General features: G+C 65.2%; 113 protein-coding genes and 2 tRNA genes (2 of these 115 only partly in view). 77 read left to right on the forward strand and 38 right to left on the reverse strand.

What is annotated here, in order from left to right; translation table 11 throughout:
- A protein-coding gene (locus tag V5740_RS03200; RefSeq protein ID WP_347303645.1) for an NADP-dependent isocitrate dehydrogenase crosses the window boundary here: on the forward strand, positions 1-525 show its end. 699 nt of this gene lie to the left of the window's left edge; the window shows 525 of its 1224 coding nt (coding positions 700-1224); its start codon lies off the left edge, out of view; its stop codon occupies positions 523-525.
- Between the two features lie 65 nt (positions 526-590).
- Here the strand turns inward: V5740_RS03200 and V5740_RS03205 are convergent, their stop codons facing one another.
- Positions 591-791: a hypothetical protein gene (locus V5740_RS03205; protein ID WP_347303646.1), complete on the reverse strand. Its 201-nt coding sequence runs from the start codon at positions 789-791 to the stop codon at positions 591-593.
- Positions 792-905: 114 nt separating this feature from the next.
- Here V5740_RS03205 and V5740_RS03210 point away from each other — a divergent pair, with 114 nt between their 5' ends.
- Positions 906-2585, forward strand: coding sequence for an MFS transporter (locus V5740_RS03210; RefSeq protein WP_347303647.1), 1680 nt, complete (start codon positions 906-908; stop codon positions 2583-2585).
- Between the two features lie 101 nt (positions 2586-2686).
- On the opposite strand, the gene V5740_RS03215 is transcribed toward V5740_RS03210, so the two are convergent.
- Complete coding sequence (locus V5740_RS03215) at positions 2687-3157, reverse strand: Hsp20 family protein (protein ID WP_347303648.1); 471 nt, start codon at positions 3155-3157, stop codon at positions 2687-2689.
- Positions 3158-3321: 164 nt separating this feature from the next.
- On the opposite strand from V5740_RS03215, the gene grxC reads away from it, so the two are divergent.
- Genes grxC through V5740_RS03230 form a run of 3 tightly spaced genes read left to right on the forward strand, consistent with a single transcriptional unit; the run spans position 3322 to position 4943 of the window.
- Positions 3322-3585, forward strand: coding sequence for a glutaredoxin 3 (gene grxC / locus V5740_RS03220; protein WP_347303649.1), 264 nt, complete (start codon positions 3322-3324; stop codon positions 3583-3585).
- A gap of 3 nt (positions 3586-3588) precedes the next feature.
- On the forward strand, positions 3589-4428 hold the full coding sequence (locus tag V5740_RS03225) for a carbon-nitrogen hydrolase family protein (protein WP_347303650.1): 840 nt from the start codon (positions 3589-3591) through the stop codon (positions 4426-4428).
- On the forward strand, positions 4425-4943 hold the full coding sequence (locus V5740_RS03230; protein WP_347303651.1) for a DUF1178 family protein: 519 nt from the start codon (positions 4425-4427) through the stop codon (positions 4941-4943). Before V5740_RS03225 ends, V5740_RS03230 begins: the two co-directional genes overlap by 4 nt.
- Before the next feature lie 17 nt (positions 4944-4960).
- Here V5740_RS03230 and V5740_RS03235 read toward each other — a convergent pair whose 3' ends face one another.
- Both V5740_RS03235 and V5740_RS03240 read right to left on the reverse strand, forming a co-directional pair.
- Positions 4961-6547: a tetratricopeptide repeat protein gene (locus V5740_RS03235; protein WP_347303652.1), complete on the reverse strand. Its 1587-nt coding sequence runs from the start codon at positions 6545-6547 to the stop codon at positions 4961-4963.
- Between the two features lie 120 nt (positions 6548-6667).
- Complete coding sequence (locus tag V5740_RS03240) at positions 6668-7531, reverse strand: alpha/beta hydrolase (protein ID WP_347303653.1); 864 nt, start codon at positions 7529-7531, stop codon at positions 6668-6670.
- Positions 7532-7648: 117 nt separating this feature from the next.
- Between V5740_RS03240 and V5740_RS03245 the strand changes: the two genes are divergently transcribed.
- From V5740_RS03245 to V5740_RS03255, 3 genes are read left to right on the forward strand one after another with little or no spacing between them, the layout of a single operon-like run.
- The gene (locus V5740_RS03245; protein WP_347303654.1) at positions 7649-8650 is read left to right on the forward strand and encodes an SDR family oxidoreductase; all 1002 of its coding nucleotides are present in this window, start codon (positions 7649-7651) and stop codon (positions 8648-8650) included.
- A gap of 56 nt (positions 8651-8706) precedes the next feature.
- The gene (locus V5740_RS03250; protein WP_347304428.1) at positions 8707-10233 is read left to right on the forward strand and encodes an alpha-amylase family glycosyl hydrolase; all 1527 of its coding nucleotides are present in this window, start codon (positions 8707-8709) and stop codon (positions 10231-10233) included.
- The gene (locus V5740_RS03255; protein ID WP_347303655.1) at positions 10230-11894 is read left to right on the forward strand and encodes an alpha-amylase family protein; all 1665 of its coding nucleotides are present in this window, start codon (positions 10230-10232) and stop codon (positions 11892-11894) included. Before V5740_RS03250 ends, V5740_RS03255 begins: the two co-directional genes overlap by 4 nt.
- Positions 11895-11920: 26 nt before the next feature.
- Here the strand turns inward: V5740_RS03255 and V5740_RS03260 are convergent, their stop codons facing one another.
- On the reverse strand, positions 11921-13984 hold the full coding sequence (locus V5740_RS03260; RefSeq protein ID WP_347304429.1) for a TonB-dependent siderophore receptor: 2064 nt from the start codon (positions 13982-13984) through the stop codon (positions 11921-11923).
- A 176-nt stretch (positions 13985-14160) separates the two neighbouring features.
- Between V5740_RS03260 and V5740_RS03265 the strand changes: the two genes are divergently transcribed.
- The 6 genes from V5740_RS03265 to V5740_RS03290 all read left to right on the forward strand — a co-directional run bounded on the left by V5740_RS03265 (position 14161) and on the right by V5740_RS03290 (position 18961).
- Positions 14161-14901 (forward strand): ABC transporter ATP-binding protein, encoded by a 741-nt coding sequence (locus V5740_RS03265; RefSeq protein ID WP_347303656.1) that lies wholly within the window; start codon positions 14161-14163, stop codon positions 14899-14901.
- The gene (locus V5740_RS03270; protein WP_347303657.1) at positions 14898-16337 is read left to right on the forward strand and encodes a DUF3526 domain-containing protein; all 1440 of its coding nucleotides are present in this window, start codon (positions 14898-14900) and stop codon (positions 16335-16337) included. Before V5740_RS03265 ends, V5740_RS03270 begins: the two co-directional genes overlap by 4 nt.
- Entirely contained in the window at positions 16334-17590 is a 1257-nt protein-coding gene (locus V5740_RS03275) for a DUF3526 domain-containing protein (protein ID WP_347303658.1), read from the forward strand. Before V5740_RS03270 ends, V5740_RS03275 begins: the two co-directional genes overlap by 4 nt.
- 54 nt (positions 17591-17644) lie before the next feature.
- Positions 17645-17721: transfer RNA gene (locus V5740_RS03280), tRNA-Arg, on the forward strand.
- A 280-nt stretch (positions 17722-18001) separates the two neighbouring features.
- Positions 18002-18463 carry a hypothetical protein gene (locus tag V5740_RS03285; protein WP_347303659.1) on the forward strand — a complete coding sequence of 154 codons (462 nt, stop codon included), beginning with the start codon at positions 18002-18004 and terminating at the stop codon, positions 18461-18463.
- A 252-nt stretch (positions 18464-18715) separates the two neighbouring features.
- On the forward strand, positions 18716-18961 hold the full coding sequence (locus tag V5740_RS03290) for a hypothetical protein (RefSeq protein ID WP_347303660.1): 246 nt from the start codon (positions 18716-18718) through the stop codon (positions 18959-18961).
- A 269-nt stretch (positions 18962-19230) separates the two neighbouring features.
- Here the strand turns inward: V5740_RS03290 and V5740_RS03295 are convergent, their stop codons facing one another.
- Positions 19231-19539: a hypothetical protein gene (locus V5740_RS03295; RefSeq protein WP_347303661.1), complete on the reverse strand. Its 309-nt coding sequence runs from the start codon at positions 19537-19539 to the stop codon at positions 19231-19233.
- A gap of 196 nt (positions 19540-19735) precedes the next feature.
- Positions 19736-20101 (reverse strand): hypothetical protein, encoded by a 366-nt coding sequence (locus V5740_RS03300; RefSeq protein WP_347303662.1) that lies wholly within the window; start codon positions 20099-20101, stop codon positions 19736-19738.
- Positions 20102-20322: 221 nt separating this feature from the next.
- Between V5740_RS03300 and V5740_RS03305 the strand changes: the two genes are divergently transcribed.
- Positions 20323-21795 (forward strand): hypothetical protein, encoded by a 1473-nt coding sequence (locus V5740_RS03305; protein WP_347303663.1) that lies wholly within the window; start codon positions 20323-20325, stop codon positions 21793-21795.
- A gap of 43 nt (positions 21796-21838) precedes the next feature.
- Here V5740_RS03305 and V5740_RS03310 read toward each other — a convergent pair whose 3' ends face one another.
- The 6 genes from V5740_RS03310 to V5740_RS03335 all read right to left on the reverse strand — a co-directional run bounded on the left by V5740_RS03310 (position 21839) and on the right by V5740_RS03335 (position 28604).
- Positions 21839-22573, reverse strand: a complete 735-nt coding sequence (locus V5740_RS03310) for a hypothetical protein (protein ID WP_347303664.1) — start codon at positions 22571-22573, stop codon at positions 21839-21841.
- A gap of 52 nt (positions 22574-22625) precedes the next feature.
- Complete coding sequence (locus tag V5740_RS03315; RefSeq protein WP_347303665.1) at positions 22626-22925, reverse strand: hypothetical protein; 300 nt, start codon at positions 22923-22925, stop codon at positions 22626-22628.
- Positions 22922-24673, reverse strand: a complete 1752-nt coding sequence (locus tag V5740_RS03320; RefSeq protein ID WP_347303666.1) for a type IV secretory system conjugative DNA transfer family protein — start codon at positions 24671-24673, stop codon at positions 22922-22924. Before V5740_RS03320 ends, V5740_RS03315 begins: the two co-directional genes overlap by 4 nt.
- Positions 24674-24748: 75 nt before the next feature.
- Positions 24749-25561, reverse strand: coding sequence for a hypothetical protein (locus V5740_RS03325; RefSeq protein ID WP_347303667.1), 813 nt, complete (start codon positions 25559-25561; stop codon positions 24749-24751).
- Positions 25562-25633: 72 nt separating this feature from the next.
- Positions 25634-27202, reverse strand: coding sequence for a TIGR04141 family sporadically distributed protein (locus V5740_RS03330; protein WP_347303668.1), 1569 nt, complete (start codon positions 27200-27202; stop codon positions 25634-25636).
- A gap of 484 nt (positions 27203-27686) precedes the next feature.
- Entirely contained in the window at positions 27687-28604 is a 918-nt protein-coding gene (locus V5740_RS03335; RefSeq protein ID WP_347303669.1) for an HNH endonuclease, read from the reverse strand.
- A 226-nt stretch (positions 28605-28830) separates the two neighbouring features.
- Here V5740_RS03335 and V5740_RS03340 point away from each other — a divergent pair, with 226 nt between their 5' ends.
- Genes V5740_RS03340 through V5740_RS03350 form a run of 3 tightly spaced genes read left to right on the forward strand, consistent with a single transcriptional unit; the run spans position 28831 to position 31503 of the window.
- Positions 28831-29316 carry a very short patch repair endonuclease gene (locus V5740_RS03340; protein WP_347303670.1) on the forward strand — a complete coding sequence of 162 codons (486 nt, stop codon included), beginning with the start codon at positions 28831-28833 and terminating at the stop codon, positions 29314-29316.
- Positions 29313-30650, forward strand: coding sequence for a DNA cytosine methyltransferase (locus V5740_RS03345; protein WP_347303671.1), 1338 nt, complete (start codon positions 29313-29315; stop codon positions 30648-30650). Before V5740_RS03340 ends, V5740_RS03345 begins: the two co-directional genes overlap by 4 nt.
- Entirely contained in the window at positions 30637-31503 is an 867-nt protein-coding gene (locus V5740_RS03350) for an endonuclease (RefSeq protein ID WP_347303672.1), read from the forward strand. The genes V5740_RS03345 and V5740_RS03350 overlap by 14 nt, the downstream gene beginning before the upstream one ends.
- A gap of 138 nt (positions 31504-31641) precedes the next feature.
- Here V5740_RS03350 and V5740_RS03355 read toward each other — a convergent pair whose 3' ends face one another.
- The 5 genes from V5740_RS03355 to V5740_RS03375 form a co-directional block, all read right to left on the reverse strand.
- Positions 31642-32583, reverse strand: coding sequence for an O-methyltransferase (locus tag V5740_RS03355; protein WP_347303673.1), 942 nt, complete (start codon positions 32581-32583; stop codon positions 31642-31644).
- A complete protein-coding gene (locus V5740_RS03360) occupies positions 32583-33941 on the reverse strand; it encodes an ATP-binding protein (RefSeq protein ID WP_347303674.1) in 1359 nt (452 codons plus the stop codon). Before V5740_RS03360 ends, V5740_RS03355 begins: the two co-directional genes overlap by 1 nt.
- 327 nt (positions 33942-34268) lie before the next feature.
- Positions 34269-35615: a relaxase/mobilization nuclease domain-containing protein gene (locus V5740_RS03365; protein ID WP_347303675.1), complete on the reverse strand. Its 1347-nt coding sequence runs from the start codon at positions 35613-35615 to the stop codon at positions 34269-34271.
- Positions 35612-35995 (reverse strand): plasmid mobilization relaxosome protein MobC, encoded by a 384-nt coding sequence (mobC, locus tag V5740_RS03370; protein ID WP_347303676.1) that lies wholly within the window; start codon positions 35993-35995, stop codon positions 35612-35614. The genes V5740_RS03365 and mobC overlap by 4 nt, the downstream gene beginning before the upstream one ends.
- A gap of 273 nt (positions 35996-36268) precedes the next feature.
- Positions 36269-36880 (reverse strand): TetR/AcrR family transcriptional regulator, encoded by a 612-nt coding sequence (locus tag V5740_RS03375; protein WP_347303677.1) that lies wholly within the window; start codon positions 36878-36880, stop codon positions 36269-36271.
- A gap of 100 nt (positions 36881-36980) precedes the next feature.
- On the opposite strand from V5740_RS03375, the gene V5740_RS03380 reads away from it, so the two are divergent.
- The 7 genes from V5740_RS03380 to V5740_RS03410 all read left to right on the forward strand — a co-directional run bounded on the left by V5740_RS03380 (position 36981) and on the right by V5740_RS03410 (position 44294).
- Positions 36981-39515: a DUF2339 domain-containing protein gene (locus V5740_RS03380; RefSeq protein ID WP_347303678.1), complete on the forward strand. Its 2535-nt coding sequence runs from the start codon at positions 36981-36983 to the stop codon at positions 39513-39515.
- Positions 39516-39538: 23 nt separating this feature from the next.
- Complete coding sequence (locus V5740_RS03385) at positions 39539-40120, forward strand: biliverdin-producing heme oxygenase (protein WP_347303679.1); 582 nt, start codon at positions 39539-39541, stop codon at positions 40118-40120.
- 109 nt (positions 40121-40229) lie between these two features.
- Positions 40230-40556, forward strand: coding sequence for a septum formation initiator family protein (locus V5740_RS03390; RefSeq protein ID WP_347303680.1), 327 nt, complete (start codon positions 40230-40232; stop codon positions 40554-40556).
- Between the two features lie 199 nt (positions 40557-40755).
- A complete protein-coding gene (gene pdhA, locus V5740_RS03395; RefSeq protein WP_347304430.1) occupies positions 40756-41775 on the forward strand; it encodes a pyruvate dehydrogenase (acetyl-transferring) E1 component subunit alpha in 1020 nt (339 codons plus the stop codon).
- Positions 41775-43187 (forward strand): pyruvate dehydrogenase complex E1 component subunit beta, encoded by a 1413-nt coding sequence (locus tag V5740_RS03400; RefSeq protein WP_347303681.1) that lies wholly within the window; start codon positions 41775-41777, stop codon positions 43185-43187. Before pdhA ends, V5740_RS03400 begins: the two co-directional genes overlap by 1 nt.
- A 13-nt stretch (positions 43188-43200) precedes the next feature.
- Entirely contained in the window at positions 43201-43845 is a 645-nt protein-coding gene (locus tag V5740_RS03405; RefSeq protein WP_347303682.1) for a hypothetical protein, read from the forward strand.
- On the forward strand, positions 43842-44294 hold the full coding sequence (locus V5740_RS03410; protein ID WP_347303683.1) for an EF-hand domain-containing protein: 453 nt from the start codon (positions 43842-43844) through the stop codon (positions 44292-44294). Before V5740_RS03405 ends, V5740_RS03410 begins: the two co-directional genes overlap by 4 nt.
- Here V5740_RS03410 and trmFO read toward each other — a convergent pair whose 3' ends face one another.
- Complete coding sequence (gene trmFO / locus V5740_RS03415) at positions 44295-45656, reverse strand: methylenetetrahydrofolate--tRNA-(uracil(54)-C(5))-methyltransferase (FADH(2)-oxidizing) TrmFO (protein WP_347303684.1); 1362 nt, start codon at positions 45654-45656, stop codon at positions 44295-44297.
- A gap of 46 nt (positions 45657-45702) precedes the next feature.
- Here trmFO and V5740_RS03420 point away from each other — a divergent pair, with 46 nt between their 5' ends.
- The gene (locus tag V5740_RS03420) at positions 45703-46389 is read left to right on the forward strand and encodes a lysoplasmalogenase (protein ID WP_347303685.1); all 687 of its coding nucleotides are present in this window, start codon (positions 45703-45705) and stop codon (positions 46387-46389) included.
- A gap of 9 nt (positions 46390-46398) precedes the next feature.
- Here V5740_RS03420 and gyrA read toward each other — a convergent pair whose 3' ends face one another.
- Both gyrA and V5740_RS03430 read right to left on the reverse strand, forming a co-directional pair.
- Complete coding sequence (gene gyrA / locus V5740_RS03425; RefSeq protein ID WP_347304431.1) at positions 46399-49179, reverse strand: DNA gyrase subunit A; 2781 nt, start codon at positions 49177-49179, stop codon at positions 46399-46401.
- 13 nt (positions 49180-49192) lie between these two features.
- Positions 49193-49540 carry a hypothetical protein gene (locus tag V5740_RS03430; RefSeq protein WP_347303686.1) on the reverse strand — a complete coding sequence of 116 codons (348 nt, stop codon included), beginning with the start codon at positions 49538-49540 and terminating at the stop codon, positions 49193-49195.
- Between V5740_RS03430 and V5740_RS03435 the strand changes: the two genes are divergently transcribed.
- Positions 49539-50738 (forward strand): hypothetical protein, encoded by a 1200-nt coding sequence (locus V5740_RS03435; protein WP_347303687.1) that lies wholly within the window; start codon positions 49539-49541, stop codon positions 50736-50738. The two genes, V5740_RS03430 and V5740_RS03435, sit on opposite strands and share 2 nt — an antisense overlap.
- Before the next feature lie 39 nt (positions 50739-50777).
- On the opposite strand, the gene trpD is transcribed toward V5740_RS03435, so the two are convergent.
- From trpD to V5740_RS03455, 4 genes are read right to left on the reverse strand one after another with little or no spacing between them, the layout of a single operon-like run.
- Positions 50778-51752, reverse strand: a complete 975-nt coding sequence (gene trpD / locus V5740_RS03440) for an anthranilate phosphoribosyltransferase (protein ID WP_347303688.1) — start codon at positions 51750-51752, stop codon at positions 50778-50780.
- On the reverse strand, positions 51749-52357 hold the full coding sequence (locus tag V5740_RS03445) for an aminodeoxychorismate/anthranilate synthase component II (RefSeq protein ID WP_347303689.1): 609 nt from the start codon (positions 52355-52357) through the stop codon (positions 51749-51751). The genes trpD and V5740_RS03445 overlap by 4 nt, the downstream gene beginning before the upstream one ends.
- A gap of 7 nt (positions 52358-52364) precedes the next feature.
- Positions 52365-53882 (reverse strand): chorismate-binding protein, encoded by a 1518-nt coding sequence (locus V5740_RS03450; protein WP_347303690.1) that lies wholly within the window; start codon positions 53880-53882, stop codon positions 52365-52367.
- Positions 53879-55813, reverse strand: a complete 1935-nt coding sequence (locus V5740_RS03455; RefSeq protein ID WP_347303691.1) for a SurA N-terminal domain-containing protein — start codon at positions 55811-55813, stop codon at positions 53879-53881. The genes V5740_RS03450 and V5740_RS03455 overlap by 4 nt, the downstream gene beginning before the upstream one ends.
- Positions 55814-56053: 240 nt before the next feature.
- Between V5740_RS03455 and tpiA the strand changes: the two genes are divergently transcribed.
- The 3 genes from tpiA (at position 56054) to V5740_RS03470 (ending at position 59072) form a co-directional block, all read left to right on the forward strand.
- A complete protein-coding gene (tpiA, locus tag V5740_RS03460; RefSeq protein WP_347303692.1) occupies positions 56054-56818 on the forward strand; it encodes a triose-phosphate isomerase in 765 nt (254 codons plus the stop codon).
- A 102-nt stretch (positions 56819-56920) separates the two neighbouring features.
- Positions 56921-57322, forward strand: coding sequence for a preprotein translocase subunit SecG (gene secG / locus V5740_RS03465; RefSeq protein ID WP_347303693.1), 402 nt, complete (start codon positions 56921-56923; stop codon positions 57320-57322).
- Positions 57323-57437: 115 nt separating this feature from the next.
- A complete protein-coding gene (locus V5740_RS03470; protein ID WP_347303694.1) occupies positions 57438-59072 on the forward strand; it encodes a CTP synthase in 1635 nt (544 codons plus the stop codon).
- A 167-nt stretch (positions 59073-59239) separates the two neighbouring features.
- Here the strand turns inward: V5740_RS03470 and V5740_RS03475 are convergent, their stop codons facing one another.
- The gene (locus tag V5740_RS03475) at positions 59240-60439 is read right to left on the reverse strand and encodes a PQQ-dependent sugar dehydrogenase (RefSeq protein WP_347303695.1); all 1200 of its coding nucleotides are present in this window, start codon (positions 60437-60439) and stop codon (positions 59240-59242) included.
- Between V5740_RS03475 and V5740_RS03480 the strand changes: the two genes are divergently transcribed.
- The 3 genes from V5740_RS03480 to folP all read left to right on the forward strand — a co-directional run bounded on the left by V5740_RS03480 (position 60438) and on the right by folP (position 63496).
- Positions 60438-61082, forward strand: a complete 645-nt coding sequence (locus V5740_RS03480) for a ribonuclease HII (RefSeq protein ID WP_347303696.1) — start codon at positions 60438-60440, stop codon at positions 61080-61082. The two genes, V5740_RS03475 and V5740_RS03480, sit on opposite strands and share 2 nt — an antisense overlap.
- A gap of 186 nt (positions 61083-61268) precedes the next feature.
- Complete coding sequence (locus tag V5740_RS03485) at positions 61269-62387, forward strand: site-specific DNA-methyltransferase (RefSeq protein WP_347303697.1); 1119 nt, start codon at positions 61269-61271, stop codon at positions 62385-62387.
- Entirely contained in the window at positions 62384-63496 is a 1113-nt protein-coding gene (folP, locus tag V5740_RS03490) for a dihydropteroate synthase (protein WP_347304432.1), read from the forward strand. Before V5740_RS03485 ends, folP begins: the two co-directional genes overlap by 4 nt.
- Here folP and V5740_RS03495 read toward each other — a convergent pair.
- Together V5740_RS03495 and V5740_RS03500 are read right to left on the reverse strand one after the other, a co-directional pair.
- Positions 63493-64137 carry a hypothetical protein gene (locus V5740_RS03495; RefSeq protein WP_347303698.1) on the reverse strand — a complete coding sequence of 215 codons (645 nt, stop codon included), beginning with the start codon at positions 64135-64137 and terminating at the stop codon, positions 63493-63495. The two genes, folP and V5740_RS03495, sit on opposite strands and share 4 nt — an antisense overlap.
- Before the next feature lie 65 nt (positions 64138-64202).
- Complete coding sequence (locus V5740_RS03500; RefSeq protein WP_347303699.1) at positions 64203-65618, reverse strand: sigma-54 dependent transcriptional regulator; 1416 nt, start codon at positions 65616-65618, stop codon at positions 64203-64205.
- Positions 65619-65763: 145 nt separating this feature from the next.
- On the opposite strand from V5740_RS03500, the gene V5740_RS03505 reads away from it, so the two are divergent.
- Genes V5740_RS03505 through V5740_RS03535 form a run of 7 tightly spaced genes read left to right on the forward strand, consistent with a single transcriptional unit; the run spans position 65764 to position 71159 of the window.
- A complete protein-coding gene (locus tag V5740_RS03505; RefSeq protein WP_347303700.1) occupies positions 65764-65886 on the forward strand; it encodes a hypothetical protein in 123 nt (40 codons plus the stop codon).
- Between the two features lie 14 nt (positions 65887-65900).
- On the forward strand, positions 65901-67022 hold the full coding sequence (locus tag V5740_RS03510) for an NAD(P) transhydrogenase subunit alpha (RefSeq protein WP_347303701.1): 1122 nt from the start codon (positions 65901-65903) through the stop codon (positions 67020-67022).
- Positions 67023-67028: 6 nt separating this feature from the next.
- Complete coding sequence (locus V5740_RS03515; protein ID WP_347303702.1) at positions 67029-67337, forward strand: NAD(P) transhydrogenase subunit alpha; 309 nt, start codon at positions 67029-67031, stop codon at positions 67335-67337.
- Positions 67337-68806 carry an NAD(P)(+) transhydrogenase (Re/Si-specific) subunit beta gene (locus V5740_RS03520; protein ID WP_347304433.1) on the forward strand — a complete coding sequence of 490 codons (1470 nt, stop codon included), beginning with the start codon at positions 67337-67339 and terminating at the stop codon, positions 68804-68806. Before V5740_RS03515 ends, V5740_RS03520 begins: the two co-directional genes overlap by 1 nt.
- Entirely contained in the window at positions 68803-69159 is a 357-nt protein-coding gene (locus V5740_RS03525; RefSeq protein WP_347303703.1) for a hypothetical protein, read from the forward strand. The genes V5740_RS03520 and V5740_RS03525 overlap by 4 nt, the downstream gene beginning before the upstream one ends.
- 48 nt (positions 69160-69207) lie before the next feature.
- Complete coding sequence (locus V5740_RS03530; protein WP_347303704.1) at positions 69208-69927, forward strand: amino acid racemase; 720 nt, start codon at positions 69208-69210, stop codon at positions 69925-69927.
- Between the two features lie 59 nt (positions 69928-69986).
- Entirely contained in the window at positions 69987-71159 is a 1173-nt protein-coding gene (locus V5740_RS03535; protein WP_347303705.1) for a deoxyguanosinetriphosphate triphosphohydrolase, read from the forward strand.
- A gap of 16 nt (positions 71160-71175) precedes the next feature.
- Here V5740_RS03535 and V5740_RS03540 read toward each other — a convergent pair whose 3' ends face one another.
- Both V5740_RS03540 and V5740_RS03545 read right to left on the reverse strand, forming a co-directional pair.
- Positions 71176-71301, reverse strand: coding sequence for an entericidin A/B family lipoprotein (locus V5740_RS03540; protein ID WP_347303706.1), 126 nt, complete (start codon positions 71299-71301; stop codon positions 71176-71178).
- Between the two features lie 41 nt (positions 71302-71342).
- Positions 71343-72257 (reverse strand): DMT family transporter, encoded by a 915-nt coding sequence (locus V5740_RS03545; RefSeq protein WP_347303707.1) that lies wholly within the window; start codon positions 72255-72257, stop codon positions 71343-71345.
- Positions 72258-72541: 284 nt separating this feature from the next.
- On the opposite strand from V5740_RS03545, the gene V5740_RS03550 reads away from it, so the two are divergent.
- A complete protein-coding gene (locus tag V5740_RS03550; RefSeq protein ID WP_347303708.1) occupies positions 72542-73405 on the forward strand; it encodes an OmpA family protein in 864 nt (287 codons plus the stop codon).
- Positions 73406-73441: 36 nt separating this feature from the next.
- On the opposite strand, the gene V5740_RS03555 is transcribed toward V5740_RS03550, so the two are convergent.
- Genes V5740_RS03555 through aroA form a run of 3 tightly spaced genes read right to left on the reverse strand, consistent with a single transcriptional unit; the run spans position 73442 to position 75677 of the window.
- The gene (locus tag V5740_RS03555; RefSeq protein ID WP_347303709.1) at positions 73442-74062 is read right to left on the reverse strand and encodes a (d)CMP kinase; all 621 of its coding nucleotides are present in this window, start codon (positions 74060-74062) and stop codon (positions 73442-73444) included.
- Positions 74059-74334: a hypothetical protein gene (locus V5740_RS03560; RefSeq protein WP_347303710.1), complete on the reverse strand. Its 276-nt coding sequence runs from the start codon at positions 74332-74334 to the stop codon at positions 74059-74061. Before V5740_RS03560 ends, V5740_RS03555 begins: the two co-directional genes overlap by 4 nt.
- Positions 74331-75677: a 3-phosphoshikimate 1-carboxyvinyltransferase gene (gene aroA, locus V5740_RS03565; protein ID WP_347303711.1), complete on the reverse strand. Its 1347-nt coding sequence runs from the start codon at positions 75675-75677 to the stop codon at positions 74331-74333. Before aroA ends, V5740_RS03560 begins: the two co-directional genes overlap by 4 nt.
- Before the next feature lie 170 nt (positions 75678-75847).
- Here aroA and V5740_RS03570 point away from each other — a divergent pair, with 170 nt between their 5' ends.
- The 13 genes from V5740_RS03570 (at position 75848) to V5740_RS03630 (ending at position 86828) form a co-directional block, all read left to right on the forward strand.
- Positions 75848-76171: an FYDLN acid domain-containing protein gene (locus V5740_RS03570; protein ID WP_347303712.1), complete on the forward strand. Its 324-nt coding sequence runs from the start codon at positions 75848-75850 to the stop codon at positions 76169-76171.
- A gap of 103 nt (positions 76172-76274) precedes the next feature.
- Positions 76275-76350, forward strand: a tRNA-Ala gene (locus V5740_RS03575).
- 141 nt (positions 76351-76491) lie between these two features.
- Positions 76492-77967: a signal recognition particle protein gene (gene ffh / locus V5740_RS03580; RefSeq protein ID WP_347303713.1), complete on the forward strand. Its 1476-nt coding sequence runs from the start codon at positions 76492-76494 to the stop codon at positions 77965-77967.
- 32 nt (positions 77968-77999) lie between these two features.
- Positions 78000-78467, forward strand: coding sequence for a 30S ribosomal protein S16 (gene rpsP, locus V5740_RS03585; RefSeq protein ID WP_347303714.1), 468 nt, complete (start codon positions 78000-78002; stop codon positions 78465-78467).
- 39 nt (positions 78468-78506) lie between these two features.
- On the forward strand, positions 78507-78998 hold the full coding sequence (gene rimM, locus V5740_RS03590; RefSeq protein ID WP_347303715.1) for a ribosome maturation factor RimM: 492 nt from the start codon (positions 78507-78509) through the stop codon (positions 78996-78998).
- The gene (gene trmD, locus V5740_RS03595) at positions 78995-79726 is read left to right on the forward strand and encodes a tRNA (guanosine(37)-N1)-methyltransferase TrmD (protein ID WP_347303716.1); all 732 of its coding nucleotides are present in this window, start codon (positions 78995-78997) and stop codon (positions 79724-79726) included. Before rimM ends, trmD begins: the two co-directional genes overlap by 4 nt.
- Before the next feature lie 13 nt (positions 79727-79739).
- Positions 79740-80105 carry a 50S ribosomal protein L19 gene (gene rplS, locus V5740_RS03600; RefSeq protein WP_347303717.1) on the forward strand — a complete coding sequence of 122 codons (366 nt, stop codon included), beginning with the start codon at positions 79740-79742 and terminating at the stop codon, positions 80103-80105.
- A gap of 143 nt (positions 80106-80248) precedes the next feature.
- The gene (locus V5740_RS03605) at positions 80249-82498 is read left to right on the forward strand and encodes a DPP IV N-terminal domain-containing protein (RefSeq protein ID WP_347303718.1); all 2250 of its coding nucleotides are present in this window, start codon (positions 80249-80251) and stop codon (positions 82496-82498) included.
- A 94-nt stretch (positions 82499-82592) separates the two neighbouring features.
- Positions 82593-83618 carry an aspartate-semialdehyde dehydrogenase gene (locus V5740_RS03610; RefSeq protein ID WP_347303719.1) on the forward strand — a complete coding sequence of 342 codons (1026 nt, stop codon included), beginning with the start codon at positions 82593-82595 and terminating at the stop codon, positions 83616-83618.
- A 144-nt stretch (positions 83619-83762) separates the two neighbouring features.
- On the forward strand, positions 83763-84206 hold the full coding sequence (locus V5740_RS03615) for a GFA family protein (RefSeq protein WP_347303720.1): 444 nt from the start codon (positions 83763-83765) through the stop codon (positions 84204-84206).
- A 118-nt stretch (positions 84207-84324) separates the two neighbouring features.
- Positions 84325-85092 (forward strand): alpha/beta fold hydrolase, encoded by a 768-nt coding sequence (locus tag V5740_RS03620; RefSeq protein WP_347303721.1) that lies wholly within the window; start codon positions 84325-84327, stop codon positions 85090-85092.
- The gene (locus V5740_RS03625) at positions 85089-86267 is read left to right on the forward strand and encodes an RsmB/NOP family class I SAM-dependent RNA methyltransferase (RefSeq protein ID WP_347303722.1); all 1179 of its coding nucleotides are present in this window, start codon (positions 85089-85091) and stop codon (positions 86265-86267) included. Before V5740_RS03620 ends, V5740_RS03625 begins: the two co-directional genes overlap by 4 nt.
- Positions 86268-86330: 63 nt before the next feature.
- Positions 86331-86828, forward strand: a complete 498-nt coding sequence (locus V5740_RS03630; protein WP_347303723.1) for a hypothetical protein — start codon at positions 86331-86333, stop codon at positions 86826-86828.
- Between the two features lie 4 nt (positions 86829-86832).
- Here the strand turns inward: V5740_RS03630 and V5740_RS03635 are convergent, their stop codons facing one another.
- The gene (locus V5740_RS03635) at positions 86833-87315 is read right to left on the reverse strand and encodes an RNA pyrophosphohydrolase (RefSeq protein WP_347303724.1); all 483 of its coding nucleotides are present in this window, start codon (positions 87313-87315) and stop codon (positions 86833-86835) included.
- Positions 87316-87396: 81 nt separating this feature from the next.
- Here V5740_RS03635 and V5740_RS03640 point away from each other — a divergent pair, with 81 nt between their 5' ends.
- A complete protein-coding gene (locus tag V5740_RS03640) occupies positions 87397-88314 on the forward strand; it encodes a metal-dependent hydrolase (protein WP_347303725.1) in 918 nt (305 codons plus the stop codon).
- 16 nt (positions 88315-88330) lie between these two features.
- Positions 88331-89686 carry a deoxyribodipyrimidine photo-lyase gene (locus tag V5740_RS03645; protein WP_347303726.1) on the forward strand — a complete coding sequence of 452 codons (1356 nt, stop codon included), beginning with the start codon at positions 88331-88333 and terminating at the stop codon, positions 89684-89686.
- On the opposite strand, the gene V5740_RS03650 is transcribed toward V5740_RS03645, so the two are convergent.
- From V5740_RS03650 to V5740_RS03660, 3 genes are all read right to left on the reverse strand, one after another.
- Positions 89683-90393 carry an SDR family NAD(P)-dependent oxidoreductase gene (locus tag V5740_RS03650; protein ID WP_347303727.1) on the reverse strand — a complete coding sequence of 237 codons (711 nt, stop codon included), beginning with the start codon at positions 90391-90393 and terminating at the stop codon, positions 89683-89685. The two genes, V5740_RS03645 and V5740_RS03650, sit on opposite strands and share 4 nt — an antisense overlap.
- Entirely contained in the window at positions 90393-91865 is a 1473-nt protein-coding gene (gene purF, locus V5740_RS03655; protein ID WP_347303728.1) for an amidophosphoribosyltransferase, read from the reverse strand. The genes V5740_RS03650 and purF overlap by 1 nt, the downstream gene beginning before the upstream one ends.
- 176 nt (positions 91866-92041) lie before the next feature.
- Positions 92042-93238, reverse strand: a complete 1197-nt coding sequence (locus tag V5740_RS03660; RefSeq protein WP_347303729.1) for an acetyl-CoA C-acyltransferase — start codon at positions 93236-93238, stop codon at positions 92042-92044.
- Between the two features lie 273 nt (positions 93239-93511).
- Between V5740_RS03660 and ndhC the strand changes: the two genes are divergently transcribed.
- From ndhC to V5740_RS03765, 21 genes are all read left to right on the forward strand, one after another.
- Positions 93512-93886 carry an NADH-quinone oxidoreductase subunit A gene (ndhC, locus tag V5740_RS03665; protein ID WP_347303730.1) on the forward strand — a complete coding sequence of 125 codons (375 nt, stop codon included), beginning with the start codon at positions 93512-93514 and terminating at the stop codon, positions 93884-93886.
- A gap of 5 nt (positions 93887-93891) precedes the next feature.
- On the forward strand, positions 93892-94518 hold the full coding sequence (locus V5740_RS03670; RefSeq protein ID WP_347304434.1) for an NADH-quinone oxidoreductase subunit B family protein: 627 nt from the start codon (positions 93892-93894) through the stop codon (positions 94516-94518).
- Complete coding sequence (locus V5740_RS03675; protein ID WP_347303731.1) at positions 94515-95381, forward strand: NADH-quinone oxidoreductase subunit C; 867 nt, start codon at positions 94515-94517, stop codon at positions 95379-95381. The genes V5740_RS03670 and V5740_RS03675 overlap by 4 nt, the downstream gene beginning before the upstream one ends.
- Entirely contained in the window at positions 95381-96595 is a 1215-nt protein-coding gene (locus V5740_RS03680; RefSeq protein ID WP_347303732.1) for an NADH-quinone oxidoreductase subunit D, read from the forward strand. Before V5740_RS03675 ends, V5740_RS03680 begins: the two co-directional genes overlap by 1 nt.
- Positions 96592-96762 carry a hypothetical protein gene (locus V5740_RS03685; RefSeq protein WP_347303733.1) on the forward strand — a complete coding sequence of 57 codons (171 nt, stop codon included), beginning with the start codon at positions 96592-96594 and terminating at the stop codon, positions 96760-96762. Before V5740_RS03680 ends, V5740_RS03685 begins: the two co-directional genes overlap by 4 nt.
- Positions 96755-97426, forward strand: a complete 672-nt coding sequence (locus V5740_RS03690) for an NAD(P)H-dependent oxidoreductase subunit E (RefSeq protein WP_347303734.1) — start codon at positions 96755-96757, stop codon at positions 97424-97426. The genes V5740_RS03685 and V5740_RS03690 overlap by 8 nt, the downstream gene beginning before the upstream one ends.
- Positions 97423-97590 carry a hypothetical protein gene (locus V5740_RS03695; protein WP_347303735.1) on the forward strand — a complete coding sequence of 56 codons (168 nt, stop codon included), beginning with the start codon at positions 97423-97425 and terminating at the stop codon, positions 97588-97590. Before V5740_RS03690 ends, V5740_RS03695 begins: the two co-directional genes overlap by 4 nt.
- Positions 97590-97730, forward strand: coding sequence for a hypothetical protein (locus tag V5740_RS03700; RefSeq protein WP_347303736.1), 141 nt, complete (start codon positions 97590-97592; stop codon positions 97728-97730). The genes V5740_RS03695 and V5740_RS03700 overlap by 1 nt, the downstream gene beginning before the upstream one ends.
- Positions 97730-99025 (forward strand): NADH-quinone oxidoreductase subunit NuoF, encoded by a 1296-nt coding sequence (nuoF, locus tag V5740_RS03705; RefSeq protein ID WP_347303737.1) that lies wholly within the window; start codon positions 97730-97732, stop codon positions 99023-99025. The genes V5740_RS03700 and nuoF overlap by 1 nt, the downstream gene beginning before the upstream one ends.
- A gap of 221 nt (positions 99026-99246) precedes the next feature.
- Positions 99247-101265 carry an NADH-quinone oxidoreductase subunit NuoG gene (gene nuoG, locus V5740_RS03710; RefSeq protein WP_347303738.1) on the forward strand — a complete coding sequence of 673 codons (2019 nt, stop codon included), beginning with the start codon at positions 99247-99249 and terminating at the stop codon, positions 101263-101265.
- On the forward strand, positions 101262-102308 hold the full coding sequence (gene nuoH, locus V5740_RS03715; RefSeq protein ID WP_347303739.1) for an NADH-quinone oxidoreductase subunit NuoH: 1047 nt from the start codon (positions 101262-101264) through the stop codon (positions 102306-102308). Before nuoG ends, nuoH begins: the two co-directional genes overlap by 4 nt.
- Positions 102305-102790, forward strand: coding sequence for an NADH-quinone oxidoreductase subunit NuoI (gene nuoI, locus V5740_RS03720; protein WP_347303740.1), 486 nt, complete (start codon positions 102305-102307; stop codon positions 102788-102790). Before nuoH ends, nuoI begins: the two co-directional genes overlap by 4 nt.
- 26 nt (positions 102791-102816) lie before the next feature.
- Complete coding sequence (locus V5740_RS03725) at positions 102817-103437, forward strand: NADH-quinone oxidoreductase subunit J (RefSeq protein WP_347303741.1); 621 nt, start codon at positions 102817-102819, stop codon at positions 103435-103437.
- On the forward strand, positions 103434-103739 hold the full coding sequence (gene nuoK / locus V5740_RS03730) for an NADH-quinone oxidoreductase subunit NuoK (protein WP_347303742.1): 306 nt from the start codon (positions 103434-103436) through the stop codon (positions 103737-103739). The genes V5740_RS03725 and nuoK overlap by 4 nt, the downstream gene beginning before the upstream one ends.
- A 5-nt stretch (positions 103740-103744) precedes the next feature.
- Complete coding sequence (nuoL, locus tag V5740_RS03735) at positions 103745-105856, forward strand: NADH-quinone oxidoreductase subunit L (protein WP_347303743.1); 2112 nt, start codon at positions 103745-103747, stop codon at positions 105854-105856.
- Positions 105856-107412 carry an NADH-quinone oxidoreductase subunit M gene (locus V5740_RS03740; RefSeq protein WP_347303744.1) on the forward strand — a complete coding sequence of 519 codons (1557 nt, stop codon included), beginning with the start codon at positions 105856-105858 and terminating at the stop codon, positions 107410-107412. The genes nuoL and V5740_RS03740 overlap by 1 nt, the downstream gene beginning before the upstream one ends.
- Positions 107412-108890 carry an NADH-quinone oxidoreductase subunit NuoN gene (gene nuoN, locus V5740_RS03745; RefSeq protein ID WP_347303745.1) on the forward strand — a complete coding sequence of 493 codons (1479 nt, stop codon included), beginning with the start codon at positions 107412-107414 and terminating at the stop codon, positions 108888-108890. The genes V5740_RS03740 and nuoN overlap by 1 nt, the downstream gene beginning before the upstream one ends.
- Before the next feature lie 27 nt (positions 108891-108917).
- The gene (locus tag V5740_RS03750; RefSeq protein WP_347303746.1) at positions 108918-109637 is read left to right on the forward strand and encodes a biotin--[acetyl-CoA-carboxylase] ligase; all 720 of its coding nucleotides are present in this window, start codon (positions 108918-108920) and stop codon (positions 109635-109637) included.
- Between the two features lies 1 nt (position 109638).
- On the forward strand, positions 109639-110415 hold the full coding sequence (locus V5740_RS03755) for a type III pantothenate kinase (RefSeq protein ID WP_347303747.1): 777 nt from the start codon (positions 109639-109641) through the stop codon (positions 110413-110415).
- Positions 110416-112062: a ribonuclease J gene (locus V5740_RS03760; RefSeq protein ID WP_347303748.1), complete on the forward strand. Its 1647-nt coding sequence runs from the start codon at positions 110416-110418 to the stop codon at positions 112060-112062.
- A gap of 15 nt (positions 112063-112077) precedes the next feature.
- Entirely contained in the window at positions 112078-112353 is a 276-nt protein-coding gene (locus V5740_RS03765; protein WP_347303749.1) for a DUF1467 family protein, read from the forward strand.
- 16 nt (positions 112354-112369) lie between these two features.
- Here V5740_RS03765 and V5740_RS03770 read toward each other — a convergent pair whose 3' ends face one another.
- Positions 112370-112755, reverse strand: the 3' portion of a protein-coding gene (locus V5740_RS03770; RefSeq protein ID WP_347303750.1) for an MFS transporter. The gene runs 916 nt beyond the window's last position; only the last 386 of its 1302 coding nucleotides appear in the window; its start codon lies off the right edge, out of view — the gene reads right to left on this strand; its stop codon occupies positions 112370-112372.

A 112755-nucleotide genomic window follows, 5' to 3' on the forward strand; every position in this document is an offset into this window, starting at 1 on the left:
TTTGCGGCGAAGTTCAAGGAAGCGGGCATCGTCTACGAGCACCGCCTGATTGACGACATGGTTGCCTCCGCGCTCAAGTGGAACGGTAAGTTCGTGTGGGCGTGCAAGAACTATGACGGCGATGTGCAGTCCGACCAGGTCGCGCAGGGCTTCGGCTCGCTGGGCCTGATGACCAGCGTGCTGATGACGCCCGACGGCAAGACCGTAGAGGCTGAGGCCGCGCACGGCACCGTGACCCGCCACTTCCGCCAGCACGAGCAGGGCAAGGCGACCAGCACCAACCCGATCGCCAGCATCTTCGCCTGGACGCGCGGCCTGATCTATCGCGGCCGGTTCGACAACACGCCCGACGTGGTTCGTTTCGCCGAGACGCTGGAACGCGTGTGCATCGAGACCGTGGAAAGCGGCAAGATGACCAAGGATCTGGCACTGCTGATCGGTCCGCAGCAGGCGTGGATGACCACGGAGCAGTTCTTCGAAGCGATCGTCGAAGGGCTGGAGAAGGAAATGGCTGGCTGGGCCTGAGCCAGCCTGCCTACTGGTACCATGTGCAGGGGACACGCCGCGATGGCGTGTCCCCTGTGATGTTCTTACGCCTGCTTGCGTTCGCGCGGATGCGGCAGGCGTTCTTCCGCCTGTTCGGCTCCGTCATACTCGCGCCAGCCTTCCGCTGCGCGGATCAGCTCGCTGCCGCAGCGTTCGCATCGCGTCCGGTAATCGACACTGTCGTGCCATACGCGGTGGCGGTTGATCTGATGCCCCATCGTGGAGCAGACAAGCTTCGCGAACATGAGCCTACCTTCCGAAGCATATCACAGCATGGTTAACGGGCTTTGTCCGGTACCATACAGTGTCGTAGGTGCGAAGGGCGGATATCTGGCAATGGAGAGAGTGAGGGCCAGCGTATGAAACGCCAGACCGGATCATGGCTGCAGCTGGTGCGGGCACTTGGGCAGCGCAAGACCGGCTTCATGGCGCTGTTCGGCTTCGCGTCCGGCCTGCCGTTCGCTCTGTTCTTGGGCACTCTGTACGCCTGGCTCAGCGAGGCCGGTGTCGATCTGGAAACCATGGGCGTGTTCTCGCTCATCGGCCTTGCCTACGCCTTCCAGTTCCTGTGGTCCCCGGTGCTCGACCGCGTGAACATCCCAGGTCTCAGACGGCTGGGCAAGCGCAAGCAGTGGATCGTGCCGGCGCAGGTGCTGCTGGGGGCGATCCTAGTGCTGATGGCAGGCCTCGACCCCGCCGCGGCGCTGGGCTGGTTTTCCCTGCTGGCGGCCATAGGCGCCTTTGCCAGCGCGACGCAGGACATCGCCATCAATGCCTGGCGGATCGACATCGCGGATGAGGACGCGAGTATCGAGGTCCTTTCGACCGTGTACCAGATGGGCTTCCGGCTTGCCTCGCTGGTGGGCGGGGCGCTTGGTCTCATCATCGCTGCCCGGATCGGCTGGCCGCAGACCTATTTGACGATGGGCGCCATCCTCCTTGCCATCGGCGTCGCCGGCCTGTTCGCGCCTGATGCGGATGGCAGCCGGACAATCGATCAGGCAGGCGCAGCCATGCGGGAGGTGGGGCAACTCGTCCCCCGCGTCCGGAACCTCGCGCTCGCTGCGGTCGGATTGCTGTGGGTGTGGGCGCTTGGCACCGTGGGGTGGTTCATGATCCGGTCCATGACCGCCATTCCGGAGAACCGGCCCGACCCGACCGCCTTTACCGCCACGTTTGGTCCGCTGATTGTAGTGGCCACAATCGTGCTGCCGGCGCTTATCGCGGCATGGCTGGTCCGCCTGCAGCGGAACCCGCGATTTGTCGTGCAGGCCGGTGCGGAAGAGATCGGCGGCAATGCCGCGGCGGACCATCTCTACCGCGCGCTGCTGGTGCCGCTGGTGGAGTTCGTCGGACGGATGGGCTGGTCACTGGTGCTGATCCTGGCCCTGGTGTTGACCTACCGCATCTGCGACGCGATCTGGGGCACCTTCGCCTACCCGTTTTACCTGGGAGAGCTGCAGTACACCAATGACGAGGTGGCGGTCGCGTCCAAGTTCTTCGGGGTCGGGGCGATCGTGCTGGGTCTGGCGCTGGGGGGCTGGCTGCTGACGGTGCTGGGCCGGATGCCGACACTGACGCTGGGCGCAGTGCTGGCGGCGGCGACGAACCTGCTTTACGCTGACTTGGCGGCGGGCGGTGCGCGCATGCAGGCGGTCAGCAATGCGACGGGCTTCACTTGGGCGGTGTTGCAGTTCCCCGGCGGCAGCGAGCGGCTGGCGCGGTTGATGATCACCATCGGCATGGAGAACCTAGCCGTCGGGATCGCCGGCGCGGCTTACGTTGCGTGGCTGTCGTCGATCGTCGCCAAGGGATACAGCGCGGTGCAATACGCGTTGCTAGCGTCGCTGACGCTGCTGGTCGGAACCCTGGGGCGCGGTGCGCTGGGCCAGATGATTGAGCAGCGCGGCTATTACGAGGTGTTCGTGTTCGTCACCTGGATCGGCGGGATCGCGGTGGTGCTGTGCCTGCTGGAATGGGCACGAGAGGCACGGGCAGGGCGGCGGTCGGGCGTCGTCGCGCCGGAGACTTCCGCCTAAGTTGACACTAAGTTGACACCTGAAATGGGCCTGATGCCGTCAGGAAAGCGGATCAGGGAAAAGGGGCGGCACCTGCACGGCGCCGCCCCGGTCAGTACGTGTCAGGCAGCGTCAGCCTGCCCCTTGTCGTCCTGCACGACTTCCAGCCGAGGCTCCGCACCGATGCGGATCTTCTTGGGCTTCATGGCTTCAGGCACTTCGCGGATCAGGTCGATCACCAGCAGCCCGTTGGCGAGCTCCGCATGTTCGACCCGCACGAAGTCGGCGAGTTCAAAGCGGCGCTCGAACCCGCGATTGGCGATGCCGACATGCAGCATCTGGCCATCGGCCTGCTCGTCACGCTTGCGGCCTTGGACCACCAGCAGGTTCTGCTGCGCGGTGATATCGAGGTCGCCGTCACGGAAGCCGGCCACCGCGAGGGTGATGCGATACGCATCTTCGGTACGACGTTCGATGTTGAAGGGCGGAAAATTGTCGCCACCAGCACCGCGCGCTTGGTTTTCCAGCAGGTCAAACAGCCGGTCAAAGCCGACGGTGGAACGACGATAGGGGGTGAAATCGAGACGGTTCATCTGAACAAATCCTCCATTGAGCAATTTGACATGTGCGGGCCTGCCCCTGGCAGCACCCGTTGCCCCCGGCGCCCGATTGCGGCACGCTGGGTGGCGAGTGGAAAATATGGCCTGTCGCGGCCGGTTCAAGAGGCATCGCGGCGGGAGAAAACGGAAGGTGTCGCATGACGGAGCCGACGGTCGAAATCTATACCAAGGCCTTCTGCGGGTACTGCCACCGGGCCAAGCGCCTGCTGGACAGCAAGGGCGTTGCATTCACCGAATATGACATCACCATGGGCGGGCCGAAGCGGACGGAGATGGTGGAACGGGCGCCCGGCGCATCGACGGTGCCGCAGATCTTCATCGGCGGCAAGGCGATCGGCGGATCCGACGATCTGGCCCGGCTGGAGCGTGAGGGCGAGCTGGACGCCCTGCTGGGCCGTTAGCCGGTGACGCGCGTCGCGCTGTTGCAGATGACATCCGGCATCGATCCGGAAGCGAACGCCACGATCATCGAGGATGCGCTGGCGCAAGCACGGGCGGGTGGCGCGGCGATGCTGTTCACGCCCGAGATGTCGCTGCTGATTGATCGCGACCGGATGCGCGGACGCGCGCAGATCGCAACGCAGGGAGCCGACCCGCAGCTTGCCCGCCTTTCGGCGGCGGCCGCGCGGGAAGGGGTGTGGCTGGCGTTGGGCTCCATGGCGGTCGTGGCCGAAGGCGCGGGGGCAGAGGGCAAGTTTGCCAACCGGTCTCTGCTGATCGATGCCGCCGGCCGCATCGTGGCGCATTACGACAAGATGCACATGTTCGACGTAACGCTCGAAACCGGGGGGAAATGGCGCGAATCCGCCGCTTACCAGCCGGGCGAGGCTGCCGTCAGTGTGGCGGATACCCCGATCGGGCGGTTGGGATTGACGGTCTGCTACGACATCCGTTTTCCCGCATTGTTCGACGTACTGGGCCGGGCCGAATGCGATGTCATCGCCACCCCGGCAGCCTTCACCGTACCGACCGGGCAGGCGCATTGGCATCTGCTGCAACGCGCCCGTGCGGTGGAGGCGAGCGCTTGGGTGATCGCCGCGGCGCAGGTGGGCCACCATGCGGATGGCCGCACCACCTACGGCCATTCGCTCGTGGTCGATCCCTGGGGTGACATCGTGCTCGACATGGGTGGGGATGCACCGGGGCTCGGTTTCGCGGAGATCGATGCGGAGCGCACGCGGGCGGTGAGGGCGCAATTGCCGAGCCTTGCCAACCGCCGGCCGGTGGCTACATCGCCTGCATGATCGTCTATGACCTGCAATGCGACGGACAGCACCGCTTCGAAGGCTGGTTCGGCTCCTCCGCCGATTTCGACAGCCAGCAGGGGCGTGGGCTGGTCACATGCCCGCATTGCGGTTCGGCAAAGGTGAACCGGGCGCCGATGGCTCCGGCCGTAGGGCGCAAGGGCAACCAGATGGTCGAGCGTCCGGCAGGTGCCGCCCGCCGGTCCGACCCGGCGCCGCCCGCCGCCGGCGTGCCGAGCGCCACTCCGGCTCCGGCAATGGCGCGCGGGCCGGTGCCCGCCGAAGTCGCGCAGGCGATCGAGGCGCTGGCCAAGGCGCAGGCAAAAGCCCTGTCGCAATCCACCTGGGTCGGCCGTGGCTTCGCCGAGCAGTCGCGCGCGATGCATTATGGTGAACGCGATGCCGCCCCGATCCATGGGCAGGCCAGTGCGGAAGAGGCACGCGGCCTGCTGGAAGAAGGCATCGCGGTCGTGCCGTTGCCCTTTCCCGTCAGCCCGCCGGACGAATTGAACTGAACGTCGCGGGCGCGAAATCAGCTGTCGACCGCCCTGGCTGACAGGGCGCGGCGTTCCTCCGGACTGAGCTGTGCCTCCAGTGCAGAGAGCATCATGGACGCGCGTTCGTGCCGGGCGGCGGTGGCGCGTGTCAGCCAGTGCCATGCCGCGACTTTGTCTGTCGGGCCGCCTTCGCCCTTCGATGCCATGACGGCGAAGTTCGCCATTCCATCCGCATCCCCGCGTTCGGCCGCGTGCCTGAACCATTCACGCGCAGCGGCAAGATCCTGCGGCAGGCCATCGCCATCATAGAACATGGTGCCGAGCGACGTCATGGCGCCGGAGTGACCCAGCAGGGCCGCCTGCTTGTAGAAGCCGAGAGCGGTATCCAGATTGCGGGGGACACCTTCGCCCCGATCGAACGCGATGGCGAGGGCGAACAGCGCACCGGGATGTCCGGCATTCGCCGCTTCCCGGTACCACCCCAATGCCTCCTCCAGATCTTGTGGCACCCCCTCGTCGCCGAACTCCAGCAGCTGCGCGAGCGAGTATTGCGCGGAGGGCAGGCCGAAACGGGCGGCTTGTCGATAATAGCGGACGGCACGGCGGACGTTGCGCCTGGTGCCGACCCCTTCGAACGACATGTCGCCCATGATTTGCGCGGCGGCGAGATGGCCGACATCCAGCGCGCGATCGTACCAGCGGCGCGCCTCCTCCATGTCTGGCGCGACGCCGCCGATGCCATGGCGGTACACATTGCCGAGGATGACCGCCGCCTCCCCCACCGCAGTGTTGCGTTCCGGCTGTTCCGGGTCGAACACGGGCAGGTCCTGCTGCGGGTTGAAGCGGGAGGTCGCGGCCTTCTTCAGCCACTTGATGCCGTCTTCCCGGTTGGCCCATGCGCCCGGCGCCAGCAGGTTGAGCTTGCCGATGAACAGCGCCGCTTCCACCCCGCCCGAATTGCTGGAGAGGCGCCGGCTGGCCCGGCGGAACCAGTCCAGCGATTCCTCATACCGATGCTGGTCGAACAGCCAGAACGCGGTCGGCAGCGTCCGGTCGTTGCGTACCATCCGGGCCGGATTGAAGCCGGGGACGAACGATGCGGGCCGGCCGCCGAAATCCTGCCAGTCGGCGGAGAACGGCCAGTTTCCCCGCAAGTTCGGGTCCGCCCCGCCCGGCTGGTATGCCGCCTGGCACAGGGCGATCGCCTGATCCCGGCTGTTGATGGAATTACCGAAGGGATCAGCCGCCGCATCGTCCGGCTCGATGCTGACCAGTGCCGGGTCGAGATCGGCGCGCGCCTGGCCGAACCGGGTTTCGCCGAGTTCCGGCACCGGCGATCCCGGCGGGCTGAGCGGCGCTGCATTCCAGTCCGGGTTGCGCGGCATGCGGGTGGGGGCGAGCAGCGGCACCGTGCCCATCCCCATCTGCGACAGGGCGATCTGCACCGCGGCGAAGTGACCGTCGCGGGCCAGTGCCTCGCACTTGGCGTATCGCGGCGCCTCCGCCTCGGGCCGGCGCTGTCCCGTCACCTCGATGTCGCGTCCGGCCTGGGGTGGAGAGCTGGGCGCGGCCTCTTGCGCCTGCAGCGGCGCAGTGATGGCGCAGGTGGCCACAGCCACCATACCGGCACATCGCCTTGCGAACCGAACCATCGCCATGCCTCGTCTCCCGCGCGCCGGCTTGCATCCGGTCGCTGGCGGGAGAGTAGCATCCTAATTGCGCACGGGAAGAAGTGTCCGCCTTTATGTCAGGAAGCGGACCTGACGCAGCCATGCCTCGCACAGCCGTGGCCAGATCGCCACCGGCAGGTCTTGCGTGTCGAGCGCGAAGCCATGGGGTGCATCGCCGAAGACATGCAGTTCGGCGCTGACGCCGGCCCTTTCCCACGCGGCATGCAAGCGGCGGGCGTTCTCCACTGGAACGACCGGATCGTTGCCCGCATAGGTGATGAAGCATGGCGGCGGGTCGGCGCGCAGCTGCAGGTCGGGCTGCAGCCGGTCATACATCGCCTGCTTTTCCACCGGCGGCAGCGGCGGCTTGTCGGGGATGATCGTGCGGCCGGCCGCGTTGGTGGAGATCGGCGCATAGCCGACGACCAGCACGTCCGGCCGGGTCTGCTGCCCTGCCAAGGTGGAGGGCGGCTCGTCCCATTCGGCCGGGTATTCCGCCGCGAGGCAGGCGGCGAGATGCCCGCCGGATGACAGACCGACCACGCCGACGCCCGCGCCCGCATCGCCCGAGGCACGGATCAGCCGCATCGCCTGCCGGGCATCGTCCAGCGGAGCCGCGGGACCGTTCGCGGCATTGGGGAAGCGATGGATCAGGACATAGGCCTGATAGCCGAGGCCGGTCAGCCATCGAGCCACCTGCACCCCTTCGCGCCCTGCCATCAGTGCGGTGTAGCCACCTCCGCCGAGCACCAGCATGGCGCGCCCGCCGGGCTGCGGCGGGTCGAACCGCAGCAGCACCGGGCGCTCCACCGCGGTGACGACTGCCTTGTCCGCGGTGCCGGCCGGGTCCTTCAGGGTGACGGCGCCTTCTGACCCTTCGTCGCCCCACAACGGCCACACCGCGTCCGCGCCCAGCATCGCCTGATCGGTCATCATCGTCCTTCCATGTCAGCGGACCGGCCGATAGCACCGGATCGGCGATGGCCAAACACCGCGAGGGGAACATGCCTGCGGCAGGTCTGTTGGCTTGCCATGGCATCGGGAAGGGTACGCATGGTAGCAGGCAAGCGCGAGATCGTGGTGGTGACCGGGGCATCGGCGGGTGTCGGCCGGGCGGTGGTGCGGCGCTTCGCCCAGGATGGTGCGCGCATTGCGCTGATCGCACGCGGCATCGACGGGCTGGAGGCAGCGGCGAGGGAAGTGGAGGAAGCCGGCGGCGAGGCGCTGGTCCTGCCGCTGGACGTTGCCGATGCCGCCGCGATCGAGGAGGCCGCGACCCTGGTGGAGGAACACTGGGGTCCGATCGACATCTGGATCAACAGCGCCTTCGCCGGGGTGCTTGGTCGCTTCGTCGATATGGACCTGGCCGATTACCGCCGCGTGACCGACGTCACCTATCACGGGCAGGTCTACGGAACGATGGCCGCGCTGAAGCGGATGCGGCCACGCGGCACAGGCACAATCGTGCTGGTCGGCTCCGCACTCGCCTATCGTGGGATCCCGTTGCAGAGCGCGTATTGCGGGGCGAAGCATGCCATTCAGGGATTTCTGGATTCGCTGCGTTCCGAACTTATCCATGAAGGCAGCGGCGTGCATGTCTCGATGGTGCAGCTGCCGGGCGTCAACACGCCGCAATTCGACTGGATCCGCACAGACCTGCCGATGAAGCCGCAGGCGGCGAGCCCGCCCTATCAGCCCGAACTGGCCGCCGATGCGATCCACTGGGCGGCGCATCACCGGCGCAAGGAGGTGGTGGTCGGCTTCCCCGCAATGCAAGCGATCTGGGGCGACCGCTTCGCCTCCCCTCTCCTGGACCGCTATCTCGCGTGGACCGGGGTGTCGGGCCAGCAGAGCGAGGAGGAGGTCGAGGCGGGCCGGCGCGACAATTTGTACGAGCCGGTGCCGGGCGATCACGGCGCGCATGGCCGCTTCGACGCCATCGCCCGCCGCCGCAGCGCGCAATGGTGGCTGAGCAAGCATCGCGCTGCGGTGGGGCTGGGCGTCGCGGCGCTGGGTGCCGCCGGTGCGGTGCTGGCCGGGCTGCGCCGGCGGTGAGTGGCGCGCAATGGTGGCACGACGCGGCGATCTACCAGATCTATCCGCGATCCTTCATGGACAGCGATGGTGACGGGATCGGCGATCTCGACGGTATCCGGCAGCGGCTGGACCATCTGGTTGAGCTGGGCGTCGGCGCGCTGTGGCTGTCGCCGATCTTTGCCAGCCCGATGGCGGATTTCGGATATGACGTGGCAGATTATTGCGCGATCGACCCGCTGTTCGGCGACATGGCGGCTTTCGATGCGCTGCTGACGGAGGCGCATGGGCGCGGGTTGAAGCTGTTGCTCGACTTCGTGCCCAACCATTCCAGCGACCAGCATCCGTGGTTTGCGGAGAGCCGGTCCAGCCGCGACAATCCGCGGCGTGACTGGTACATCTGGCACGACCCCGCGCCCGATGGCGGTCCGCCGAACAACTGGCAGAGCAATTTCGGGGGCAGTGCCTGGACGTTGGACGAGGCGACCGGGCAGTATTACCATCACGCCTTCCTTGCCGCGCAGCCGGACCTCAACTGGCGCAATCCCGCTGTACGCGCGGCCATGGCGGACACGTTGCGCTTCTGGCTGGACAAGGGCGTGGACGGTTTCCGCGTCGACGTGATCTGGCACCTGATCAAGGATGCCGGCCTGCGGGACAATCCGCCCAATCCGGGCTACGCGCCCGGGCAGCCCGACATCCAGCGATATCTCCAGCTCCATTCCGCCGACCAGCCGGAAGTGCACGAGGTGATCGCCGAGTTGCGCGGCGTGATTGAGGAATATGACGGCCGCCTGCTGATCGGCGAGATCTACCTGCCGCTCGAACGGCTGATGACCTATTACGGGCAAGACAATGCCGGGGTGCACCTGCCGTTCAACTTTCAGCTGATCCAGGCGCCGTGGCATGCCGGCGGCATCGCGGCGCTGATCGACGAGTACGAGGCTGCGCTGCCGCCCGGCGGCTGGCCCAACTGGGTGCTGAGCAATCACGACCAGCCGCGTATCGCCGCTCGGGTGGGAGAGGCGCAGGCTCGGATCGCGGCCATGCTGCTGCTTACGCTGCGCGGGACGCCGACGCTGTATTACGGTGACGAGATCGGGATTGCCGACGTTACCATCCTGCCCGATCAGGCGCAGGATCCCGCCGCGATCAACGAGCCGGGCGCCAGCTTCAATCGGGATCGGGCCCGATCGCCGATGCAATGGTCGCCCGATCCGGGTGGCGGCTTCAGCAACGGAGAGCCGTGGCTGCCGCTCACCACCGACTGGCAGACGCGCAATGTGGCGAGCCAGGCGGATGAGGATGCATCCATGCTGGCGCTGCACCGCGCATTGCTGCGCCTGCGCCAGGCCGAACCGACGCTGCGCAGTGGCGATTACCGCCGGGTCGATGCAGGCGAGGGCTTGCTGGCATACCGGCGCGGCCCGACGATCGCCGTTGTGCTGAATCTTTCGTCAGAGGCGAGGGCCCTGACGCTACCGACCGGATGGCAGGACGCTGACATCTTGCTGACGGCCAGCGGTGCCGATCTCGCCCGCGTCCCTGACATGCTGCCCGGCGATGAAGGTCTGGTGCTGCGCCTGCCGGAGATGGCGGCATGATCCCCGACCTGTGGTACAAGACCGCCATCATCTACAGCCTGCCGTTGGACACTTTCCTGGACACGGATGGTGACGGCGTCGGCGACTTCCGCGGCGCGATGCGGCGGCTGGACTATCTGCATGGCCTGGGGGTCACCGCAGTCTGGCTGGCGCCGTTCCAGCCTTCGCCGCGCAAGGATCACGGTTACGACATCGCCGATTACTACGGTGTCGATCCCCGCTACGGCTCACCCGGGGACTTCGTCGAGTTCGTCAATGCCTGCCGCCAACGGGGCATGCGGGTGATGATGGACCTGGTCGTCAACCATTGTTCGGATCAGCATCCATGGTTCCAGGCCGCGATCGCTGATCCCAAGAGCCGCTATCGCGATTTCTTCATCTGGGCGGACAAGAAGCCGGCGGACGCCGACGAGGGCGTGGTGTTCCCCGGCGTGCAGGAATCCACGTGGACTTATAGTCGGCAGGCGAAAGCATGGTATTTCCACCGGTTCTTCAAGTTCCAGCCGGACCTCAACATCGCGAACCCTGACGTGCAGGCGGAGGTGTTGAAGATCGTCGGATACTGGCTGGAACTGGGCGTGTCGGGATTCCGCATGGATGCGGTGCCGTTCATGATCGCGCAGGACGGGATCAACACGGCCGATCCCCAACCAGCCTACGGCCTGTTGCGCGACATCCGCGCCATGGCGCAATGGCGCAAAGGGGATGCCGTGCTGCTGGCGGAGGCTAACATCCCCCCGGCGGAGGCGTTGCGCTACTTTGGGGAAGACGGCGACCGTCTGCACATGGTCTTCAACTTTCCCGTCAACCAGGCGCTGTTCCATGCGCTGGCGACGGGCGACGGCACGTTGTTGAAGCAGGCGCTGGCGGACAGCCACGGTCTGCCGGAGACCGGCCAATGGGCGAATTTCCTGCGCAACCATGACGAACTGGATCTGGGGCGGCTGACGGACGAGCAGCGCCAGCAGGTGTTCGACGTGTTCGGGCCGGAGCCGGAGATGCAATTGTACGGGCGCGGCATCCGCCGGCGGCTCGCACCCATGCTGGGCGGCGATGCGGCGTGGCTGCACCTTGCCTACAGCCTGATGCTGACACTGCCGGGCACGCCCGTGCTGCGCTACGGTGACGAGATCGGCATGGGGGATGACCTCGCGCTGCCGGAACGTGACGCCGCACGTACGCCGATGCAGTGGTCCGCCGGGCCGCAGGGTGGGTTCACCGCCAGCGATGATCCGGTCCGGCCAATCATCGCAGAGGGACCGTATGGCTTTTCTGAGATCAATGTGGCGCAGCAGCGCAGCGAGCCGGGATCGTTGCTGAACTGGACCGAGCGGGCCATCCGCCTGCGCCAGCAATTGCCGGAGATAGGCCGCGGCAGCTGGCAGGTGCTGGACACGCCGCCATCCGTCCTGGCGATCCGTTATGAATGGGATGGCGAGGTCTCCGTCTTCATCCACAATCTGGTTCGCGCGGCCTGCGAATGCACGCTGACGTTGACCGTGCCGGAAGGTGGGCGCGCGCTGATCTGTCTGCAAACCAACGAAGGATGCCGCGCCGACACGGAGGGAAAGGTGAAGGTCGTGCTGGAGCCGCTGGGCTATCGCTGGTTCCGGTTCGGCGGTCTGGACGAACTGGTCGATTACCCCGGGGAACGGCACTGATCGGCGGCTCCCCTGGTCAGCCCCCGCTACATGGTTGCGCGCAGCCCGACGGTGACGGTCCGCGGGGTGCCTGGTTGAACCCATAGGGGATGGTAGCTGTTGGCGTACCAGCGCTCGTCGAACAGGTTCTGCGCGGTGCCGAACAGCTCCAGTCCCTTGGTCAGCTCGATCTCGCCGAACAACCGCACCAGCGTGTGCGCGGGGAGGGTGAAGGCGGTTCCGGTCTCGCCCGAGCGACTGCCGACATGCTGGATGCCTGCGCCCAATTGAGCGTTGCGCCCGCTGAAGGTGAAGCGCTTCGATAGTTGTACGTTGCCATTGTGACGCGGGATGTTGATCAGCGGATCGCCCGGCCGGACCTGGAACGAGAAGTTGGGGTCGAGCACGCTCGATCGCGCCTCGGCATCAATATAGGCGTAGCTCACCAGCACTTCGACTGCGCCGGGCAGCTTGCCGGCAAGGTCCAGTTCGATCCCGCGGCTACGCGCGGCGCCGATCGCGACGGAGAAGCCGGGATTGTTCGTGTCGCTCGCCAGCACGTTCGACTTGTCGAGCTGGAAGGCGGACAAGGTGCCTGTCAGCCGCCCGCCGAACAGGGCCAGCTTGGCGCCAACCTCCTTGCTCTCGCTGGTCTCCGGTTCGAAGATAAGACCGGTCACGTCGGTGCCGATATTGGCCCGGAATCCCTCGCCATAAGCGGCGTAGAGTGTGACCGGAGCGGACATTTCAAAGACGACACCCGCCTGCGGGCTGAACCGGCCGCGATCGCTGTGGCTCGTTACTCCGGTGATACGATTGTCGGTGCGCAGGGCAAAGTCGTCATATCGTCCTCCGACCCGCACCTGCAGCCGATTAGTCAGGCTGATCTGGTCCTGGACGAAGATGCCGGTGGAACGCTGCGTATCGAGCCGGTTGTTCAGTAGTCCAGGAGCAGGCAACGGCAAGCGGCCATATTCGGGATCGAGGATGTCGATGACGAACCCGGCCCCGTCGCTCGTCTGCGTAGCGATGGCGGGGGGCCGGAAGCGGAAGAACAGCTGGTCATTGTCGAACCGGTCGTGATCGGCACCGACCAGCACCCGGTGAGTCAGTCCGGCGGTGTCGAACTCGCCCGAAAGCTCCGCCCGGATCACCCATTGGCGTGAATCGTAGCGACGGGAGCGACGCTGGCGGGATAGCGACCGACCGTCGACATAGACCCGCTGGCGCGAGGGAACGAGCTCCGCGTCGGAGGAGAATCCGGTCAGCAGCGTGTCCCGCAGCGAAGCCCCGACCAGCAGGCTCCAGCGATCGGAAAATTCGTGCTGCAGGCGCAATTGGTGGCCGTTGGCTCGCGCAGCCGTGTCGCCATCGCCCGGCTCACCCAGGAAGCGCTCGCGCGGAACGCTGGTGAAGTCGCCGTCCAGGACGAGGATGCCGCGATCGAACGGTGCCGCGACCCTGGTCCATTCCAGATCGTAGGTCAGCCGTGTGGCGCGACCGAGCGCCAGACCGACCGATGGCAGCAGGCCGCGCCTGTTCTGTTCGACCGTGTCGCGGAAACTGCCGCCGTCTTCGGCATAGCCGACGAGGCGCACCGCCAGTCCATCGGTGACCAACAGGTTTGCGTCGATGTCACCCCGGATCGTATCGAAGCTGCCCAATTGCAGCGCGGCGTTGCCGAAGCTGCCGCCGAGGTCCGCCTGCTTGGTGATGAGGTTCACGGTGCCGCCCGGCTCCCCACGGCCGAGGAGAGCAGCGGCGGGCCCTTTCAGCACCTCGATCCGCTCGATCCCAGCGACATCGCGTTGTCCGCCGAAGCCGCGCCCGCCATTGAAGCCGTTGACGAGGTAGCCGGTCGGCAGGTTCTCGTCCCCGGCGAAGCCCCGGACCGCGAAGGCATCCCACAATCCGCCAAGCGTATTCTGGCGGGAGATGGAAGCATTGAGGTCCAACGCGTCGGTCAGGCGGACGATGGCGTTCTGCTGCAAGGTCTCGCCATCAATCCCGGTGATCGCCTGCGGTATCTCCGACAGGGCGAAGTCGCCGCGATAGGGTTGGCGTACACCGGTGACGAGGATGTCGGCCCCGCTTGCCTGCTCCTGCGCCATCGCGGTCCATGGCAACACCGCTGCCACGATGCCGCAGCACCCGATGATCCGTGTTCTCATGTCCCGCCCTACCTGAAAGTGATGTTGTCACATTGCGCTAGACATGCAGCGATCGGGCCGTCAATGGGCTGTTGTAACATTTCTCCCCCATGCTCGATTACATGCAAGGACCCGCCATGACTGAACCCGGCGTACCGCCGATCCTGATCGACAAGCTTGTGCTCGCCTATCGTGAGCATCGCGTGCTCGACCAGCTTTCGCTGACCGTGCCGGCAGGCAGCATCACGGCGCTGCTGGGCGGAAACGGCGCAGGCAAGTCCACGACCCTTGCGGCCTTGCTCGGCTTCGCCCGTCCGCAGGCCGGGCGGATCGAGATCTGCGGGATCGATCCCAGTACCAACCCAGACGAGGCGCGGCGCCGGATCGCTTATCTGCCGGAGAACGTGGCGCTTTACGAACACCTGACCGCGCTGGAGAACGCGGACTATCTGCTGGCACTCGCCGGCGATCGCCGCGACGCTGGTGCGATAACCGAAGCGTTCGCGGCTGCCGGTTTGCAGGAACGGGCGTGGCAGCAGCGGCTAGGTGGCTTTTCCAAGGGCATGCGCCAGAAGGTTGCCATCGCGGTCGCCCTGCTGCGGGAAGTGCCGGTGCTGCTGCTGGACGAACCGACCAGCGGGCTCGATCCGCGGGCCACGGCGGATTTCAACACTCTGGTCAGCGCGGTTCGGGGGCGGGGCACGGCGGTGCTGATGGTGACGCACGATCTGCTGAGCGCGGCGGACGTAGCGGACCGGATCGGCTTCCTTGAGGCCGGTCGGATGGTCGAGCAGGTGATGCCGAGCGGGCCGGAGCGGTTCGACCTGCGCGCGCTCCATGCCCGTTTCCAGGTCGGTGACCGGCGGGGCGCTGCATGAGCGCCGTCCGCCTGATCGCCCGCGACGAACTGCGTCTGATGGCGCGCAACCGCGTGGCGCTGATCGCCTTCATGCTGCTGATCCTGCTGACGTTAGTGGCGGTCCTGAGCGCGTGGTCCCACCAGCAATCGATCGCCGACCTGCGGGCCCGGCACCAGGACGCGGCGCAGGAGGCGTTCGACAGCCAGCCCGATCGCCACCCCCACCGTGTGGTCCATTACGGCAGTTTCATCTACCGCCCACTGGGGGCGCTCGCCGCGTTCGATCCGGGGGTGGATGCGTTCACCGGCAACTCCATGTTCCTGGAAGGTCATCGGCAGAACACCGCCAATTTCGGCGATGTGCGGCAGAGTTCGATGCTGATCCGTTTTGGCCAGCTCACCCCCGCCTTCGTGCTGCAGGTGGTGGCGCCGTTGCTGCTGATCTTCCTGGGCTATGGCGCTATCGTGCGGGAGAGCGAGCGGGGCACGCTGCGCCTGCTGATGCTGCAGGGCGTGACCCGCCGGCAGGTGGTGCTCGGCAAGCTGGCGGCGCTGGGGATCGTGGCGCTTCTCGCCGGATTGCCGGCGATGATCGGCCTGCTGCTGATCGCCGGGCAGCCCGGCGCGATGCTGCTGCCTGTGCTGGTGATCGCGCTTGGTTACGCCGCGTATCTGTTCCTTTGGGTCGTGCTGGTCGTGCTCACTTCCACCCTGGTGCGCCGCAGCCGAGATGCGCTGCTGGCGCTGGTCGCATTGTGGGCCGTGGCGATCGTGCTGCTGCCCCGGCTGGCTCCGGACGTGGCCAGTTCCGCCGTGCCGCTGGCGAACCGGATGCAGACCGACGTCGCCATCGCACGCGATCTGCGCCGGATGGGGGACAGCCATAACCCAGATGACCCGTTCTTCGCCGCTTTCAAGCAACAGGTGCTCGACAGGTATGGTGCGGAAGACGTGGAGGATCTGCCGGTCAACTACAAAGGGCTGGTGGCGGTCGAGGGAGAGCGGATGACGTCCGAACTGTTCGACCGGTACGCGGCGGCGAGCTACGCCGCGCAGGCCCGGCAGAACGGGATTGTCGCGGCCATCGGTGTGCTGAGCCCGGCGATCGCCTTGCGCGACCTCTCCATGGCGGCAGCCGGGACGGACTTCGCGGGTCATCGCCGCTTCCTCGAACAGGCGGAGGATTACCGCTACGATCTCGTCCAGCGATTGAACCGGCTGCAGGCGACCGGCGTCACCTATGCTGACGACACGGCGGAGGATGCCGGGGCAGACGAGCGCAAGCGGGTCGGGTCCACAAATTGGGAGGAGATGCCCGATTTCACCTATTCCGCACCATCTGCCGCGACGCTGGCGCGTGGAGCGCTGCCTGGGCTGCTGGTCGTTCTGGCCTGGTTGATCGTCGCCATCGTGCTGCTTGCCCGGGCGACCACCACTTTGGGAGAGCGCCGGTGACCCTGTGGCTGCACGAACTGCGCCTGCTGCTGCGGGCGCGTCTCAACCTCCTCGCGCTGGTCCTGCTGGCCGGGCTGAGCACGGCCGCGGTATCCCTCGGCATGGTGGAGGTCGCGCGGCAGCGCGCCGCGATTGCCGCCATTCCCGAGTTGCAGACGGAGGACATGGCGGCCGTGATCGGCTGGGCGGCGGAAACCGGCGACCCTGGCAATGCCGCCTATTACAGCTTCCATCCCACCTGGGATGCACCCGCGCCGCTGGCCTTCGCGGCCATGGGTATGCGGGACGTCGCACCCTTCATCATGCGCGTGCGGGCACTGGGGCTGGAGGCGCAGATCCACGACGGCGACACCTTCAATCCCGAGCTTGCCCTGCCGGGCCGGTTCGACTTTGCCTTCGTACTGGTGTTCCTGGCGCCACTGTTCGTGATCGCGTCGTTTCACGATCTTAAATCGGGAGAGCGGGAAGCCGGGCGGGTGCGCATGCTGGAGGCGCTGCCGGGCGGCAATTCACGGCTGTGGCGCAGGCGCGGTGTGCTGCGCTTCGCATTACTGTGGCTGGGGCTTTCGACCCCATTCCTGTGCGCCGCCTTGGTACAGGGCGTGAGTCCGGGTGCGATCGTGGCCGTGCTGCTGCTTGCCGCCGCGTATCTATGGTTCTGGATTGCGCTAGCCGCGATCGTCGGAAGGCTGCGATGGAGTTCCGTCACCAATGCCGCCACGCTGGCGGCGATCTGGCTGGTGCTGGTGCTGATCGTCCCGACGCTGGCCAATGTCGCCATCAACCGTGCCGTGCCGGTTAATCAGGGGGCGGAGATCGCGCTGGCGCAGCGCGAGATGGTCAACCGTGCATGGGACATCCCGCGCGAGACGACGATGCGCCGCTTCTATGCCGGTCACCCGGCCTATGCCGCCTCCGCCCCGTTGCCGGTGGCGTTCCACTGGAAGTGGTACTTCGCCTTCCATCAGGTCGGCGATGAAAGCGTGGCCGACGAGGTCGCCGCCTATCGCACCGGGCTGGAGCAGCGCGACCGCGCGGCCCGTCTGCTCGGCTGGGTGCTGCCGCCGGTTGGCATGCAGATGCTGCTGGGGCAATTGGCCGAAACTGACCTGGCCGCGCAGCTTGCCTATCAGGATCGCATTCGCGCCTTCCATGGACGGTTGCGGCGCTTCTACTACGATTATCTGTTCAGCGATCGACCGTTCGGGGAAGCCGATTACGCTCGTGCGCCGCGCTTCGGGGAGGATGGCTGATGCGAGCGAGACGGATTGCCATCCCTCCGCAGCTTACCTAAACGCGCTGGTGGCGCGCCCATAGCTCAGCAGGATAGAGCGTCAGATTCCTAATCTGAAGGCCACAGGTTCGAATCCTGTTGGGCGCACCATACCTTCCTCATCCCCCTTCAGACTCAAAAAAAAGCTGAAGGGAGAAGAGGTTATGGCGGTTCTAAACCCTTCATTACGGGTGTAGGCCAGCCGCTCCGCAAAAGTCAGTTTGAGCACCGCCCGCTTGTCCTCGATGCGGTCACTTTCCCAAAGATAACAAGGGTTTGCTAGGAACTGCATCGCGGTTCTAAAAGTCTCGTCAAAGCTTTTCAGCGGACGACCGCAGGACGCCACTTTCTCAGCCAATTCGGCCTTTTCCGCCTCCATCTTCTGGATTCGTTGCTCGTAGGTTTTGATGAGCGCCGGGCTGTCCGTCTCGACAACCCGGTCGACGAGCTGCTCGATTGTCGTGTCGAGCTTCTTGAGCTGGACTTCGAGGCTTTTGGCCTGCTGCCCGGCTTGCGCCAGCCTTCCATCCCACAGATCGCGGAACATGGCCGCAGCCAGCTCCATCAGCTCGGTCGAAGGCCTCAGCTCTTTGAGCAGCGCAGCAAAGTCTCCTTCCAGCTGCTCGCGCCTGATCGACTTGCCGTAGGACACGCAGCCCTTCTGCATGCAGAGGTAATAAGGATATTTTGCGGAGCGGCCCGTGGACCAGCAGGACATGAGCTGATGTCCACAGCAGCCGCAGGTGATGAATCCGCGCAGCGGAAAGTCTTCGCCCAGGTTGGCTTTCGCGGGCACGTTAGCGACCGCCTTCATGCGGCGCTCGATGGCGCGGAGGGTCTCGAAGCTGACTAGAGGCTCATGGCGAGCGGGCACAAGATTGAGGCCCCATTCCGGAATGCTGATGTAACCGGCGTAGGTTGGACGGGTGAGCATCTCACGGATGCGTTCGGTTGTAAGAGTGCTCCGGCGCTTGCTCGGCCACTCCGGGCGGCTTTGGAAGAAGCGCATCACTTCCGGCTGAGTCTGGAAGCGGCCAGAGGCATAGCCTTCAAGCCCTTCCTGCACGATTGAAGCCAAAGGCTCATCGCGCACCAGCATCTTACCGTGACCGGAGACACGCTCGAAGCGGTAGCCGATGGGAGCCGGGAAGCACCAGTAGCCGCCCTGAACCCGCGCCCGCATGCGGTTCTTCGTCTGGTCGGCATTCTTCTGCCGCTGATGCTGAGACACGGAAGCGAGCAAGTTCTCGACCAGCTGGGAGTCCGAGTCTTCGCCGAATTCGATAGAAGGCGATTGCAGGATGCCGTTGGCGCTACTGATCGCCGTCCGGAGCTGAAGGTGAGCCTCTAGAGAGCGCGCGAGACGACTGATGTCATCGATGATGACGATGTGCGGCTGCTTCTGCTTCTTGAGGAAAGCCAGCATGGCGATCATGCCGGGGCGGCCAACGATAGAGCCGGAGGCATCATCGCAGAAGGTCTCGACGACACGGTAGCCTTTATAGGTCGCAAACTCCCGGCAGCGGGTTTCCTGGCTTTCAAGCCCATGGCCTTGCGTCTTCTGCTGCACGCTGGAAACGCGCGCATAGATGACGGCTGGCTGTTGTATGTCGCCTTTGCTCATCGGCGTCTCTTTCTCGCGGGAGGCTTCGGCCTGGCCGCGTCGTTGAATGTCGGTGTTAAAGGTTCTTCACAGTCTAACGCGGTTGTGGACTCGGATGCCAAGGTTTCGAGCTGCTTTGCGGCGGATGTCCCCCGCTGATTGCCCATCAATCCCATCCGCAGCTGCTGTTCCGGCGCATCGCCGAACGCCCGATCGACGAAGCTGCCCATCATGCCCCAGACCTGCGTGAGAACGGCGACCTTGGCCTCCTCATGCATGTCGAAACGGTCAACGAAATGGCGATAGCGGTTGATGTCGAGCTGCATGGCCCATGGCTTTCCCGGCCGCGCAGCATGTACTCGCAGGCCGTATTCGGTGTTGTTCTGATTGCGGAATGCCTGCTGCGGACCTGCCCTCCGGGGACTTACGGCACAAAAAAAGCCCCGCCGAAACTCGGCAGGGCGCGGACGCAGTTATAGGTATTCGTTCCTAATATGTTCTATTTAGCCGGAGTTGTCCAGCTTATTTGCTGATCGGCGTGCCGATGATCTTGAAGGCTGCATCGTAAAGCTGAAGACGCAGTAGCATCGACATCTTCGGCCTTCTTGCCGGTCGCACCTTGGCCTTCCTCTTCATGTCGTCGATGCAGCGAAGGCTGGGGTCCGATCCATGCGCGTCGTCGATAATCTCGTCATGGATGTTGATCTCACTTCCGTCCGGATCGAGGATGACGCCTTCATTCTCGATCCAGCCGAAAATCACATCTGCCAGCCAGTCGGGCGTCCGTCGCCGAGACAGGTTAAGCGCGACAACCGCATGCGCGAGCTTCTCGATGAAGTCGATGCTGAGCAAAATCTTGTCAGCCGCGACCTGGACTTTCTTTGCCATTTTAGCCTCCGGGATTGGAGGCAGGCCTGCCGGGGTAAAGCGCTCTTGGGGTGCACTGCTACCTTATGCCCCCACTACGCGAGCAGGCGCGGGCAGCTATTCCGGCAATAGGCGGCAGCAAATCAGGCAATGTCGCCGGGATTACTCGTTCTTTCGCGAGCAGTGGCGGACCCAGTGAGTTTGTCCTACCCATCTGAAAAGCGGGCAGATGAGGCAGCCTGATGAGACTAAGGGAGGCTAATTCCGGGTACGGCCACGACGCCAGCTATCTGCGCGCGCATAGCAACGCCCATCTCCTCATCGCTGCACTGGACAGCGTAAGCGGCGGCGGCACGAACGGCAGACGCAGGCTTTACGAGACAACGACGCGATTTCGCGAAATCTTCAATGTCGGCTTTGCCGAGCAATATCTGACCCCTGCTTCGCGGATCGGCTACCACTTCAAGGAGATCAGAGCCGGTCGGTCGCAGGCGGCCATTGCCATGTATCTGGCCTGGCTATGCCACAAGCACCCGGCGGAAGCGGCAGAGCTCTACGCCGAGACCGAGCTTGCCTCTGTCATCGAAGCGCCGTTCCGCAGGTTCATTGGTGACCCAGACCAAGCGGCTGCTGTAATCACGGACAGGACGCCTGCGGATATCACCGGCCCTGGCATCAGGGATGAAGCAGAGGCCCGGCTCGCAGCTCATCAGCTCCTGGAGATCGAACGCAAGCTCAACCGGCTTCGTTATGGGGACGGAGCGGACTGGACGCAGCTTCAGCATCTCAAGGCCGGAAAGACCCAGCTGATCGGAAAGCTGCACTTATACGTGTATGAGCATGACGCGAGCGCGGTTCTGTCACAGCTCGCATCGCTTTACGGCGTCGGCCACTGGTCCGATCGCGCTGCTCATGAAAGCGTCGCCGAATATAACGACTTGGTAGCGACCGGGATCGACAAAGCAGCCGACAGGACCGATCCCGACATCCTGCGCCTGATCCTCGATTATGCCCAGAACCACAGGGTACGAAACGATCCGCGCGGGATAGCCGAGGCACTCTCCTGGCTTCCATCGTTCCGCAGCCTTGGCCGGGATCAACGCACAGCGATGATTCTGCGCGATCGAGCCGATTACGTGCTGGAGCACAGCGATCTCTCAGCCGAGGAAACCTGCGACAGCTTCCTGAAGAAGCTGCGCGGCACTGAAGGGCTGGAAAGCGCCTCGATATGGCGCTGCGAAGCCTGCCTGGCCGTAGCGGGAGGCCGGTTCGAGGTCGCGACCAAAGCCGTTGCCCGTGCCCGCATCCTGTTGAAGACGGACAATCCGACGACGACCGAAGAAAAGATGATCCCGCATTATCTGGATGCGATCGAGCTGATCATCGCCCTTCGCATGGGAACCATGCCTTCTCAGGAAATCGCGAATGCACTCGATGCCGTCATCAGAAAGGTACGCGAGATCGACCCCCTAGCGTCCGCCTTCATAGCTGGCCTCTATCACACGCTGGCCGATATCCTCTTCGACGTGGCGGAGCTGGACGGTGATCGATCAGGGGCGCACACGGCCGAGGCTCTGTCTGTCCAGTCTAGGGCGTTCGAGCTTTTTCAGCGCTCGGTGAAGCTGTTCTGCATCTTCGATATGGCGGAACTGGAAAGAGCAGGCCGGAACCGGCTTGAGCGCTACGGCTATCTCGACCCCGACCCGTATGCCTAAGGTAGTTTGGTCAAATTAGCGCCGAACGGCATAACCTTCGCGCCTAGGCGTTTCCATGCTGAGCATCGAAGGGCGTTTCCATGCCAATCTCCTTCAGCAGCATTCGGCCCAATGGGGAAATTTCCAGATTGTGTTTGAAATCACCATCCCGAGGGACGAACTCAGGTATCTGACCTTTTTTGATGTTGCCGTAGTTCTTTCTCAACAGCCCAAGACGAATGAGGTGATTTTTTCCCACATCAAATAGTTGGTTTTGATCGAGCGCCGATGGGGAGGATTGAAACCCGATTGGGTCCGGTCGGTTTATTTTCTCGAACGCAAGACGATCCAAACCTGCATAGGACCGTCCATAAGCATTTAGTAACGTGACTTCATCATCGTCCAGCTCGCCCAATATTAGCAGCAGCCGTTTGCGCCGGATGACGCTGGCATCATCTTCATTCAAACCACGGCTCACGGCCTCTACGATTTGGTCTATCCTCTCACGCGACGTTGCTCGCGCCGACTGGAAGCCGCCTTCCTCGATAAGGTCGATCTTCTCGGCGTTAGAGGCAATACCGTCCCGCATTTCAGCGGATAGATCGTCAACGCGCGATGCCAGCTCCCTGAGATAAGCAGCGATGCGATCGGCTCGCTGGCCTGGGATGACCATGCCGACAACTTCGGAGATGACACCGCCCGCGAAAGGTACGGCTCCGGCAACGCCTTTGCCAATGGCAACAAGCTTGTCGCGCCATTCATCGTCTAGGCCATCGGAAGCCTCGTTCTCGTCACTCATGGCGCGCTGTCACAATTTTTCTCTCTCGATGATGATTCCTTCGGCGATGATATCAAAACGGTAGCCCGTCATCGAGGTCATCAAATTCGACTTCCTTACGCTCCGGATAATCCGTTACCGAGGCTTCCCAGCTCAGCAGCTCCATATCGAGGAACTGCCAGATACGCTCGGGCAGCGATAGGTCCGGCAACTCGGGTCGGTCAAAGGTCATGCGATCGAAGTCCCGCAGGTCAGCTGTGAGGCGCTCCCAAACAGCGGCCGGAAGGCTGACCTGCACGGTAATAGCCGTCGGATCATCCAGATGCCCCACCTGTATCAGCGGCAGGTCCGCGCTCTCTTCCTTCTCTTTCATGTCTTGCCTCCATCATCGCGGAACGCTGCGAAAGCCTCATCCGCGTCGTAATTCGTCCGGGAGAGCGCTACCGGGAGGCCGTCGATCAGCGCCACCTGCATGCCCGTCCGACGATCGAAGAACCGAGCAATCTCGTCAGGCGTCATGAGCGCTGCCTGGTGAATGCCTTCGGATGTGGAAGCGGTAGAACTGGTGCCGGAGGAGGAGCTGTCCCCGCGCTGCTGGCTGGTGCCGCCCGAGACACCTTCACTGTCCGACCAGCCTTCCGATGTTCCACGACCACTTGCCCCAGCCCTAGCCAAGAAAGGCACCAGGCCCGAGCCGCCATCTTTCGTCGCGAGGCTTTGCAGCTGTGCCATATCGGAGTTGCCCTTGGTCGTGCCGGAGGAGCGCGACCAGCCGCCGCTATTGGTTTCGCTCTGGCTTCGGGAGAGGCCGGTCGTGCTGGCTTCCGAGCTTCCCTGCGTCTCCCGGATCAGCTCGACCATGCCCATGCGCTTGGCGAGCCATTCGAGTGTCGTCAGATCAGCATTGGCGAAGAACTGAAGGACGCCTGCATTGCCGAGGAAGGTCTCCCAGCTTTCGCGATAGTGGCGCTTCAGCTGGCCGAGGTCCTGAAGGACAGGCATGAGCTTGACGCCATAGCCCGCCATGAGACCCGCCGCTTTTTCGATGGCTTCCATTCTGCCGAGGGCTGCGAACTCATCCAGCACGAAGAGCACCGGATGACCGCAGGCGGGTTTATCCAGACCTTGCGCTTCCATCCGGTAGAGGACGAGATTGAGCACCAGCCGCAGGAAGCGCGCATGGGTCGGGATGAAGCGAGCAGGCAGGCAGACATAGACAGTCAGCCCGCCCGGCGCTGCCTTGAAGGCGTCGAGATCGATGGCACCGGCAGCGCCGTCATCCCCTTCAAGGCAACGCCGCATCCAGGGAGAGTCGATAAACTTCGTATTTCGGCGCGCGGTGGAGAGGACAGAGCCGCGTTCGTTCTCCCCCATATCGGCAACGGTATGCGCGGCTCCCATGATGACATCGCGGACGGCGGGATTGCTGGCCTTGCTATCCCCCATGGCCGTCCACAGCGCGTCGAAGGGTGAGACCGGCTTTTCCTTCTCGCCCAAGCTCATGTTGAGTTGATCGGCATATGCAGGATCGCCGAGGGTCAGGAGCTGACGGACCTTCACGAGAGACCGCGAAGCGCCGTTCTGGGTGACGGCTACATACAAAAGCGCGGCCTCAAAGAGACCGCGCGCCGACTCGTTCCAGTGGATGTCCTTACCGTCTTCGGAGCCAAGCATGAGCGCGTCGCCGATTGCCGCCGCCAGATCGATCGCGTCGTCAGAAGCAGGATCGATGAGGTCGAGCGGATTGAAGCGGACGCGGAAGGTCTCAGGGTTATCAGCCGCGCCCCGGGGATCGAGCACAGCAACGCGATGACCGAAACGTTTAGCGCGGGCGGAAGCGGTGACAGTCGCGTTCTCGCCCTTGGGATCGATGACGAGACAGCTTCCCGGCCAGAGAAAGAGATTTGGGATGATCGCCGAGCGGCCTTTGCCAGATCGCGAACCAGCGATGATGACGGCATGGCGATCATCCCCATGACCGATAGCGGCACCGTTACGATCGCGCCCCAGCCAGAGATGACCGGGCTGCCAGGGCGAAGCGGAGAATGACCAGCACGCGGTTGCAAGCTTCGCAGATTTGCCATCGTCTCCAGTGCCACGCGGGAAAGAGGAAGTAGACATACCGGCTCCGGATGCAAAAAGGCCCGGCTCGCAGAGTAAGCGGGCCGGGCCTAAAGGCGGGGGGATAGCCTTAGATCAGGGCTGCGTGTTCATCCCAAAAGTGGGATCGCGCTGCTGGCCAGCGTCGAGCGAGGGCGTTCCGTTTTGCCGCTGGTCGGCCTGGGCGATGAGAGTTGCCGGATCATCGACCCCGGCCATCAGTTCACGCACCCGATTGCCGACATCGCCGCGAGAGAGTTCATCGGCTTCCGCGATCATGGTCCCGCGATCGTTACGGGCGCTTGCACAGGCCTGAGGGTCACCAAGGCCGCAAAATAAATCCTTCATCATGATGACCACACTCCGGCCGCCATTGCTCATCTGAAGGAGCTGCTGACGGAAAGCCTGCGCCATCCGTTCCAGCTCGATCGCAGCTTGCGCGATAGCATTCGCCCGCTGGTAGAGGGCGGCATAAGCTTGGACGACCCGCTCCTTGTCCGCAGACACAAGCGCCAGCTCCTTTTGATAAGCCAGCTCGGCCGAGGCTTGCCCCGAACGTTCAGCTTCGGCGATCCTTTCGCGATACTCGGCCTCGTTGACGATGATCTCGCCCGGCTTCGCTCCCAGCATCTGATTTTTCACGCTGAGATCAATCTGAGCTTCCAGCATGGCGGCGATCGTAGTCGGCTTCCATTCGGGTGGCATCGTCACCTGCAAGGCGACAATCCCGAGGATTACCCCGAATCCCATCCCGGTGCAGGCTGTGAACATCTGCCGCATACGCCGTCCAAACGGCATGGCGGTCTGGTAGGCGGATTGGCCACGAGGAGCAGGCCGTTCGAACGGCTGCTCGGCAGCGGCGGAAGGAATCGGCTTCATCTCGGGAAGCGGCGGAAGATCATTCTGCATTGCACGTCTCCTCCGGCGAAATTGCCGTTGCAGACGGGCTAAGTCAGGCAGGCAGAAGCAGCGGGGGGATAGCTACGAAGCTTTCGCTTTATTCGAGGTCACTTTTTTCTTCGAAACTCGATATCCATAGCCTCGCAAACGGCGTCCGGCGTTGCGCAGTGTAACCTTGCTGAAGAAGGGGATGTTGAGCGCATTGGCTGAGTCGGTGATGATTGCGTAGACCACCTCAAACTCTTCCGGGTTCGGACGATCCTCACAATTATTGAGCTTGTGATGATCGGGCAGCTTCTCATTCAGCTTTCGGCGAAACTCTGCATCCGTGACGAACAGTTCAGCTGAAACGACGCCTTGTGCGAATAGATGGCTGAGCTGGGCCGATCCACTGTATCGCTTAACGTGAACAAGCCGCTTGTCCGCCGTAAGAAGGTCGCAAAACTCGATCCGGCTCTGACCTCCTCCGTGTACGATAACGTCGGCATCTAGGCAGTGAGAACCAGCAAGCGCGCTCGTGGCGGCCTTGTTATAGAGAGCCTCGTTGCCGTGCGCATAGTCAGGCAGAACGATGTCCGACTCCGGCATCGATACGAAGTCATTGTTGACCAGCTCCGTGAAGTCCTTCGCAATCGCGAACCACTTTCCGGCATTCAGAATAAACAAGGTGCCGTCTTGCACAATTTCCGCATAGATGCAGCGGTAAGCGGACCAGCTCGTAAGGGTGGTGTCCGAAGTTGCGCTGACAAGAAGAATATCTGCTGATTTTAGCCGTTCGAAATCGATTCCATCTTCTCCGAGGCTTACAAGCAGCTGCGCCGGATCAAGATCGGTATGAAGGTCGGATCGCTTGCGGCAATAGCGGAAACCCTTCACGTCTGCCCAGTCGACTATCTCAGGTGGAGCCATCCAGATGTGGTCCAGTTCCCCACGTTGCAGGCGGGCGATCAGTTCATCGTTGAGCTTGGCGATCTGATGTGACGGGCGCACATCTTTAATCTGGTCGATCCAGTCGAAGCGGTCCTGATAGGTGAGACTGCGATATTGGCTCAGGACATCAGCGAGGAAGTCTTTCACATCCCCGGCGTCAAATTTGGCAGACGCAGCAAAGGTGTCTCTGCCTGAGATCGTGCGGCCGAAGCGTTCGATCCGGGACTTTCCCGTGACGGCGTTCACAAGGTCCTGTTCGACATCAATGCCAAAGCTTGATGCTCCACCCTCGCGGCTTATCTGCTCCCGGCTTTGCTTCGGGACAGAACCTAAAGCCGTTTTATCGATGCTGCGCAGGCTATCAGGGTCGACACTGTTTAGGACCACTTTGAGCCCAAACCGGTCCTCGAGAGCACCATCCTTGAGGAGATGACGCCCATGCCCAAACAGGACGGCAAAAATCCGGGTTTCTTCACCAGCGGTAAGCGGAACGAGGAGCAGACCCTTCGCGCTTGATGTGATGAGTTGAGGACCAGCTCCCAACCTGCTGCCGAAGAAGTCCTGAATCCATGAGGGGGCACGAGGGAAAGACGGCTGCGTGTAGAATGTGCCGAGCCCGTCTACAGGTAACGCCGCAGCACCATCCTTGATGATATCTGCGACATCAACCAGTTCGGCCCGGACAAGGCCAACGGTCAGCTTGTTTGTCTTGTCGGCCATAGTCTCTCCTGAAACGGAGGCTACATCAGCCAAACTTCAAGCGCTAGCGAACCAGCAAAGAATGCCCAGGTGTTCACCGGTTCGAGATAACTCCGCTACTTAGGAAGGGCTGAAGGTCAGAGATAACGCTGCGCGCAAGATGTGCGTGGTAGTACCACGCATCTTGGCAAGGGAGACGCTGCGCTCTCCCGTTGCATCCCTCTGGCCTACGGCACTCCACAGGCATCGAGCCTGCTCCGGACCGATGGGGAACCTTCGGCGCTCCCCAAACCCCATCGACCAAGGGGCGTGCCCGCCCCTGTGGAACCCAGCCGCCTCCGGCGCGGCAAGGGAGCGTTTCTGCTCCCGTTGACCCCATGACCAAGAAGCCTTCGCTCTCCTTTGGACACCTACGATCAACCGGCCGCCAATTGGATACCGTCCCGAACGCTCGCACCCTGAACCTCAACCCACAGACGCTCAGACCTTCGGGCGAGCGATGCGCCTAGTGCCCGTTCTTCTCGAAAAACTTCGCGCGGTGTTTTTCGAGGAAGCTCGTATGCGGCCACTCTTCGGGTTTCATTGGCAGGTGCAGTTCCGTGCCGTGCTGCCCATAGACGGCTTGGAACTCGGCAGGCACTTTGCCCTTCGCCACGATGAGACGATAGTCGTCTCCGATGGCGATCAAGTGCCTATCGAAGAGCCAGTGCACAGTCCCCGAGAGCGCAATTCCATTCTGCACCACGTCGGGTCCGCCGTCAGCGACCGACCAGATGTGAGCGGCTTGCACCTCCGGATTGTCTCGACCGTCTAGCATCCGCAATCGGGTGACGGCGCAACGCCCGCCATATGCGTCGCATACTAATCCGCGGAAGCTCGCGTCCCTGATAATTCGGTTCGTCAGGACCTGCTCGGTTCGGCGGGCCTGATCTTGGCCAGGCAACTCATGCAACGCAGCTTCGGCTTGCACAATTGCCTCGTGTTCGATTTGAAACCGATCCGCGTTTTTGAGGGAGAGCGTTTCTGAAAGCCCAGCGGCAACGATAGCCGCGAAGTCGGCTTCAGAGAGCGCGCGAACGGACCGCCCACGAAGAGACATGCCCACGCGGGCAGGCGGCAGGTTTCGCAGTTCCTCCTCCCAGTATCTGCCATCGACGGTCCATGGTACCGGCCGATCAAATTGCATGAAATCTCGCAGATGGGCGAAGGTCATGCCTTTCGTGCTCGCATCAGGCTCAAGATGCGAGACGACGGCACAAGCGAAGTAGGCGAGATTTCCGCCATCCGCGCGAGGCCGCCGCAAGACGATTCTGTCGCCGATGCAGCGCTCCACGAGGTTGAGGTAGCGCTTGGGAAACTGGTAATGGCTAGTGACCTCGTCGTCGTAAATCGAGGTCGGTTTGGTGTCGAAGACTGCTTTCATTTCTCCATCCCGCTACATCCTCTTCTTTCCCGGAAACCGTATTTTATCCCAAACGCCGCATTTGTGGCCATGTCGACGTGAAAGCCGATGCAAATTTTGCGATGATCTTCTTCAGTGCCTGAGAGGGGTGACGCAGCGTGCTTATCTAACCCTCGACGACCGCGCCGCGGGCAGTGAGTGCCGCTTGGTTCCTGGACCGTCACCCATATTGCCTTACATTGCAGCTATGGTCGACACCCGGTCTCCCGAGCAGCGCAGCCGCATTATGCAGTCCGTCAAAACGGCCCACACTGGACCGGAAATGACGGCTCGGCGGCTGCTTCACAGCATGGGATACCGGTACAGGCTCCACCCCAAAGAACTCCCCGGCAAACCCGACATCGTCTTTCGCGGCAGGAAAGCTGCCATATTCGTGCACGGATGCTTCTGGCACGGCCATGAGTGTCAAAAAGGGAACGCCCCGAAATCTCGGCTTGATTATTGGGGGCCAAAGCTGGCGGCAAACCGGGCCCGCGATTGCATGCAGGTCGAGAAGCTGGAAGCCATGGGCTGGCGTGTGCTAACTATTTGGCAATGTGAGATAAAGGACGAAGACGAGCTGAGAGGCCGCCTTCACGATTTTCTGGGGCCGCCGAATTTTCGATCGACAGCCAAGCTCGAATCGGTTAGCTTGTCCGACACCGCCCGAAAGGCACAGAGAGGGAACACGTGAGACCCATTGGTATCGATCTTTTTGCAGGCGCCGGCGGGATGTCGCTTGGATTCGAGCAGGCCGGCTTCGATGTAGTGGCAGCGGTCGAAATCGACCCTGTGCACTGTGCAGTCCACAAGTTCAATTTTCCCGAAACGGCGGTGATTCCTCGCTCAGTCGTTGGTTTATCGGCTTCGGAAATCCGTGTTGCGGCCGGGATCGGAGACCGCCCGGTAGACTGCGTGTTCGGTGGCCCGCCTTGCCAAGGCTTCTCAATGATCGGGCAGCGTGCGCTGGACGATCCCCGCAACAGCCTCGTGCTCGAGTTCGTCCGGATAGTAGCGGAGCTCGATGCTAGGACATTCGTGTTCGAGAACGTCAAAGGACTAACCGTTGGCAAGCACAAGGCCGTGCTGGAGGAACTGGTTAGAGCTTTCGACGAAGTCGGCTACGAAGTGCGGTTTCCCTGGCACGTTCTAAACGCTGCCAACTACGGCACCCCTCAGCAGCGCCAACGCCTCATTCTACTAGGCGCAAAAAAGGGACAGACCCTTCCAAATTATCCCATGCCAACGACCAATGCCGCGGATGCACGTAAGCCGATGCCCGGTCTACCGAGCGGCCCGACCTGTGGGGATGCCATAGGCGACATCCCTGATGCCGACCGCTTTCCTACGCTTATCGAAACCGACTGCGTGAAGACGTCGGCCTTCAAGAAGCCGTCCCCTTACGCTGCCGAGATGCGCTGCTTAACGAACGATGCCTGGCATTACGGCTATGTTAGGAATTGGCAGCCAGGTTTTTTGACTTCGAGCGCCCGGACGATTCATACCGAGATCTCCCGCCGTCGGTTCTCCGAGACCGTGCCGGGGACGGTCGAGCCGATCAGCCGCTTTCTGAAGCTGTCCCCGACAGGTTTGGCAAATACCCTCCGCGCTGGCACCGATGGAGCTCGCGGAGCTTTCACGAGCCCGCGTCCAATTCATTTCGCTGCCGACCGCTGCATCACCGTGCGCGAGATGGCTCGCCTACATGGGTTTCCGGACTGGTTTAGACTTCAGGCAACGAAGTGGCACGGGGCTCGGCAAATCGGCAATGCAGTTCCGGCTCCGCTCGCTAGGGCTATCGGGCAAGCGGTGGTCGCGGCACTAGGTGTGGCGCCCACACGACCGGAGCGTTCCATTTCGCTTGGAGACCCAAGTCTCCTCTACATGGAGATGTCCGAAGCGGCAGAGCATTTTGGCGTTCCCAAGCCGAGCAGCAAGCGCGATCGCAAGAGCGGGGCAACGAAGCGCAAGCAGCATGAAATTGAGGAAATGCGGTTGAAGCTGAAGGTGGTAAATGGCGGACGATGAAAATGATGTCGCAGTAGAAGAGCTCGACGAAGATGAACTTCCGCCAAAGGCAAAAGCGAAGCGTGTAGGCGCCTATGTCGCCATAATCGAAGATATCTTCAGGAGGTACTATACACAGGGTGCCACCGAGTTTGAGTTTGAGCGTGAGGAAATCGCGGCAGCGGCCACTCGAACGAACGTGAAGGCCCCAAAGAACCTTGGTGACGTAATTTACTCCTTTCGATATCGCCGAGCTTTGCCGAGGTCCATTCTGGACACTCAGCCGGACGGCTTGTATTGGTTGATTTTAGGCGCTGGAGATGCGCGATACCGCTTTCGGCTGAGTAAGTTGTGTTACATCGAGCCGACACGCGGTCTTTTGGTTCGTAAGATCCCGGATGCGACGCCCGAGATCATCGCTCAGTACGCTTTGAGCGATGAGCAGGCTTTGCTTGCAAAGGTTCGGTACAATCGGCTTATCGACATTTTCTTAGGCGTGACCGCCTACAGCCTGCAAAACCATCTCCGTACCAAAATACCCAACTATGGCCAGATCGAAATCGACGAGCTGTACGTCGGCGTCGATAGCCAAGGCGCACAGTTTATCGTTCCGGTGCAGGCCAAAGGTGGCAACGATAAGCTCGGCGTCATTCAGACGATCCAGGATGTGACGTTCTGCCAGACGCAGGAGCGTTATAAGCATTGCGTCCCGAGAACCGTCTCGGCGCAGTTCATGGACGGTGACGTGATCGCCATGTTCGAGCTAACTTTCGACGGCAACGACGTGTCGATCGTACGGGAAAAGCACTATCGCCTTGTCGGCGCGAGCGAAATCACACCGGCCGAGCTAACCGTCTACAAGCTACCCGATTAGCAAAGGCGACCGAGTGGAAGCTGCGCCGGTCGCGCCAATACCGCATGCCGGAGGGAGCGCAGAACCTCTCCCCGGCCGTCATGGCGCAGTGGACGAATTACTCGGTAGCCTAAACGATTTTCCAACCGAGCATGATTGCTAAAAATTGATCTGAGCGTAGGTTGGATAGTAGCGATAGAAGCTGGCGTAGGACGCTAGCTGTTCGTCCTTTAGGTCGAAGCCCAGTCCTTGTAGGTTGTCGCGGGTAAGAGGAACCTCGGTAGGCAGCTGAGCTTGCAACACTGCTGCTTCCCGAAGGGTGAGGTGGGGCGCGGTAATCCTTGGTTCGACAATACCAGGCCAGCTCGGTAAATCTATCACGGCCTTTGCTGCTGGACGGGCGCCCGGTCGCGGAAGGATACCGCCGACCGTCACCATAGTAGCTGAGTCGGTGTAAACCAATTTAAACGCAGGAACGAAGCCGCCAGGACGCCCGCTGACCTCGGCCGCAGATGTAAGGAAATCCATTGTGACGCTCGCGAGCGTCTCTGGAAGGCCGTCACGGATCGCGTCCTCATCCAAATCGTCGGGAACAACTCCGCCGAGCAGGCGCTTCAAACGCTCGTGTCGATCCTTAGGTTTGCCATACGCCGCCCCCGTCGCACTGAACGTCGTGAGCAAAATGGTGTTGTGCGGTGCTCCGCTAAACACATTTCTGAGGTCTTCGACGCCCTCTTCGTCAAGAGGGCCATCGTAGTCGAGCCAAATGATCCAAGGCCGTTGCCGATGATCCTCGGAAAGGTACATTGCAGAGAGTTCCACGCCAGATCGTCCGTGTCGAACGTCGACACTACGATATGGTCGGTTAAACTCCGCACGTGTATATCCGATATCGTCCGCCTCGATTGAGACCATGTCGTCGATACCGAGCAGCCGATGGGCCATCAAGAAGTCGGCGAACCAGATCGAGCCCATTCCAACGTAGATTTGTGCGTTCAGATCCAAAGCGGCCTGCAATCGCCCCAAGCCTTCGAAAACAAGACTACGCTCAATGCTTTTACTTGGTCGAAGGCTATAATTTATATTGTCAAATGATCCCATTAGTCGTCACCGACGAAGTCATCGTAGGTGTGTTCGAATGACTTAAGACCGACCTCACGGTATGACATGTTAATGCTACCCAATGCGCTTGCGAGAGCTTGTATACGCTTCTTTGGCAAAGTGTAATTTATTGTTCCTGAAGGCTCTTTTGGCACAGCTTTATAGGTCGGCAGAGCTACCGCGGCGCGAGCGGGGATTGCGTATATAGATAGTGGACGTGTCGCTGCCTCGGCGATCTTTGCCTCTTCCTGCGCTTGCTTTCGCTGATTTGTGTAAGACGTCCACCGCTTGGATGCTTCGCGCATTTTGGCCTGTGCCCGTCTATACACGCCCGAAGAGACATCCACGCTGCGCTTGGTCGTTGTTAAAGGTAGAAGAGCGGCGTTGACTGAACTAAAAACCACAAGGCCGATGAAACCATTATATTGGCCGTGCCACTGCGGCCAGCCCTCGGTTCCCCAGCCAGCAGCAGCGGTCTTATCGCCCGCCATAACTACTCGTCCGTTGCAGATCGCGTACCATCCGTAGCGCTCGTCGCCTTCAGCCTCCTCAACATCGTTCGTGTCTGGTGGAGGAGCAGCCATGCCCGCCACAATCTCCACCCGAACTTCGCCCCGTCCGTCTGCGTCATCGGGATAAGCATCGCGCATGGATTGAAATGCATCGCTCTCGCGAAGCTCAATCTGCCACCCATTGACCGCCTTGCCATTGAGAATGATCCGCAAACCATAGTGAAGATGCAGCGTATAGTCTCGGGCGAGAATGCGTCTTAAGTTGCGTTCAAACAAAGGAGATGAGAAAGCAGCCGCAGTCTCGGGAGTGAGCGTGTTTACCTGGATGTTAACGCCACTATCTGCGCCTGGGTCAGCGCTATAAATTGGAAAATCCCACTCTTTAGCTTTGGCCGGGCTAAGCCATTGGTTTACATCGATAGAGACCCGAAACGCGCTCAGCGCGCTGCCGTCCGCCCATGTGCTCGTTATCTCAATGTTCTCACCGAGCTTGAAGACGGCGCGCTTCATGCCAATACCGTAGACCCCGATACTAAAGTCCTCTCGTTCGCTGGTCTCCTTTCGGCCAAAGGTAAATGCGTACTCTTCGGCATCTTTGAGCGTCATTCCCCCGCAATTGTCGGAAACGCTAAAGCAACCCTCATTTGCAATGATCTTGATTTCATACTTGGAGAGGTCAGCGGCCTGATTTAAGCCAATCGGCCGACCGCCTTCAAGACTCCAAGCGCCGTCAATGCTATTATCCACCAAGTCAAGGATGCAATCCTCTAAAGCGATATCGCGTGTGATCATTCTTACAAAGAAGGACTTCGTCGGGTTCGCCTCGGCTTTTCCAAGCAGTGTCATTCCAATTCCTCGCTCGGCCCAGCCGTTTGGTACCTGAAATAAGTTTCAACTCGCTCGATCTTTCCACAGCGCGCGGCCTGTCGCAAGACAGATAGAGATTCTGTTAATAGCGCCATGGCCGCTTGGGCATAGCGAGCTTTGTGTGGTTCCTTGAGCGGTCTATCGCGTTTTGCCACGTCGTCGCGCGTACATAGCCAAACTTTGCTATGCCACGAACTGTTTTGGCTGCTAACTCCCCATTACCATGCTGGGTTTGGCTTACTTAGAGAGCCCCCTTCAAGGAGTGCACGGGCTCCACGTTATCACTCGACGAGTAGCCGAAAGTGTTCACCTCGCGAAGCCGCCCTTTTCGTGGTTCAGATGCGTGGCTGTGCGTCCCCGTAGATTGCGTGGGCATGCATCAGTGCCCGCTCGCTCATTTCTGACTGCACTTCGGAAGTTCTCGCCGAGAGTGTGCGTTTCGAGCTCGTTTGCAGAAACCTGCTTGCCAAGATCGTGGTGAAGTTCCTCCGCCCGCGCCGCAAACCGGCTGCGAACGGCAACAATCTCCCGCTGAAGCCCGCGCCGCTCAGTTAGCTGGTCGTGGACGAGGTCGTGCCGCTCGGTGCGGTCGCGATTGCGGCATTCCAGCGCTTCCGCCTCATTCTGCCGTAGCGTTTCCTTCCGCCTGCCGGTCAAGCGGTCCCATAGCCCGGCAACGCCTTTTCGCAGCCGTGCGGCTCTGGCCTTGCCTTCCGCCTCGCTCCGCTGGCGCTGAGCGTCACCCAGCTCCTGCCGATGCTCCCGGTGCCGGTCTCGCATGGCGATGCGCTTCGCCTCCAGCGGCAGCATCGCTTCCACTTTCGCCCGCTCGTTCTCCTTGAGTAGGTGCCGCAACTTTGGCGCTATCGTGGCGGCGATATGCTGCTTCGTCTCCTCGACGCTCCGGTATTCCTCCGGTTTGCCGAGCCGGGCAGCGATCTCCTTGCTCTTCTGTCCCGTCATCCGGGAGAGGGAGAGAACTTCCCCTTCATAGGTGACGGCGACATGAGCCCGCCGATCGCCACGGGCGAGGAATAGACCCTTGGCTTCCAATGCCGCTTCGAAGCTTTGCCTGCTGTCCGATATGGCCCAGGCCGTCTGAATGGCTTCCTTGAGTTGCTTCGGATCGCGCCCCATGCGCTTGCATTGCTGCCAATGGGCAAGATCGAAGCTGCCTCTGTCCCGCAGCCCCTTGTCGATGAAGCCGCGTGGCAGCTCCCAGCCATGCTCCAGATAAAGTCCTTTGGAGACCGCATTCAGCTTCATCTTGAAGTGCGACATCTGCCGGGCTGTCATCGTTTCGGCATCGATACGGGACCAGACGGCATGACAATGCCGTCTGCCTTCCTTCTCATGGAAGACGATGACGCGCGGCTGGCCGGTCAGGCCCAGCTGGTCTTCAATTTTCTCGATTGCCCCCTCGAAGGCATCGACTGGCACTGAGGCTGTCTCTGGCGGATTCAGGGAGACCGAGAAGAGATACTGCTGGCATTTGGTGCCAAGAGCGATAGCCTGAGCTTCCTTGAAAGCGCCGAGCACCGTTTCCGAGCAGAAGCCCCGGACCTCATGCACCTCGACATGCTCATTTTCAGGCTTGAGCAGATGGACGGCCAGGTCTCTGCCTCCGCCGCGCTGGCTGGCCTTGAGGATCACGACCGACCCTCCGACAGACCGACGGCCCGGACCAGAAGGGCGCGCATCTCGGCGACAGCCGCGCAGGCCTCATGCAGTTCGGCTTCCAGCTCCGGCGTGAGATCGAGCGCGCCGAGATTGGCGGCGCGAGCGAGCTGGTTGAGATTATTGGCGATGCGCGACTGGCCGAGCTTGGCAAGAGCCTCCGCCAGCGCCGCGCGATCCTTGATTGGAGTCATGCCGCGCGTCCGCACCGGGGCGGCAACGCCATCGAACAGGCGAGACTTTATATAGGCGGAGACGGGGAGATGTCCGGCGTCTCGCTCCAGCTGAAGACGCTCCTCTGGCGTCAGGCGCAGCGAGAATGGCGCTGGCCGCCTGGAGGAGCGTTCGTCGGACATGATTCTGATAAAAAGCGAGGTTAAACGACGACAGCCCGCATCCGGGGGGATGCAGGCTGCGTGGTAGAGGCTGTTATTTTGGGCGGCGGTTAACCGCTAGGTGGCTGGCTCAGCCGGGCTTTGGACCGAGCGAGGTGTCGATCAGACAGCGGTTCCAGTTCTCAAGATCACGGAACAACTGGTTCGAAACACATTCGCCGAGGCGCACCATTTCTGTGGCGCTGCCGCGCTCCGCGCTACCTGTGCGCGGAGTCCGGGTGCCATCTCCTCCCCTTATCCGACGGGCAATGTGGCATCGTAGCCTTGCATCGCCAGGCTTTCGCGGACACGCGCGAGGGCACTGCCGGCGGGATCGTGTTCTTCGAGCAGGGCAAAGGTGCCGCCAAGGGCGAAGCTGCAATGACCGTGGACGACCGCGATCAGCGACCGGGTGAGCCGGCCGATATCGGTCCCAGTGTCGGCAGGGAGCGCGGCGCGTACCTCCGCATCGACGATCGTGGTCAGCGCTGCGCGGGCCGCATGGTCGGCTGGGCCCAGCAGGTCTGGCGCGACCCGGTGTTCATAGATCGCTGACCACAGATGCGTGTGGTCGCGGGCGAAGGCGAAATAGGCCTCGACCAGCGCGGCGATGCGGTCGGCAGGTCCGCGCGATAGCTCCCGTTCGAGCGCATTTGCCCACAGGGTGAAGGTGTGCGAGTTCAGCGCCACCAGCAGGTGATCGAGCGATCCGAATACGTTGTAGATCGTGCCCACGGAGTAGCCGGCGCGCTTGGCCACCTCCCGGCCGGAGAAGCGCGCCAGACCGCCTTCCGCCAACAACCGGTGCCCTTCGGACAGCAGCAATGCCTGCAATTCGTCGCGTGTATGATCCGACCGCCGGCCCATGACGGGGATCATACCTACAAAATTGAACAATGTCCAATTCTGCAATTGAACAGTGCTTATTTTCGCGCTAGGGTGCGCTGGTTATCGTCGGAGCAATGCCATGGTCGCATCCATTCTGCTGGTTCTGCTGCTGATTCCAATGGCGTGGCTGTGGCGGCGGATGGATGCACTGGAACAGCGTGTCCTGGAACTCGAGGCAGGGCAGGGCAGTGTACCGGCAACGGCGCCGCCAGCGATCGTGCCGCCATCGATCCCGGCACCAGCAGTCGCTCCGGTGGAAGCGTCACGGGCGGAGCCGGCAGCGTGGTCGAGAGCGGAGCCGCCCGCGTCGGCGCAGCCCGCGCTTTCATCCGATGAACGGGCGGACGCTGTGGTCGAGCCGGAGCCGGGACGCTGGCGGCCGGTGTTTGATTTCGAAGAAGTGTTCGGCCGTCTGCTGCCGATCTGGGCCGGCGGCATCGCGCTGGCGGTGGCGGGGTTCTTCCTGGTCCGCTGGTCGATCGACAACGGCGTGCTTGGCCCGTGGGCGCGCGTGGCGCTGAGCTTCGGTGCGGGCGCCGCCTTGCTGGCGAGTGCGGAACTCGCGCATCGCCTGTCGGCCCGGCTAGACGATGAACGGGTGCGGCAGGCGCTGGCCGGCGCCGGACTGGCGACCTTGTATGCCGGGTTCTACCTGGGGGGCAGCGTCTACCAATTGTTCGCTCCGTGGCTCGCCTTCGCCGGGCTGGCGGGAGTGACCGCGCTGGCCGTGGGACTGTCCTGGCGCTTCGGTCTGCCGAGTGCGGTGCTGGGTCTGACCGGCGGTTTCGCCGCACCGGCGCTGGCCGGCGCGACGGAGCCGAACCTGCCGCTGCTCGCCGGATATCTGGCGGTGGTCACGGGTGGGCTGGTGGTGGCTGGCGAGCGGCAGGAGCGCCCGTGGCTGGGCATGGCTGCGCTGGCCGGTGGCCTGCTGTGGGGTGCGGCCCTGCTGGCCGACGGGGCCGCGCTGGGCAGCGGATCGGCGGTCTTGTCCATCGGACTGCTGTTGGTGCTGCTGGGCGGGGTGCTGCCACACCTTGCAGGTACCGGCGTCGGCACCGGCACGGCCGAACAGGGACCACGGCTGGCCATCGGCGCTCTGGCGACGCTGCAGATCGCGCTGCTGGTCAGCCGCAGCGGCTATGGCCCGCTGGCGTGGGCCTGTTACCTGCTGCTGGGTGCCGCACTGGCGGTGCTGGGCTGGAACAATCCGCGTCTGCGCGAAGGCGGCGCGGTGGCGGCGGGCGTCAGCGTGCTGCTGTTGGCGGCGTGGCCGCAGCCCGATGGCGCGACCTTTGCGCTGGTCGCAGGTGCGGCGGCCGTGATCTTCGGCGGCGGTGCGCTGGCACAGGCCTGGCGTGGCACTGCCGCGGGCGTCGATCACCTGCAGGTGGCGCTGCACCCGCTGGGCGTGGGCCTGGCGGCATTGTACCAGTTCGAGCTGGAGAGCAGCGGCGATGCACAGGTGCTGGCGCTGGGCTCGGGGCTGCTGGCGCTGCTGCCGCTGGCGGCATGGTGGCGTGGCCGGATGCTGTCTGCCGGCGCGGTAACGGCGATATTGGGCCAGGCGGCGGCCGCGCTGCTGTTGCCCGATGCCTGGCTGCCGCTGCTGCTGACCGTCATCGCCGTTCCGCTGGCTTGGAAGGTGCGCGGTGCGGTGCCGATTTCGGTGACCCTGCTACTCGCCGGACTGGTCTGGGCGGGCGAGGCGCTCGTCCGCCTGATCGGCACGGGAGCCGCGGTGTTGCATGGCGAACCGGCGCTGATCGGCGACCTGCCGGCGATCACGATGACCTGGCAATTGCTGGCGCCGCTGGCGACCGGCTGGCTGGCGACGCTGCTGCTGCAGCGTGCCGCCTTCGGCCGCTGGCGCAGGGCGGCCTGGGTGCTGGCCTCCACGCTGGCACTGGCGGTGGTACATGTCAGCTACAAGCAGCTGTTCGCGATTGGCGACCTGCCGCGCTTCGTGGCGCTGGGCATGGCGGAGCGCACATTGTGGCAAGGGCTGCTGGCGGGCACCGGTGCGCTGCTGGTCTGGCGTACGCACCGGCCGATTGCCGGGCGGGTGCTCGGCTGGCTGGCGCTGGCGCACTTCGCCTGCTTCACGCTGTTGCTGCACAATCCGTTGTGGAGCGATCAGGCGGTTGGGTCGCTGCCGGTGCTGAACCTGCTGCTGCCCGCCTACCTGCTTGCGACCCTGATGGTGCTGTGGCTGCGACCCGGCGGGCGCCATGCCTGGTTGCCGGAGGCCGGCGCCATGCTGTTGCTGTCGATCGGTGCGCTGTCGCTGTTGCGGCAGGCGTTCAGCGGCACGATCCTGTTGCAACCGATAGATCCGGCGGAAGACCTGTTGCAGTCTTTGTTGGCGATCGCGCTGGCACTGGGCTTCCTGGCCTGGGGTGCCCGGACAGGGCGGCGCAGCTGGCGCGTCGGGTCGCTGGTGCTGATGCTGGGCGCGGTGCTGAAGGTATTCATCCTCGACGCTGCTGCGCTGGACGGGCTGGCGCGCATCGGATCGTTCTTCGCCCTGGGTGTCTGCCTGATCGCGATCGGCTGGTTCTATTCCCGGCAGTTGCGGGCCCCCGCCATTGCCGCCGATGGCGGGCGCCAGTAGGGCGGCTTGCGAAAGGATTGGCGATGGAGGTTATCGAGCAGAGCCGGGCCCGCCGGCTGCGCGGCGCGACGGACGATATGCATCAACGGCTCGACAGCCGGATCAACGCGGCGGACGCCTTTGGCAGCATCGGGCAATATGGCCGGTTCGTGCAGATGCAATGGGTCTTCCATGCGGAGATTGCGCCGCTTTATGCCGACCCGCTGCTCCAGGATCTGTTGCCCGGTCTGCCCCGGCGTCAGAAGCTGGAGTTGATTGCTGCCGATCTGACCGATCTCGGGCTGGCGCCTGTGATGGAGCCGGACCTGCGGTTCAGGCGCGGCGCGATCGACACGGCGGCGGCGCTGGGCTGGCTGTATGTCGCGGAAGGATCGAACATGGGCGCGGCGCTGCTGCGCAAGCAGGCGGCTCGCCTCGGCCTCGGCGACGGGCATGGCGCGCGCCATCTCGCCCCGGCGGGAGAGGGGCCCGCAGCCCACTGGCGCGACTTCACCGCATCGCTGGACGCCGTGCCGTTCGACCATGCGGCGGAACGCCGATGCGAGGCTGGTGCGCGGCAGGCGTTCGAACGGGTGGAACACCTGGCAGTGCTCCATCTCGGTTAAGGATCGCAGAATTCTGTGCCTCCGCGGCTGCTACGTGCCTGCGCCATCTTGCAAACGCCGCTGAATCTGTTTGAAGCTGCAACGATCAGATTTGGGAGCCCGTAGGCGCATGAAGTCCGGTTCGCTGTCCCGTCCATCCCTGTCCGGCGGTCGCCGCGGTTCGGCCCTGATCGCGCTGGCGCTGGTTGGCCTCGGGGCGCTGGCGCTGGCCGGGCCGTACGGCCTGCTAGCGTGGAGCGAATCCAAGTCGGTGCTGCAGCAGCGCGAGGCGCGTATCGCCAAGCTGGAGGAGGAGCGGGCGGAGCTTGCCAACCTGGTCGACCGGCTGGACCCGCAGGCGACCGACCCCGATCTGGTGACCGAGCTTATCCGGCGCGATCTGAACGTTGCCCACCCTGACGAATATGTGATGGAGATTGCCCCGCCTGCGCAATAGCGGGCGGGTACAGCGAACGCACGAGGAGGCGTTGCCAGCGCGGCAATCCTCTGACTATAGGCGCTGCATACGAACCGGCCCGGCAAGGGTCCCACAAGAGGAACGCGTCTTGGCTAAAGCCAGCAATCCCGCATCCCCCAACAAGGCCGCTGCCGTAACGTTGGCCGCGCCAAGCGCCGCCGGTGCCGAGGGTGGGGACATTTTCTCGCTGCGGTCGCTGCAGGACAGTTTCGAGGCCGACCGCCGGTACAAGGCCGATGCGGAGGAACTGCTGAAGCTCTACGAGCAGATGCTGCTGATCCGCCGGTTCGAGGAACGCGCCGGGCAGCTGTACGGCTTGGGCCTGATCGGCGGCTTCTGCCACCTCTATATCGGACAGGAAGCGGTGGCCGTGGGCCTGCAGTCCGCCTTGGAAGAGGGCAAGGACTCGGTCATCACCGGCTATCGCGACCACGGCCACATGCTCGCCTACGGCATCGACCCTAAGGTGATCATGGCGGAGCTGACCGGGCGCCAGGCCGGCATCTCCAAGGGCAAGGGCGGCTCCATGCACATGTTCAGCACTGAACATGCGTTCTATGGTGGCCACGGCATCGTCGGCGCACAGGTGTCGCTGGGTGGCGGCCTAGCCTTTGCGCACAAGTACCGGGAAGATGGCGGCCTGTGCCTTGCCTATTTCGGTGACGGCGCATCCAACCAGGGCCAGGTGTACGAGACGTTCAACATGGCGGCGCTGTGGCAGCTGCCGGTGATCTTCGTGGTCGAAAACAACCAGTACGCCATGGGCACCAGCGTCAAGCGCTCCAGTGCGGAGACCGAGTTCTACCGCCGCGGCACCGCGTTCCGTATTCCCGGCATGAAGGTCAACGGCATGGACCTGCTCGAAGTGCGGCAGGCGGCCAAGGTGGCCATCGACCATGTGCGCGGCGGCGGCGGCCCAGTGCTGATGGAACTGGAAACCTATCGCTATCGTGGCCACTCCATGTCCGACCCGGCGAAGTATCGCACGCGCGAGGAAGTGCAGGGCGTGCGCGAGAAGAGTGATCCGATCGAGGGCGCGAAGGCTGACCTCCTGAAGCTCGGCGTCAGCGAGGATCAGTTGAAGGACATCGACAAGCGCATCCGTGCGGTCGTGTCCGAAGCGGCTGATTTCGCCGAGAAGAGCCCCGAGCCCGAGGCGGGCGAACTTTACACCGACGTGCTGGTGGAAACCTACTGATGTCTATCGAACTCAAGATGCCCGCGCTTTCCCCGACCATGGAGGAGGGCACGCTGGCCCGCTGGCTGGTCAAGGAAGGCGATACCGTTTCCGCCGGTGATGTGCTGGCCGAGATCGAGACCGACAAGGCGACGATGGAGTTCGAATCCATCGACGAAGGCACCGTTGGCAAGATCCTGGTGCCCGAGGGCTCCGAAGGCGTGAAGGTCGGCACCGTGATCGCGATCCTGGCGGGCGAGGGGGAGGATGCCTCCACCATCGCACAGGCGCCGGAAGCCGACACCTCCGCCGAGCAGAAGTCGCCCGAAAAGGGCGGCGCGGCCGAGGAGAAGGGCGAGAAGGCCAGCGCCAGCGCCAGCACGGCCGAGCTGATGGAAGCCAAGCCGACGCCGCGCAAGGCCGATCCCGAGATCCCTGCCGGCACCAACATGGTGAAGGTCACGCTGCGCGAGGCGCTACGCGATGGCATGGCGGAAGAGATGCGCCGGGACGAGCGCGTGTTCGTCATGGGCGAGGAAGTCGCTGAATATCAGGGCGCGTACAAGGTGACCCAGGGCCTGTTGGAAGAGTTTGGCCCGAAGCGCGTGATCGACACGCCGATCACCGAATACGGCTTTGCCGGTATCGGCACCGGCGCCGCGATGGGTGGTCTGCGTCCGATCGTCGAGTTCATGACGTTCAACTTCGCCATGCAGGCGATCGACCACATCGTGAACTCCGCCGCCAAGACCAACTACATGTCGGGCGGCCAGATGCGGTGCCCAGTCGTGTTCCGCGGTCCCAACGGTGCGGCCAGTCGCGTCGCCGCGCAGCACAGCCAGAACTACGGCCCGTGGTACGCCAGCGTGCCCGGCCTGATCGTGATTGCGCCCTATGACGCGCACGATGCTAAGGGGCTGCTGAAGGCCGCGATCCGGTCGGAAGACCCGGTCGTGTTCCTGGAGAACGAGCTGCTGTACGGCCGCACCTTCGAACTGGCGCAGCTGGATGATCACGTCCTGCCGATCGGCAAGGCGCGGATCGTGCGCGAAGGGAAGGACGTCACCATCGTCGCCTATTCCATCGCGGTCGGCCTGGCGCTTGAAGCCGCCGAGCAATTGGCGGGTGAGGGCATCGATGCCGAGGTGATCGACCTTCGCACCCTGCGCCCGCTCGACACCGAGACGGTGCTGGAAAGCCTGAAGAAGACCAATCGCCTGGTCGTGGCCGAAGAAGGCTGGCCGACCTGCTCGATCGCGTCGGAGATCATCTCCGTATGCATGGAGAAGGGCTTTGATCACTTGGATGCACCCGTGATGCGCGTGTGCAACGAGGATGTGCCGCTGCCTTACGCTGCCAACTTGGAAGCGGCCGCGCTGATCAACACGCCCAAGATCGTCAGCGCCGTGAAGAAGGTCTGCTACAAGGGCTGACGGAGCAGCATCGGTGGCGGGTGACCTGACTGCCGACCTGCCTGACCTGTCGCGGCTGGCGCTGGGCTACGCTCCGCCGGCCGCGAAACGGCAGACGGCAGCGCTGATGGCGCTGGACGAACGGCTGGCCACCATCCTGCGGCAGAAGCGGGAGCCGATGCTGGCCCAGTTGCGGCTTGCCTGGTGGCGCGACCGGCTGGGCGAGACACCGGATCGGTGGCCCGCTGGCGACGCCGTGCTCGATGCGATACGCGACTGGCGCGAGCCATCCGGCCTGGTGCCGGTGGTCGATGGCTGGGAAGTGCTGATCGATGAGCGGGTCGATCGTGCAGCGCTGGACCGCTTCGCCACCGGGCGTGCGTCTGGCTTTGCGGCCCTGGCCGATCAACTGGGTCAACCGCGCGGCGCGGCATTTCTGGCCGGTCGCATCTGGGCCCTGGCCGATCTCGCTGCCAATATCTCCAATCGGCAGGAGCGGGCCGACGCGCTTGCCCTGGCACAGGCAGGCGGGCCACCACCAGCCCTGTCCCGCCACATGCGGCCACTTGGCGTTCTTGCCGGCCTGGGCTGGCGTGCCGTCAAATCGGGCGGCGGACCGCTGCTGGCGGGGCGCACGGCGGCGCTGACGGCATTTCGGGTGGGGCTGACTGGACGATGAGGCGATTGATTCTGCCTGCCGTGGGCGCGTTGGCGATTGCGGCGCTGGCGCTGTTCTGGCTCAACGGTCCGGCCATTGTGGAGGCGGGCGCCCCGCCGCCAGAGCCGGCGCCGACTCGCCCCGAGACGTTGCCCAGCGCCGACGTGTCCGGACTGACCGGGCCACCGCCGCCAGAAGCGACCGAGCTCAGCGACGAGCAGCGCCGGTTCTTCCGCTACGATCGCAACCGCGATCAGCGGATCACCCGAACCGAGATGTTGTCCACCCGAACCGATGCTTTCCGGACCTTGGACGTGGACGGCAACAATCTCTTGACGTTCGAGGAATGGGCGGTCGCCACTGTCCGCCGATTTGATCGCGCCGACGCCGACGGAGACCGCGAGCTGACCCCGGATGAGTTCCGCACCACCGCGCCCCGCCCGCGAGCGACGCCGGTCTGCAAGTGCTGATCAGGCGGGAACCGGCTCGTCCGCCAGCCATGCGGTCATGTCGGCCTTGGCGCGTTCGGTATAGGCTTCCTTGCGCACCTTCTTGCGCACGTCGTGCAGCGGCGGGAACAGCCCGAAATTGACGTTCATCGGCTGGTAGTCGGTCACGTCCGCATCGCCGGTGATGTGAGCCAGCAATGCGCCCATCGCAGTGGTGACCGGCGGCGACTGCCATGCACGACCGCCTAGCTCGGCTGCCGCCATGCGGCCGGCGAGCAAACCTATGGCGGCACTTTCGACATAGCCTTCACAACCGGTGATCTGGCCCGCGAAACGGATGTGCGGCGCGCGGATCAGCCGCAATTGCCGGTCCAGCAGGGTCGGACTGTTCAGGAACGTGTTGCGGTGCAGCCCGCCCAACCGGGCGAATTCGGCATTCTCCAGCCCCGGGATAGTGCGGAACAGCCGCACCTGCTCCGCATGGCGAAGCTTGGTCTGAAACCCGACCATGTTCCACAACGTGCCCAGCTTGTTGTCCTGACGCAATTGCACCACGGCATACGGCCACCGGCCCTGCGGGAACTCCGGCGTCGGGTCACGTGGATTGTCAAGGCCCACGGGCTTCATGGGCCCGTGGCGCAGCGTATCAACACCGCGTTCCGCCATCACCTCGATCGGCATGCAGCCGTCGAAATAGGGGGTGTCCGCCTCCCACTCCTTGAAGCTGGTCTTTTCCCCGGCCATCAGACCGGCATGGAACGCGAGGTACTGCTCCTTCGTCATGGGGCAGTTGATGTAGTCCTTGCCGCCGTTTTCCTCGGCCCCCTTGTTCCAGCGCGACTGGAACCAGGCGACCTCCATGTCGATGCTGTCGCGATGGACGATCGGCGCGATCGCATCGAAGAAGGCGAGAGCGCCGGCGCCCGTGGCAGAGGCGATGCTGTCGGCCAGCGCAGCTGCGGTCAGCGGCCCGGTGGCGACGATGGTGACGCCGTCGGCGGGAAGGGTGTCGACCCGCTCGCGCATGATCGTGACATTGGGATGGTCGGCGAGTGCCCGCCCGACTTCGCCGCTGAACACGTCGCGGTCGACGGCGAGGGCGCTGCCCGCCGGCACCTTCGCCCGCTCCGCCGCGCGCATAACCAGCGAATCCATCCGGCGCATCTCGTGATGCAGCAGGCCGACGGCGTTCTTCTCGTCATCGTCGGAGCGGAAGGAATTGGAGCAGACCATCTCCGCCAACCCGTCCGTCTGGTGCGCCGGCGTGGTCTCGCCCGTTCCGCGCATTTCGGACAGGCGCACGCGCCAGCCGGCTTCCGCCAGTTGCCACGCCGCTTCGCTGCCAGCGAGGCCGCCGCCGATGATGTGCACGTCATGGGTCATGCGGCCGGGCTTGCTCCGCCGCCCACCCCGCGTCAAGGGAACGCGCATGGTCCGTACCACCAAGCCGCTGGCCGAGAAGCGCCCATTCCTGCTCGCCAGCATCGTTGCGGCGCTGGCGTTCTACTACCTGCGATCCGGCCCGTGGCCGGAGGCGTGGTTCATCCCGCTCAAAGGTGCGGCCGTGGTGCTGCTGGCCGTCTATGCCAGGCTGCGCCATGGCGGGGCGGATGCCCGGCTGCTTGCCGTATTGCTGCTGATCGCGGCCGGGGCGGAGATGGCGCTGGAGGTGGACGGTCTGGCGGCGCATGTCCTGTGGTTTGCGTTTCATGCCGTCGCACTGATGCTGTGGCTGCGTCACCGGCGAATCCTGGTTGGCAGGCAGGACAAGGTAGTCGCGGTGCTGCTGCTGCTGGCGCCGTCAGCCATGCTGGCGTGGCTGGTGGGGGAGGAATGGGGCGGCATCGTCAGCGCCGCTTACGGCCTGGCACTGGGCGGCATGGCGGCGGGTGCGTGGACCAGCACGTTCCCGCGCGCCCGCGTGGCGGCTGGCGCTATGCTGATCGCGGTGGGCGATCTCTTGTGGTTCGCGGGCACGGGGCCGCTGCTGGGCAGTCAGGTGCCGCAGATCTTTGGCTGGCCGCTGACCTATCTGGGGCAGCTGCTTATCGCGCTGGGCGTGGTGGGCACGCTGCGGAAGCGGGAGCCGGAACTGCGGCTGGTACGCAGCCGCTGACGGCGGGGATCACTCCCCGCCGTTCGCGTCCTCGTCCTCCACCGGGTCGTCCCGGTCGACCGTCGGCTCGGGCGCGGTCGTCTCCGCGCCTCGCGCCAGCATCTCTTCGACAATGGCTTCCTCCGCCTCGTTCTCAGGCGCTTCCTGCTCATCGATGCGAACCGCGCTGACGACATGCTCGTCCTTGGCGACGTCGAACAAGCGCACTCCGGCGCTGTTGCGGCCAATGACGCGCAGGCTGTCGAGGCCGATTCGGATCAGCTTGGCCTGATCGGTCACCAGCATCAGCTGATCCTGCTTGGTCGCGGTGAAGCTGGCGACGACCGGACCGTTGCGGCGGATATTGTCGATGTTGACGATGCCCTGACCACCGCGCCCAGTCTGCCGGTACTCGTAGGCGGAGGACAGCTTGCCATAGCCGTTGGCGCACACCGTCAGGATGAACTGCTCGTTCGTCGCCATCTCCACCTGATCGTCCGACAGCGCGGAGGCGTCGTCACCCTTCCACGGGGCGATGCGGAGATAGGCCTCGCGCTCCTCCGCATTGGCGCCGCCGTCCCGCAGGATCGACAGGGAAACGACCTGGTCGCCAGCGCGCAGAGTCATGCCGCGCACGCCGGTACTGGTGCGGGACTGGAACTCGCGTACCTCGTCTGCGGCAAAGCGGATCGCCTTGCCGTCGCGGGTCGCCAGCAGCACGTCGTCACCGGCCTCCACCAGGGCCACGCCGATCAGTTTGTCGGCGCTGCCATCCTCGAACCGCATGGCGAGTTTGCCGTTGGTGGGGATGTTGGTGAACGCGTCCATGGCGTTGCGCCGCACGCTGCCACGGGCGGTGGCGAACATGACGTGGAGCGCGCCCCAGCTATCCTCATCCTCCGGCAACGGCAGGACGGCGGCAATGGTCTCGCCTTCGTCCAGTGCGGACAGCAGGTTGACGATCGGCCGGCCGCGGGTGGCCGGGCCACCTTCGGGCAGGCGCCACACCTTCAGGCGGTAGACCTTGCCCGCGGTGGAGAAGAACAGCACCGGATTGTGGGTGGAGGTGACGAACATCGCCATCACCGCATCCTCGTCCTTCGTGGCCATGCCGGCGCGGCCCTTGCCGCCGCGTGCCTGCGAACGGAAGGTGGAGAGCGGAGTGCGCTTGATGTAGCCGTCCAGCGTGACGGTCACGACCATCTCGTCGCGCTCGATCAGGTCCTCGTCCTCGATCCCGTCCCAGGCGGGCGCGATCTCGCTGACGCGGGGCGTGGCGTAATCGACGCGGACCTGCTCCAGTTCCTCCCGCATGACCTGGTACAGGCGGGCACGATCGGCAAGGATGGCGAGGTATTCGCGGATCTTGCCGGCCAGTTCCTCCAGCTCCTCCCCGATCTCGTCCCGGCCGAGCGCGGTCAGGCGATGGAGGCGCAAGTCGAGGATCGCCTTCACCTGCGTTTCCGACAGGCGGTAGGTGGCTCCGGTGCCGTTGCTCTCGTCCTGCTCGATCGCTTCCACGATGCGGAGGTACTGCGCGATGTCGCCGATCGGCCATTCCTCGGCCAGCAGCTTGGCACGGGCAATGGCGGGGTTGGAGGAGCCGCGGATCATCTGGACGACCTTGTCCAGATTGGTCACCGCGACCACCAGGCCGAGCAGGATATGCGCCCGGTCGCGCGCCTTGTTCAGTTCGAACTTGGTGCGGCGGGTGATCACCTCCTCGCGGAAGGCAATGAAGGTCTGGATGATGTCGCGCAGGCCCAGCGTTTCTGGCCGGCCGCCGCGGATCGCCAGCATGTTGGCGGGGAAGCTCGACTGCGCCGGGGTGTGGCGCCACAGCTGGTTCAGCACGACCTCCGCCGTGGCGTCGCGCTTCAGGTCGATGACGACGCGCACGCCTTCGCGGTTGCTTTCGTCACGAATGTCGCTGACGCCCTCGATCCGGCGGTCCTTGGCGGCCTCCGCGATCTTTTCCACCAGATTGTTCTTGCCGACCTGGTATGGGATGGAGGTCAGCACGATGGAGCGGCGCTCCTTCGCGCCCTGCTCGATCACGTGGCGGCAGCGCTGCAGGATGGACCCGCGCCCGGTAGTATAGGCGGCGCGCGCGCCCGCATGGCCCAGGATCAGCGGCGCGGTCGGAAAGTCGGGACCGGGGATGTAGCGGGTCAGGTCCTCGCTCGTCAGGCCCGGATCGTCCATGAACGCCAGGCAGCCGTCGATCACCTCACCCAGATTGTGCGGCGGTATGTTGGTCGCCATGCCGACCGCGATGCCGCCGGCGCCGTTGACCAGCAGGTTGGGAAAGCGGGCGGGCAGCACGGACGGTTCGCGTTCCGACCCGTCATAGTTCGGGACGAAGTCGACCGTGTCCTTGTCGAGGTCGGTCAGCAGCGCTTCCGCGGGCTTGGCCAGCCGGCTTTCGGTGTAGCGCATGGCCGCCGGGGGATCGGGATCCATGCTGCCGAAATTGCCCTGACCATCGATCAGCGGCAGCCGCATGGACCATGGCTGCGTCATGCGGGCGAGGGCGTCGTAGATCGCGCTGTCGCCATGGGGGTGGTACGAACCCATCACCTCACCGACGATCTTGGCGGATTTCCGATAGGGTCGGTTTGACGTGTAGCCGCCAACCTGCGCGGCGTAGAGGATGCGGCGATGGACAGGCTTCAAGCCATCGCGCACGTCGGGCAGGGCGCGCGCCACGATCACGCTCATCGCGTAATCGAGGTAGCTGGTCTTCATCTCATCGACGATGTCGATGCGTTCCCATTCGCCACCCGGCTGCGCGGGTGCGGGCGGGTCGATAATGTCGGTGGTATCAGCCAAAGGATTCGGCCTGCCTTGCTGGTTTTCGGATTTCGGTTGAACCATCGGCCCTAGGCGAAAGCGGCGGGCAAGGCCAGTCATGCAGCCCGTCAGCGGAGGCGCAGACGGCTTTTTCCACATCGGGAGCGCAGCGCACAGCCCCGATGGGGTAGTTCAAAGCCGGTTCACTTGCCGTTTGGCAGGACCGCATCGGCGTGATGAGCATTGCCATGTTGCAAAGCGGCGGACAGATACACACCGTCACATACCCGATTTCCATGTTTAGGAGAGAACAGACAATGGTTCGCAAGGGCATCATCCGATTGCCGGCGCTGCGCGGAGCGGCATCGGCCTTTGCCATGGGCCTGACCCTGGCCGGCGTGTCACTGGGTGGCGCGGCGCTGACCGCTGCACCGGCAGCGGCGCAGGAATACACCAAGGAATTCGTCGCGGTCTACCAGCCGGTGGCCGAGATCGTGAACGCCGGAACGGATCTCGAATCTGCCCGCGGGCAGGTGGATGCCGTGTACGCCGCCGTCAAGAGCGAGGACGATCGCAACGCCGCGGGAAGCCTGGCGCTGAACATCGGCACCAAGCTCAACGATCGTGCGCTGCAGCGTCGCGGTCTGGAAACCATGCTGCAGAGCGGCAAGGTCGCGCCGGAACGCCTGGCCCAATTCCAGTTCTTCGTCGGCAACCTGGCATATGACGCGAAGGATTACGCGGCCGCGCGTACTGCCTTGCAGGCTGCGTATGACGCCGGTTACCGCGAGGAGGACGTGCGTCCGACCATCGCCGAGACCTACTTCTCCGGCGGGGAGGTCCAGCCGGGCATCGATTACGTCAAGAAGATCGTGGCTGAGGAGCAGGCTGCCGGTCGCCCGGTCAACGAACAGCTGATCCGCCGTGCGTTGCGCTTCGCCTACGAGGGCAAGATGACCGACCAGGCGACCGAGCTGTCCGCGCTGCTCGTCACCAACAACCCGACGCAGGAAAGCTGGAAGCAGAGCCTGCAGGTAGTGAACGCGATGGTCGATCTGGAGCCACAGGCTCAGCTGGACCTGCTGCGACTGATGCTGGCGACAGATGCGCTGAGCGAGCGCCGCGAGTACGTGACGTATATTGAAGCGGCCGACGTGCGCGTCATGTCCAACGAGGTGCAACGCGTGCTGGCCAAGGGCCTGCAAAACGGCATCTTCTCCGCCAGCGACGACTATTACGCGGAGGTGAAGCGCTTGGCCGACCAGCGCGCGCCTATCGATCAGCGCGAAGCCGCCGGCCTGGTGACCGAAGCGCGGGGCGAGGCGCAGGGTAATGGTGCGCAGGGCGCGGGCGACGTGCAGATGTCGCTGGCCGATTACGCCCAAGCCGAAGCCATGTACCAGCTGGCGCTGGAAAAGGGCGGGGTCGATCGTGACCGCAATCTGACCCGGCTCGGCATCGCGCAGGCAATGCAGGGCAAGGCGGCGGAAGCGAAGGCGACGCTGCAGCAGGTCAGCGGTCCGCGTGCGGCCGTGGCACGGATGTGGATGGCTTACGCCGACACGAAGTCGGCCTGACGACTGGGAACGGCGCGGGATCTGCCCGCGCCGTTCTCCCTAACGCGCCGCTGCGATCCAGTCCCGCAGCAGAGCCCGCGCCGCGCCGCTGTCGATTGCCTCTGCCGCACGTGCGGCACCTGACTGCCAGTCAGCACTCGCTTCCGAAACGATCAGCGCACCGGCTGCATTCAGCAGCACGGCATCCCGATATGGACCCGGCGTCCCGTCCAGCAGGGCGCGCAGGGCGTCTGCGTTGTGCGCCGCATCGCCACCTCGGATGGCGCTGACCGGGGCGGTCGGCAGCCCGACATCCCCCGGCAACAACCGGGCCATGAGCACAGCGGCATCGCGGACCGTGGCGACCTCGTTTCCGCCGGCAACGCTCAATTCGTCCAGCCCTTCGTCACCCGACACGATCAGCGCATGATCGGTGCCAAGCTGCGCCAGCGCAGCGGCATAGATCGGCACATAGGCTGGCCGGGCAATGCCAATCAGTTGCCGGGTGACTCCTGCCGGATTGGCGAGCGGTCCAAGCAGGTTGAAGATGGTCCGTCGACCAATCGCCCGGCGTATCGGCATGATCCGCGCCAGGGCAGGGTGGTATGCGGCGGCAAACAGGAAGCCGATGCCGATACTGCCAAGCGTCGCCTCCGCCGTACGAGCGGCCCCATCGAGATCGAGACCCAGCGCCTCCAGCGTATCGGCAGCCCCGGCCTTGCTGCTGGCAGCGCGGTTGCCGTGCTTGGCCACCGGGACGCCGCACGCCGCCACGACGATGGCAACCGCGGTGGAGACGTTCAGCGTGTGGTGCCCGTCACCGCCCGTACCGCAGACGTCGATCGCTTCGACGGGCGCCGACACCCGGATCATGCGCGCCCGCATCGCGCGGGCGGCACCGGCGATCTCGGCGGCGGTCTCTCCCCGATCGGTCAGGGCCACCAGTGTCCGCGTCACGGCGGCATCGTCCATCACGCCGTCCAGCATGCGGCCGAACAGCGCCTCGGCCTCCTCCAACGAGAGGGGATCGATCATCGCGGGGGCTGCGGATCGATCCCGCAAAGGCGCAGCCAGTTGGCGAGCAGATCGTGGCCGTGCTCGGTCGCGATGCTCTCCGGGTGGAACTGCACGCCATGGATCGGCAGCGTTGCGTGGCGGAAGCCCATGGCCACCGTCCCGTCCAGTCCCGGCGTCTCGCTATGGGCGTTGACCACCAGGGTGTCGGGAATGTCGATCACGACCAACGAATGGTAGCGAGTCGCGGTGAAGGGGCTGGGCAGTCCGGCAAACACCCCGCTGCCGTCATGCGTGACGGGGGATGTCTTGCCGTGCATTAACCCGCCGCGGGTCACCGTACCGCCGAAATGTTGTCCGATCGCCTGATGGCCGAGGCACACGCCCAGCAACGGCCGTCCCGCATCCACGCAGGCGCCGACCAGATCGAGGCTGATGCCGGCCTCGCTCGGGGTGCATGGCCCGGGGGAAATCAGGAAGCCGGCAGCACCCGTTTCCAGCGCCTGCGCGGCGGACAGCGCATCGTTGCGGACCACCTCAACAGGAGCGCCCAGTTCCATCAGGTAATGGACCAGGTTGAAGGTGAAGCTGTCGTAATTGTCGATGACGAGGATGGGGGCGGTCATGGCTGCTTCACTGTCCAAAGCCGGGCTCGGCGGCAATCCGGGCCGCTTCCTGGGCGGCGGCGATCAGCGCGCCGGCTTTCGCCTCGCACTCACGCTGTTCGTATGCAGGGTCGCTGTCCGCGACGATGCCGGCGCCGGACTGGACATGCATGGTGCCATCCTTGACCACCGCCGTGCGCAGCACGATGCAGCTGTCGACCGACCCATCCGGCGCGAAGTAGCCAACGCCGCCGGCATATGGGCCTCGCGTCTCCGGTTCCAGCCCGGCGATAATTTCGCAGGCGCGGATCTTCGGCGCGCCGCTGACGGTGCCGGCCGGGAAGCCGGCGAACAGTGCGTCGAGGGCGTCCTTCCCCGGTGCAAGCTGGCCCACCACGTTGCTGACGATGTGCATGACGTGGCTGTAGCGTTCGACGGTGAAGCTGTCGGTGACGGTGACGCTGCCTGCGGACGCCACACGGCCGACATCGTTCCGGCCCAGGTCGAGTAGCATCAGGTGCTCGGCACACTCCTTGGGATCGGCCAGCAGGTCGGCCTCCGCCGCCCGGTCCGCCGCCTCGTTTACGCCGCGCGGGCGGGTGCCGGCGATGGGGCGGATGGTGACCTCCCCATCGCGAACGCGGACGAGGATCTCGGGACTGGAGCCGACTAGGGCGAAGCCTGGCAGGTCGAGAAAGTAGAGGAACGGTGACGGATTGATCCGGCGCAGTGCGCGGTACAGTGCCAGCGGCGGCAGCGGGAACTGGCAGGTGAAACGCTGCGCCAGCACGATCTGGAAGATGTCGCCGGCGGTAATGTACTCCTTCGCCTGCGCCACCATTGCCGGGTAGTCGCCAGGGGCAAGGACCGGCTGCAGCGCCATTTCGGTGGGCGCCGGCAACGACCCGGTCGCGGGCGGAGCAGGCGCGGCGAGGCTGCGCAGCGCCTCGTCGATCCGCTCCGCCGCACGGGCCAGGGCTGCCTCCGGTTCGGTACCATCGGCCCAGAGCGGCGCAACGCAGAACAGCGCGTCGGTCAGGCCATCGAACACCAGCACCACGGTCGGGCGCACGAACAGCATGTCCGGCAGGTCCAACTCACCCTGTGGAGCGCGGGGGAGCTGCTCCACCAGGCCGATCGTCTCGTAACCGAAATAGCCGACTAGGCAGGCAAGGGCAGGGGGCAGTTCCGCTGGCACGTCGATGCGACAGGATGCGGCAAGCGCCCGCAATTCTGCCAGCGACCCGCCCGGCAGCGGCTCGAACGCATCGCGGTCATGCTGCCACGCGCGATTGATCGCGCAGGAGGCGCCGGTGGCGCGATAGACCAGATCGGGATCAAGGCCGAGCAGGCTGTAACGGCCACGGATCGCGCCGCCCTCTACCGACTCCAGCAGGAAGTCCCCGCGGCCCGGTTCCATCAGCTTGGTGGCGGCACCGACCGGTGTCTCGGTATCGGCGACGACCCGGCGCCAGACCAACGCGGGCTGCCCGGCCGCAAGCTGCCGGCGGGCGGCGTCGGCGTTCGCGAGTGCGGATCCGGTCATTGGCCGCCGGTCAATTGCGTACGGACCGCCGCGATGGCTTCCTCGTTGCGCTCAACCCCAACCTCCGCTTGGACCGCGGCGATGAACTGCGCTGCGTATTCCTCACCCGTGGCGGTGCCGAGCTGCTGCAGTGCCTGGATCACCACCGGATCGGTCTGCGCGATCTGCGGCGCGGTGACGTTGTTCAGCTGGATCACGTACCAGCCGCTGTCGCCCTGCTCCTCCAACACCTTCACCGTGCCCTTGGCCATGGAGAAGAACAGGGCCAGCGGACGCGGCACCTGCTGCTGACCCGCGAGCTGGTCACGCGTCAGGTTGACCGGCCGTGGTGCGGCCAGACCCTTGTTCTCCGCCGTCAGCGCGGCGGCGAGCGTGGAGCCGCCGGCGATACGCTGCTGCACACGCCCGGCGGCCGCCCTAGCGGCAGCGGCACCCTGATCGCGGCGCCAGAGGCCGGCGACCTCGTCCCGGATCTCTGCCAGCGGGGCGGTGGCGGAGCGGGTGATCTCCGCCACGTCATAGGCGATGAACTGCTCGCCCGGGACGAGTTCGGCGACCTGCGCGTTGCCTTCCTCCATCTCGAAGGCGGCGGGCAGCACGCGGGTCAGTTCGGCCGGGACGCGTTCGTCGCTGGTGGCGCCATAGACGGCGCCCTCGGCGGTTACCGGACGGGTGGTGGCGACGGTGCCCTTCAGCGAGGTCGCGACCTCGGCCAGGGTTGCGCCATCCTCCAGCTGATCCTGCACCCGCGCGCCCAGGCCGGCGATCGCGGCAGAGCGCGCCTCCTGCGCCAGGGTCGCAGCGATCTCCGTTCGGACCTGCGCCAGCGTGCGGGCCGGCGTGCGCTCGACCGCGTCGACTTGCAGGACGTACCAGCCGAGCGGCCCGCGTGCGGGATTGGCGAGGGCGCCCTGCGCCGTGCCAAAAGCGGCGCTCGCAACCGCGGCTGAGGCCTGCGTCGAAAGCTGGCTTTGCGTCACAGGGCCGATCGCCGCGGTGCGCAGCCCCTTGCCTTGGGCACTCGCCGCAAGGCTGATGCCGCCGCGCACTTCAGTGACGATGGCCTGTGCGGCAGCCTGCGTGGGCACGATTAGCTGTGTCAGTCGGCGCTGCTCACTGGCGGCGTATTGCGCGGCATCGCGCTGAAACCGCTGGGCGATCTGGGCATCGGTCGGAGCCGGCACGGTGCCGAGCGCGTCGGCACCGAAGGTGACATAGCGCAACACGCGCCGCTCCGGCCGGATGAAGCTGCCGGCATTGGCGCGGTAGAACGCCTGCAACTGCGCATCGTTGGGACCGCTGGCCGGAGCGTAGGCCTCGCTCGGAATCAGGGCGATCGCGCCCTCACGCCGCTCGCGCAGCAGCGCGGCGTAGCGAGGCCCGAAACTGGCCGGCATCACCGGCGAGATGGCGAGAGGGGAGAGGAGTTGGCGGGCGATCAGGCCGCTCGCGATATCCTGCCGCACTGCCGTCTCGCTCAGCCTGCGCTGAGCCAGCGTGGCGCGGAACAGGTTGGTATCAAACTGCCCGTCGGCACCGCGGAAGGCGGGGATTTGCAGCAATTCGCTGTCCACCAGCCGATCGCTGATGCGCAGGCCCTGATCAGCGCCGAACACTGCCAGCGCCGTACGGCGCAGCAACTGGTCCAGCACCTGCGTCAACCCGCCCTGCGCAATGAAGGCGGGCATGGTAATGGTGGGGTTCTGCTGGCGCTCCTGTTCCAGCGCGCTGTTGGCGTTATCGACCAGCTCCGCACTGTCGATCCGGTTCCCACCGACACTCGCCACCCGGTCGCCGCCGGCGATGCCGCCGAACACGCCAGTATTGGCCACATCCGCGCTGGCGAAGGCGATGGCCATCAGCAGAAGAAAGGCCAGCGTCAGGCCGACCCCCAGCTTGGAGCGGGTGAGATTGCGGAACATCTGGAGCATTGGAACGGCGCTTCTTGCAATCTGGTGGGGAGGCAGCATCCGGAGACGTTGCGAGCGGCGGCCTTATCCCCCCTGCGGCGCTTCCGCAACAGTGCGGGACAAGTGTGCCAGACCGGCGCGCGGAGCGGCTTTGACAAGCGTGATCGCGGGCGGTAGCGGGCAGCCAATCAGGCCGACCGGCGGCATCGCCCGTGCATCGGCCGCATATTCGCACATACTTACTAGCTTCAAGGACTATAGATGGCCCAGCGCCCCTATATCGTCGGCAATTGGAAGATGCACGGCACCCGCGCCATGGTGGCGGAGGCGCGTGCGATTGACCGGGCGGCGGAACGGTTGATCAAGGTGGAGGTCGCGCTGGCTCCGCCGGCGACGCTGATCCAGGCGATCCGCAAGGAAGCCAGCCTGATCGGCGTGGGCGCTCAGGATTGCCACACCGCGGAGGGCGGTGCCCATACCGGCGACATTTCCGCCGCGATGGTCAAGGATGCCGGTGCCGGGTTCGTCATCGTCGGCCATTCCGAACGCCGCGCCAACCATGGCGAGACCGATGCCGACGTGCGCGCCAAGGCGCAGGCGGCGCTGGCCGTCAGCATCAATGTCATCGTCTGCGTGGGCGAGACGGAAGGCCAACGTGACGCCGGCCAGGCCGAGGCGGTGGTCGCTTCCCAGCTCGATGCCTCGCTGCCGCGAGGAGAGCATGTGCTGGAACGGGTGACCGTCGCTTATGAGCCGGTGTGGGCGATCGGCACCGGGCGGACGCCGACGACTGAGGATGTGGCCGCGATGCATCGCGCAATCCGCGCCAAGTTGCTCGAGATCTATGGTGAGGGCGCCGAAGCGGTTCGCATCCTATATGGCGGGTCGGTGAAAGCGGACAATGCGGCCGCGTTGCTTGCGGCCGACGAGGTCGGCGGCGCGCTGGTTGGTGGTGCAAGCCTGACGGCGGAAAGCTTTGTCGGGATCGTGGTCGCCGCTGCCGAGCGGCTGGAGCATCACCACTAAGTCGCAAGCCCGCCAGAGCCGCGCCGCTTGAGAAATCGGGTCGGGCGGACTAGATGCGCGGCGACACGCGCATGTCCCGCGCCATTCGCATCAAGGTAACCCATGTCGCTGTTCATCTTTCTTTCCGTGATCCAAGGGATCATCGCTGCTGCCTTGGTGGGCGTGGTGCTGATGCAGCGCAGCGAAGGCGGCGGCTTGGGCGTGGGCGGCGGCAGCCCGGGTGGCCTGATGTCGGCTCGCGGCGCGGCCGATTTCCTGACCCGCACGACCAAGTGGCTGACGGTCGCTTTCGTGGCGCTCGCCATCGTGCTGGCAGGGCTGGCCGTGAACCAGACGGGCACGCAGGAGATCGACACCAGCCTGGACCGGAGCGTAACCACGCCTGCGGTCAACCCGCAGCAGGCCCCTGATGCGATCCCCGGCGATCCCGGCCTGGACGGACAGGCGCCGGTCGACCCGGTCCCGCAGGTCGAGGATGATCCGCTGGCGGGTGTGGCGCAGTAAGCGCTGCCCGGCCATTCTGCTGCGCGGCCTCCCGCCGCGCTTCCCCCAATACTGTGCACAGCGTGACGCCGCGGCCTTGCGCCGAATCCGCTTGCCCGCTTAAGGCCCACCTCCCATGACCCGGTACATTTTCATCACCGGCGGCGTGGTCTCCTCGCTCGGCAAGGGGCTGATGGCCGCTAGCCTTGCGGCGCTGCTGCAGGCCCGCGGCTACACCGTCCGCATCCGCAAGTTCGATCCCTACCTCAACGTCGATCCGGGCACGATGAGCCCGTATCAGCACGGCGAGGTGTTCGTTACCGATGACGGCGCGGAGACGGACCTCGATCTCGGCCATTACGAACGCTTCACCGGCGTGTCCGCTCACCAGAGCGACAACGTCACGAGCGGGCGCATCTACCAGCAGATCATCGCACGGGAGCGGCGCGGCGATTACCTGGGTGCGACCGTGCAGGTCATCCCGCATGTGACGGACGCCATCAAGGAGTTCGCGCAGGCCGATACTGACGGGCTCGACTTCGTGCTGTGCGAGATCGGCGGCACCGTCGGCGATATCGAGAGCCTGCCGTTCATTGAGGCGATCCGGCAGTTGCGCAATGAACTGGGGCGCGAACGCACCGCCTTGGTGCATGTGACGCTGGTGCCTTACATCTCCGCTGCGGGCGAGCTGAAGACCAAGCCGACCCAGCACTCCGTGCGCGACCTGACGAGCCTGGGCGTGCAGCCCGACCTGCTGCTATGCCGCTGCGAGCATCCGCTGCCCGCGGCAGAGCGGGCGAAGATCGCGCTGTTCTGCAATGTACGGCCAGAGGCGGTGATCCAGGCGCTGGATGCACAGTCGATCTACTCGGTGCCGTTGCAATACCATCGGGAAGGCTTGGATGCGGAGGTGCTGCGTCACTTCGGCCTGACCGCGCCGATGCCGGACCTGAGCCGCTGGGACGATATCGTCGATCGCTACCACAACCCGGAAGGGGAGGTGACGATCGCCGTCGTGGGCAAGTATGTCGGCCTGCCGGACGCCTACAAGAGCCTGAACGAGGCACTGGTCCACGGTGGCATGGCCAACAAGGTCAAGGTCCATATCCGCTGGATCGATGCCGAGCTGTTCGAAGAGGACGATGCCACCATCGCCGCCCAGCTGGAGCCGATGCACGGCATCCTGGTACCGGGTGGGTTCGGCGAACGGGGTAGCGAAGGCAAGATCGCCAGTGTCCGCTTCGCGCGGGAGCGGGGCGTGCCGTTCTTCGGCATCTGCCTGGGCATGCAGATGGCCTGCATCGAAGGCGCCCGCAACACGGCAGGGATCGCGGAGGCAAGCTCAACCGAGTTCGGTCCCACGACCGAGCCGGTTGTGGGCATCATCACCGAATGGATGAGCGCCGAGGGGCTGCAGCAGCGTAGTTCCGAAGGCGACCTTGGCGGCACGATGCGGCTGGGTGCCTACGATGCGAAGCTGGCGGGCAACAGCCATGTCAGCCGCGCCTATGGCGGGGCGACCGAGATCTCCGAACGGCATCGCCACCGCTACGAGGTGAATGCCGCCTATCGCGAGGAGCTGGAAGCGGGCGGCCTGCTGTTTTCCGGCATGTCGCCGGACGGGCTGCTGCCCGAGATCGTGGAGCGTCCGGACCACCCGTTCTTCATCGGGGTGCAGTTCCATCCGGAGCTGAAGAGCCGGCCGTTCGAACCACACCCGCTGTTCGCAGGCTTCATCGAGGCGGCGCTGCACCAGTCACGACTGGTCTGACCGGCGGAAGTTGACACTAAGTTGACACCTCCCGCGAACACCCGCCGGTCTATGGCGGGTGCTGCGTGGTGCTGGATCGGCGGTGATGGCGCGGCGGTGCATGGGACCGCTAGAGGCACAGCTGGGGCGGTGTAGGAAAGCGGTTTGTAGCTGCGTCTGCTGCCCGATCAGCGTGGGGTAAGGCGCAGCAGCCGACCGCCTTCGCCATCCTCGATCAGCAGCAGCGATCCGTCGGGGGCCTGGGCGATGTCGCGCAGCCGTTCCGGGAAGGGGTAGCGCGCTTCTTCCGTCCCGCGCTCCCCATTGATGGACACGCGCACCAGAGCCTTCGATGCGAGGCCGGGCATCAGCGCCTGGTCCTGCCATTGCGGGAACATCGCACCGGAATAGAACAGGAAATCACCGGGCGCGATCACCGGGTTCCAGCCGATGGCGGCGGCGTGGAATTCGGGGCGGGTGGCGTGGTCGGGGATGGGCGTGCCGTTATAATCGTCCCCGTCCGACACAATGGGCCAGCCGTAATTGTCGCCCTCCACCACCAGGTTCAGCTCATCGCCACCCTTCGGACCATGCTCCAGGTCCCACAAGCGCCCCTGCGCATCGAAGTGCAGGCCCAGGATGTTGCGGTGGCCATAGGACCAGATTTCGCGCGAAACCCCGCCGCGATCGGCGAACGGATTGCCGGCCGCAGGTGTGCCATCGAGGTTCAGCCGCAGCACCTTGCCCAGATTGGTCCCGAGGTCCTGCGCCGGGGTCTTCTTCTGCCGGTCGCCCGACGCCAGGAACAGGTGCTGGCCATCAGGCGCGAAGGCGATCCGGTGCGAGTAGTGACCCGCACCCGTGACCTTCGGATCCTGCCGCCAGATCACCTGCAGGTTCTCCACCGCGCAACTGCTCGCATCGGCACAGGTCAGTGTGCCACGTCCCAGTGCCGCCCCGCGCGTATCGCCGCTGCCCGGCTCCGCCCAGGTGAGATAGATCGTGCGGCCACCCAGCGTGGCGCTGCTCTCGCCCGGCAGGAAGGCCACGTCGCCAAGGCCGCCCTGTCCGGCATAGGCGACGTCGGGCAATCCGGTAACTGTGCCGACCTGCCCGTCCACCAGATTGACGAACTTCATCGTGCCGGCACGTTCGGTGACGAACAGGGTGTCCGTGCCGGGCGCCAGCGCAAGTGCCCAAGGTTCCGCAAACTGGCCGAGAGATGCCGCGGTGAAGGGCGGATCGCCGTCTAGCGACACCGGCTGCCCGGAGGCGAGGCCCGCGGAGGTGCGAACATCGGCAGTCGCGCCGCCATCCTGTGCGCTGCCGCAGCTTGCGGATGCCAGGGCGATCGGTAACAGGCTGGAAGCCAGGACAATATTGCGCATGCTGTCAGCAACACCTTCGCCCGATTTTTGTGCCAGCCTGCCGGGGCCGCTCGTATTCGGCGTGGACGAGGCGGGGCGCGGCCCGCTGGCAGGGCCGGTGGTCGCGGCCGCGGTGCTGCTGTGCCGTCCGCGCCCGTCCGGGCTGGACGATTCCAAGAAGCTGAACCCTGAGCGCCGCGCCTTGCTGGAGGAGCGCATCCGCCGACGCTGCGCCTGGGGCATCGGGGTGGTGGAGGTGGAGGCGATCGACCGGCTCAACATCTTCGGCGCGACCATGCTGGCCATGACGCTGGCGGTGCAGCAATTGTGCGCGGCGCTGGGTAGCGATTGCGCGGAGGTGCTGGTTGACGGCAACCTGACACCCGCCGGGCGCCGCCCGGAATGGCGCTGGCCCGCCCGCGCGATCGTGGGCGGCGACGCGCTGGAGCCGGCGATCAGCGCGGCCTCCATCCTGGCGAAGGAGCATCGGGATCGGCTGATGCGCGCCGCGGCGCTGGATCACCCGCATTACGGGTGGGACCGCAACAAGGGCTATGGCACGCCCGATCACCTGGCTGCGCTGCGGGCGCATGGGCCATGTGCGCTGCATCGCCGGTCCTTCGCGCCCGTCGCGCAGGCTGATCTGTTTTCCGCCGCAGGCTGAGTCTTCGCGGACACACCACAGCATCTTGAGTCCGCCGGGGCGGGGTGGACTCAAGATGCTGGGGCCGGACTCCCTTCGTTCCACCAACACCTTTGACTCGAAGCGACTCGGCAAAAAAGCTGGACTTGACGGCGGAGTCGCTGCTGGCGCACGCTGTGGATAAGTCAGCAGGGACCGATACGTAAAATGGGCGAAGTTCTTTCCATCCGCGCGCCGCGCGCCGCAGTACGGCCGGAGCTTCCTCTCGGGCAGATCCTGCCGGGCGACTGCATCGAGGCGATGCGGTCGCTGCCAGCGCGCAGCGTCGACCTGGTCTTCGCCGATCCACCGTACAACTTGCAGCTCGGTGGCGATCTCAACCGCCCGGATGGCAGCATGGTGGACGCGGTGACCGATGCGTGGGACCGCTTCGACAGTTTCGCCGCCTATGATGCGTTCACCCGCGACTGGCTGGCGCAGTGCCGCCGCGTGCTGAAGCCGGACGGCGCGTTGTGGGTGATCGGGAGCTATCACAACATCTTCCGCGTCGGTGCGACGATGCAGGATCTGGGCTTCTGGCTGCTGAATGACATCGTGTGGCGCAAGGCCAACCCGATGCCCAATTTTCGCGGCACACGCTTCACCAATGCGCACGAGACGCTTTTGTGGGCCAGCATGGGTGAGAAGTCGCGCTACCACTTCAACTACCGCGCGATGAAGACGCTGAATGACGAGCTGCAGATGCGCAGCGACTGGCTGATCCCGCTGTGCGGAGGGCAGGAACGGCTGAAGCGGGACGGGGCCAAAGCGCATCCGACGCAGAAGCCGGAGGCGCTGCTGTACCGCGTGCTGCTGGCGACGACGGAGCCGGGCGACGTGGTGCTGGACCCGTTCTTCGGCACCGGCACCACCGGCGCGGTCGCCAAGCGGCTGGGTCGGCAGTGGATCGGCTGCGAGCAGGAGCCCCTCTATCGTGAGGTCGCGCTGGAGCGGATCAAGGCGGCTCTGCCGCTGGACGAGAGCGCGCTGGAGGTCATGCAGAGCCGGAAGAACCAGCCCAAGGTCGCCTTCGGCGCCCTGGTGGAGGCCGGGCTGATCCCGCCCGGCAGTGTGTTGTTCGATCGGCAGCGCCGGTGGGAGGCGCGGGTGCGGGCGGACGGTTCGCTGGAGTGCGGCGTCCTGACGGGCTCCATCCACGGCGTCGGCAAGACGTTGCAGGATGCGCCGAGCTGTAACGGCTGGACATTCTGGCATCTGGAGCATGACGGGGCCGTCAAGCCGATTGATGCCCTGCGCCAATTGCACCTGCTCGCCATCGAAGACTGATGCGCCGGGTCTACCTGCAGCCGCTGACGATGGCGCCATCGCCGCAGGCGCTGCACGGCGGGGCGGTGCGGATCGCGGGCGGTGCGGTGTGGGCACGCGACTTCGCCGTGATGGTGGCAGAGGGCGGACGGGTGACGCACCGCACGCTGGCCACCCCCGCGACGATCGTGGCAGAGCTTGCGCGCCTGCCGGACGACCTGGTCACAGAAGGGCAGCATCAATGGGCGAATTTGACCCGCGTGCAGCCGCCACTGGCAGTGCCGGGCGGACCGCTGCCGCTGGACCGGCCGCAGGTGATGGGCATCCTGAACATGACGCCCGACAGCTTTTCGGACGGTGGGCAACATTCCGGCGATCCCGAGGGGCATGCGAGGGACATGCTGCGCGCCGGCGCTGCGTTGATCGACGTGGGCGGGGAAAGCACGCGGCCCGGCGCCGATCCGGTGTGGGAGGGGGATGAGATCGCCCGCATCATCCCGGCGGTGGAGACCTGTCGGCGGGTTGGTGCGCTTATCAGCCTGGATACCCGACGCGCGGCGGTGATGCAGGCGGGGCTGGATGCCGGGGCGCACATCATCAACGATGTCTCCGCCCTGTTAGACGATCCCGGTTCCGCCCCCGTTGTTGCGGCGGCGGGCGTGCCGGTCGTGCTGATGCACGCGCCGGGTGCCGGCAGCGGAAAGGGGCTGCACGGCGGTGGTGATTACGCCAACATCTTGCTGGATGTCTTCGACTGGTTGCGTGATGCGCGCGACAGGGCGCTGGCGGCTGGTATTGCGGCTGACCGCATCGTGCTCGATCCCGGGATCGGCTTCGGCAAGTCACTCGCCGGCAATATGGCCCTGCTGAACGGGCTCGCCCTGTTCCATGCGCTTGGCCACCCGCTGCTCGTGGGGGCAAGCCGCAAGCGGATGATCGGCGCCTTGCACGACGAGGCGCCGGTGGATCGCCGGCTGGGCGGAAGCATCACGATGGCGCTGGCAGCGATGACGGCCGGGTGCCAGATCATCCGGGTCCACGACGTGTACGAGACGGTGCAGGCCCGCAATGTCTGGCTAGGCCTGCGGGACGGCGCATTGGCGGATGTGGCGCTGCTGCCGGAGCTCTAGCCGCGACCGGGGAGGGCGGCGGCAAGGCTCTGCACCACCCTGCCGATGGCCTGTTCGGCGACCTTTTCGGCGGAGGGTAGTTCCTGCTCGCCAATCATCAGCGTGCGCTCTCCCACGGGGATGAAGCGGTAGCGGGACCTGCGGCCGAGGCGATCGCGGTAATAGGCGAAGCCGACCACGCCATCGAGCCGCGCCGGGACGATCGCCGTGCCAAGGCCGGCCTGCTGAAAGCGCCGGCGATAATCATCGATCGGACGTTCGAGCAGCGACAGGACGAGGCCACCTTCATCGCGTGCATTGCAGGTGCGGCGGCGGGGGGGATCGCCGTACACGCATTTGCGCTGCCCCAGTTGTTCGGCCCGCCCCGCCGGCAGCAACTTGGCGCCCCACGCCTGCTGCTCGGGGCCGATCGGGAATTGCACCGGCATCTCGATCAGCGTCAGGGCCTCCGGGTCGTAGTCGAACTCCAGCGGGCCGACGCTGGCGGTGATGAGGCGTGCCAGCACCTCCTCGCCCGTCATGACCTCGATACCGGCTGCGGCATCGGCTGCAAGCGTCTGTTCTTTACGACCTTCCTGATTGCAAGCCGTCAGGAAGGGCAGGGGCAGCAACACCAGACATGTCAGCCAACGCGGGGTCATGCCGGTGCAAGTGCATGGCAGGCGCACAGGTTCCGGTCACTCGTCGCACTTGTGTTGCGCGACGGTTACACCGCGTTGTCGATGCCGAGGTCGGAGAGCTTGCGATACAGCGTCGAACGGCCGATCCCCAGGCGCCGCGCGACCTCCGACATACGGCCGCGATAATGGCCGATGGCGAGGCGGATCACATCCGCCTCGATCTCCTCCAGCGGGCGCAGGTGCCCTTCCAAGGTGAAGATGTCGACGCCGCCGCGTTCCGGCGGCTGGTCGCCCCGATTGCCGTCGCCTACAAGTTCGGCGAGCTGCGGAAAATCCAGTTCGGTCAGCGCGTTGCCGTCGCAGAACACCGCCGCGCGGAACAGGACCGCCTGCAGCTGCCGCACATTGCCGGGCCAGTCGTAGCTGGACAGAAGGGTCAGCGCCCCATCCGTGATGCCGAGCTGGCGCAGGCCTGGCTCGGCCGCGATCCGGGTCAGGAAATGGCGGGCCAGCGCGACGATGTCGCCGTGACGTTCCCGCAGTGGCGGCACGGTGATGATGGTCGCGCTGAGCAGACCCAGCAGTTCCTCGTCGAAATTGCCGGTGCTGGCGAGATCGGTCAGCGGCAGGTTGCTGGCGGCGATCACGCGCACATCGATGTGGTAGCCATGCGGCGATCCGATCGGCCGCACCCGCCGATCGCGCAGCACCTGCGCCAGTTGCAACTGCACCTCGGGCGAGAGGTGATCGACCTCGTCAAGCACCAGAGTGGCGCCGTCACTCGCCTGCAAGGCGCCCACATGCCGTTCGAACGCGCCGGCGAAGGCGCCCTGCTCGTGCCCCAGCAGGACTGACGGCAGGCTGGCCTGCGGGATGGCGGCGATGTTCAGGATCCGCAGCCCGGCGCGCGAACGCGGGCTGGCGGCGTGGATCGCGCGAACCAGCATCTCCTTGCCCGTACCGCGTTCCCCTTCGATCAGCAGGCTGCCGTGCCCGCGCGCGGCCTTGGCCGCGCGGGCGAGGGCCGTGCGGAAGGAAGGCGCCGTACCCACCATCGCCTCGAAGTCGAGGACGGCGGGCATCTTCTCGCTGAGCGGGGTCAGTTCCTGCTGCCAGGCGGCGGCGGCGGTGGCGTTGCGCAGCGCCTGCATCAGCCGTTCCGGCGCGACGGGCTTCACCAGGTAATCGCTGGCACCCGCCCGCATGGCCGCGACCGATTGCAGCGGGGAGGTGCTGCCGGTGAGCACCAGGATCGGCAGGTCCGGCCGCCGTTCACGCAGATCGGCGATCAATTGCACCAGATCGTCGCCCGGAACGATCTGGTCGAGGATCGCTGCGTTGATCTGCGCGCCTTCACGACCCTTCAGCAGGTCAAACACCTGCGCAGGTTCCCGCGCAACGGCGACCCGCCAACCCTCACGTCCAGCAAGGGCTGTCACAAGCCTGATCTGCGCCGGCGCGTTATCGATCAGCAGCAGCATACGCGCGCCAGGATCGGCCATCCTTTTCTACCACCATGCTTGACTGTCTCCTCTTGGCTCTAAAGTCGATTGGTAAAAAGCTGTTTAAGCGCAATGCGGGGTTGTTGCGTGACAGGAAAGGGGGCACTAACGTTTGCAAACAAACATTGGGACTGGAGGAGAGGCCATGGAACCGGTGAACGACATGCAGGCGGCCGGCCGCACCTACAGCGGCTTTGTCGCGACGTTGAAATGGTCGGTTCCGCTGATCGCGATACTGGTGTTCATCATAATCCTCGTGATCGTCTGACGGCGCTGGTCCCGGTGCGTATCGCCATTCTGGCCGAACAGGCGGCTGGAGAGACACGGGTCGCCGCCACGCCGGAGACTGTTCGCAAGTTCGTCGCCCTTGGCACCGAAGTCGCGGTGGAGCGTGGCGCCGGAGAGGCGGCCGCGATCTCCGACGCCGACTACGAGGCTGCCGGCGCCGTCCTGGGCCTCGCGGCCGAGGTAGTGGCGGGGGCGAACATAGTGCTCGGCATCCAGGCGCCCGACCCGGCATCGCTGGCGTCGGCAGCGCCTGGGGCGCAGGTCGCCGCCCTGTTCGATCCCTTAACCCGGCCGGACCGCGTCGCTGGCTATGCCGCCGCGGGGCTGGAGGCGTGGAGCATGGAGCTAATGCCTCGGATCACCCGGGCGCAGAGCATGGACGTGCTGTCCAGCCAGTCCAACCTCGCCGGCTACAAGGCGGTGCTCGCCGCAGCCAACCAGTATGGCCGCGCGTTCCCCATGATGATGACCGCCGCCGGCACCGTATCGGCGGCGCGCGTTTTCGTGATGGGCGTGGGCGTCGCCGGGCTGCAGGCCATCGCCACCGCGCGGCGGTTGGGCGCGCAGGTCAGCGCGACCGATGTGCGCAGCGCCACCAGGGAGCAGATCCAGTCGCTCGGCGCGAAGCCGGTCTTCGTCGAGAATGTCGCCGGGATCGAGGGCGAGGGCAGCGGCGGTTATGCCAGCGAGATGAGCGAAGAGTACCAGCGCGCGCAGGCGGAACTGGTGAGCGGCCATCTGGCCAAGCAGGACATCGTCATCACCACCGCGCTGATCCCCGGCCGCGCCGCGCCGCGCCTGATCAGCGATGCGCAGATCGCCACCATGCGGCGGGGCAGCGTGATCTATGACCTGGCGGTGGCGCAGGGCGGCAACGTGGAAGGTTCCGTCGCGGATCAGGTGGTGGAGCGGCACGGGGTGACGATCATGGGTTACAGCAACACGCCGGCATTGCTGCCGGCGGATGCCAGCGCCCTGTTCGCGCGCAACCTGTTCAACTTCCTGTCCGCCTTCTGGGACAAGGAGCAGGGCCGCCCGGTGCTGGACGAGGAGATCGGCAGCGCCGTCCGCCTGACGCAGAACGGGGCGATCGTGCACGAACGGTTGAAAGGCTGAAGCGCCATGGACTTCATCTCCATCCTGTCGATCTTCGTGCTGGCCTGCTTCGTTGGCTATTACGTGGTGTGGTCCGTCACCCCGGCGCTGCATACGCCGCTGATGGCGGTCACCAATGCGATCAGTTCCGTCATCATCGTCGGCGCGCTGGTCGCATCGGCGGAGGCGGGCAGCGCAGGCGCCAAGTGGCTGGGCCTGGGCGCCGTGGTGCTGGCCAGCGTCAACATCTTCGGCGGCTTTGCCGTGACGGAACGGATGCTGGCGATGTACAAGAAGAAGGATCGGCCTGCCGCGCCGAAGAGTGAGCGGCCATGATGCTGGCGCCCGATACGACCACCAATCTGGGTGTGGCTGCCGATGCGGCGCACGCCGTCAATCCGTGGGTCGCGTTGGCCTATCTGGTGGCTGGTGTCCTGTTCATCCTGGCGTTGCGTGGCCTGAGCAGCCCGGCGACCAGCCGGCGGGGCAACCGCTTCGGTATGGCGGGCATGGCCATCGCGATTGTCACCACGCTGGTCACGCATGACATCGCCAGCCTCCCCGAGATCCTGGCAGCGATCGCGATCGGCGGCGCGATCGGCTTCGTCATTGCGCGGCGCATTGCGATGACGGCGATGCCGCAGCTGGTCGCCGCGTTCCACAGTCTAGTCGGCATGGCCGCGGTGCTGGTGGCGGCGGCTGCGTTCCTCAATCCCGGCGCGTTCGACATTCTGGGACTGGACGGCAACATCATGCCCGTCAGCCGGTTGGAGATGATGCTGGGCGCGGCGATCGGCGCGATCACCTTCTCGGGATCGGTCATCGCGTTCCTCAAGCTGAACGGCAATATGGGCGGGTCGCCGATCCTGTTGCCTGGTCGGCACCTGATCAACCTGGGCACGCTGGGTGCGATCCTGCTGCTGACCGCCATGTTCACGCATTCGCCGGTGGGCGGGCCGGGGGAGAACCCGCTGTTCTGGGTGGTGGTGGCGCTCGCCTTTGCCATCGGGTTTCTGTTGATCATCCCGATCGGCGGCGCGGACATGCCCGTGGTGGTGTCGATGCTGAACTCCTATTCCGGGTGGGCAGCGGCGGCGATGGGCTTCACGCTCCACAACACGGCGATGATCGTCACCGGGGCGCTGGTGGGATCGTCGGGCGCAATCCTAAGCTACATCATGTGCCGGGCCATGAACCGCAGCTTCCTGTCGGTCATCGCCGGCGGCTTCGGCGCGGCGGCGGCGAGCGGCGGCGGCGCGGCCAAGGAGCAGCGCCCCTACAAGCAGGGCAGCGCGGACGATGCCGCCTTCATGCTGAAGCAGGCCGAAAGCGTCATCATCATTCCCGGCTACGGCATGGCGGTGGCGCAGGCGCAGCATGCCTTGCGCGAGATGGGCGACCTGCTGAAGGAGGAAGGCGTCACTGTCAGGTACGCCATCCACCCTGTCGCCGGTCGGATGCCCGGGCACATGAACGTGCTGCTGGCAGAAGCGAACGTGCCGTATGACGACGTGTTCGAGCTGGAGGACATCAACAGCGAATTCGCGCAGGCCGACGTCGCCTTCATCATCGGCGCGAACGACGTGGTTAACCCGGCGGCGAAGACGGACAAGGGCAGCCCGATCTACGGCATGCCGGTGTTCGACGTGGACAAGGCCAAGACGGTCATGTTCATCAAGCGGTCTATGGGCGGCGTCGGTTATGCCGGGGTCGACAACGACGTCTTCTACATGGACCAGACCATGATGCTTCTCGCCGATGCGAAGAAGATGGTCGAGGAGATCAACAAAGCCATCGCGGCATGATCCGCGGGGTAAGATTGATCGCCGCCGCCGTGATGCTGCTGGCGGTCGGCGGGTGTGTGCAGGCGATTGCCGAAAGCCGGGTCCAGACCGCCCTGCGCAATGCCGGCCTGTCGGAACGCAACGCCGGCTGCATGGCCGAACGGATGGTGGATCGCCTGACGATCGACCAGTTGCGCCGGCTGGAGGCGTTGCGACCGCAGCCGGGCGAGCCTGACCGGCCGACCACTCTGGCCGAATATGTCGAACGGGTGCGCCGCGTCGGCGATGCCGAGGTGGTGGCGGTCACCGCCAGTTCCGCTGCATTGTGTGCAACCGGGCTGGCGTGGCTGGACGCTCGGCCCACCGTTTCCTAGAACTCCGCTTGCCGGGATCGGGCCGGCGGGGTTGGCGAAGGAGGCGGCGTGCGCAAGCTGGGGTTGATCGGCGGGATGAGCTGGGTTTCCACCCGGACCTATTACGAACATATCAACCGGATCGTGCAGCAGCGGCAGGGCCGCCGGTCCAGCGCGCCGCTGCTGATCGACAGTCTCGATTTCGCTCAGCTCTACGCCCTGCGGACGGAGGATGACTGGCAACGCGCGACGGAGATCCTGTCCGCCAGTGCCCGCCGCTTGGAAGCCGCCGGGGCCGAGGCGCTGATCATCGGCGCCAATTCGATGCACCGGGTATACGATGAGGTCAGCAAGGCGGTCGCGATCCCCATCCTGCACATCGCCGACTGTGTAGGCGCGCAGATGCAGGCCGACGGTGTGCGTTCCGCCGCATTGCTGGGCACCCGCAACGTCATGGTGGAAGGATTTTACCGCCGTCGTCTGGTGGCGCGCGGCGTCGACCTCACCCCGCCGGACATGAGCAATGTCGAGCAGCTCGATTCCATCATCTACGAGGAGCTGATGGTCGGCCGGGTGACCCGCAATGCCGAGCGTGCGCTGAAGACGATGATCACGATCATCCAGCAGAACGGGGTGGAGGCGGTGGTGCTGGCCTGCACGGAACTGGAGATGGTGGTCGACACCGACGCCAACGTGCTGCCGATCTACGACAGCGCCCGCATCCATTCGCAGGCTGCGGCCGACTGGATCCTGGCGGACGTGCCAGCGGTGGAAAACGCCGCCGCATAGGCCGGTGTTCGCCACCTGTTCACGGTGACAGCATTCCGCCACCGCTTTAGCCACGGGCGATGGTCCCCGGCTCCTTCCGCGCGCCTTACGCCGCCGATCCCACCCGAACCCGCGGCCGTGAACATCCGACCGCCGGGGACGGGGTGCGCGGACCGCGCAGCGCATTCCAGCGCGACCGTGACCGGATCATCCATTCCATCGCGTTTCGCCGGCTGGCGGGGAAGACGCAGGTCTTCGTCGCGCCGGACGGAGACCACTACCGCGTCCGCCTGACCCACAGCCTGGAGGTCGCGCAGATCGGCCGCACGCTGGCCCGCGCGCTGCAGCTGGACGAGGATCTGACGGAGGCGCTGTGCCTCGCCCACGATATCGGCCACCCGCCCTTCGGCCATTCGGGGGAGGACGCGCTTAACGCGGCATTGGCCGAGCATGGCGGGTTCGATCACAACGAGCATTGCCTGCGCACGCTGATGCGGCTCGACAGTCCATATTGCGATGTGCCGGGCCTCAATCTCAGCTGGGAGGTGCTGGAAGGCCTCGCCAAGCATAACGGGCCGGTCACTCGGCCGGGCTGGGCCCTGGCGGAACTGGACGCCGCATTTCCCCTGCGCCTGGGCGAACATGCCAGCCTGGAGGCGCAGGTCGCCTCCCTGGCTGACGACATCGCCTACGACAATCACGACATCGACGACGGGCTGCGCGGGGGGTTCCTGCATCTGGACGATCTGCTGACCTTGCCGGAGCTGGCGGATCAGTGGCGTGATGTGGAGCGCCGCCACCCCTGTAGCAATCGGCAGGCGCAATTGCGCGAGCTGGTGCGCACGCAGATCGGCCTGATGGTCAACGACCTGATCGCCACCACCCGTGCGCGGATCGCCACGTTGAAATCGGTCGACGAGGTGCGGGCCGCCGGTGCGCCGCTCGCCACGTTCTCCCCGGCGATGGCCGAGTACGAGCGGCGGCTGAAGCAGTTCATGTACCAGCGGCTCTATTTCCATCCGGAGCAGAAGGCGACGGCCGCCCGCGCCCGCGACGTGGTGGCGCGCCTGTTTGCCGCCTACCGTGCCGATCCTGCGCTGATGGGGGAGAGCTGGCGGGCGACGCTGCCGGAGGCGGAGCCGGCGAGGGGGCGCCATATCGCCGACTATATTGCGGGCATGACAGACCGGTTCGCGATCCAGCAGTTCCGTCGCGCCACTGGCGAGCAGCCGGACGGCCTCACCAACGTATGACGCGCGGGCCGGGCGATCAGATCGCCCTGTCGGCCGCCTCCCCGACGCTTTCGATATCGCGGCCAAGGCCCTTCACCGTGTTGCAGCCACTCACCATCAGCATGGCGAGGAGGCAAGCGGCGAGGGTGAAGGTGCGGGTCATGGCAGGTCCTTGTTGATGAGGCTCGCCTGATATCAGCGCAGTCATGCATCTTCCAGCGGCGTCGGCGCTCGTCGCGGGCGGGAAAGGCGATGCTCCCGCCAGGCGATAAGGATGCCGGCCCCCGCGACCAGCGGCGCGCCAAACCAGGTGCTGCCCGGCGGCAGCATGCCGAACAGCGCCCAGCCATACAGCGTCGCCCAGAACAGCGCCGAATAGTCCATCACGATCACGCTGGAGAGCGAGCCGAACCGCAGCGCCGCGGTCAGCAGCAACTGCCCGGCCATGCCGATGATGCCGATCCCGACGATGAGCAGCCATTGCGTCGCGTCATGCGGGGTGGCGAAGAAGGGTAGCCCAAGGGCGGTCAGCGGCGTGGAGAAGGCGGCGAAGTAGAACACGATCGCCAGCGGCTTGTCCGTGCGGTTGAGGTCGGCGATCTGGATGGAGATCAGCGCCACCATAAATGCAGCACCCAGCGCCACCAGCGCGCCATAGAGCGGAAAATGGCTGCCGCCGGGCTGCGCTATGATGACGACTCCCGCAAACCCGGCCAGCACCGCGAACCAGCGCCAGATGCCCACCTGTTCCTTCAGCAGCACGATGGACAGCAGCACGGCGAAGATCGGCGCGGTGAAGCTGAAGGTCGTCGCCTCTGCCAAGGGCAGCAGGATCACCGCACCAAAGTTCAGCGACATGCCGATCGTGCCGTAGAATGCGCGCATGAACTGGGTTCCGGGACGCTGCGTCTTGAGCGGAGCCAGGCTGCGGCTCGTCAGCAATACCCAGCCGAGCAGCAGCGGCACGGTGATGATCTGCCGCCAGAACATGATCTCCACCAGATGCACGCCGCTTTGCGAGGCGAGCTTGATGAGGGCCGACATCGTGGCCAGCGCGGCGACGGCGCCGAGGCGGATCAGCAGGGCGAGGAGCGGCCGACTGGCCGGTGCGGCTTGCATGCGGTCGCCATAGGTGTGCACTGCAGCATGGCGCAAGTCACGCAGGCCAACACCTGAAACGGGACGTGCGCCGAGCAGCAAAGAACATCCATTCGCCGTACCCATCGGGCAGGTTGCCGGAGCGAATGAGGTGAATCCGACCTGTTCATAAAGGGGACAGGAAACCCTGAACAACACCCGCGGTGTTGTCGCGCCCTCTCTCTCGGGAGAAAGGCGGGCGCGCAGGCATTGTGACGCTGCACCGCGCGTGCAGACTATAGGGAGACACGTTGATGCATTCTATCATGAAGGGTTCGGCAGGCATTGCCCTGCTGTCGATGCTGGCGACGCCGATGGGCGCCGTATCGGCGCAGCAGGCGGCGACCGGCACCGACGTGACCGCCACGGTGTATGGCACCCCGCCTGCCGACCTGTCGGAGTTCGAGGAAGGTCCCGAGGTCAAGGGCATGATCTCCGCCCGCAGCGACAACCGCCTGCAGATCACGGCGGAAGACGGCACGAGCCAGACCGTGGCGATCAGCGAAGGGACGCAGATCACCGGCACGGGCGGCTTCCTCGGCCTGGGTCGTGACCGGCTGGCGAGCGATGCGCTGCTGAACGGGCTGCCCGTCACTGTCCGTACGGTGCAGTGGGGCGGCGGGTTGGTGGCCAGCCGGATCACGTTGCGCAACACGGACCTGCGCACCGCATCCATGATCCGCACCGGCACCGCGCAGGGTTTTGCCGAGCAGACCGCCGCGACGGAGGCACTGCGCGGGCGTCTGGCCGATATCGACAAGTACAACATCAAGGGTACGACCAACGTCTACTTCGACACGGGCCAGGCGACTTTGTCCCCGCAGGCGCGGACGGAGCTGTGCTATGCCGCGCAGCAGGCAGAAGCGATGGACAATGCCTTGCTGCTGGTCGTCGGCTACACCGACGATGTCGGCGACGAGGAATACAACCAGACGTTGAGCGAACGGCGTGCGGGCCGGGTGGTCAATTACCTGCAGCAGCAGTGCAAGTGGGCGCCGTGGCGCATGCTGACGCCTACCGGCATGGCGGAAGCGGACCCGCTGGCCGACAACACCACCGAAGAAGGCAAGGCGCAGAACCGCCGTGTCGCGGTGAACATCCTCGTCAGCAAGAGCGTGGACGGGATGTAGTGTCCGGGTGGAGCGGGCTGCGGCCCGCTCCCCGTTTCAGCCGGCGGTCCCGTCGACCACGGCGATCGCGGCGCTGATTGCTGCCGCGCGATCCAGCATGGACGTATCCAGCACATATGCATCGGGCGCTGGCATCAATGGAGCTGCTGTCCGGTTGCGATCGCGTTCGTCGCGGCGGCGCAGATCGTCCTCGATCTCCGCCAGGGTAGGAGCTTCCCCACGGGCATGCATCTCGTGCCAGCGGCGTTGCGCCCTGGCCTCCACACTGGCGGTGACGAACAGCTTGGGTGCGGCTTCCGGCGCGATGACGGTGCCGATATCGCGCCCATCCAGCACGGCGCCACCCGGCTGGAGCGCAAAGGCGCGCTGCCGGTCATACAGCGCCTGCCGGACAGCCGGATGGACGGAGACCCGGCTGGCGAGACCGCCGGTCGCCTCTGTCCGCAACCGTTCTTCCAGCAGCAGGTCGTCGGGGAAGGAGGTGGCGGCAAGCGCGGTCGTCGGATCGTCCGGATCACCGCCGATCACGGCGCATTGCCATCCGACCGCGCGATAGAGCAGGCCAGTATCGAGGTGCGGCAGGCCGTAATGCGCGGCCAACGCCTTGGAGATCGTGCCCTTGCCACTGGCAGTGGGTCCATCGACGGCAATGATCATGGTTCCATCCTCACCTTGCGGCGCTGACTTGCACGGGTGCGGAGCGCCGCGACCAGGCTGACTGCGGCGATGAGTGCCCAGGCGGTCTCCAGCACAAAGGCTGCGAGATTGAAGTTGACCCACAAGGAGGTCAGCAGCAGCGCTGCACCCACCAGGTTGATGCTGTTGAACAGCACCTTGTCGATCACCTGCACCATGTTCGCATAGGCGAAGGCGGCGATGAACAAGGCGCTGCCGACGAGGCCGATGATATCGGCCGCCAGAGGCGTCATGCCTGCCCGGTCGCGCTGTCGAGCAGCGCGCGGAAGGTGGGGAAGCTGGTGGCTATCGGGCCGGTATCGTCCACCTCCACGCCACCCTGGCTGACCAGCCCGGCGACCGCCATGCTCATGGCGATGCGGTGGTCCAGCTTCGTTGCGACGGCATGGGGCGTGCCCGGCAACGGGTCGCCCCCGGTGCCATGGATGGTGAGGCCGTCCGGCTGTTCGGTGATGCGGGCCCCGGCCGCGGTCAGCGCGGCGGCCATGGTGGACAGGCGATCGGATTCCTTCACCCGCAACTCCTCCAGCCCGGTGGTCACGGTCATGCCGTGCGCCAGCGAGGCGGCGACGAACAGGACCGGGAATTCGTCGATCATCGCCGGGGCCAGTGCGGGATCGACCTCGACCCCGGTCAATGGCGAGTGGCGCGCATGCAGGTCGGCGACCGGCTCGCCGCCCACCTCTCGCGGGTTCAGTTCCGTGATGCTGCCGCCCATCTGGCGCAGCACGGTGAACAGCGCGGCGCGCGTGGGGTTCAGGCCGACATTCTCGATCACCAGGTCGCTGCCCGGCACCAGCAGGGCGGCAACAGCGAAGAAGGCGGCGGAGGACGGATCACCGGGGACGGTGATCGTCTGCGGCCTGAGGCTCGCCTCCCCCCGCAGGTGAATGTGACGTTCGCCGCCATGCTCCTCCACCGTCAGGTCCGCGCCGAAGCCGCGCAGCATGCGTTCGGAATGGTCGCGGGTGGGTACGGGCTCGATCACCGTCGTGATGCCGGCGGTGTTGAGGCCGGCGAGCAGCACCGCGCTCTTCACCTGGGCGGAGGCGACCGGCAGGCGATAGGTGATCGGCACCGCCGGGCTGAGTCCGCGGATCATCAGCGGCAGCGTGCCGCCCGGCGAGGGGCTGATGTCAGCGCCCATCTGGCTCAACGGCTCGATCACCCGGCCCATCGGCCGGCGCGACAGGCTGGCATCGCCGGTGAAGGTCGCCGTGATCGGGTGGCTGGCGACCAGTCCCATCAGCAACCGGGTGGACGTGCCCGAATTGCCCATGTCGAGCGCGCCCGCGGGCTGCAGCAGCGTGCCGACGCCGGTGCCGTGGATCGACCATGTGCCGTCATCCTGCCGCTCCACACTGGCACCCATCGCCCGCATGGCGGCAGCGGTGGCGAGCACGTCTTCCCCTTCCAGCAGGCCGGTCACGCGCGTCTCGCCCACCGCGAGCGCGCCCAGCATGATGGACCGGTGGCTGATCGACTTGTCGCCGGGCACGCGGATGCGACCTCTCAGCGGGCCTGCGGGGAGGAAGCGGTGCGGAGTGGGGGAGGCGTGCAGGGTAATGGCCTTCATGCTGGCGCGGCGGGATCGGGCGGCTTTTGACAGCGGGGGTGCCCTGTGGCAAGGCGCCGCCCCACGCGATCGCGAGCGGTTGCCAGGCCTTGAAGTCCAGGCGCGTCGCATCCATCAATTTGCATAGCAGACATGCCGCCGGGTTGCCGGGGGCTGACAAGGGAAACGCAATGGTCAAGCCTGAATGGGGAACCAAGCGCACCTGCCCGCAGACGGGCGAGCGCTTCTACGATCTCGGCAACGACAATCCGGTCACCAGCCCCAACGGGTTCCAGTGGTATCCGGAGCCGGTGCTGAAGAGCAAGCAGCCGATCCCCTACGAGGAGGTCGCCAAGAAGCCCGTGCCCGAGAACCAGGACAACGACTTGGCCGAGGATGACGATCTGGGCGACATCGACGAGGACGAGGATTCCCCGGACAACGACGTCGATCTGGGCGGTGACGACGACCTGGGTGTCGCCGGCTCTTCCGACGAGGATGACGAAGACAATTGATTTTGCCTCTTGCGCGCCGGGAAGACTGCCCATAAAGGGCGCTCCTCCCCGGCCGCAGGGCCGGGCCGCCGCACCCTCCCAGGGATGCGGTGCTGAAATGGACGGGGCCTTAGCTCAGCTGGGAGAGCGCTACAATGGCATTGTAGAGGTCAGCGGTTCGATCCCGCTAGGCTCCACCATTTCCTTGATTACCGACCATCGCAGGCGTTTGCAGGTGATGGTCAACCAGTTTCAGGCTGCACGCTGGCTGACGAGGTTTCGTCCGCCGGCGTTTTCGGCGTTTGGCCCGGGTTCGGGTCGCTTGCGAGTGAGGTGAGGCCATGTTCGACACGCTGTCCGATCGCCTGAATGGCGTTTTCGACCGCCTGCGCGGGCGTGGTGCGCTGAACGAGACCGACGTGCGCGAGGCCATGCGCGAGGTGCGCGTCGCGCTGCTGGAGGCGGACGTCGCCCTGCCGGTGGCGCGCGACTTCATCGCCCGCGTGACGGAAAAGGCCGTCGGCCAGCAGGTGCTGAAGTCGGTCACGCCCGGCCAGCAGGTGGTCAAGATCGTCAATGACGAGCTGGTCGCGATGCTGGGCGGGGATGGTGATGCCGAGGCGGCGCCGCTCAACCTGGATGTGCGCCCGCCGGCCGTGGTAATGATGGTCGGCCTGCAGGGCTCCGGCAAGACGACCAGCACCGCCAAAATCGCGCGCCTGCTGCGCACCAAGCAGGGTAAGAAGGTCATGATGGCCTCGCTGGACGTCAATCGTCCGGCCGCGCAGGAACAGCTGAAGGTGCTGGGCGAGCAGGCGGAGGTCGGCACGCTGCCGATCGTGCCGGGTCAGCAGCCGGTCGACATCGCTCGCCGCGCGCTGGAAAGCGCCAAGCTGCAGGCGGTGGACGTGTTGCTGCTCGACACCGCTGGGCGCCTGCACGTTGATGAAGCCCTTATGGCGGAGATGAAGGCGGTCGCTGCCGTCTCCGCGCCGACTGAGGTGCTGCTGGTCGTCGATGCGCTGACCGGGCAGGACGCGGTCAACGTCGCACAGAGCTTCAGTGGCGAGGTGCCGCTGACCGGTGTGGTACTGACCCGGATGGACGGCGATGCGCGCGGTGGTGCGGCGCTGTCGATGCGGGCGGTCACCGGCAAGCCGATCAAGTTCGCCGGCACGGGCGAGAAGCTCGACGCGCTTGAGCCGTTCCATCCCGGCCGCGTCGCTGGCCGCATCCTGGGCATGGGCGACGTCGTCAGCCTGGTGGAGCGTGCCGCGCAGGTCGTGGAGGCGGAGGACGCCGAGAAGCTGGCCAAGCGGATGATGCAGGGGCAGTTCGACATGAACGACCTGCGCCAGCAGCTCAGCCAGATGCAGAAGATGGGCGGCCTCGGCATGCTCGCCGGCATGATGCCGGGCATGAAGAAGGCCAAGCAGGCGATGGCCGCCAGCGGCATGGACGACAAGGTGCTGCTGCACATGGACGCGATCATCGGATCGATGACCGCGGCGGAGCGCGGCAAGCCCGAACTGCTGAACGCCAAGCGCAAGAAGCGCGTGGCCGCTGGCAGCGGCACATCCGTGCAGGACGTCAACAAGCTGCTGAAGATGCACCAGGAAATGGGCCGCGCCATGAAGCAGATCAAGAAGATGGGCGGGCTGAAGGGCCTGGGCGCCATGTTCGGCGGCGGCGGCGGCATGGGGGGTGCCGGCGGCCTGGGCGGACTGGGTGGACCGGGCGGCAAGGGTGGTCTGCCGGGGCTTGGCGCCGGTGGCCAATTGCCGCCGGACCTGATGAACCTGTTGAAGAAGAACTGATTTAAGCGAATTTTCCGGAAAGGTAGAATACAATGGCAATCTCGATCCGTCTGTCGCGTGGTGGTGCGAAGAAGCGTCCTTACTATCGCATCGTGGTGGCGGACGTCCGCAGCCCGCGTGACGGCAAGTACCTGGAGCAGATCGGCACCTACAACCCGCTGCTGCCCAAGGATTCGGCCGACCGCGTGAAGATCGACGAGGATCGCGCGCGGTACTGGGTCGGCGTCGGCGCACAGCCGACCGACCGCGTGGCCCGGTTCCTGGATCAGGCCGGCGTGAAGGAGCGTGCGGCGCGCAACAACCCCAAGAAGGCGGAGCCGGGCGACAAGGCCAAGGAGCGCGCCGAGGAGCGTGCCGCCAAGGCCGCCGAGGCCGAGGAAGCCAAGAAGGCCGCTGAGGAAGAGACCAGCAGCCAGGAGCCGGCCGAGGGCAGCGAAGCGCCCGCCACGGGTGATGACGCCGCGGTCGGCGCCAGCAGCGAAGAACCGGCCGAAGGCTGAAGGTGATGACCCCTCCCGCCAGCGGGAGGGGTTTTGCCCATGAGCGACAAGCCCATCGTCCTAGCCGCGATCACCGGTGCGCATGGCGTAACCGGTGAAGTGCGACTGAAGCTGTTCGGCGAGGGCTTGCCCACGCTGAAGGCGCACAAAGCCTTCAACGCCGGCGCGCTGACCGTCAGCAAGCTGCGCGATGATGGCAAGGGCGGGGCGATCGTCCGTTTCGCCGAAGTCGCGGATCGTACCGCGGCCGAGGCGCTGCGCGGCACCCTGCTGAGTGTCGAACGTACCGCCCTGCCTCCGCTGGCGGAGGGCGAGTACTACCATGCCGACCTGATCGGCCTGCCCGCATTTGGCGATGACGATGCGCCGCTGGGCACGGTGGTCGCGGTCGAGAATTACGGCGCGGGCGACATCATCGAGGTGGAGCGGCCGGACGGCAAGCGCTTCATGGTGCCGATGCGCGCCGAGGCGGTACCCGAATGGAATGCGGAACGGGTGGTGATCGACCGCCTGTTCGCAGAGCAAGCGTGACCTTCGCCGCCAGCATCATCACGCTGTACCCCGACATGTTCCCCGGACCGCTCGGCCATTCGCTGGCGGGGCGCGCACTGGCGGAAGGCACCTGGTCGTGCGAGGCGGTGCAGTTGCGCGACTATGCGGCCGATAAGCACCGTACGGTCGATGACACGCCCGCAGGCGGCGGCGCGGGAATGGTGTTGAAGGCGGACGTGCTTGCCGCAGCGATCGACGACGTGCGGACACGCCGGCCGACCTGCCCCGTCCTGGCGATGACGCCGCGTGGCCGGCCGATCAGCCAGCAGCGCATCCGCGAACTGGCGGCGGGGCCGGGTGTCAGCATCCTGTGCGGCCGGTTCGAAGGATTCGACGAGCGCATCTTCGACGGGCGGCAGGTCGAGGAGGTGAGCCTTGCCGACATCATCCTGTCCGGCGGGGAGACCGCGGCGCTGGCCATTCTGGATGCTTGCATTCGGCTGCTGCCCGGCGTAATGGGCGCGCCGTCCAGCGGGACCGAGGAATCCTTCGAGGAAGGGCTGCTCGAATACCCGCATTATACCCGACCATCGACATGGGAAGGACGCACGATCCCCGAAGTGCTGCGATCGGGGGATCATGCGAAGATCGCCGCGTGGAGGAAAGTCCAGGCGGAACAGGACACACGGTCACGCAGGCCGGACCTTTGGGAACGCCACTGGGGCGTTCGGGGCCAGCCTGCCTCTGGCGCGCGGCATGATGATTGAGGAATAACGGACCATGGGTCTGATCCAGGAACTGGAAGCCGAAGCCATTGCCCAGCTGGCAGAAGGCAAGGACATCCCCGAATTCCGCCCCGGTGACACGCTGCGCGTCGGCGTGCGCGTCGTCGAAGGCGAGCGTACCCGCGTGCAGAACTACGAAGGCGTGTGCATCGCGCGTTCGAACCGCGCGATGGGCAGCAACTTCACCGTGCGCAAGATCAGCTTCGGCGAAGGCGTGGAGCGTGTGTTCCCGCTGTATTCGCCGAACATCGACAGCATCACCGTGGTCCGCCGCGGCGTGGTGCGTCGCGCCAAGCTGTATTACCTGCGCGGCCGCACCGGCAAGCGCGCCCGCATCGCGGAGCGCAAGGTCAACCCGTAAGGGTCACCTGCCGCCGAATGGCTTTGAAAGGGTCCGGTCGCCGATGGGTGGCCGGGCCCTTTTTCATGGTGCCCTTTCCCCCTGCCGATTTCATGCGTAACCACACGCACGCCATGTTTCCCGGATCGAGAGAATGCCCGTCCATGCGTACCCTGATCGCCGCCATCCTGCTGGCAACCACCGCTGCGACCCCCGTGCTGGCGCAGGAGGTGCCCGTGGCTGAGGCCGTGAATGCACAGGAACTGACGCTGGAACGCGTGTTCGGCAGCCCCAGCCTGAATGGCCCGGCGCCGCGTGCGCCCAAGATGTCGCCCGACGGCCGGTACCTGACGCTGCTGCGCAACCGGGAGAGTGACCGCGAACGGTATGATCTGTGGGGTTACGACCGGCAGGACAGCCAATGGCGCATGCTCGTCGACAGCGAGGCGCTGGGCAGCGGGCGCGAACTGTCCGAAGCCGAGAAGATGCAGCGCGAGCGGCTGCGCATCGGCAGCTTGAAGGGCATCGTCGATTACCAATGGTCGGCCGACGGGCAGGCGCTGCTGGTGCCGCTGGAGGGCGACCTGTATCTCGCGCGGCTGGACGGTACCGTGCAGCGGCTGACGGACACGGAGGAAAGCGAACTCAACCCCACGTTGAGCGAGACGGGCGACTACATCTCCTTCGTGCGGGACCGGCGCTTGTGGGTCGGCCGACTGGGTGCGGAGGCCGCGCCGGTGACGCCGGAGGAGACGAGCGATCTGGTCACCTGGGGCGAGGCGGAGTTCGTGGCGCAGGAGGAGATCGACCGGCATACCGGGTTCTGGTGGTCGCCGGATGACCGCCGCATTGCCGTGGCGCGGGTGGACGAGAGCCCGGTGGGCGTCGTCACGCGCGCAGCGATCGGGGCCACGGGCACGCGCGTCTATGACCAGCGCTACCCCGCGGCGGGCACGCCCAATGCCGATGTGCGGCTGTTCGTGATGAACCCTGACGGCAGCGGCCAGGTTGAGGTCGACCTGGGGGCGGAGCGCGACATCTACATCGCCCGGGTCGATTGGGCGCCCGATGGCAGCGCGCTGTATGTCCAGCGGCAGGACCGGCTGCAGACCCGGCTGGACATGCTGAAGGTCGATCCGGCCACCGGTACCAGCGAGGTCCTGTTCACCGAGCAGGCGGCGCAGGGGCACTGGATCAACCTGACGAACAATTACCGCTTCCTGAAGGATGGCAGCCTGATCTGGTGGTCGGAACGGGACGGCTACGGCCACCTGTACCGCTTCGCCGGCGGTGAGTGGACGCAGCTGACGGATGGCGAGTGGGTCGTGACCAGCCTGGTGGGAGTGGACGAGGATGCGGGCCGCGTGTTCTTCGCCGGCACCAAGGATGATCCGCGCGCGGCGCAGGCCTACGTGCTGGATTTGGCGAACCCGGCGCAGCAGACCCGGCTGACCGATCCGGCCTTCGCCAATGCGGTGCAGATGGATGGCGCGGCGCGCAGCCTGCTGGTCAGCCGGTCCAACGATACGCAGCCGCCGCAGCATTATCTGGCGGACACGACCGGCGAGCGCCTGGTGTGGATCGAGGAGAATGCTCTCACCGCCGATCACCCCTACGCCCCGTTCCTCGCCAGCCATCAGCGGACCACCTATGGCACGGTCAAGGCGGAGGATGGGACCGACCTGTACTGGGAGATGATCGCGCCCCCGCTGGAGCCGGGCAAGCGTTACCCCGTGTTCTTCGAGCATTACGGCGGCCCGCACGCGCAGGACGTGACGCTGGCGTGGAAGGGGGCGCTGGCGCAGGCGATCGTCGATCGCGGCTACATCTATTTCAAGATCGACAATCGCGGCAGCAACAATCGCGGCGTCGAATTCGAGAAGCAGATCTACCGCGCGATGGGCGGCGTCGAGGTGGCCGACCAGAAGGCCGGGGCTGAATATCTGAAGACGCTGGATTACGTCGATCCCGACCGGATCAGCATCTATGGCTGGTCCTACGGCGGTTACATGACGCTGAAGCAGCTTGCGGCCGATCCGGGGCTGTACGCGGCCGGCATCGCCGGTGCGCCGGTGACCCGGTGGGAGTTATACGACACCCACTACACCGAACGCTACATGGGCCTGCCGACCACCGATGCGGCGGCGTACCAGCAATCGGCCGCGATCGAAGGGGCGCTGGGCATCACCGATCCCATGTTGCTGATCCACGGCATGGCCGACGACAACGTGGTGTTCGAGAACGCATCCGAACTGATCGCCCGCATGCAGGGCGAGGCGGTGCCGTTCGAAATGATGCTGTATCCCGGATTCACCCACCGGGTCGGTGGACCCAAGGTCAGCGTCCATGTCTGGAATTCGATCTTCGACTTCCTGGACCGGAACGGGGCCGGGCCGCAAGGAGCGGGCGAATAGGCAAGCTTGGGGCGGGGCGCGGGCAATTTGGTTGCGCGCCGCCCCCGATCCGCTATCGCGCGCGGCTCTTAATACGCAGTGGAGTACGGGTGAGATGGGTTACCGGGTGGCGGTCGTGGGCGCGACGGGCAATGTGGGACGCGAGATGCTCGCGATCCTGGCCGAGCGCGAGTTCCCGATGGACGAGGTGGCGGCGGTCGCCTCCTCCCGCTCGACCGGCAGCGAGATCGAGCTGGGCGATACCGGCCGCATGCTGAAGTGCCGCAACCTCGAACATTTCGACTTCAGCGGCTGGGACATCGCCCTGTTCGCCGCCGGCAGCGCGCCGACCAAGGAATATGCGCCCAAGGCGGCGGCGGCGGGCTGCGTGGTGATCGACAATTCCTCGCTCTACCGCATGGACCCGGACGTGCCGCTGATCGTGCCGGAGGTGAACCCAGAGGCCATCGACGGCTACACCGCGCGCAATATCATCGCCAATCCGAACTGCTCCACCGCGCAGATGGTCGTCGCGCTGAAGCCGCTGCATGATGCCGCGGGGATCAAGCGGGTCGTGGTGAGCACGTATCAGTCGGTGAGCGGGGCGGGCAAGGCCGGCATGGACGAGCTGTTCGAGCAGAGCCGCGCGATCTTCGTCGGCGATCCGGTGGAGCCGACCAAGTTCACCAAGCAGATCGCGTTCAACGTGATCCCGCACATCGACAGCTTCCTGGACGACGGGTCGACCAAGGAAGAGTGGAAGATGGTGGTCGAGACCAAGAAGATCCTCGATCCCAAGATCAAGGTCAGCGCCACCTGCGTGCGCGTGCCGGTGTTCGTCGGCCATTCCGAATCGATCAACATCGAATTCGAGCGCGAGATCAGCGCGGCAGAGGCGCAGGACATCCTGCGCGAGGCGCCGGGCGTGATGCTGGTCGACAAGCGGGAAGATGGCGGATACGTCACCCCGGTGGAGGCAGCCGGCGACGGTGCGACCTATATCAGCCGCCTGCGCGAAGACCCGACGGTGGAGAACGGCCTGAACCTGTGGTGCGTCAGCGACAACCTGCGCAAGGGTGCGGCGTTGAACGCCGTGCAGATCGCCGAATTGCTGGGTCGGCGGCACCTGAAGAAGGGGTGATCGCCGCCGGCTTCCCCCGGTGCGTTAACCGTACCTTCTTGACACATTCCCGTTTTGGGACAAAAGTTCCTTACTGGATCGTGGCGCGTGACCTCTGGCTAGCCCATTGAAGTTGCGCGCGAACCAGCAAGGATTTTTGGGCTGATGGAAGAGCTGAGCGGCGGCTGCCAGTGCGGCCGTGTGCGGTACAGTGTAGAGGTTGAGCCGGATACGGCATATGCATGCCATTGCACCGTGTGCCGCAAGGCGACCGGCGGTGTCTGGATCGCGCTGGTAAGCGTGCCGCTCAATCGCATCCACTGGCAGGGCAAGCCGGACTGGTACCAGTCCTCTGCAATCGGCCATCGTGCGTTCTGCCCCAAGTGCGGAACGCCGATCGGCTTCGCGTTTGTCGACGACCTCATCGATCTCGACCTGACCGTCGGCAGCTTCGATCGGCCGGACCGGTTCCGTCCGGCGCAGAACCGATGCGTGGAGAGCATGCTTCCGGGCTGGACCAACCTCGACAATCTACCGGCGGAGCATGCGGACAAGGACGAACGCACCCGCCGCAACTGGCGCGAGGCGCAGAGCGGGCCGCCCCGCTGATCTTGCCGCCATGCCGCCGGACGGATAGTGGCGGCACTTCCCTGCGGATGCCCCGGCCCGATGCGGCCGGCGGCGAGGGCGCATGCGCCTGATCCCACGGGATGACAGGAGTGGCCTTTTGACTGACGTCCGTACCGAAACCGTGATCGGCCATGCCGGCACGCCGCTGGCTGTCCACCGGCTTGGGCCCCAGTCAGGCGAGGGGCGGCCCGTCCTGCTGCTGCACGGGCTGTTTTCCAACGCCCAGACGAACTGGATCAAGTTCGGGCACGCGCAGAAGCTGGCCGATGCCGGGTTCGAGGCGATCATGCCGGATCTGCGCGCGCATGGACAAAGCGGTGCGCCAACCGATCCGAACGCCTACCCGCCGGGTGTTCTGTTGCGCGACGTGCAGTTGCTGGTGGAGGCACTGGGTCTGACCGACCTCGACCTTGTCGGCTTTTCCCTGGGCGCGCGAACGGCGGCCGGCGCGGTGATCCAGGGGCTGTCGCCGAGGCGGCTGGTGCTGTCGGGCATGGGGCTCGACGGGCTGACCGGATGGGACCGGCGCGCCAACTTCTTTATCGATGCGATCGACCGTTTCGACGACGTGCAGCGTGGCGATCCCGCTTGGCTGGCGGTGCAGTTCATGCGCACGACGGGCGTCAACCGGGTCGCGGCGCGCCTGCTGCTGACGAGCGTCGGCGATATCGAGCCGGCCGATCTTGTCGCGCTTACCATGCCCACGCTGGTGCTGTGCGGCAGCGAGGATCGCGATAACGGATCGCCCGAAGATCTGGTCGCGGCCTTGCCCGATGCGCAACCTGCCGAGGTTCCCGGCACGCATATGAGCAGCGTCACTCAGGCCAGCCTGGGGCAGGCGATCGTGGATTTCCTGCGCGGATGACCCCGGCTGCCCGCGTCGCCGCTGCGATCGAGGTACTGGACGGAATCATCGAGGCGGCGCGGGGGCAGGGTGCGCCGGCCGATCGACTGCTGACCGAATGGCTGCGCCAACGGCGGTTCGCCGGATCGAAGGACCGCCGCGCGATCCGCGACCTGGTCTATCGCGCGATCCGGGCCTGTGGCCCGATCCCGCAAAGCGGGCGGGCCGCGCTGCTGCGACTGGTGGAGGAGCAGCCCGATCTCGCCCCCCTGTTCGACGGTTCCGCCTACGGCCCGGCGCCGGTGCAACCGGGCGAACCGGTGGCGCAAGGCGGCGTGGCGCCTGCCTGGCTGGTGGAGCGGCTTGCGGCCTCCGCCATCGCGGGCGCTGAGGCGGAAGCCTTGCTGGCCCGGGCGCCGCTGGACGTGCGCGTCAACAACCTGAAGGCGGATCGCGAGACGCTGACCCTGCCGCAGACAGGCGATCGCCTTCCTGCGGCCCACGGCCTGCGCTTCGCGCCCGATACGGCGGTGCAGGGATGGGACGCCTATCAGGATGGGTCGATCGAGGTGCAGGATGGCGGCAGCCAATTGGTGTGCGAGGCGGTTCAGGCACAAGCCGGTGAAACGGTGATCGACTTGTGTGCGGGTGCCGGCGGCAAGACTCTGGCGCTGGCGGCGGCGATGCGGAACGAAGGCCTGCTGATCGCGGCCGACACCGACCGATCGCGCCTGAGCCGACTGGCACCGCGGGCCGAGCGGGCGGGAGCGCGGGTGGATCGCACGGTGCTGCTCGATCCCGGACGGGAGGCGGCGGCGCTGCAGCCGTGGATGGCGGCGGCGGATGCGGTGCTGGTCGATGCGCCGTGTTCCGGCACGGGCACATGGCGCCGCAATCCGGAGGCGCGCTGGCGCCTGACGCCTGATGGACTGGCGCGGCTGGTGCAGTTGCAGGGCCGCCTGCTGACGCTGGCCAGCGGGCTGGTGCGGCCGGGCGGGCGACTGGTCTATGTCACCTGTTCCCTGCTGGACGAGGAAGGTGCGGAGCAGATTTCGGCCTTCCTGGCGGCAAATCCGGAATGGCAGGCGGAGTCGGTCGATCTGCCGGCGGGGCGACAGCACGGGCCGGGTTGGCGGCTGACGCCGCATACGGACGGTACCGACGGTTTTTTCGTCGCACGTCTGGTAAAGAGGTGATAGCGTAGCCATTCCATGGCTGTCAGCCGTCTCACCCGCCGAACCGCGCTCCAGGAGTTTGTGATGCGCTTTACACCAGCCGCCCTCGCCCTGTCGCTGCTGGTGGGGGTGAGTGCCAGCGTCGGTCATGGCGCGACCCACGATCCCGATCCGCGTGCCGCCGCGCTGGTGGCGGATGGCCGCAGTGCGGCGGAAGCCGGCAACGTCCAGGCGGCGGTCGATGCGTTCGAGGCCGCGCTGGCGATCGATCCGGCCTATACCGGCGTCTACCTCGACCTGGCGCAAGCCGCGCGCGCCCAAGGGCTGCAGGGCAAGGCGATCCATTATTACCGCGAGGCACTGGAGCGCGAGCCGGGCAATCTGGCGGCGATCAGCGGCGAGGGTGCCGCGCTGGTGGAGAAGGGCGCCGTCGCCAAGGCGGAACGTAACCTTGCCAGATTGCAGTCGCTGTGCGGCGAAGGCTGTGCGGAGGCGGAGCAGCTGGCCGTCGCCATCGCGCAAGGTCCGCCGGTACGTACCGCCGATGCGGCGCTGCCCGACAATGCGGTGACCCAGAACTGACGGATCAGAGCTTCCCGCGGAAGCCCTCCACCACGGCGCGGTAGATGTCGCGCTTGAATGGCACGATCATCTCCGGCAGCAGATCGGGCGCCACCCACTTCCATTCGCAGAATTCCGGGTGCTTGTGGGCGTCGAGGTCGATGTCGCTGTCAGCGCCGGTGAAGCGCACCAGGTACCAGGTCTGGCGCTGTCCGACATAGCGGCCGCCCCACAACTTGCCCTGCAAGTCCGCCGGTAGGTCGTAGAACAGCTCGTCCGGCAGGCGGTCCAGGATCTGGAGATGCTGCGGCTTCGCCCCGGTTTCCTCCGCCAGCTCGCGCAGCATGGCGACATCCAGGTCCTCGCCCGGATCGACGCCGCCCTGCGGCATCTGCCAACGGTCGCCTTCCTTGTTGTCGATCCGCTTGCCCGCGAAGGCCTGGCCTTCGCCATTCACCAGCATGACGCCCACGCAGGGGCGGTACTTCGCGCGATCTTGTTCGGTCATGGACCTGCCATAGGCCCGGCCCGTCACGAATGCCAGATTGGCGCTTTGCCGGGGCGCCGCGATCTGTGACAAGCATCCGCAATGGACAATCTGACGCATAGCCTGGTGGGCGCGCTGATCGGGCAGGCCGGGCTGAAGCGGCGAACCGGTCTCGCCATGCCGGCGCTGATCATCGGCGCCAACATTCCCGACATCGATGCCGGTTGCGTGCTGATCGGCGACATGCAGCATCTGGCATTGCGCCGCGGGCTGACTCACGGGCCGATCGCCATGATAGTGTTGCCGCTGCTGCTGGCGGGCGGGCTGTACGCATTCGATCGCTGGCAGGCCGCACGGGGCAGGCGCCCCGCCAGCCGCCTGCCGGTACGGTTCGGCTGGTTGTGGGCGCTGGCGACGATCGCCTGCCTCAGCCATCCGGCGTTCGACTGGCTGAACAGCTATGGCGTGCGCCTGCTGGAGCCGTTTTCCAGCCGCTGGTTCCATGGCGACATGATCTTCATCATCGATCTGTGGCTGTGGCTGGGCATGGGCTGCGCGACGTGGCTGTCCGTACGGCGGGAGCGGCAGGGTGGCGACTGGCGCCGACCTGCCCGCGTAATGCTGGCGGCGACGCTGGCCTATATCGGGCTGAACGCGGCAATCACCTATCTTGCGGAACGACACGCCCGAATGAGCGAGCCTTATCCGCTGATCGCCATTGCCAACGAGATGCCGGTAGCGTTCTGGCGGCGGGACATGATCATCGGCAATGGCGATGGCCTGTGGCAGGTGGCGGGGCAGCGGGTTGGCGCGATGCCGCTGGCCAGCTGTGATCTTGCGCGGGCACGGCGGCAGGATCGTGCGGTGGATGCCTTCCTGTTCTGGTCGCGAGCGCCGACGATCCTGCGTGATGGCTCCGCATTCGTGTTGGGGGACGCACGGTTTGCCGGTGACCTTTCCCGCGGACGGTTCACGGTGAGGCTGCCGGCGGGAGCGTGCCAGGAACAAGGCGCCGGATGATCTCGTTCATCGGCGGATGACAGCACCCCAGATTGTCTGGCTGCGCCGCGACCTGCGGCTGGTCGATCAGCCCGCTCTGTTCGCCGCCGCCGAGAGCGGCCCGGTGATCCCGGTCTATGTCCTGGATGACGAGCGACCGGGCGAACACCGCATGGGCGGCGCGCAGCGTTGGTGGCTGCATCATTCGCTCGCCTCACTGGACCGCAGCCTGCGCGAACGGGGCAGCCGCCTGGTGCTGCGGCGGGGCGATGCAGTGCAGGAGTTGTGCCGGCTGGCGGAGGAGACCGGCGCCAAGGGCATCCATGCGCTGCATCATTATGAACCTTGGTGGCGCAAGGCCGAGAGCGAGCTGGCGGGCCGGTTCGAGCTGCACCTGCATGATGGCAATTACCTGGTCCCGCCCGGCACGGTCCGCACCGGCGCGGGCGAGCTTTACCGTATCTACACGCCGTTTGCGAAGGCCTTGCGGCGGGAGCTGCCAAGCCTCGAGCCGCTGCCGGAGCCGCAGCTGACTGCTCCCGCGAAGTGGCCCAGGTCGGATCGGCTGGAGGACTGGCGCCTTCTGCCGACCACCCCCGACTGGGCCGGCGGCTTCGTGGAGGCATGGACGCCGGGCGAGAACGCCGCGAAGGCGCAGCTGGAACAGTTCGCCGACCATGCGGACCGCTATGCGGATGAACGAAACCTCCCGTCCATTGAGGGGTCCAGCCGCCTGTCGCCCCGCCTGCATTGGGGGGAGCTGTCGGTTGGGCAGGTGTGGCACGCTTTGGCGGATCGGAGCGGCGCGGGGGTGGACACGTTCCGTGGGGAGCTGATCTGGCGCGACTTCACGCAGAACGTCATCCTGGCCTTTCCCGACTACCAGACCCGGAACTATGGCGAGGCGTTCGACCGCTTCCCGTGGCGCTATGACAAAGGGGAAATCCGCGCGTGGCGGCAGGGTCGGACGGGGTACCCCATCGTCGATGCCGGCATGCGCCAGTTATGGCAGAGCGGCTGGCTGCATAACCGCGTACGGATGATCGTCGCCAGCTTCCTGATAAAGCATCTGCTGGTCGACTGGCGGGTAGGGGAACGATGGTTCTGGGACACGCTGGTCGATGCCGATTGCGGGAACAACGCCGTCAACTGGCAGTGGGTCAGCGGGACGGGCGTGGATACGCAGCTGTTCACCCGGATCATGGCGCCGCTGACGCAATCGGTGAAGTTCGATGCGGGCGATTACATCCGCCGCTGGGTGCCGGAACTGGCGGACGTGCCCGACCGGCTGATCCATGATCCGCCGGCCGGAACCTACATCCCCAAGATCATCGGCCACCGTGAAGGGCGGGAGCGGGCGCTGGCGGCCTATCGCCAGCTCAGGACCGGCTAGGTTTCGACCCGCTCGCGGTGGCGGTTGGGGAAGTCGGCCGCGAGCAGGGCGGCGATGCAGGCGGCAACAGCCTCGGGCGGCTTCACGCCCTGCGGGTCTTCACCCGGAAAGGCGCGGGCGCGCATTTTGGTGCGGGTGGCGCCGGGATCGACGATGGCGACGCGGGTGCCGCTGATCCGCTCGACTTCCTGCGCATACGTGTCCAGCAGCACCTCCAGCGCGGCCTTGCTGGCGGCGTAGGCGCCCCAATAGGCGCGCGGGGAGGTGGCAACGGAGCTGGTGAGCCCGATCACGCGGCCCGCCGGGCTGCGGCGCAGCAACGGGTCGAAGGCTGCCAGCAGCGCCTGCGGTGCCAGCAGATTGGTGAGAAGAGCTTGGTTGAAGGCCTTGCCTTCGATCTGCGCGACGGGCGTCAACTGGGGCAGGATCGCGGCATTCAGCACCAGGATGTCGAGGCGGTCCCACCTTTCGGCGACCGCGCCGGCCAGGCGGCTGACGGCATCAGCTTCCGTCAGGTCGAACGGGGCGATGGTGGCGGTGCCGCCGGCCTGGTGGATCGCATCCTCCACCGCCTCCAGGTCGGAGATGGTGCGGCCGGAGAGCAGGACATGCGCGCCCTCTGCCGCCAGCGCCTGCGCGGTGGCCGCGCCGATGCCGCGACTGGACCCCGTCACATAAGCGATACGGCCGTCGAGCGAACCCGCCATCAGGCGACCTTGCCGACGGGGAAGGTCAACTGGTTGTCCAGCCCGCGGCGTTCGGTCAGGTCGGTCAGGCTGGTGGGGTAGTCGCCGGTGAAGCAGGCGTCGCAATACTGCGGCGCGGCATTGTTGCGACCCTTCAGCCCGACCGCCCGGTAAAGCCCGTCGATCGAGACAAAGGCGAGGCTGTCCGCCTGGATGAATTCGCACATGGCAGACACATCCATCCGGCCGGCCAGCAGCTTGGAGCGTTCGGGGGTGTCGACGCCGTAATAGCAGCCATGCCCGGTCGGCGGACTCGCGACACGGAAGTGAACCTCCTTCGCGCCCGCTTCCCGCATCATCTGCACGATCTTCAGGCTGGTGGTGCCGCGCACGATGGAATCGTCGATCAGGACGATCCGCTTGCCTTCCACCAGCTTGCGGTTAGCGTTGTGCTTGCGCTTCACAGAGGCGTGGCGGACGCTGTCCGACGGCTGGATGAAGGTGCGGCCGACATAGTGCGAACGCACGATACCCAGTTCGAAAGGAATGCCTGATTCCTGCGAATAGCCGATCGCCGCAGGCACGCCGCTGTCAGGCACCGGCACCACGATATCGGCATCGACCACCGCCTCGCGCGCCAGCTCGATCCCGATCGCTTTACGTGATTCATAGACGGAACGGTCGTCCAGGATCGAATCCGGGCGGCTGAAATAGACATGTTCAAAGATGCAAGGGCGCGCGGCGGGCGTGCCAAAGGGGCGGTGGCTGCGACGGGTGCCGTCGAAATCCACCTCGACGAACTCGCCGGGTTCGATCTGGCGTTCGAATTCGGCGCCGACCACGTCGAGCGCCACGGTCTCGCTGGCGAACACGGTCGCGTCGCCCAGGCGACCCATCACCAGCGGGCGGATGCCGAGCGGATCGCGGCATGCGGCCATGCCGCGCGGCGTCATCACAATCAGTGCATAGGCGCCTTCCACCAGTCGCAGCGCATCCACCAGCTTGTCCAGCATGGTGGGGTAGCGGCTGGTGGCGACGAGGTGGATGATCACCTCCGTATCGCTGGTCGACTGGAAGATCGCGCCCTTCTGCACCAGTTCCTGACGCAGGTGGCGGGCGTTGGAGATGTTGCCGTTGTGCGCCACGGCGAAGCCGCCGCTGGCAAGGTCGGCATAGAGCGGCTGGATGTTACGCAGGCCAGAACCGCCGGTGGTGGAATAGCGCACATGGCCCGCCGCCATGCCGCCCGGCAATTCGGCGACCGATTCCCCGGTGGAGAAGTTCTCGGCCACATGGCCAAGGCCGCGGCGCGTGTAGAATTCGGCGCCATCGAAGGAGGTGATGCCCACCGCCTCCTGTCCGCGGTGCTGCAGGGCGTGAAGGCCGAGGGCGCAGGCGGCGGCGGCTTCGCTGGCGCCGATGACGCCAAAGACGCCGCATTCTTCGCGCAGCTTGTCGCCGTCCGCGTCCATGAAGGGATGGGTCAGGTTCATCGGGCTCGCAGCTGCTGTGGGGCTGCCCGCGCCAATGGCGATGTTACGGGGTGATTACAAGGGCGATGCGGCGGAACGGGGGCGGGGCAAGCGGCTTCGCCGCCGCAAATCCGGGCCTACCCGGATGGTGCCGCGCCTCCTCCCCGTCCGCGACGCAGGAGGAGGCGCGGGTCAGGTCAGACCAGTTCCACCGCGATCGCGGTCGCCTCGCCGCCGCCGATGCACAGCGATGCGACGCCCTTGGTCCCGCCGCGTGCCTTCAACGCCGCCAGCAGGGTGACGATGATGCGCGTGCCGCTGGCGCCGATCGGATGGCCGAGCGCGGTGCCGCCGCCATTCACGTTTACCTTGTCATGCGGGATGCCGATATCCTTCATGGCGAACATTGGCACGCAGGCGAACGCCTCGTTAATTTCCCACAGGTCCACATCGTCGACCGACCAGCCGGCCTTGTCGAGCAGGGTGCGGATCGCGCCGACCGGGGCGGTGGTGAAGTCCTTCGGCTCCTGCGCGTGAGCCGCGGTGGCGACGATGCGGGCCACGGGCGCCTTGCCCTGCGCCTTGGCGACGCTTTCACGCGCGACCACGACCGCCGCCGCGCCATCAGAGATGGAAGAGGAGGTCGCCGCGGTGATCGTGCCTTCCTTGGCGAAAGCGGCCCTCAACTGCGGGATCTTCTCCGGGTTCGCCTTGCCCGGCGCCTCGTCATGCGAGACCGTGACGTCGCCCTTGCGGGTCTTGAGCGTCACGGGGACGACCTCGTCATCGAAGGTGCCGCTCTTGATCGCCTCGTTCGCGCGGGCGAGCGAGGTGATGGAGAAATCGTCCATGTCCTTGCGAGTCAGCTGGTACTCGTCCGCCGTGCACTGAGCGAAGGAGCCCATCGAGGTGCCTTCGTCATAGGCATCCTCCAACCCATCCAGGAACATGTGGTCATAGGCCTTGTCGTGGCCGATGCGTGCGCCGCTGCGATGCTTCTTCAGCAGGTAGGGCGCATTGGTCATGCTCTCCATCCCGCCGGCGACGATCAGGTCGGCCCCGCCGGTGGCGAGCGCTTCGGCCGCCATGATGACGGTCTGCATCCCGCTGCCGCAGACCTTGTTCACGGTGGTCGCCTGGACGGATTGGGGCAGGCCCGCCTTCAGCGCGGCCTGCCGGGCGGGCGCCTGGCCGAGGCCGGCAGGCAGCACGCAACCCATGTAGAGCCGGTCCACGGCCGCGCCGTCGATGCCGGCACGTTCCACCGCCGCCTTCACCGCCGTGGCACCGAGATCGGTGGCGGATGCGTCCGCCAGGGCGCCCTGCATCCCGCCCATCGGAGTACGGGCATAGGACAGGATGACGATGGGATCGGCTTCGTTCAGGGTGGCCATTGCCGCATTCCTTTATTGGTCGAAAACGCAGAATACGCGCTCTAGCTAGGCGGCTGCGGCACACAGCGCAACGGGCAGCGCGATGAAGCCGGGCACGTGCGGAATGCGGGCGAGGCAGGGCGGTTGCGCCGTGAACTTTCGCTAAGCATTCGCAACAAGGCCGCAACTCTTGAACGCAGTGCAGCACCTGATTAGGTGCGACGCGACAACCCCCACTTTTTCCGGGCGATTCAGCCGGCAGCGATGCGCGGCTGGCATGCCCCGAGGACAGCAATGGTCGACCTTAGCCAGTACCTTCCGATCCTGATCTTCCTGGCGATCGCGGTCGGCCTGTCGGCCGCCTTCGTCTTCCTGCCGATGGGTGTCGCCCGCCTGACCGGCGCGCACAACCCGAATGCGGAGAAGCTGAGCGAGTACGAGTGCGGCTTCCCCGCGTTCGAGGACCCGCGCAGCCAGTTCGACGTCAGGTTCTACCTGATCGCCATCCTGTTCATCGTGTTCGACCTGGAGGCGGCGTTCCTGTTCCCGTGGGCGGTTAGCCTGGACCTGACCGGCTGGGCCGGCTGGATCACCATGATGGTGTTCCTGGCCGAGCTGGGTATCGGCCTGGCCTATGCCTGGAAGAAGGGTGCGCTGGAGTGGGAGTGAACGACATGGTCACCGATGGTCACGGCAAGTCCGTGGGCCTGAACAGCGCGCTGGACCGGCCGCTCGCCAATCCGGCGGGCAGCACGGTCAGCGGTGAGGCGCACAACCCGGTGCTGCATCCCGGCATCCGGCAGCCCGACGGCGAATTCTACAACGCGCTGTCGACCGAGGTGTCGGACAAAGGCTTCCTGGTCACCACCACCGAAGAGCTGTTCCAGTGGGCGCGCACCGGCAGCCTGTGGTGGATGACGTTCGGCCTTGCCTGCTGCGCGGTCGAGATGATCCACGTCAACATGCCCCGTTACGACATGGAGCGGTTCGGCGCCGCGCCGCGCGCATCCCCGCGCCAGTCCGACGTGATGATCGTGGCCGGCACGCTGTGCAACAAGATGGCCCCGGCGCTGCGCAAGGTGTACGACCAGATGTCTGATCCCAAATATGTGATCAGCATGGGCAGCTGTGCCAATGGCGGCGGCTATTACCACTACAGCTATTCCGTGGTGCGCGGCTGTGACCGGATCGTGCCCGTCGACATCTACGTCCCCGGGTGCCCGCCCACGGCAGAGGCGCTGCTGTACGGCGTGATGCAGTTGCAGCGGAAAATCCGCCGCGTGGGGACGATCGAGCGATGAGCACTGTTCTCCACCCCGCGCCCCGCTTCGCCACCGGTCCCAGCATCGCTGAGACGCTGGGGACCGCGCTCGGCACCATGGTGATCGAGCATGCGTGCGAGCATGGCGAGGTGTTGCTGACCGTTCAGCGCGACCGGCTGGAAGACGCGCTGCGCCTGTTGCGTGACGAGCACGAATACCAGCAGCTGATGGAGATCGCCGGGGTCGACTATCCCGGCCGGGCCGAGCGGTTCGAGGTCGTCTACATGCTGCTGTCGGTGACCCGCAACAGCCGGGTCATGGTGAAGGTCACCACGGACGAGGACACGCCCGTGCCGACCGCCACCCGCCTGTGGCCCAATGCGGGCTGGCTGGAACGCGAGGTGTTCGACCTATATGGCGTGCTGTTCGACGGCAACACCGACCTGCGACGCATCCTGACCGATTACGGGTTCGAAGGGCATCCGTTCCGCAAGGACTTCCCGCTGACTGGCTACCAGGAAGTCCGGTATTCCGAAGAGGACAAGCGCGTCGTTTATGAGCCGGTGGAGCTGGCGCAGGACTTCCGCTCATTCGAGTTCACGTCGCCGTGGGAAGGCGCGGACTACGTGCTGCCGGGTGACGAGAAGGCCAGCGGACCCGCCCCTGTGGCGGAGCCCAAGGTGACGGAGAAGCCGGGCCAGAGCGGCGCCGGTGCGCCGACCGACGCCAAAGCGGCGGAGAAGGCCAGCGACGGACCGCCGACGCAGGCCAAGGGTGGCGAAGGCACCGCGCCTGATGCACCTGAACCGACGGAAAGCCGGCCCGACCGTCCGGCGCGGGCAGACGGTCCGGCGGACACGCCGGGTGCGACCGAAACCGATAAGAGCGAGGGCAAGGACTGATGGCCGGCCTGATGCAGGAGACCTCCCCCACCACGGGCGACGAGGTCATCAGCAACTACACGATCAATTTCGGCCCGCAGCATCCCGCGGCGCACGGCGTGCTGCGCATGGTGATGGAGCTGGATGGCGAGATCATCGAGCGGATCGATCCGCATGTCGGGCTGCTGCATCGCGGCACCGAGAAGCTGATCGAGTACAAGACCTATTTGCAGGCGCTGCCGTATTTCGACCGGCTCGATTACTGCAGCCCGCTGTGCATGGAGCACTCCTACGTCCTGGCGGTGGAGAAGCTGCTTAACGTGGAGGTGCCGCTGCGCGCGCAATATCTGCGCGTGCTGTTCGCGGAGCTGACGCGGATCAGCAACCACATGCTGAACATGGGCAGCCATGTCATGGACGTGGGCGCGATGACGCCGAACCTGTGGCTGTTCGAGATCCGCGAAGACTGCATGAACTTCTTCGAACGGGCGAGCGGCGCGCGCATGCATGCTGCGTGGTACCGCCCGGGCGGCGTGCACCAGGACGTACCGCTGAAGCTGCTGACCGATATCGGCGACTGGCTCGACAAGCGCATGCCCGAGCTGTTCGAGGACGCGATGAGCTTGGTGGTGGACAATCGCATCTTCAAGCAGCGCAACGTCGACATCGCCGTTGTCAGCAAGGAGGATGCGCTGCGCTGGGGCTTCTCCGGCCCGATGATCCGCGCGGCGGGCATCCCGTGGGATCTGCGCAAGAGCCAGCCTTACGACGTATATGACCGGATGGAGTTCGACATTCCGGTCGGCACCAATTCCGATTGCTACGACCGGTTCATGGTCCGGGTGGAGGAGGTGCGCCAGTCGATGCGCATCATGAAGCAGTGCCTGCGCGAGATGCCCGATGGCCCGATCAGCAGCAGCGACCGCAAGGTGGCGCCGCCCAAGCGCGCCGAGATGAAGCAGTCGATGGAAGCGCTGATCCACCACTTCAAGCTCTACACCGAAGGCTTCCATGTGCCGGCGGGCGAGGTCTATGTGGCGACGGAAAGCCCCAAGGGCGAGTTCGGCGTCTATCTGGTGAGCGACGGCAGCAACAAGCCGTACCGCTGCAAGATCCGGCCGACCGCCTTCAGCCACCTGCAGGCGATGGACTTCATGTCCAAGGGTCACATGCTGCCCGACGCGACCGCAATCCTGGGCGCGATCGACGTGGTGTTCGGGGAGTGCGACCGGTGAGCGCACGCCCGTCCATCTGGCTGTTCGTGGCGGTGGCCGCGGCGATCGCGATGCTGTGCTTCGCGATCGGGCAGGGCAAGCCGGGCGCGGGCGTACCCGTCGCCATCCTCCTTTCCGTCCTCTGGACCATCCATGCGCAAATGCGCTGGGGCAAGATCAATGGCTGAACGCGCACCACATCCCGACACCCCCGAACTGCGCGCCCGCTGGGGCGGGTTTGCCTGGACACCTGGCAATACGGAGAAGGCGCGCGAGATCGTGGCCCGCTATCCCGAGGGTCGCCAGCGCTCGGCCGTGATGCCGCTGCTGGACCTTGCCCAGCGGCAGGTCGGTGCCGAAACGCAGACCCAGGGGTGGCTGCCGCTGCCGGTGATGGAATATGTCGCGGCGCAGCTCGACATGCCGATCATCCGCGTGCTGGAGGTCGCCACCTTCTATACCATGTACAACATCGCGCCGGTCGGCCGCTTCCATGTCCAGATCTGCGGCACCACGCCGTGCATGCTGCGCGGGTCGGACGACATCATGACGGCGTGCAAGACGCGCGGCATGAAGAAGGGGCACACCACGCCTGACGGCATGTGGACCCTGACCGAGGTCGAGTGCATGGGCAATTGCGCAAGCGCGCCGATGGTGCAGATCAACGACGACAATTACGAGGATCTGACACCGGCGCGGCTCGATGCCGTGCTGGACGCGCTGGCCAAGGGCGAAAGCCCGAAGGGCGGTACGCAGGATCCGACTCGCCACACGGTGGAGCCGGTCGGCGGCCCGACCACGCTGCGCGAGATGGTGGACGCGAACCACGATTATCGCGGTGCGTGGGCGTGAGCACGCCGGCGCCTGTCAGCAAGGGATTGCCGATCGTCGGCATCGTCCTCCTGACGCTGGCGCTGCTGAAGTTCGTGCAGGGTGGTGACTGGGTCGTCTGGCTGATCCTGGGCGTGCTGTTCGGTGGTCTGGGCGTATTCTCCCGCAAGGGCAGGGCCGGCTGATGGAAGCGCTGATCGTCCTCATTGTCACGCTGCTGCTGGTCGCGGTGGCGTGGAAGATTTTCTCCGGCCTGATCAAGACGGTGGTGCTAGTCATCATCCTGGTCGCCGCGGCATTGTTTGTGTTTGGAGGGATCGGCTGATGCTCGCCGACAAGGACCGTATCTTCACCAACCTGTACGGGTACCAGGACTGGCGGCTGCCGGCCGCGCAGATGCGTGGTGACTGGGACGATACTAAGGCGCTGATCGCACGCGGGCAGGATGCGATCATCGACGAGATCAAGGCGTCCGGCCTGCGCGGTCGCGGCGGGGCGGGCTTCCCGACCGGCATGAAGTGGTCCTTCATGCCCAAGGAAAGCAAGGATGGGCGTCCGTCCTTCCTGGTCATCAACGCTGATGAGTCGGAGCCGGGCAGCTGCAAGGACCGCGAGATCATCCGCCACGATCCGCACAAACTGGTTGAAGGGGCGCTGATCGCGGGTTTCGCGATGCGCGCGCGGGCCGCCTACATCTACATCCGTGGCGAGTATATCCGCGAGGCGGAGACGCTGTTCGCCGCGGTTGCGGAGGCCTATGCCGCCGGCCTGCTGGGCAAGAACGCGGCGGGAAGCGGCTATGACTTCGATGTCTTCGTCCACCGGGGTGGCGGCGCTTATATCTGCGGCGAAGAAACCGCGATGATCGAGAGCATCGAGGGCAAGAAGGGCCAGCCCCGGCTGAAGCCGCCGTTTCCGGCAGGCGCCGGCCTGTATGGCTGTCCGACCACGGTGAACAACGTGGAGTCGATCGCTGTGGTGCCCACTATCCTGCGGCGCGGTGCACCCTGGTTCGCCAGCTTCGGGCGGGAGAACAACAAGGGCACCAAGCTGTTCCAGATCAGCGGCCATGTCGATCGCCCCTGCGTGGTCGAGGAGGAGATGGGCATTCCCTTCCGCGACCTGATTGAAAAGCATTGCGGCGGCATTACCGGGGGGTGGGATAACCTGCTGGCGGTGATCCCCGGTGGGTCGTCCGTTCCGCTGGTCCCTGCGGCGGAGATCATGGACGCGCCTATGGATTTCGACGGGCTGAAGGCCGTCGGCTCGGGTCTGGGCACCGCGGCGGTGATCGTGATGGACAAGTCCACCGACATCGTGCGGGCGATCAGCCGCATTTCGTACTTCTACAAGCATGAGAGCTGCGGCCAGTGCACGCCGTGCCGCGAGGGTACCGGCTGGATGTGGCGGGTGATGGAGCGGCTGCGTACCGGCGATGCCGAGCCGGCCGAGATCGACATGCTGTACGAAGTGACCAAGCAAGTCGAGGGCCACACGATCTGCGCGCTGGGCGATGCGGCGGCATGGCCGATCCAGGGCCTGCTGAAGCATTTCCGGCCGGAGATCGAGCGGCGTATCGCGGAGCGCGAGGCGGTGGAGTTGCCCGAAGCAGCCGAATGATAGTTGCGGCTGCATGTTTCCGATAGGAAGTATGCAGGTTATTGCGAGGCGTTTGCGTCTTTACTTGGGAAGTACGCTCAAGCCTTGCATCAAAGTGCGAATGAGCGCCGGAAATGGGCGCTGTGGCCTTGCGCTGAGGCACAGGGTCGGACAGAGGAACACGGCACAGCGATGCCGCACCGCACACAAGCGCGGGGCGTTCATCCAGGCGGACAGAGATTATGCCCACAGTCACCGTTGACGGAACCGAGATCGAAGTGCCCGATGGGGCGACCGTGCTGCAGGCTTGCGAGCTTGCCGGCAAGGAGATCCCGCGCTTCTGCTATCACGAACGCCTGTCCATCGCCGGCAATTGCCGCATGTGCCTGGTCGAGGTGAAGCCAGGCCCGCCCAAGCCGCAGGCGAGTTGCGCCCTGCCGGCGACGAACGGCCAGGAAATTCGCACCGACACGCCAATGGTGAAGAAGGCGCGGGAAGGGGTGATGGAGTTCCTGCTCATCAACCACCCGCTCGACTGCCCGATCTGCGACCAGGGCGGCGAGTGCGACCTGCAGGACCAGTCGGTCGCCTACGGCCGCGGCGGTTCCCGGTACCACGAGAACAAACGTGCGGTGACCGAGAAGTATATGGGTCCGCTGATCAAGACGATCATGACCCGCTGCATTCATTGCACGCGCTGTGTCCGCTTCTCCGAAGAAGTGGCCGGTGTGGATGAGATCGGCGCGCTGTATCGCGGCGAGGACATGCAGATCAGCACGTATCTCGAACATGCGGCCAAGCACGAACTGTCGGCAAACGTTATCGACCTGTGCCCGGTGGGCGCGCTGACCAGTCGGCCTTACGCCTACGAGGCGCGGCCGTGGGAGTTGAAGAAGACCCTGGGCATCGACGTGTCGGACGCGATGGGTGCGAACATTCGCATCGACAGTCGCGGGCGCGAGGTGCTGCGCGTGCTGCCGCGCACCAATGACGATGTGAACGAAGAGTGGCTGAGCGATAAGGCCCGCTATCAGGTGGAGGGGCTGACGCGCCGCCGCCTCGATCGCGTCTGGATTCGTCATGATGGCAAGCTGCAATCGGCCGACTGGAACGAGGCGTTCGCGCTGATCGCCGAAGCGGGACGCGGCGGCAGCGTGGGGGCAGTCGCGGGCGACATGCTCGATTGCGAGACGATGTTTGCGGCCAAGCGGCTGGTGAATGCGCTGGGCTCCGATCTGGTGGAAAGTCGCCAGGGCGGCATGGCCTATCCGGTGGGCAGCCTGTCGGCGGTCAATTTCAACACGACCTTCGCTGGAATTGAGACGGCAGATGCCGTGCTGATCGTGGGCAGCAACATCCGCTGGGAAGCGCCGCTGTTGAATGTCCGCCTGCGGAAGGCCGCGAAGCGGGGTGCGAAGATCTTCATCGTGGGTCCGCACTGGGAGACGACCTTCCCGGCCGAGTTCCTGGGCGACGATGCCTCCGTGCTGCATGACCTGCCTGACCACGTTGCCTCCGCCATGCAGGGCGCGGCGCGGCCGGCGATCATCCTTGGCGCGGCTGGCCTGGTGGCGGGTGCTCATGGCCCGGCACTGGCGCTGGCGCATGCCTGGAACGTGGTGCGCGATAACGGTGGCGACACCTGGAACGGCTTCAACGTCCTGCACATGGCGGCGGCACGCATGGGTGCGCTGATGCTCGGCTTCGCTCGCCCGCGCGGCCTTGCCGAGCTGGTGCAGGCTGCGCCCAAGCTGCTGCTTTCGCTCGGCGCGGACGAGCTGGACCACGGCAAGTTCGCAGGCGCCTTAAAGGTTTATATCGGCCATCATGGCGACAAGGGTGCGGCCTCGGCCGATATCATCTTGCCGGGCAGCGCCTATACCGAGAAGGCCGGGACCTATGTCTCGACAGAGGGCCGCGTGCAGTTTGCCGACAAGGCGGTGTTTGCGCCCGGTGATGCGCGCGAAGACTGGACAATCCTTCGTGCCTTGGCCGATGCGCTGGGCGTGACCGTCGGGTTCGACAGCTTTGACCAGCTGCGCGCCGCGATGATCGCGGACGTGCCGGCTCTGGGTGTCGAGGGACTGGTCGATTACGGCGCGCTGCCTGCGGCAGACAGCGCGGAGCGTGCTGGTGGGGCGATCGCCTACCCGATCAAGGATTTCTATCTCACCAACTCCATCGCGCGGGCCAGCGCGGTGATGCAGCGCTGTTCGGCTGAACTGCTGCATGGCGAGGAACTGGCGGAGGCCGCGGAATGATACCTGTCTTCCAGGGCTGGGGCATGAGCTACGAGGCGGCGTGGATCACCTCTACGATCGCCGGCATCTTGCTGATCGCGCTGCCGTTGATGCTCGCGGTCGCGATGGTGATCTATGTCGATCGCAAGGTTTGGGCGGCGATGGCGTTGCGGCGTGGTCCCAACGTGGTTGGCCCCTTCGGCCTGCTGCAAAGCTTTGCCGATGGGTTGAAGGTGTTCCTGCAGGAAACCATCATCCCGTCCGCCGCGAACAAGGGCCTGTTCCTGATCGCGCCCATCATCACCTTCACCGTGGCGCTGGCGGCCTGGGCGGTGATCCCGTTCAATTCGGGCGCGGTGCTGGCGAACATCAATGTCGGGCTACTCTACATCCTCGCGGTCAGTTCGCTGGGAGTCTACGGCGTGGTGATGTCCGGTTGGGCGTCGAACTCGAAGTATCCGTTCTTCTCCGCCATGCGCGCTGCGGCGCAGATGATCTCCTACGAGGTCTCGATCGGCTTCGTGCTGATCTGCGTGGTGCTGTGGGCTGGCACGTTCAACATGAACGGCATCATCGAGGCGCAGCGCGGGCACGGGCTGGGCATCGTCAACGGGTTCTTCTTCAACCTGCTGCTGTTCCCGATGTGGGTGGTGTTCCTGATCTCCGCCCTGGCGGAGACGGCGCGTGCCCCGTTCGACCTGACGGAGGCGGAGAGCGAGCTCGTCGCCGGGTACCAGACCGAATATAGCTCCATGAGCTTCGCGCTGTTCTGGCTGGGCGAATACGCGAACGTGCTGCTGATGTGCGCGCTGAACTCGATCCTGTTCTTCGGGGGCTGGCTGCCGCCGCTTGAGTTGTCGATCCTGTACTGGATTCCTGGCTGGATCTGGCTGCTGCTAAAGATTTCGTTCTTCTTCTTCGTGTTTTCCTGGATCAAGGCCACGGTGCCGCGCTTCCGCTATGACCAGCTGATGCGGCTGGGCTGGAAGGTGTTCCTGCCGCTCAGCCTCGGCTTCGTCGTGGTGGTCAGTGGCTGGCTGATGTTTACGAGGTACGGCGCATGAGTGTCGCGCAACTGGTCAAGTCGTTCACCCTGTGGGAGTTCGTGAAGGCACACGCCCTCACGCTGAAGTACTTCTTCAAGCCCAAGGCGACGATCAACTACCCGTTCGAGAAGAACCCGTTGTCGCCCCGCTTCCGGGGGGAGCATGCCCTGCGCCGCTACCCCAACGGGGAGGAGCGCTGCATTGCGTGCAAGCTGTGCGAGGCGGTTTGTCCGGCGCAGGCGATCACCATTGAGGCCGAGCCACGCGAGGACGGCAGCCGCCGCACCACGCGCTACGACATCGACATGACCAAGTGCATCTATTGCGGCTTCTGTCAGGAGGCGTGTCCGGTGGACGCGGTCGTCGAGGGACCGAACTTCGAGTACTCGACGGAAACGCGCGAGGAATTGCTGTACGACAAGGCCAAGCTGCTGGCGAACGGGGACAAGTGGGAGCGCGCGATCGCTGCCAACCTTGAAGCCGACGCACCCTACCGCTAGGCGCCCGGCAGGACGGACCCAGACACATGCTGCAAGCCCTTGCCTTTTACCTGTTCGCCGCGCTGGTGATCGCCAGCGGGACGTTCACCATCCTCGCCCGCAATCCGGTGCATTCCGTGTTGTGGCTGATCCTTGCCTTCTTCAATGGCGCGGGGCTGATGGTGCTCGTTGGTGCCGAGTTCATCGCCATGCTGCTGGTGATCGTCTATGTTGGCGCAGTCGCGGTGCTGTTCCTGTTCGTGGTCATGATGCTGGACATCGACTTCGCCGAACTGCGCGCCGGTTTCGTCAAGAACTTTCCATTGGGCATTGCCATAGCCGCCGTGCTTCTGGCGGAGCTGGTGCTGGGCATCGGCGCCTGGCAGTCGGGTGCGCTGGAACTAGGCCGCGCAAGCGGCGAGGCAGCGCCGTTGCTGGGCCGCAGCAATATCGAGAGCATCGGCGCGTTGCTGTATGGCCGGTACCTGTTCCTGTTCGAATCCGCGGGCGTGATCCTGCTGGTGGCGATGGTCGGCGCGATCGTGCTGACGCATCGGGAGCGGCGGGCCTATCGCGGGCAGCAGAACATCGGCAAGCAGATCGCCCGCCGCCCGGACGAAGCGACCCGCAACGTGCGGCCTGAGATCGGACAGGGGGTGACACTGTGATCGGCATCGAACACTACGTCGTTGTCAGCTCGATCTTGTTCGTGCTTGGCGTCTTGGGTATCTTCCTGAATCGGAAGAACATCATCGTCATCCTGATGGCGATCGAACTGATCCTGCTGTCGGTGAACCTGAACCTGGTGGCCTTCAGCGCCTTCCTTGGCGACCTCACGGGTCAGATCTTCGCCATGTTCGTGCTGACCGTGGCCGCCGGGGAAGCGGCGATCGGTCTTGCCATCCTGGTCATCTATTTCCGCGGACGCGGCACCATCGCGGTTGACGACGTCAACCGGATGAAGGGGTAAACACGGTGCCTTCCATCCTGATCATCGTCTTCCTGCCGCTGTTGGCAGCGATCATCGCCGGGCTGGGCAACCGCGCGCTGGGCAACACGGTCGCCAAGGCGATCACCACCGGCGGGCTGTTCGTGTCCTGTGCGCTCAGTTGGCCGATCTTCCTGTCCTACCTGGGCGGTGATGTTGCCGGGCAGGTCGTGCCGGTGCTGACCTGGGTGCAGTCGGGCGAGATGACGTTCGACTGGACGCTGCGGGTCGACACGCTGACTGCGATCATGCTGGTCGTCATCACCAGCGTCTCCGCGCTCGTGCACCTGTACAGCTGGGGCTACATGGCGGAAGACCCGGATCAGCCGCGGTTTTTCGCTTATTTGTCGCTGTTCACCTTCGCCATGCTGATGCTGGTGACCGCGGACAACCTCGTACAGATGTTCTTCGGCTGGGAGGGTGTCGGCCTTGCCTCCTATCTCCTGATCGGGTTCTGGTTCCGGAAGCCGTCTGCCGGGGCCGCCGCGATCAAGGCGTTTGTGGTCAATCGCGTGGGCGACCTCGGCTTCATGCTGGGTATCTTCGGCACCTTCCTGGTGTTCCAGACCACGTCAATTCCTGCGATTCTGGAAGCCGCGCCTTCGATGCAGGGCAGCACGATTGGCTTCCTGGGCATGCGGCTCGACACCATGACGATCCTGTGCCTGCTGCTGTTCGTCGGCGCGATGGGCAAGTCGGCCCAGCTTGGCCTGCACACCTGGCTGCCTGATGCGATGGAAGGCCCGACGCCGGTGTCAGCGCTGATCCATGCGGCAACGATGGTGACCGCCGGCGTGTTCATGTTGTGCCGCCTTTCCCCGATGTTCGAAGCGGCGCCTGCGGCGCTGACTTTCGTCACCTTCATCGGTGCGGCGACATGCCTGTTTGCGGCGACTGTCGGCACGACGCAGTGGGATATCAAGCGAGTGATCGCGTATTCGACCTGCTCGCAGCTCGGCTACATGTTCTTCGCCGCCGGGGTTGGCGCTTACGGCGCGGCCATGTTCCACCTGTTCACGCACGCCTTCTTCAAAGCGCTGCTGTTCCTGGGCGCCGGCAGCGTGATCCACGCCATGCACCATGAACAGGACATGCGGTATTATGGCGGCCTGCGTAAGCACATCCCGCTGACCTTCTTCGCGATGCTGGCGGGTACGTTGGCGATCACCGGTGTTGGTATCTACTGGCTGCATGCAGGCTTCGCCGGCTTCCATTCCAAGGATGCCATCCTGGAGGCGGCGTTCGCCAGCGGCAGCGACATGGGCCGGTTCGCATTCTGGGTCGGCGCCTTTGCCGCGCTGCTGACCAGTTTCTACTCCTGGCGCCTGATGTTCCTGACGTTCTGGGGCAAGCCGCGGTGGGCTCAGTCCGAGCACATCCAACACGCAGTGCACGATGCGCACGGTCATGGTCACGCGCACCACGACGATGCTCACCATGACGCGCACGGCCATGCCGCGGCTCATGCGGCCAATCCGCCGGCGCAGGAAGATGCAGGGCATGACCGTGCCCATGCGGTTCCTTCGCCCAAGCAGGATGACGGCACCGCCGGGTACCATCCGCATGAAAGCCCGCTGCCGATGCTGGTGCCTCTGGTGGTTCTTACTTTGGGCGCAATCTTTGCCGGATATGTGTTCAGCGGCGCGTTCCTGGAAAGCGAAGGCTTCTGGAACGGCTCTATCGCCTACAACGAGCATCTTATGCACGAGATGCACTTGGTGCCGCTGTGGGTGAAGCTGTCGGCGACCATCGTGATGTTGATCGGTCTGGCGGTCGCCTGGTTGGCCTACATCCGTGATACCTCGATCCCCGGGAAGACCGCGGCAGCGCTGGGGCCGGTGTACCGGTTCCTGTTCAACAAGTGGTATTTCGACGAACTGTACCATTGGTTGTTCGTGCGCCCGTCTTTCGCGCTCGGTCGTGTGTTCTGGCAGAAGGGTGATGTCGGCGGGATCGATCGGTTCGGTCCGAACGGCGCGGCCTTTGTCGTGGCGCAGGGTGCGGTGCTGGCCCGCAAGGTGCAGTCCGGTTATCTGACGAGCTATGCGCTGGTCATGCTGCTGGGCCTGGTGGCCGCAGTCAGCTGGGTGCTGGTGTGATGGGGGGCTTTCCAATCCTTTCGCTGATGTTGCTGGTGCCCCTGCTGGGCGCCACCGCCTGCCTGTTTTCGGGCGAAAAGGCCGCGCGGCAGATCGCGCTGGCGGCGACGCTGGCCGATCTGGTGCTGGGCATCCTGCTGTGGACGCGGTTCGACGTGGGCGGCGCCCAGTGGCAGTTCACCGAACGAGCCGACATCTTTGCCGGTTTCCAGTGGGCGTTGGGCATCGACGGTATCGCTCTCATGCTTATCGTGTTGAGCGTGTTCCTGATGCCGATCTGCATTCTGGCGAGCGCGTCCATCAACAAGCGCGTGCCTGAATACATGGCGGCGTTCCTGTTCATGGAAGTGCTGATGATCGGCGTATTCGCCGCGCAGGACATCTTCCTGTTCTACATCTTCTTCGAAGCCAGCCTGATCCCGATGTACCTGATCATCGGCATTTGGGGCGGCGACAACCGCATCTACGCGAGCTACAAGTTCTTCCTGTATACGCTGTTCGGCAGCCTGCTGATGCTGATCGCCATGCTGTGGATGGTGAACGTGGCGGGCACGAGCTCCATCCCGGCGCTGATGGTATTCGACTTTCCGCCGGAGGCACAGGTCTGGCTGTTCCTCGCCTTCTTCGCGAGCTTCGCGGTGAAGATGCCGATGTGGCCGGTCCACACCTGGTTGCCGGATGCGCACGTGCAGGCGCCGACGGCAGGTTCTGTGATCCTGGCGGGCGTGCTGCTGAAGATGGGCGGCTACGGCTTCCTTCGCTTCAGCCTGCCGATGTTCCCGGAAGCGAGTGCCCAGTTGGCCTGGCTGATCTGGGGGCTGTCGATGGTTGCAGTAGTGGTCACGAGCCTTATCGCGCTGGTGCAGCACGACATGAAGAAACTGATCGCCTATTCGTCGGTCGCGCACATGGCGATCGTGACGATCGGTCTGTTCGCCTTCAACGTGCAGGGGCTGGAGGGCGCCATGATGGTGATGCTGGGCCACGGCCTGGTGTCGGGCGCGCTGTTCCTGTGCGTGGGCGTGATATACGATCGGCTGCATACCCGCGAGATTAGCCGCTACGGTGGCCTCGCCATCAATATGCCGCGCTACGCCATGTTCTTCCTGCTGTTCACCATGGCGAGCATCGGTCTGCCGGGGACCAGCAACTTCGTCGGGGAGTTCCTGAGCCTGGCTGGCGCATACCAGGTGAACACCTGGGTTGCCTTCGTCGGTACGACCGGCATTATCCTGGGTGCTGCTTACATGCTGTACCTGTATCGGCGCGTCGTGTTCGGCGAGCAGAAGAATGCCGATGCCGCCGCCATGGTGGATCTGGGCCCGCGCGAATGGCTGATGCTGGCGCCGCTGGCGGCCGCGACGCTGTGGATGGGGGTCTATCCCGAGAGTTTCCTGGCGCCGATGCGGCAGGACATCGCAATGCTGAACGCGCGCATCGCACGCGCCGCGCCACAGGATGACTCGCGTCTGGTAATGGGCACCGTGACACCGGCTGATGAGCATGGCGCCCGTGGCGGCGTACATGGTTCCGACGCGCATGGGGGCGCGCACTGATGGATTTCTCGACCTCCTTCGCGCTGATCGCACCGGAACTGGTGCTTTCGCTTTCCGGTCTCGTCCTGCTGCTGGTGGCAGCGTGGGCGGGCGATCGTTCCGCGCGGCTTATCAGTATCCTGGCGTGCGTGGCGCTTGGCGCTGCCTTCGCGTTGAGCATGCCTACGGTGATCAACGGGCTGTCCGGCGCTGACCGGATCGCCTTCGATGGGCAGTTCCGGGCCGATGCCTTCGCCTCACTTGCCAAGCTGATGATCTTTGCCGCCAGCATCGCTGCGTTGGTGTTGGCTCCTGCCTTCCTCGACCGCATCCGTTCGCTGCGCGCGGAGTATGGCGTTCTGGTGCTGTTCTCGGCGCTAGGCATGAGCATCATGGTGTCGGCGGCCGACCTGCTGACCCTGTATATCGGTCTGGAGATGCAGTCGCTGGCCGCGTATGTTCTCGCCTCCTTCGTCCGCAACGACACGCGCTCGGCCGAAGCGGGTCTCAAGTACTTTGTTCTGGGCTCGCTGGCTTCGGGTATCCTGCTGTTTGGCATGAGCCTGACCTACGGCTTCGCGGGTACGACCAGCTTCGAGGGGATCGGCTTCGCGGTTACTGGTGGTCTGTCCACCGGAGCGTTGTTCGGGCTGGTGTTCGTGCTGGCGGGGCTTGCGTTTAAGATCAGCGCGGTGCCGTTCCACATGTGGACGCCCGACGTCTACGAAGGCGCCCCGACCCCCGTCACCGCCTTCTTCGCCAGCGCGCCGAAGGTCGCGGCGATCGCCCTGCTGAGCCGGGTTATGCTGGAAGCGTTTGGCTCTCAGGTCGATGCTTGGCGCCAGATCGTGGTGTTCCTGGCACTTGCTTCCATTGTCGTGGGTGCGCTTGGCGCGATTGGCCAGGACAACATGAAGCGGCTGCTCGCCTATTCCTCGATCAATAATGTCGGGTTCATCCTGATCGGCCTTGCCGTGGCGAGCACAGCCGGCACCAGCGCGATGCTGGTCTATCTCGCGATCTACGTGCCAATGACCATCGCTGGCTTCGTCGCCGTGCTGATGCTGCGTGACAGTGCCGGCGAGCCCGTTGAACGGATTGCAGATCTGGCCGGCCTGTCGCGGGTGCGGCCGGGTGTCGCGTGGTCGCTGATGATCGTGATGTTCAGTCTGGCTGGCATTCCGCCGATGTTCGGCTTCTGGGGCAAGTTCGTGGTGTTCCGGGCGGCGGTCGAGGCCGACATGGTCGTGCTGGCGGCCATCGGCATTGCGGCGAGCGTGATTGGCGCGTTCTATTACCTCAAGATCGTGAAGGTCATGTTCTTCGACGAGCCGTCTGGGGTGATCGCGGCACCGGCCATCCGTCCGCAAGGCGAGTTGGCGTTGGCCGTGCTGCTGACGCTGTCCACGCTGATGATCTCCCCTCTCGGGTACCTGGCAAATGGCTGGCTGGGTGCACTGGCCGACCAGGCGGCGGCATCTTTGCTGCTGCTTGCCTGACCGGCTTACCAGCATGATCGCCGCGGCATGATCGAGTTCGTCGCGGCGACCGGTTCCACCAACGCCGATCTCCGGCAGCGCTGCCTTGCCGCGGTACCACCGCCGGAGGGTACCTGGTTGGTAGCCGACCGGCAGAGCGGCGGGCGTGGCCGACAGGGGCGCACCTGGCTGGATGCGCTCGGCAACTTCATGGGCTCGACAATCATCGCCCGGTCGGCTGACGATCCGGTCGTTACCACCTTGCCGCTGGTCTGCGGACTGGCGGTGGTGGAAGCCTTGGCAAGCCACGTGCAGATGGCGGCAGCGCTGCAGCTCAAATGGCCGAATGACGTGCTGCTGCACGGTGCCAAGCTTGGCGGTATTCTGCTGGAAGCCACCGGTGCGCGGGTCATTGCGGGATTTGGCATCAACCTGGCATCTGCGCCCGAGATGCCGGACCGCGTTGTTGGCTCACTTGGCCACGGGCCGATCATAGATCGCGACACCTTCGGTCGTAATCTGGCCCAGGCACTGGCAACCGAACTGCGCGAGTGGCGTGCCGGTGGTGCGCCCGAGACAATTGACCGCTGGCTTGCCGCGGCGCATCCCGTGGGCACGATGCTGTCGGTGCATGACGAGACGGCCGCGCGGCTGTCAGGCCGCTTTGCCGGGCTGGAGCCTGACGGCGCGCTGCGCCTGCAAATGGCCGACGGTGACATGCGCGTAGTACGGGCCGGCGACGTGGTGCTGGAAGGATGCGAGGCCTGACATGCTGTTGGCGGTCGACGTCGGCAACACCAATGTGGTGTTTGCCCTGATCGAGGATGGAGCGATCCGCACCCGCTGGCGGATCGCGACCGACCCGCGCCGTACAGCGGATGAATATGCGGTGTGGTTGCTGCAGTTGATGGAGATCGAGACGGTCGGGCGCGAGAGCATCACCGCCGTCATCGTGTCCAGCGTGGTGCCGCGTGCGCGGCACAATCTGGAGGTGCTGGGCCAGAAGTATTTCGGCCAGACGCCGCTGTTCGCCGGTGAGGGTGACGCAGCCTGGACCTTACCCATCCATGTGGACGAGCCGCGCACCTTAGGCGCCGACCGGGCGGTCAATGCGTTGGCGGCCCATGCCGGATTTGCCGGGGACCTGATCGTGGTCGATTTCGGCACCGCAACCACCTTCGACGTGGTCAGCGCGGATGGGGCGTACCAGGGAGGCATCATCGCGCCGGGGATCAACCTGTCGCTGGACGCGCTGGTCAACAACACGGCAAAGCTGCCGCGGATCGCCATTGAACATCCGCGCACGACCAGCGTCACGGGCCGCAATACGGAGGACCAGATGCAGATCGGCGTCTTCTGGGGCTATGTCTCGATGATGGAAGGCCTGATTGCCCGGCTGAAGGCGGAGATCGGCCGGCCGGTGCAGGTCATCGCCACCGGCGGGCTGGCCTTGCTGTTCCAGCGGCATACGCAGATCTTTGATGCGGTCGATGCCGATCTTACCTTGAAGGGGTTGGCAATTCTGGCCGACCAAGCGGGACATTGAATGAAGAAGAATTTCACGCCTGAAGACGAGTTGCTGTTCCTGGCGTTGGGCGGGTCGGGCGAGGTCGGCATGAATGTCAGCCTGTATGGCTGCCGCGGCCAGTGGATCATGGTCGACCTCGGCATGAGCTTCGGCGCCAACGAATATCCTGGCACGGAGCTGATGTTCGCCGACATCCAGTTCATCGAGGACCGGGCGGACCAGTTGCTGGGCATCGTGCTGACCCATGCACATGAGGATCACATCGGCGCGCTTCCCTATTTCGCCGCCGATCTGGGCGTGCCGATCTATGCCACGCCGTTCACCGCGGACCTAGTACGGCGCAAGCTGAAGGAGGCAGGCGTCGCGGGCGAGGTGAAGGTCCATGTCATCGACGAGGAGCATGATCCCGTCGAGCTCGGGCCTTTCACAGTTGATTGGGTGCCAATGGCGCACTCCATCGCCGAAAGTCACGCACTGTTGATCGAGACGCCATTTGGACGGGTGTTCCACTCGGGTGACTGGAAGCTCGATCCCGAGCCGCTGATTGGCGATCCCGCTACGCCTGACGAGTTGATGGGGATCGGCGACGAAGGCGTCTTGGCGCTGATCTGCGATTCGACCAACGTGTTCAATCCGGGCGCATCCGGCTCCGAAGGCGAAGTGCTGCGCGGAATGATGGAGGAGGTGTCCCGTCACGCCGGACGGCGGGTGCTGGTGACCACCTTCGCCTCAAACGTCGCGCGGCTGCACACGCTGGGTGAGGTTGCACGTGCGAGCGGGCGGCAGCTATGTGTTGCGGGCCGCTCCCTCGACCGGATCATCGAGGTGGCGCAGGACAATGGCTATCTGAAGAACCTGCCAGAACTCGTTGATTTTGAAACCGCCATGGGGCTGCCCCGTGGCGAGGTGCTGATCGTAGCCACTGGCGGACAGGGCGAACCGCGCGCGGCATTGTCGCGCATCGCGGAAGGTAACCATCCGCTGGAGCTGACCAGCGGTGACGTGGTCCTGTTCTCCAGCCGTCAGATACCGGGCAACGAACTGGCGATCGGGCGGGTGCAGAACATGCTGGCCGCGCGCGGTATCGCCATGATCGGCGATCGGCAGAGCCGCATCCATGTCTCCGGCCATCCCGGTCGGCCTGAACTGGAGTCCCTGTACAGCTGGCTGCGGCCACAGATCCTGGTGCCGGTGCATGGCGAGCTGCGCCATTTGCGGGAACAGGCGCGGGTGGGGAAGGCTGCCGGCATCCCTGACCAGGTGGCGCAGGTGAATGGAGAGATCGTGCGGTTGGCCCCAGGCGCGCCCGGCCGCATCGCGCAGGTTCCGAACGGTCGACTTGTGCTGGATGGCGATATCATCGTCCCGGCTGATGGCGAGGCGATCGTCACCCGTCGTCGATTGGCGCGCGACGGTCTCGTCATCGTGATTCTTGATGGTCGAGGCGGTGCGCAGGTGCAGGGTATCGGCCTGCCACTGGACGAGGATTATGCAGCTTTCGTCGCGGAGGCAGAGCGTGACGTTGCTGACGCCCTTGCCAAGCTGAAGGGCCGGGATCGCGCCGACACGGCGCAGCAGGACGAGGCCGCACGTCTGGCGGCCCGCCGCGCTGCGCAGCGCTGGTCCGGCAAGAAGCCGCAGATGCGCATCATTCGTGCGCGCTGAAGGTAGGCGCCGGCTATGAAGTGGACTTCGATGCTGGCGATCTATGCGCTGTTCTGGGTGTTCAGCGCATTTCTGCTGCTGCCCTTCGGGGTGCGCACGCATGACGAGGCCGGCATGGCCAAGGTGCCGGGCCAGGCGGACAGTGCGCCGGCAAACTTCCGTCCCGGCCTTCTGGTGGTGCGCGCCAGCGTCATGGCCGCGGTGCTCTGCGGTCTATACGTCCTGAATTACGTCCAGGGTTGGATCACGGTTGATGATCTGAATCTAATCGGAGAGCCGCCGCAGGCCTGATACCAAGAGAGCAGGATCAGGTTGGTGGCTGGCGCATGGGCCGGGTCTCGCCCATCGCGGCCAATACTGGCAGCACGGCCAAAGCGACCACCATGATCATAAGTCCTGGCGCGATAGCCGAGCCGCTGGTTTCCACCGCCAGATGGGCGAGCCAAGGCGCGAGCCCGCCGAAGATTGCCGTCGCACTGGTCACGCCCAGCGCCAGACCAGTAAGACGTCCTTCGCCTGGAAACTGTTCGGCGGTTGCAACTGCCCCCACTGCGCTGACAGCGCCGCCAATGCCGGCCAGCACAAAGGCGCCAAGCACGACCAGTCCGGGCGACCCCCCGGCCATCAGCGTGAACATCAATCCCGGCAGCAGCGCTGCGCCTATGCATACTCCCATCAATACCGGCTTGCGGC

The organism is Croceibacterium sp. TMG7-5b_MA50 (assembly GCF_039830145.1).
Lineage (GTDB): Bacteria > Pseudomonadota > Alphaproteobacteria > Sphingomonadales > Sphingomonadaceae > Croceibacterium.

Bases quoted from the DNA above. Each gene is read 5' to 3' on its own strand.
- V5740_RS03205 (WP_347303646.1), bottom strand. From the start codon at position 791: ATGTTCGCGAAGCTTGTCTGCTCCACGATGGGGCATCAGATCAACCGC.
- V5740_RS03210 (WP_347303647.1), top strand. From the start codon at position 906: ATGAAACGCCAGACCGGATCATGGCTGCAGCTGGTGCGGGCACTTGGG.
- V5740_RS03215 (WP_347303648.1), bottom strand. From the start codon at position 3,157: ATGAACCGTCTCGATTTCACCCCCTATCGTCGTTCCACCGTCGGCTTT.
- grxC (WP_347303649.1), top strand. From the start codon at position 3,322: ATGACGGAGCCGACGGTCGAAATCTATACCAAGGCCTTCTGCGGGTAC.
- V5740_RS03230 (WP_347303651.1), top strand. From the start codon at position 4,425: ATGATCGTCTATGACCTGCAATGCGACGGACAGCACCGCTTCGAAGGC.
- V5740_RS03235 (WP_347303652.1), bottom strand. From the start codon at position 6,547: ATGGTGGCTGTGGCCACCTGCGCCATCACTGCGCCGCTGCAGGCGCAA.
- V5740_RS03240 (WP_347303653.1), bottom strand. From the start codon at position 7,531: ATGATGACCGATCAGGCGATGCTGGGCGCGGACGCGGTGTGGCCGTTG.
- V5740_RS03245 (WP_347303654.1), top strand. From the start codon at position 7,649: ATGGTAGCAGGCAAGCGCGAGATCGTGGTGGTGACCGGGGCATCGGCG.
- V5740_RS03250 (WP_347304428.1), top strand. From the start codon at position 8,707: ATGGACAGCGATGGTGACGGGATCGGCGATCTCGACGGTATCCGGCAG.
- V5740_RS03255 (WP_347303655.1), top strand. From the start codon at position 10,230: ATGATCCCCGACCTGTGGTACAAGACCGCCATCATCTACAGCCTGCCG.
- V5740_RS03260 (WP_347304429.1), bottom strand. From the start codon at position 13,984: ATGGCGCAGGAGCAGGCAAGCGGGGCCGACATCCTCGTCACCGGTGTA.
- V5740_RS03265 (WP_347303656.1), top strand. From the start codon at position 14,161: ATGACTGAACCCGGCGTACCGCCGATCCTGATCGACAAGCTTGTGCTC.
- V5740_RS03270 (WP_347303657.1), top strand. From the start codon at position 14,898: ATGAGCGCCGTCCGCCTGATCGCCCGCGACGAACTGCGTCTGATGGCG.
- V5740_RS03295 (WP_347303661.1), bottom strand. From the start codon at position 19,539: ATGCAGCTCGACATCAACCGCTATCGCCATTTCGTTGACCGTTTCGAC.
- V5740_RS03300 (WP_347303662.1), bottom strand. From the start codon at position 20,101: ATGGCAAAGAAAGTCCAGGTCGCGGCTGACAAGATTTTGCTCAGCATC.
- V5740_RS03305 (WP_347303663.1), top strand. From the start codon at position 20,323: ATGAGACTAAGGGAGGCTAATTCCGGGTACGGCCACGACGCCAGCTAT.
- V5740_RS03310 (WP_347303664.1), bottom strand. From the start codon at position 22,573: ATGAGTGACGAGAACGAGGCTTCCGATGGCCTAGACGATGAATGGCGC.
- V5740_RS03315 (WP_347303665.1), bottom strand. From the start codon at position 22,925: ATGAAAGAGAAGGAAGAGAGCGCGGACCTGCCGCTGATACAGGTGGGG.
- V5740_RS03320 (WP_347303666.1), bottom strand. From the start codon at position 24,673: ATGTCTACTTCCTCTTTCCCGCGTGGCACTGGAGACGATGGCAAATCT.
- V5740_RS03325 (WP_347303667.1), bottom strand. From the start codon at position 25,561: ATGCAGAATGATCTTCCGCCGCTTCCCGAGATGAAGCCGATTCCTTCC.
- V5740_RS03330 (WP_347303668.1), bottom strand. From the start codon at position 27,202: ATGGCCGACAAGACAAACAAGCTGACCGTTGGCCTTGTCCGGGCCGAA.
- V5740_RS03335 (WP_347303669.1), bottom strand. From the start codon at position 28,604: ATGAAAGCAGTCTTCGACACCAAACCGACCTCGATTTACGACGACGAG.
- V5740_RS03340 (WP_347303670.1), top strand. From the start codon at position 28,831: ATGGTCGACACCCGGTCTCCCGAGCAGCGCAGCCGCATTATGCAGTCC.
- V5740_RS03350 (WP_347303672.1), top strand. From the start codon at position 30,637: ATGGCGGACGATGAAAATGATGTCGCAGTAGAAGAGCTCGACGAAGAT.
- V5740_RS03355 (WP_347303673.1), bottom strand. From the start codon at position 32,583: ATGGGATCATTTGACAATATAAATTATAGCCTTCGACCAAGTAAAAGC.
- V5740_RS03360 (WP_347303674.1), bottom strand. From the start codon at position 33,941: ATGACACTGCTTGGAAAAGCCGAGGCGAACCCGACGAAGTCCTTCTTT.
- mobC (WP_347303676.1), bottom strand. From the start codon at position 35,995: ATGTCCGACGAACGCTCCTCCAGGCGGCCAGCGCCATTCTCGCTGCGC.
- V5740_RS03375 (WP_347303677.1), bottom strand. From the start codon at position 36,880: ATGGGCCGGCGGTCGGATCATACACGCGACGAATTGCAGGCATTGCTG.
- V5740_RS03380 (WP_347303678.1), top strand. From the start codon at position 36,981: ATGGTCGCATCCATTCTGCTGGTTCTGCTGCTGATTCCAATGGCGTGG.
- V5740_RS03385 (WP_347303679.1), top strand. From the start codon at position 39,539: ATGGAGGTTATCGAGCAGAGCCGGGCCCGCCGGCTGCGCGGCGCGACG.
- V5740_RS03390 (WP_347303680.1), top strand. From the start codon at position 40,230: ATGAAGTCCGGTTCGCTGTCCCGTCCATCCCTGTCCGGCGGTCGCCGC.
- V5740_RS03400 (WP_347303681.1), top strand. From the start codon at position 41,775: ATGTCTATCGAACTCAAGATGCCCGCGCTTTCCCCGACCATGGAGGAG.
- V5740_RS03410 (WP_347303683.1), top strand. From the start codon at position 43,842: ATGAGGCGATTGATTCTGCCTGCCGTGGGCGCGTTGGCGATTGCGGCG.
- trmFO (WP_347303684.1), bottom strand. From the start codon at position 45,656: ATGACCCATGACGTGCACATCATCGGCGGCGGCCTCGCTGGCAGCGAA.
- V5740_RS03420 (WP_347303685.1), top strand. From the start codon at position 45,703: ATGGTCCGTACCACCAAGCCGCTGGCCGAGAAGCGCCCATTCCTGCTC.
- V5740_RS03435 (WP_347303687.1), top strand. From the start codon at position 49,539: ATGGGCCTGACCCTGGCCGGCGTGTCACTGGGTGGCGCGGCGCTGACC.
- V5740_RS03430 (WP_347303686.1), bottom strand. From the start codon at position 49,540: ATGGCAAAGGCCGATGCCGCTCCGCGCAGCGCCGGCAATCGGATGATG.
- trpD (WP_347303688.1), bottom strand. From the start codon at position 51,752: ATGATCGATCCCCTCTCGTTGGAGGAGGCCGAGGCGCTGTTCGGCCGC.
- V5740_RS03445 (WP_347303689.1), bottom strand. From the start codon at position 52,357: ATGACCGCCCCCATCCTCGTCATCGACAATTACGACAGCTTCACCTTC.
- V5740_RS03450 (WP_347303690.1), bottom strand. From the start codon at position 53,882: ATGACCGGATCCGCACTCGCGAACGCCGACGCCGCCCGCCGGCAGCTT.
- V5740_RS03455 (WP_347303691.1), bottom strand. From the start codon at position 55,813: ATGCTCCAGATGTTCCGCAATCTCACCCGCTCCAAGCTGGGGGTCGGC.
- tpiA (WP_347303692.1), top strand. From the start codon at position 56,054: ATGGCCCAGCGCCCCTATATCGTCGGCAATTGGAAGATGCACGGCACC.
- secG (WP_347303693.1), top strand. From the start codon at position 56,921: ATGTCGCTGTTCATCTTTCTTTCCGTGATCCAAGGGATCATCGCTGCT.
- V5740_RS03470 (WP_347303694.1), top strand. From the start codon at position 57,438: ATGACCCGGTACATTTTCATCACCGGCGGCGTGGTCTCCTCGCTCGGC.
- V5740_RS03480 (WP_347303696.1), top strand. From the start codon at position 60,438: ATGCTGTCAGCAACACCTTCGCCCGATTTTTGTGCCAGCCTGCCGGGG.
- V5740_RS03475 (WP_347303695.1), bottom strand. From the start codon at position 60,439: ATGCGCAATATTGTCCTGGCTTCCAGCCTGTTACCGATCGCCCTGGCA.
- V5740_RS03485 (WP_347303697.1), top strand. From the start codon at position 61,269: ATGGGCGAAGTTCTTTCCATCCGCGCGCCGCGCGCCGCAGTACGGCCG.
- V5740_RS03495 (WP_347303698.1), bottom strand. From the start codon at position 64,137: ATGACCCCGCGTTGGCTGACATGTCTGGTGTTGCTGCCCCTGCCCTTC.
- V5740_RS03500 (WP_347303699.1), bottom strand. From the start codon at position 65,618: ATGGCCGATCCTGGCGCGCGTATGCTGCTGCTGATCGATAACGCGCCG.
- V5740_RS03505 (WP_347303700.1), top strand. From the start codon at position 65,764: ATGGAACCGGTGAACGACATGCAGGCGGCCGGCCGCACCTACAGCGGC.
- V5740_RS03515 (WP_347303702.1), top strand. From the start codon at position 67,029: ATGGACTTCATCTCCATCCTGTCGATCTTCGTGCTGGCCTGCTTCGTT.
- V5740_RS03520 (WP_347304433.1), top strand. From the start codon at position 67,337: ATGCTGGCGCCCGATACGACCACCAATCTGGGTGTGGCTGCCGATGCG.
- V5740_RS03525 (WP_347303703.1), top strand. From the start codon at position 68,803: ATGATCCGCGGGGTAAGATTGATCGCCGCCGCCGTGATGCTGCTGGCG.
- V5740_RS03535 (WP_347303705.1), top strand. From the start codon at position 69,987: ATGGTCCCCGGCTCCTTCCGCGCGCCTTACGCCGCCGATCCCACCCGA.
- V5740_RS03540 (WP_347303706.1), bottom strand. From the start codon at position 71,301: ATGACCCGCACCTTCACCCTCGCCGCTTGCCTCCTCGCCATGCTGATG.
- V5740_RS03545 (WP_347303707.1), bottom strand. From the start codon at position 72,257: ATGCAAGCCGCACCGGCCAGTCGGCCGCTCCTCGCCCTGCTGATCCGC.
- V5740_RS03550 (WP_347303708.1), top strand. From the start codon at position 72,542: ATGAAGGGTTCGGCAGGCATTGCCCTGCTGTCGATGCTGGCGACGCCG.
- V5740_RS03555 (WP_347303709.1), bottom strand. From the start codon at position 74,062: ATGATCATTGCCGTCGATGGACCCACTGCCAGTGGCAAGGGCACGATC.
- V5740_RS03560 (WP_347303710.1), bottom strand. From the start codon at position 74,334: ATGACGCCTCTGGCGGCCGATATCATCGGCCTCGTCGGCAGCGCCTTG.
- aroA (WP_347303711.1), bottom strand. From the start codon at position 75,677: ATGAAGGCCATTACCCTGCACGCCTCCCCCACTCCGCACCGCTTCCTC.
- V5740_RS03570 (WP_347303712.1), top strand. From the start codon at position 75,848: ATGGTCAAGCCTGAATGGGGAACCAAGCGCACCTGCCCGCAGACGGGC.
- ffh (WP_347303713.1), top strand. From the start codon at position 76,492: ATGTTCGACACGCTGTCCGATCGCCTGAATGGCGTTTTCGACCGCCTG.
- rpsP (WP_347303714.1), top strand. From the start codon at position 78,000: ATGGCAATCTCGATCCGTCTGTCGCGTGGTGGTGCGAAGAAGCGTCCT.
- rimM (WP_347303715.1), top strand. From the start codon at position 78,507: ATGAGCGACAAGCCCATCGTCCTAGCCGCGATCACCGGTGCGCATGGC.
- rplS (WP_347303717.1), top strand. From the start codon at position 79,740: ATGGGTCTGATCCAGGAACTGGAAGCCGAAGCCATTGCCCAGCTGGCA.
- V5740_RS03605 (WP_347303718.1), top strand. From the start codon at position 80,249: ATGCGTACCCTGATCGCCGCCATCCTGCTGGCAACCACCGCTGCGACC.
- V5740_RS03610 (WP_347303719.1), top strand. From the start codon at position 82,593: ATGGGTTACCGGGTGGCGGTCGTGGGCGCGACGGGCAATGTGGGACGC.
- V5740_RS03615 (WP_347303720.1), top strand. From the start codon at position 83,763: ATGGAAGAGCTGAGCGGCGGCTGCCAGTGCGGCCGTGTGCGGTACAGT.
- V5740_RS03625 (WP_347303722.1), top strand. From the start codon at position 85,089: ATGACCCCGGCTGCCCGCGTCGCCGCTGCGATCGAGGTACTGGACGGA.
- V5740_RS03630 (WP_347303723.1), top strand. From the start codon at position 86,331: ATGCGCTTTACACCAGCCGCCCTCGCCCTGTCGCTGCTGGTGGGGGTG.
- V5740_RS03635 (WP_347303724.1), bottom strand. From the start codon at position 87,315: ATGACCGAACAAGATCGCGCGAAGTACCGCCCCTGCGTGGGCGTCATG.
- V5740_RS03640 (WP_347303725.1), top strand. From the start codon at position 87,397: ATGGACAATCTGACGCATAGCCTGGTGGGCGCGCTGATCGGGCAGGCC.
- V5740_RS03645 (WP_347303726.1), top strand. From the start codon at position 88,331: ATGACAGCACCCCAGATTGTCTGGCTGCGCCGCGACCTGCGGCTGGTC.
- V5740_RS03650 (WP_347303727.1), bottom strand. From the start codon at position 90,393: ATGGCGGGTTCGCTCGACGGCCGTATCGCTTATGTGACGGGGTCCAGT.
- purF (WP_347303728.1), bottom strand. From the start codon at position 91,865: ATGAACCTGACCCATCCCTTCATGGACGCGGACGGCGACAAGCTGCGC.
- V5740_RS03660 (WP_347303729.1), bottom strand. From the start codon at position 93,238: ATGGCCACCCTGAACGAAGCCGATCCCATCGTCATCCTGTCCTATGCC.
- ndhC (WP_347303730.1), top strand. From the start codon at position 93,512: ATGGTCGACCTTAGCCAGTACCTTCCGATCCTGATCTTCCTGGCGATC.
- V5740_RS03670 (WP_347304434.1), top strand. From the start codon at position 93,892: ATGGTCACCGATGGTCACGGCAAGTCCGTGGGCCTGAACAGCGCGCTG.
- V5740_RS03675 (WP_347303731.1), top strand. From the start codon at position 94,515: ATGAGCACTGTTCTCCACCCCGCGCCCCGCTTCGCCACCGGTCCCAGC.
- V5740_RS03680 (WP_347303732.1), top strand. From the start codon at position 95,381: ATGGCCGGCCTGATGCAGGAGACCTCCCCCACCACGGGCGACGAGGTC.
- V5740_RS03690 (WP_347303734.1), top strand. From the start codon at position 96,755: ATGGCTGAACGCGCACCACATCCCGACACCCCCGAACTGCGCGCCCGC.
- V5740_RS03700 (WP_347303736.1), top strand. From the start codon at position 97,590: ATGGAAGCGCTGATCGTCCTCATTGTCACGCTGCTGCTGGTCGCGGTG.
- nuoF (WP_347303737.1), top strand. From the start codon at position 97,730: ATGCTCGCCGACAAGGACCGTATCTTCACCAACCTGTACGGGTACCAG.
- nuoG (WP_347303738.1), top strand. From the start codon at position 99,247: ATGCCCACAGTCACCGTTGACGGAACCGAGATCGAAGTGCCCGATGGG.
- nuoH (WP_347303739.1), top strand. From the start codon at position 101,262: ATGATACCTGTCTTCCAGGGCTGGGGCATGAGCTACGAGGCGGCGTGG.
- nuoI (WP_347303740.1), top strand. From the start codon at position 102,305: ATGAGTGTCGCGCAACTGGTCAAGTCGTTCACCCTGTGGGAGTTCGTG.
- V5740_RS03725 (WP_347303741.1), top strand. From the start codon at position 102,817: ATGCTGCAAGCCCTTGCCTTTTACCTGTTCGCCGCGCTGGTGATCGCC.
- V5740_RS03740 (WP_347303744.1), top strand. From the start codon at position 105,856: ATGGGGGGCTTTCCAATCCTTTCGCTGATGTTGCTGGTGCCCCTGCTG.
- nuoN (WP_347303745.1), top strand. From the start codon at position 107,412: ATGGATTTCTCGACCTCCTTCGCGCTGATCGCACCGGAACTGGTGCTT.
- V5740_RS03750 (WP_347303746.1), top strand. From the start codon at position 108,918: ATGATCGAGTTCGTCGCGGCGACCGGTTCCACCAACGCCGATCTCCGG.
- V5740_RS03755 (WP_347303747.1), top strand. From the start codon at position 109,639: ATGCTGTTGGCGGTCGACGTCGGCAACACCAATGTGGTGTTTGCCCTG.
- V5740_RS03760 (WP_347303748.1), top strand. From the start codon at position 110,416: ATGAAGAAGAATTTCACGCCTGAAGACGAGTTGCTGTTCCTGGCGTTG.
- V5740_RS03765 (WP_347303749.1), top strand. From the start codon at position 112,078: ATGAAGTGGACTTCGATGCTGGCGATCTATGCGCTGTTCTGGGTGTTC.